Annotated in this window: 80 protein-coding genes and 2 pseudogenes; 48 read left to right on the top strand and 34 right to left on the bottom strand. The window is 67.6% G+C overall.

Going from position 1 to position 95,588, the window contains the following annotated elements:
• Nucleotides 1-198 (top strand): annotated as a pseudogene (locus EJK91_RS05230) (IS256 family transposase); the annotation flags it as partial.
• 41 nt (nucleotides 199-239) lie between these two features.
• On the opposite strand, the pseudogene EJK91_RS05225 reads toward EJK91_RS05230, so the two are convergent.
• Nucleotides 240-1,325: pseudogene (locus EJK91_RS05225) on the bottom strand (13E12 repeat family protein); the annotation flags it as partial.
• A gap of 60 nt (nucleotides 1,326-1,385) precedes the next feature.
• Nucleotides 1,386-2,129, bottom strand: a complete 744-nt coding sequence (locus tag EJK91_RS05220) for an SIMPL domain-containing protein (RefSeq protein ID WP_125078413.1) — start codon at nucleotides 2,127-2,129, stop codon at nucleotides 1,386-1,388.
• A gap of 65 nt (nucleotides 2,130-2,194) precedes the next feature.
• Between EJK91_RS05220 and EJK91_RS05215 the strand changes: the two genes are divergently transcribed.
• Nucleotides 2,195-3,046, top strand: coding sequence for an SCO6745 family protein (locus EJK91_RS05215; RefSeq protein WP_125078412.1), 852 nt, complete (start codon nucleotides 2,195-2,197; stop codon nucleotides 3,044-3,046).
• A 3-nt stretch (nucleotides 3,047-3,049) separates the two neighbouring features.
• Here the strand turns inward: EJK91_RS05215 and EJK91_RS05210 are convergent, their stop codons facing one another.
• The 3 genes from EJK91_RS05210 to EJK91_RS05200 are packed head-to-tail and all read right to left on the bottom strand — an operon-like array spanning nucleotide 3,050 to nucleotide 6,230.
• Nucleotides 3,050-4,066 (bottom strand): zinc-binding dehydrogenase, encoded by a 1,017-nt coding sequence (locus EJK91_RS05210; protein WP_125078411.1) that lies wholly within the window; start codon nucleotides 4,064-4,066, stop codon nucleotides 3,050-3,052.
• The gene (locus tag EJK91_RS05205) at nucleotides 4,066-5,271 is read right to left on the bottom strand and encodes an LLM class flavin-dependent oxidoreductase (protein ID WP_125078410.1); all 1,206 of its coding nucleotides are present in this window, start codon (nucleotides 5,269-5,271) and stop codon (nucleotides 4,066-4,068) included. The genes EJK91_RS05210 and EJK91_RS05205 overlap by 1 nt, the downstream gene beginning before the upstream one ends.
• Complete coding sequence (locus EJK91_RS05200) at nucleotides 5,268-6,230, bottom strand: alpha/beta fold hydrolase (protein WP_125078420.1); 963 nt, start codon at nucleotides 6,228-6,230, stop codon at nucleotides 5,268-5,270. The genes EJK91_RS05205 and EJK91_RS05200 overlap by 4 nt, the downstream gene beginning before the upstream one ends.
• A 151-nt stretch (nucleotides 6,231-6,381) precedes the next feature.
• On the opposite strand from EJK91_RS05200, the gene ftsH reads away from it, so the two are divergent.
• From ftsH to clpC1, 14 genes are all read left to right on the top strand, one after another.
• Nucleotides 6,382-8,766, top strand: a complete 2,385-nt coding sequence (ftsH, locus tag EJK91_RS05195) for an ATP-dependent zinc metalloprotease FtsH (RefSeq protein ID WP_024442354.1) — start codon at nucleotides 6,382-6,384, stop codon at nucleotides 8,764-8,766.
• Between the two features lie 16 nt (nucleotides 8,767-8,782).
• The gene (folE, locus tag EJK91_RS05190; protein ID WP_036457797.1) at nucleotides 8,783-9,361 is read left to right on the top strand and encodes a GTP cyclohydrolase I FolE; all 579 of its coding nucleotides are present in this window, start codon (nucleotides 8,783-8,785) and stop codon (nucleotides 9,359-9,361) included.
• Nucleotides 9,358-10,194: a dihydropteroate synthase gene (gene folP, locus EJK91_RS05185; RefSeq protein ID WP_024442356.1), complete on the top strand. Its 837-nt coding sequence runs from the start codon at nucleotides 9,358-9,360 to the stop codon at nucleotides 10,192-10,194. Before folE ends, folP begins: the two co-directional genes overlap by 4 nt.
• The gene (folB, locus tag EJK91_RS05180) at nucleotides 10,187-10,576 is read left to right on the top strand and encodes a dihydroneopterin aldolase (RefSeq protein ID WP_024442357.1); all 390 of its coding nucleotides are present in this window, start codon (nucleotides 10,187-10,189) and stop codon (nucleotides 10,574-10,576) included. Before folP ends, folB begins: the two co-directional genes overlap by 8 nt.
• Nucleotides 10,573-11,091, top strand: a complete 519-nt coding sequence (gene folK / locus EJK91_RS05175) for a 2-amino-4-hydroxy-6-hydroxymethyldihydropteridine diphosphokinase (protein WP_125078409.1) — start codon at nucleotides 10,573-10,575, stop codon at nucleotides 11,089-11,091. The genes folB and folK overlap by 4 nt, the downstream gene beginning before the upstream one ends.
• A complete protein-coding gene (locus tag EJK91_RS05170) occupies nucleotides 11,091-11,576 on the top strand; it encodes a DUF3180 domain-containing protein (RefSeq protein ID WP_024442359.1) in 486 nt (161 codons plus the stop codon). The genes folK and EJK91_RS05170 overlap by 1 nt, the downstream gene beginning before the upstream one ends.
• 129 nt (nucleotides 11,577-11,705) lie before the next feature.
• Nucleotides 11,706-13,067, top strand: a complete 1,362-nt coding sequence (locus tag EJK91_RS05165; protein WP_125078408.1) for a DUF6779 domain-containing protein — start codon at nucleotides 11,706-11,708, stop codon at nucleotides 13,065-13,067.
• A gap of 128 nt (nucleotides 13,068-13,195) precedes the next feature.
• Nucleotides 13,196-14,098, top strand: coding sequence for a Rossmann-like and DUF2520 domain-containing protein (locus tag EJK91_RS05160; RefSeq protein WP_125078407.1), 903 nt, complete (start codon nucleotides 13,196-13,198; stop codon nucleotides 14,096-14,098).
• Complete coding sequence (gene panC, locus EJK91_RS05155; RefSeq protein ID WP_024442362.1) at nucleotides 14,095-15,060, top strand: pantoate--beta-alanine ligase; 966 nt, start codon at nucleotides 14,095-14,097, stop codon at nucleotides 15,058-15,060. Before EJK91_RS05160 ends, panC begins: the two co-directional genes overlap by 4 nt.
• The gene (gene panD / locus EJK91_RS05150) at nucleotides 15,060-15,476 is read left to right on the top strand and encodes an aspartate 1-decarboxylase (protein ID WP_046301920.1); all 417 of its coding nucleotides are present in this window, start codon (nucleotides 15,060-15,062) and stop codon (nucleotides 15,474-15,476) included. The genes panC and panD overlap by 1 nt, the downstream gene beginning before the upstream one ends.
• Before the next feature lie 2 nt (nucleotides 15,477-15,478).
• The gene (locus tag EJK91_RS05145) at nucleotides 15,479-16,291 is read left to right on the top strand and encodes a type III pantothenate kinase (protein WP_024442364.1); all 813 of its coding nucleotides are present in this window, start codon (nucleotides 15,479-15,481) and stop codon (nucleotides 16,289-16,291) included.
• A 52-nt stretch (nucleotides 16,292-16,343) separates the two neighbouring features.
• A complete protein-coding gene (gene lysS / locus EJK91_RS05140) occupies nucleotides 16,344-17,867 on the top strand; it encodes a lysine--tRNA ligase (protein WP_046301919.1) in 1,524 nt (507 codons plus the stop codon).
• 115 nt (nucleotides 17,868-17,982) lie between these two features.
• Nucleotides 17,983-18,318, top strand: coding sequence for a histone-like nucleoid-structuring protein Lsr2 (lsr2, locus tag EJK91_RS05135; RefSeq protein WP_024442366.1), 336 nt, complete (start codon nucleotides 17,983-17,985; stop codon nucleotides 18,316-18,318).
• A 250-nt stretch (nucleotides 18,319-18,568) separates the two neighbouring features.
• Nucleotides 18,569-21,097, top strand: coding sequence for an ATP-dependent protease ATP-binding subunit ClpC (gene clpC1 / locus EJK91_RS05130; RefSeq protein WP_125078406.1), 2,529 nt, complete (start codon nucleotides 18,569-18,571; stop codon nucleotides 21,095-21,097).
• Between the two features lie 65 nt (nucleotides 21,098-21,162).
• Here clpC1 and EJK91_RS05125 read toward each other — a convergent pair whose 3' ends face one another.
• Nucleotides 21,163-22,545 (bottom strand): serine hydrolase, encoded by a 1,383-nt coding sequence (locus EJK91_RS05125; RefSeq protein WP_444850798.1) that lies wholly within the window; start codon nucleotides 22,543-22,545, stop codon nucleotides 21,163-21,165.
• Complete coding sequence (gene mhuD, locus EJK91_RS05120) at nucleotides 22,514-22,831, bottom strand: mycobilin-forming heme oxygenase MhuD (protein ID WP_024442369.1); 318 nt, start codon at nucleotides 22,829-22,831, stop codon at nucleotides 22,514-22,516. Before mhuD ends, EJK91_RS05125 begins: the two co-directional genes overlap by 32 nt.
• A gap of 23 nt (nucleotides 22,832-22,854) precedes the next feature.
• Here mhuD and EJK91_RS05115 point away from each other — a divergent pair, with 23 nt between their 5' ends.
• The gene (locus EJK91_RS05115) at nucleotides 22,855-23,616 is read left to right on the top strand and encodes an alpha/beta fold hydrolase (RefSeq protein ID WP_255341883.1); all 762 of its coding nucleotides are present in this window, start codon (nucleotides 22,855-22,857) and stop codon (nucleotides 23,614-23,616) included.
• Here EJK91_RS05115 and EJK91_RS05110 read toward each other — a convergent pair.
• Nucleotides 23,583-24,521, bottom strand: a complete 939-nt coding sequence (locus EJK91_RS05110) for an A/G-specific adenine glycosylase (protein WP_024442371.1) — start codon at nucleotides 24,519-24,521, stop codon at nucleotides 23,583-23,585. The two genes, EJK91_RS05115 and EJK91_RS05110, sit on opposite strands and share 34 nt — an antisense overlap.
• Between EJK91_RS05110 and EJK91_RS05105 the strand changes: the two genes are divergently transcribed.
• Nucleotides 24,520-25,149: a carbonic anhydrase gene (locus EJK91_RS05105; RefSeq protein ID WP_164517884.1), complete on the top strand. Its 630-nt coding sequence runs from the start codon at nucleotides 24,520-24,522 to the stop codon at nucleotides 25,147-25,149. The genes EJK91_RS05110 and EJK91_RS05105 overlap by 2 nt on opposite strands.
• 79 nt (nucleotides 25,150-25,228) lie before the next feature.
• Complete coding sequence (locus EJK91_RS05100) at nucleotides 25,229-25,993, top strand: hypothetical protein (protein ID WP_046302114.1); 765 nt, start codon at nucleotides 25,229-25,231, stop codon at nucleotides 25,991-25,993.
• A 7-nt stretch (nucleotides 25,994-26,000) separates the two neighbouring features.
• On the opposite strand, the gene radA is transcribed toward EJK91_RS05100, so the two are convergent.
• Nucleotides 26,001-27,407, bottom strand: coding sequence for a DNA repair protein RadA (gene radA / locus EJK91_RS05095; RefSeq protein WP_024442374.1), 1,407 nt, complete (start codon nucleotides 27,405-27,407; stop codon nucleotides 26,001-26,003).
• A 49-nt stretch (nucleotides 27,408-27,456) separates the two neighbouring features.
• Nucleotides 27,457-28,005, bottom strand: coding sequence for a hypothetical protein (locus tag EJK91_RS05090; protein WP_024442375.1), 549 nt, complete (start codon nucleotides 28,003-28,005; stop codon nucleotides 27,457-27,459).
• A 260-nt stretch (nucleotides 28,006-28,265) separates the two neighbouring features.
• Between EJK91_RS05090 and carD the strand changes: the two genes are divergently transcribed.
• Genes carD through ispF form a run of 3 tightly spaced genes read left to right on the top strand, consistent with a single transcriptional unit; the run spans nucleotide 28,266 to nucleotide 29,937 of the window.
• Nucleotides 28,266-28,754: an RNA polymerase-binding transcription factor CarD gene (gene carD / locus EJK91_RS05085; RefSeq protein ID WP_024442376.1), complete on the top strand. Its 489-nt coding sequence runs from the start codon at nucleotides 28,266-28,268 to the stop codon at nucleotides 28,752-28,754.
• A 44-nt stretch (nucleotides 28,755-28,798) separates the two neighbouring features.
• A complete protein-coding gene (gene ispD / locus EJK91_RS05080) occupies nucleotides 28,799-29,464 on the top strand; it encodes a 2-C-methyl-D-erythritol 4-phosphate cytidylyltransferase (protein WP_024442377.1) in 666 nt (221 codons plus the stop codon).
• A complete protein-coding gene (gene ispF / locus EJK91_RS05075; RefSeq protein ID WP_125078404.1) occupies nucleotides 29,461-29,937 on the top strand; it encodes a 2-C-methyl-D-erythritol 2,4-cyclodiphosphate synthase in 477 nt (158 codons plus the stop codon). Before ispD ends, ispF begins: the two co-directional genes overlap by 4 nt.
• Nucleotides 29,938-29,951: 14 nt before the next feature.
• Here the strand turns inward: ispF and EJK91_RS05070 are convergent, their stop codons facing one another.
• Nucleotides 29,952-30,794, bottom strand: coding sequence for a hypothetical protein (locus EJK91_RS05070; RefSeq protein ID WP_125078403.1), 843 nt, complete (start codon nucleotides 30,792-30,794; stop codon nucleotides 29,952-29,954).
• Between the two features lie 125 nt (nucleotides 30,795-30,919).
• Between EJK91_RS05070 and cysS the strand changes: the two genes are divergently transcribed.
• Genes cysS through EJK91_RS05055 form a run of 3 tightly spaced genes read left to right on the top strand, consistent with a single transcriptional unit; the run spans nucleotide 30,920 to nucleotide 34,158 of the window.
• Nucleotides 30,920-32,329 (top strand): cysteine--tRNA ligase, encoded by a 1,410-nt coding sequence (cysS, locus tag EJK91_RS05065; RefSeq protein ID WP_024442380.1) that lies wholly within the window; start codon nucleotides 30,920-30,922, stop codon nucleotides 32,327-32,329.
• On the top strand, nucleotides 32,330-33,271 hold the full coding sequence (gene rlmB / locus EJK91_RS05060) for a 23S rRNA (guanosine(2251)-2'-O)-methyltransferase RlmB (RefSeq protein WP_046283524.1): 942 nt from the start codon (nucleotides 32,330-32,332) through the stop codon (nucleotides 33,269-33,271).
• Between the two features lie 29 nt (nucleotides 33,272-33,300).
• The gene (locus EJK91_RS05055) at nucleotides 33,301-34,158 is read left to right on the top strand and encodes a glycerophosphodiester phosphodiesterase family protein (RefSeq protein WP_125078402.1); all 858 of its coding nucleotides are present in this window, start codon (nucleotides 33,301-33,303) and stop codon (nucleotides 34,156-34,158) included.
• 1 nt (nucleotide 34,159) lies between these two features.
• On the opposite strand, the gene EJK91_RS05050 is transcribed toward EJK91_RS05055, so the two are convergent.
• From EJK91_RS05050 to kstR, 3 genes are read right to left on the bottom strand one after another with little or no spacing between them, the layout of a single operon-like run.
• On the bottom strand, nucleotides 34,160-35,404 hold the full coding sequence (locus tag EJK91_RS05050; protein WP_125078416.1) for an SLC13 family permease: 1,245 nt from the start codon (nucleotides 35,402-35,404) through the stop codon (nucleotides 34,160-34,162).
• Nucleotides 35,401-36,321 (bottom strand): MBL fold metallo-hydrolase, encoded by a 921-nt coding sequence (locus EJK91_RS05045; protein ID WP_046301608.1) that lies wholly within the window; start codon nucleotides 36,319-36,321, stop codon nucleotides 35,401-35,403. The genes EJK91_RS05050 and EJK91_RS05045 overlap by 4 nt, the downstream gene beginning before the upstream one ends.
• A gap of 55 nt (nucleotides 36,322-36,376) precedes the next feature.
• The gene (kstR, locus tag EJK91_RS05040) at nucleotides 36,377-37,045 is read right to left on the bottom strand and encodes a cholesterol catabolism transcriptional regulator KstR (RefSeq protein WP_024442385.1); all 669 of its coding nucleotides are present in this window, start codon (nucleotides 37,043-37,045) and stop codon (nucleotides 36,377-36,379) included.
• Between the two features lie 218 nt (nucleotides 37,046-37,263).
• Between kstR and EJK91_RS05035 the strand changes: the two genes are divergently transcribed.
• The 3 genes from EJK91_RS05035 to glgB all read left to right on the top strand — a co-directional run bounded on the left by EJK91_RS05035 (nucleotide 37,264) and on the right by glgB (nucleotide 43,773).
• Entirely contained in the window at nucleotides 37,264-39,384 is a 2,121-nt protein-coding gene (locus EJK91_RS05035) for an acyl-CoA dehydrogenase (RefSeq protein WP_125078401.1), read from the top strand.
• A 92-nt stretch (nucleotides 39,385-39,476) separates the two neighbouring features.
• On the top strand, nucleotides 39,477-41,537 hold the full coding sequence (locus tag EJK91_RS05030; RefSeq protein ID WP_125078400.1) for an alpha-1,4-glucan--maltose-1-phosphate maltosyltransferase: 2,061 nt from the start codon (nucleotides 39,477-39,479) through the stop codon (nucleotides 41,535-41,537).
• A gap of 7 nt (nucleotides 41,538-41,544) precedes the next feature.
• On the top strand, nucleotides 41,545-43,773 hold the full coding sequence (gene glgB / locus EJK91_RS05025) for a 1,4-alpha-glucan branching protein GlgB (protein WP_125078399.1): 2,229 nt from the start codon (nucleotides 41,545-41,547) through the stop codon (nucleotides 43,771-43,773).
• On the opposite strand, the gene EJK91_RS05020 is transcribed toward glgB, so the two are convergent.
• From EJK91_RS05020 to malQ, 3 genes are read right to left on the bottom strand one after another with little or no spacing between them, the layout of a single operon-like run.
• Complete coding sequence (locus tag EJK91_RS05020; protein ID WP_125078398.1) at nucleotides 43,760-45,118, bottom strand: maltokinase N-terminal cap-like domain-containing protein; 1,359 nt, start codon at nucleotides 45,116-45,118, stop codon at nucleotides 43,760-43,762. The genes glgB and EJK91_RS05020 overlap by 14 nt on opposite strands.
• Nucleotides 45,115-46,914, bottom strand: coding sequence for a maltose alpha-D-glucosyltransferase (treS, locus tag EJK91_RS05015; protein ID WP_125078397.1), 1,800 nt, complete (start codon nucleotides 46,912-46,914; stop codon nucleotides 45,115-45,117). The genes EJK91_RS05020 and treS overlap by 4 nt, the downstream gene beginning before the upstream one ends.
• A 30-nt stretch (nucleotides 46,915-46,944) precedes the next feature.
• Nucleotides 46,945-48,942, bottom strand: a complete 1,998-nt coding sequence (malQ, locus tag EJK91_RS05010; protein ID WP_125078396.1) for a 4-alpha-glucanotransferase — start codon at nucleotides 48,940-48,942, stop codon at nucleotides 46,945-46,947.
• Nucleotides 48,943-49,102: 160 nt separating this feature from the next.
• Between malQ and glgX the strand changes: the two genes are divergently transcribed.
• From glgX to EJK91_RS23155, 4 genes are all read left to right on the top strand, one after another.
• Nucleotides 49,103-51,301, top strand: coding sequence for a glycogen debranching protein GlgX (glgX, locus tag EJK91_RS05005; RefSeq protein WP_125078395.1), 2,199 nt, complete (start codon nucleotides 49,103-49,105; stop codon nucleotides 51,299-51,301).
• Between the two features lie 3 nt (nucleotides 51,302-51,304).
• Complete coding sequence (gene treY / locus EJK91_RS05000) at nucleotides 51,305-53,602, top strand: malto-oligosyltrehalose synthase (RefSeq protein ID WP_046302269.1); 2,298 nt, start codon at nucleotides 51,305-51,307, stop codon at nucleotides 53,600-53,602.
• On the top strand, nucleotides 53,595-55,319 hold the full coding sequence (gene treZ / locus EJK91_RS04995; RefSeq protein ID WP_125078394.1) for a malto-oligosyltrehalose trehalohydrolase: 1,725 nt from the start codon (nucleotides 53,595-53,597) through the stop codon (nucleotides 55,317-55,319). Before treY ends, treZ begins: the two co-directional genes overlap by 8 nt.
• A gap of 216 nt (nucleotides 55,320-55,535) precedes the next feature.
• On the top strand, nucleotides 55,536-59,678 hold the full coding sequence (locus EJK91_RS23155) for a bifunctional nitrate reductase/sulfite reductase flavoprotein subunit alpha (RefSeq protein WP_125078393.1): 4,143 nt from the start codon (nucleotides 55,536-55,538) through the stop codon (nucleotides 59,676-59,678).
• Nucleotides 59,679-59,689: 11 nt separating this feature from the next.
• Here the strand turns inward: EJK91_RS23155 and EJK91_RS04985 are convergent, their stop codons facing one another.
• Complete coding sequence (locus EJK91_RS04985; RefSeq protein WP_024442396.1) at nucleotides 59,690-60,247, bottom strand: hypothetical protein; 558 nt, start codon at nucleotides 60,245-60,247, stop codon at nucleotides 59,690-59,692.
• A gap of 23 nt (nucleotides 60,248-60,270) precedes the next feature.
• Nucleotides 60,271-61,359, bottom strand: a complete 1,089-nt coding sequence (locus tag EJK91_RS04980) for a ferredoxin--NADP reductase (RefSeq protein WP_024442397.1) — start codon at nucleotides 61,357-61,359, stop codon at nucleotides 60,271-60,273.
• A 172-nt stretch (nucleotides 61,360-61,531) separates the two neighbouring features.
• Here EJK91_RS04980 and hsaA point away from each other — a divergent pair, with 172 nt between their 5' ends.
• The 4 genes from hsaA to EJK91_RS04960 all read left to right on the top strand — a co-directional run bounded on the left by hsaA (nucleotide 61,532) and on the right by EJK91_RS04960 (nucleotide 64,811).
• Nucleotides 61,532-62,722, top strand: a complete 1,191-nt coding sequence (gene hsaA, locus EJK91_RS04975) for a 3-hydroxy-9,10-secoandrosta-1,3,5(10)-triene-9,17-dione monooxygenase oxygenase subunit (protein ID WP_024442398.1) — start codon at nucleotides 61,532-61,534, stop codon at nucleotides 62,720-62,722.
• A 50-nt stretch (nucleotides 62,723-62,772) separates the two neighbouring features.
• Nucleotides 62,773-63,672 carry an iron-dependent extradiol dioxygenase HsaC gene (hsaC, locus tag EJK91_RS04970; protein WP_046300606.1) on the top strand — a complete coding sequence of 300 codons (900 nt, stop codon included), beginning with the start codon at nucleotides 62,773-62,775 and terminating at the stop codon, nucleotides 63,670-63,672.
• 20 nt (nucleotides 63,673-63,692) lie between these two features.
• Entirely contained in the window at nucleotides 63,693-64,244 is a 552-nt protein-coding gene (gene hsaB / locus EJK91_RS04965) for a 3-hydroxy-9,10-secoandrosta-1,3,5(10)-triene-9,17-dione monooxygenase reductase subunit (RefSeq protein ID WP_192830920.1), read from the top strand.
• A 96-nt stretch (nucleotides 64,245-64,340) separates the two neighbouring features.
• Nucleotides 64,341-64,811, top strand: coding sequence for a hypothetical protein (locus tag EJK91_RS04960; protein WP_125078392.1), 471 nt, complete (start codon nucleotides 64,341-64,343; stop codon nucleotides 64,809-64,811).
• Here EJK91_RS04960 and EJK91_RS04955 read toward each other — a convergent pair.
• From EJK91_RS04955 to fadD3, 9 genes are read right to left on the bottom strand one after another with little or no spacing between them, the layout of a single operon-like run.
• Nucleotides 64,806-66,080: a hypothetical protein gene (locus tag EJK91_RS04955; RefSeq protein ID WP_046300598.1), complete on the bottom strand. Its 1,275-nt coding sequence runs from the start codon at nucleotides 66,078-66,080 to the stop codon at nucleotides 64,806-64,808. The genes EJK91_RS04960 and EJK91_RS04955 overlap by 6 nt on opposite strands.
• A gap of 9 nt (nucleotides 66,081-66,089) precedes the next feature.
• The gene (locus EJK91_RS04950; protein WP_024442403.1) at nucleotides 66,090-66,488 is read right to left on the bottom strand and encodes a heme-binding protein; all 399 of its coding nucleotides are present in this window, start codon (nucleotides 66,486-66,488) and stop codon (nucleotides 66,090-66,092) included.
• A 45-nt stretch (nucleotides 66,489-66,533) separates the two neighbouring features.
• Nucleotides 66,534-67,700, bottom strand: coding sequence for a pyridoxal phosphate-dependent aminotransferase (locus EJK91_RS04945; RefSeq protein WP_024442404.1), 1,167 nt, complete (start codon nucleotides 67,698-67,700; stop codon nucleotides 66,534-66,536).
• Nucleotides 67,697-68,887: a lipase family protein gene (locus tag EJK91_RS04940; RefSeq protein ID WP_082105666.1), complete on the bottom strand. Its 1,191-nt coding sequence runs from the start codon at nucleotides 68,885-68,887 to the stop codon at nucleotides 67,697-67,699. Before EJK91_RS04940 ends, EJK91_RS04945 begins: the two co-directional genes overlap by 4 nt.
• Nucleotides 68,884-69,870: a linear amide C-N hydrolase gene (locus tag EJK91_RS04935; RefSeq protein ID WP_024442406.1), complete on the bottom strand. Its 987-nt coding sequence runs from the start codon at nucleotides 69,868-69,870 to the stop codon at nucleotides 68,884-68,886. Before EJK91_RS04935 ends, EJK91_RS04940 begins: the two co-directional genes overlap by 4 nt.
• Before the next feature lie 19 nt (nucleotides 69,871-69,889).
• Nucleotides 69,890-70,837, bottom strand: coding sequence for an acyl-CoA dehydrogenase IpdE2 (ipdE2, locus tag EJK91_RS04930; RefSeq protein ID WP_125078391.1), 948 nt, complete (start codon nucleotides 70,835-70,837; stop codon nucleotides 69,890-69,892).
• The gene (locus EJK91_RS04925; protein WP_046300596.1) at nucleotides 70,838-71,803 is read right to left on the bottom strand and encodes an acyl-CoA dehydrogenase; all 966 of its coding nucleotides are present in this window, start codon (nucleotides 71,801-71,803) and stop codon (nucleotides 70,838-70,840) included.
• Complete coding sequence (locus tag EJK91_RS04920; protein WP_024442409.1) at nucleotides 71,800-72,933, bottom strand: acyl-CoA dehydrogenase family protein; 1,134 nt, start codon at nucleotides 72,931-72,933, stop codon at nucleotides 71,800-71,802. Before EJK91_RS04920 ends, EJK91_RS04925 begins: the two co-directional genes overlap by 4 nt.
• On the bottom strand, nucleotides 72,933-74,477 hold the full coding sequence (gene fadD3 / locus EJK91_RS04915; protein ID WP_125078390.1) for a 3-((3aS,4S,7aS)-7a-methyl-1,5-dioxo-octahydro-1H-inden-4-yl)propanoate--CoA ligase FadD3: 1,545 nt from the start codon (nucleotides 74,475-74,477) through the stop codon (nucleotides 72,933-72,935). Before fadD3 ends, EJK91_RS04920 begins: the two co-directional genes overlap by 1 nt.
• Nucleotides 74,478-74,583: 106 nt before the next feature.
• On the opposite strand from fadD3, the gene ipdE1 reads away from it, so the two are divergent.
• Genes ipdE1 through EJK91_RS04890 form a run of 5 tightly spaced genes read left to right on the top strand, consistent with a single transcriptional unit; the run spans nucleotide 74,584 to nucleotide 78,984 of the window.
• The gene (gene ipdE1, locus EJK91_RS04910) at nucleotides 74,584-75,732 is read left to right on the top strand and encodes an acyl-CoA dehydrogenase IpdE1 (RefSeq protein WP_024442411.1); all 1,149 of its coding nucleotides are present in this window, start codon (nucleotides 74,584-74,586) and stop codon (nucleotides 75,730-75,732) included.
• Nucleotides 75,729-76,529: a (5R,7aS)-5-hydroxy-7a-methyl-1-oxo-2,3,5,6,7,7a-hexahydro-1H-indene-carboxyl-CoA reductase gene (ipdF, locus tag EJK91_RS04905; RefSeq protein WP_125078389.1), complete on the top strand. Its 801-nt coding sequence runs from the start codon at nucleotides 75,729-75,731 to the stop codon at nucleotides 76,527-76,529. The genes ipdE1 and ipdF overlap by 4 nt, the downstream gene beginning before the upstream one ends.
• Nucleotides 76,530-76,533: 4 nt before the next feature.
• Nucleotides 76,534-77,112 carry a TetR family transcriptional regulator KstR2 gene (gene kstR2 / locus EJK91_RS04900; RefSeq protein ID WP_024442413.1) on the top strand — a complete coding sequence of 193 codons (579 nt, stop codon included), beginning with the start codon at nucleotides 76,534-76,536 and terminating at the stop codon, nucleotides 77,110-77,112.
• A 1-nt stretch (nucleotide 77,113) separates the two neighbouring features.
• A complete protein-coding gene (fadA6, locus tag EJK91_RS04895) occupies nucleotides 77,114-78,298 on the top strand; it encodes a steroid 3-ketoacyl-CoA thiolase FadA6 (RefSeq protein ID WP_024442414.1) in 1,185 nt (394 codons plus the stop codon).
• 11 nt (nucleotides 78,299-78,309) lie between these two features.
• Nucleotides 78,310-78,984, top strand: coding sequence for a TetR/AcrR family transcriptional regulator (locus EJK91_RS04890; RefSeq protein WP_024442415.1), 675 nt, complete (start codon nucleotides 78,310-78,312; stop codon nucleotides 78,982-78,984).
• Between the two features lie 18 nt (nucleotides 78,985-79,002).
• Here EJK91_RS04890 and EJK91_RS04885 read toward each other — a convergent pair whose 3' ends face one another.
• Nucleotides 79,003-79,605 (bottom strand): TetR/AcrR family transcriptional regulator, encoded by a 603-nt coding sequence (locus tag EJK91_RS04885; RefSeq protein WP_125078388.1) that lies wholly within the window; start codon nucleotides 79,603-79,605, stop codon nucleotides 79,003-79,005.
• 85 nt (nucleotides 79,606-79,690) lie between these two features.
• On the opposite strand from EJK91_RS04885, the gene EJK91_RS04880 reads away from it, so the two are divergent.
• The 3 genes from EJK91_RS04880 (at nucleotide 79,691) to EJK91_RS04870 (ending at nucleotide 81,831) form a co-directional block, all read left to right on the top strand.
• Nucleotides 79,691-80,377, top strand: coding sequence for a DUF899 domain-containing protein (locus tag EJK91_RS04880; RefSeq protein ID WP_125078387.1), 687 nt, complete (start codon nucleotides 79,691-79,693; stop codon nucleotides 80,375-80,377).
• Nucleotides 80,378-80,401: 24 nt separating this feature from the next.
• The gene (locus tag EJK91_RS04875) at nucleotides 80,402-80,791 is read left to right on the top strand and encodes a VOC family protein (RefSeq protein WP_024442418.1); all 390 of its coding nucleotides are present in this window, start codon (nucleotides 80,402-80,404) and stop codon (nucleotides 80,789-80,791) included.
• Between the two features lie 122 nt (nucleotides 80,792-80,913).
• Complete coding sequence (locus tag EJK91_RS04870) at nucleotides 80,914-81,831, top strand: endonuclease domain-containing protein (protein WP_125078386.1); 918 nt, start codon at nucleotides 80,914-80,916, stop codon at nucleotides 81,829-81,831.
• A gap of 15 nt (nucleotides 81,832-81,846) precedes the next feature.
• On the opposite strand, the gene ipdC is transcribed toward EJK91_RS04870, so the two are convergent.
• The 4 genes from ipdC to echA20 are packed head-to-tail and all read right to left on the bottom strand — an operon-like array spanning nucleotide 81,847 to nucleotide 85,299.
• A complete protein-coding gene (gene ipdC / locus EJK91_RS04865; protein ID WP_024442420.1) occupies nucleotides 81,847-82,917 on the bottom strand; it encodes a (3aS,4S,5R,7aS)-5-hydroxy-7a-methyl-1-oxo-octahydro-1H-indene-4-carboxyl-CoA dehydrogenase in 1,071 nt (356 codons plus the stop codon).
• Complete coding sequence (gene ipdB / locus EJK91_RS04860; RefSeq protein ID WP_125078385.1) at nucleotides 82,914-83,666, bottom strand: cholesterol ring-cleaving hydrolase subunit IpdB; 753 nt, start codon at nucleotides 83,664-83,666, stop codon at nucleotides 82,914-82,916. The genes ipdC and ipdB overlap by 4 nt, the downstream gene beginning before the upstream one ends.
• The gene (ipdA, locus tag EJK91_RS04855; RefSeq protein WP_125078384.1) at nucleotides 83,663-84,544 is read right to left on the bottom strand and encodes a cholesterol ring-cleaving hydrolase subunit IpdA; all 882 of its coding nucleotides are present in this window, start codon (nucleotides 84,542-84,544) and stop codon (nucleotides 83,663-83,665) included. Before ipdA ends, ipdB begins: the two co-directional genes overlap by 4 nt.
• Complete coding sequence (echA20, locus tag EJK91_RS04850; RefSeq protein WP_024442423.1) at nucleotides 84,544-85,299, bottom strand: (7aS)-7a-methyl-1,5-dioxo-2,3,5,6,7,7a-hexahydro-1H-indene-carboxyl-CoA hydrolase; 756 nt, start codon at nucleotides 85,297-85,299, stop codon at nucleotides 84,544-84,546. The genes ipdA and echA20 overlap by 1 nt, the downstream gene beginning before the upstream one ends.
• Before the next feature lie 78 nt (nucleotides 85,300-85,377).
• Between echA20 and EJK91_RS04845 the strand changes: the two genes are divergently transcribed.
• From EJK91_RS04845 to EJK91_RS04835, 3 genes are all read left to right on the top strand, one after another.
• Nucleotides 85,378-86,142: an SDR family oxidoreductase gene (locus EJK91_RS04845; protein WP_024442424.1), complete on the top strand. Its 765-nt coding sequence runs from the start codon at nucleotides 85,378-85,380 to the stop codon at nucleotides 86,140-86,142.
• Nucleotides 86,143-86,170: 28 nt separating this feature from the next.
• Complete coding sequence (locus EJK91_RS04840) at nucleotides 86,171-87,076, top strand: SDR family oxidoreductase (RefSeq protein WP_125078383.1); 906 nt, start codon at nucleotides 86,171-86,173, stop codon at nucleotides 87,074-87,076.
• Between the two features lie 196 nt (nucleotides 87,077-87,272).
• The gene (locus EJK91_RS04835) at nucleotides 87,273-88,223 is read left to right on the top strand and encodes a fatty acid desaturase (RefSeq protein ID WP_164517881.1); all 951 of its coding nucleotides are present in this window, start codon (nucleotides 87,273-87,275) and stop codon (nucleotides 88,221-88,223) included.
• A gap of 22 nt (nucleotides 88,224-88,245) precedes the next feature.
• Here the strand turns inward: EJK91_RS04835 and EJK91_RS04830 are convergent, their stop codons facing one another.
• Nucleotides 88,246-91,395 (bottom strand): helix-turn-helix transcriptional regulator, encoded by a 3,150-nt coding sequence (locus EJK91_RS04830; RefSeq protein ID WP_164517880.1) that lies wholly within the window; start codon nucleotides 91,393-91,395, stop codon nucleotides 88,246-88,248.
• Nucleotides 91,396-92,291: 896 nt separating this feature from the next.
• Here EJK91_RS04830 and EJK91_RS22905 point away from each other — a divergent pair.
• The coding region (locus EJK91_RS22905) for a hypothetical protein (protein WP_164517879.1) at nucleotides 92,292-95,588 on the top strand (3,297 nt) is incomplete at its 3' end.

Below are 95,588 nucleotides of genomic sequence, written 5' to 3'. Positions count from 1 at the left end.
TCGCTGAACTACCAGCTGCGCAAAGTCACCAAAGCCCGCGGCTCGTTCCCCTCTGATACCGCCGCGATGAAACTGCTGTATCTGGCCATCCGCAACATCAACCAGAAACGAGGATCAACCACCGGAACCGCTACCTGGGGCTGGACCCACGCCCTCAACGCCTTTGCGATCCAATTTCCCGAACGACTCCCGCTCTAACTCAACCATCAATGGCCACAACCACTTACACAGTTATCTTGACAAGCCCGGGCCGGGCGGTCACAACCGGGCCAGCGGCACGTCAGGTCCCGGCACCGCACAAAATCAGCCAGCGCTTTCGAGGGCACATAGCCCGGCTCGGGCGGGGCATCGCCGGGATGCACCAACGACACCAACCGGGCCGAGCGGGCGAGCTCGGCGATCACCTCCGGCGGGATCAATCCGTCAGACCCGACCAACGAGCCCGGCGCATCACCAGTCCCGTCGACGGTGGCCTGCTCGGCGATCACATGAATCACCACCGGCGAGGCCCCGGGGCGGGAACCCGCCGCACAGTCCGGGCGCCCGCAGCGACAACTCAGCCGGTCCGCTCGCGCAGCCAACGCCCCCATCGCATCCGACCGGCGCTCACCACGACTGCGCGGGTCGTGCTCGCACACCGTGGCGGCCAACACATCCAACGCCTTGTCCAGAGCACGGGCATCGGTGGTCACCAGGCTGCCGTAGATCTCGGTGATCCCGCCCTCCTGATCGCTGAAGCCGACCTCGCGCTGGGCGGCCCGCTCTTTGCGGCGGCGCACCGCATCGGCGTCGGCCTTGGCCACGATCTTGTCGATCTTTCCCGCCAACCGACTCTTGGTCAGCGACGGCCACCGCGCCACCTGCGCCGCCAACTGCCCATCGACGACCGCCAGCACCTCCCGGTCAGTGATCAACCCGGTGCGATACACGATCGTCTGAAACAACCGCATATCGATATCGCCGGCCTTGAACACCTCGGCCACCTGCGGCAACTCCTCGCGCATGACCCGCGCGTAATGCAACCGACTAGCCGCCAGCCCCTGACTGATCCGCAACGCCGCCGCCACCTCGGCAGCCACCGCCGCCTCGGTATCGACCGCCCACTCCTGCGTCTCACCGCAGCGACTCAACCGCAGCACGAACAACTCCCCGATCGCCACCAACTGCGCCGCCGCCGCCCGATTCTCCGCCCGCGCCGACGCACAAACCCGCTCCACCAACGCCGCCGACTCCGGCGTACGCGAGGGGTACCGCCGCTCAAACTGCTCACTGAGGCGCGCGACCGACTCCGGAGAGGGAAGCTTCGATCGCGACTGCTCGAACATACGTTCGATTCTAGCAGGATCCACTGTCCCGCGCCGTAAAAATCGGGACGAAGTCGCCTCCTAGCCAAGCTCCCAGACCGCGGTGACGGTGAAGCTCACGGTCTGCTGGCCCGGCTCGACCGGGGGAGCGGCGGCCATCGCGCGGGGCATCGGCATCCCGACCGGCGTCGGCGGCGCCTCGCCGGCGATCTCGGAGATTGAGATCACCTGACCGAGCCGCAGGCCCGACAATTGGGCGTACTGCTCGGCGCGGTCCCTGGCGTCGTTGAAGGCCCGCTCCCGCGCGCCACGCACCAGCGCCGAATCGTCCTCGATGGAGTAGCTCACCCCGTTGATTCGGGTGGCGTCGCCGCCGGCTCGCACGATCACCGCCAGCACCTGGGAGGCCGAATCGCGCTCAACCTTGACCCGGATGGTGTTGGCGGCCCGGTAGCCGGTGATGTTGGCCGACCCGCTGGCGTCGGTATTGCTGTACTGCGGCTGCAGGCTCACCTGGGTGGTGCTGATGTCCTTGCGGTCCACGCCGGCATCCACCAGCGCGTCGATCACCGCCTGCTGACGCTCGCTGGTCTGGTTCATCGCGCTGGTGACATCTGCGGCGACGAACTCGATACCCGCCTCGGTGGTCAGCGTGTCGGGAACCCCCTGGACCTCGCCGGTGCCCACGACGGTCACCTGACGCGGTATGTCCGTCCCGCCACCGCCCGGCGCGGCATCGCAGCCGGCCATCGCGAGGGCGGCCACGCCGGCCAGCGCCGTCGTCATCGACCAGCGGAGAACCATCCGGGCACTGTGTGTCGGCATGCCTGGCACCCTATCGGAGTCGATGCAGACACCGGCGAAAAAGACTCATGCGGCACACTGAGGCGATGACCACCGCGCCGTCGCGAGTACTGTCCAACGCCATTGAGCCGTTCGCGGGCCAGGTGTACTTCTCCCCGGAGTGTCACCGCGGTTATGCGGCACTCGGTTTCGGCGCCAGCCCCGCAACAACCGGCGGGGTCGAAATGCCGGACGGGCCGGCCTACTTCTGTAGTCGCGGTTCCGCGCTGGGGCAGGCGCCCGGCGACGTGATCGCCGCGACATTCGGAGTGTTCAATCCGGCCGTGGTCGTTCCCGCAGTCGGCTACGGCTGGAAGCTGACCGACGCGCCGACCATTCGGGCGGCGCGCACCGAAGGGGCGGTGGCGCAGCTGCGCCGGGTCTTGGGGGCAGCCCCCGACGGCATCGAGCGCGCGGTGGAATTGCTGCGCGGCGCTACGGATGGCCTCTCGGTGGCGGGCAAGCCGCTGTTCGCCGGGCTGGTTGCCGGTGGGCTGGTTGGTGAGCCGTTGACCGATGCTTGGCTGCTGGCGGACCAGCTCCGCGAATTCCGCGGCGACGCACACATCAACGCCTGGGTCGCAGCGGGATTCGATGCGGTCGAGATCGGGCTGATCACCGAGCTCTATCGCGGATTCCCGCCGCGCACCTACGTCCGGTCCCGGGCCTGGAGTGATGAGCAGCTGACCGCCGGCGAGGAGCGCCTGGCCGCGCGTGGCCTGGCTCGTGACGGGGTGCTCAGCGATGCCGGGCGCACCGCCCGCGAGGCGGTAGAGACTGCAACGGATGCGGCTTGTGCCCCGCTCGTCGCCCGCCTCGGCGACGACTTGGGCGAACTGGTCGAGCTGGTCGGCGCGTGGTCGAAGCAACTGGTCGACGCCGGCGGCTTCCCGGCCTGAAGTCTAGGGCGTGACCAGGATCTTGCAGTGCCGGTCGGGATCGGCCAGGTCATCGAAAGCGGCACCCACGCCGTCGAGTCCGACCTCGCCGGTGATCAGCGGAGCTACGTCGATCCGGCCCTCGGCGATTTCCCGCAGTGATGCGGCGAACTCCTCCGGCTTATAGGCCAGGACGAACTGCACGCTGATCTCCTTGGCGATGCCGAAGAACGGGTGCACGGTGTCGGGTTCCATGCACACCCCGGCCACCACCAGCCGGCTGTGCACCGGCGCGCGCCGCAGCACGTCGTCGATGATCCCCGGCATGCCGACCGCCTCGAAGATCACGTTCGGAGTGACGGTGTCGAACGGCGACCCCTGCGCGGGGTCGAGAGTGCGATGCGCGCCCGTGGTCGTGGCAATGTCCCGCCGGACGGTCGAATAGTCAGCGGCCACAATGTCTTCCACGCCTGCGTTCTGCAAAGCTGCGACGATCGCCATCCCGATCGGTCCGCAGCCCAACACCAGCGCAGTCTCGCCGGCCACGATGCCGGATCTGTTGACCGCATGCAGGCCCACGGCCATCGGCTCGGTCAGTGCGGCATGGCGGGGATCCAGCCCGTTGGGGATCGGCACCAGCAGCGGAGCCGACAGCACCATCTTCTCGGCGTAGCCGCCCAATGTCGTGTTGGAGTAGACGATCGGTTCAATACCCTTGGCGGCCAACAAGGCCGGGATGGAGGTGACCGGCGTTCCGGCGGGAAAGGTCTCGGTTCCCGGGCCGGCCTGCAGCACGGTTGCGCTGAACTCGTGGCCCATGAAGATGTCGGCGTCCAGGTCGACCGATGCCCGCGAGGACGGGCTGCCGGACATGGCCTGCGTCGCGGCCAGTACTTGCTCGCCATGTGAGGCGAAGTGCAGGTCAGACCCGCAGATGCCGCATGCCGTCACTGCGACGAGCACCTGGCCCGGACCCGGGGTCGGCTCCGGCACGTCGTCGCGGTAGATCATCCGCCCGTTGCGCAGCACCGCCGCGCGCATCACTGTGCACTATTCGTGTCGGGGGGCGCGGACTCGGCCACATGCTCGACGACGGCGTTCGTGATCGCCTCGCCGACCCGGCCGAACAACGTGTCGCGCATGCCCCGGGCCCACTCGTGTGATGCCCTGGGTGCGGTCAGTTGGCCCCTGAAGTGCGGAATCACCTTGCGGGCCAACAGCTCGTAGCTGTGATAGGTGGCCTCGGGTGAGGCCCAGTCGTGCCCCAGGAACAGCAAGGTGCCGAAGCCGCCGGAGCGCTCCAGCAGGCCGGTGATGTGTTCGATCGCGTCATCGGGGGTGCCGATGCAGCTACTCCCGGCAGCGGCGTAGGCCTCGACGAACTCGGTCGGCGTCTGCGGTGAGCCTTCGACTTCGCTGGCCAGCGGTACGAACCCGGCCGCGCCGAAGTAGTTCGCGAAATCCTGCAGCCCGTAGGTGCAGTCGGCGATCGCCTGCTCCCGGGTGTCGGCGATGTGCATGATGCTCAGCACCCGCCAGTCGTTGCGGTCCGGTTCGTCGCGCCCGGCTTTCGCGGCTTGATCGCGCACCACTTCCCAGGTGTTCTCCAGAGCCGCAAACCCGCCCGGCACCGACATCGACAGCGACAGCAGTGAGGTGCCCAGCGCGCCGGCCAACCGCGGCCCGGACGGCGAAATCATGGCGGCCGCGGACACTTCTGGGTACGGCCAGGTGTAGGGGCGAATGTGCAGGGACGCGTCACGCAGGGTGAACCAGTCCGAATGCCGGGTGATCAGCTCACCCGGCTCGGCTCGGAACAGCGCCAGGATCGCCTCCAGGGACTCCTGCATCATCCGGCGCTGTTCTACGGGATCGATGCCCATCATGTGGGCGTCGGTGGGCAGCGCGCCCGGTCCGGCGCCGAACATCACCCGGCCGCGAGTCAGGTGATCCAGCAGAACCCAACGGTCGGCCACCATCAACGGGTGGTGATACGGCAGCGAAACCACGCCGGTGCCCAGCCGGATGTGCTTGGTGCGCTCCGCGGCCGCGGCGATGAAGACCTCGGGACAGGCGATCAGTTCGTAGCCGCCCGAATGATGCTCCCCGAACCAGGCTTCGTCGAAGCCTAGCCGGTCCAGCGCGACGACGCGCTCCAGGTCGTATTCCAATGCGACCGTGGGTGATTGACCCAACGCGTGAAACGGGGTGATGAAGACCCCGAAACGCAACGGCCGGGCGGTCACAGCTGCACCCCGCTCACGAATTCCAGCAGCTCCGCGTTGACCTCGTCGGGCCGCTCCTGCTGCAGCCAATGGCCGGCGCCGTCGATGATCACCTCGCGGTAGGGGCCGGTCACCAGCTCGGCGGCCCGATCGCGGCGGGTGAAGGCCAGCACCGGATCTGCCGACCCGGCGATGAACAGGGTGGGAATGTCGATGGTGGCGGCGGGTGGAGCGGTCATGATCTCCCAGTTGCGGTCGAGGTTGCGGTACCAGTTCAGTCCGCCGGTGAACCCGGTGCGGGTGAACTCGGCGACGTAGTGATCCAGTTCGTCGGCGCTGATCCAGTCCGGGCGCGCCGCCGGCTCGGCGAGTCGATCGATGAAGCCCATCGGCCCAGGCGCCGTCATCAGCAACGCCGATTCGCGATCGCCTGGACTGAGGCTGCCCATCATCCGGCGCATGGTGCGGGCCGGATCGGAATCCAATTCCGCGTCGGCCACACCCGGCTGCTGAAAATAGAGCATGTAGAAAAAATTCTCGCCGAAGATATTGCGAAACGCCTCCGTCGGCGGAACCTGTGGGCGGGGCACCGGCGGCACACTGAGCCCCACCACGCCGGCCACCCGGTCCGGGTGCAGCTGCGCGGCGCTCCACACCACCGGGCCGCCCCAGTCGTGGCCGATCCAGATCGCACTCTGGGCGCCGACGTCGTCCAACAGCCCGACCAGGTCACCGGTGAGCGAGGCGATGTCATAGGCCGCGATTTCGTCCGGCCGTGACGACCCGCCGTAGCCGCGCTGATCGGGGGCCAGAACGTGGAATCCCGCGTCGGCCAGCGCCGGAATCTGATGGCGCCACGAGAAGGCCAATTCGGGGAATCCGTGGGCCAGCAACACCACGGGGGCGCCACGCTCACCCGCCTCGGTGACCCGCAGGGTCACGCTATTGGTGTCGACAAAACGTTGAGTTGCTCGTTCGATTACGGGAGCCACCGTCACACCAAAGCACAACCGGGCCGCGATCGAACAGGGTTCCCGAGTCCGGCCAGGCAGGTTAACCGCAAGGGGCGGTAGCCTGAACATGCCCAGCTGCACGTATTGGAAGGATTTGGCCGCGTCCGGCCGATGTCTGATGAATCGCAAAAACGTGATCCGCACCGTAACCGCGATCGCAGTGGTGTTGCTGCTCGGTTGGTCGTTCTTCTATTTCAGCGATGACACCCGCGGATACAAGCCGGTCGACACCTCGGTGGCGGTGGCCCAGATCCACAGTGGCAACGTCAAAAGCGCGCAGCTCGACGACCGCGAGCAGCAGCTACGCCTGGTCCTGAAGACCCCGCTCACCAGCGTTGAGGCGACCGACAAAGCCGGCAAGGCGGGCAAGGCCGACAAGCCCGGCCGGTCCGAGAAGGTCGACAAGCTGATCACCAAGTACCCGACCGGGTACGCCGTTCCGCTCTATACCGCGCTGACGGCCAAGAAGGCCGAGATCAACACCGTGGTGAACCAGGGCAGCCTGCTCGGATCACTGCTGATCTACATGTTGCCGATGTTGCTGCTGATCGGCTTGTTCGTGATGTTCTCCCGGATGCAGGGCGGCGCGCGGATGGGCTTCGGTATGGGCAAATCCCGGGCCAAACAGCTGGGCAAGGACATGCCCAAGACCACCTTCGCCGACGTCGCCGGCGTGGACGAGGCGGTCGAGGAGCTCTACGAGATCAAGGACTTCCTGCAGAACCCGGGCCGCTACCAGGCACTGGGCGCCAAGATCCCCAAGGGCGTACTGCTCTACGGCCCGCCCGGTACCGGTAAGACGCTGCTGGCCCGTGCGGTTGCCGGTGAGGCGGGCGTGCCCTTCTTCACCATCTCCGGCTCGGACTTCGTGGAGATGTTCGTCGGTGTGGGCGCCTCCCGGGTGCGGGACCTGTTCGAGCAGGCCAAACAGAACAGCCCGTGCATCGTGTTCGTCGACGAGATCGACGCGGTCGGCCGCCAGCGCGGCGCCGGCATGGGCGGCGGGCACGACGAGCGTGAGCAGACCCTCAACCAGTTGCTGGTGGAGATGGACGGGTTCGGCGAGCGCGCCGGGGTCATCTTGATCGCGGCCACCAACCGGCCAGACATCCTCGACCCGGCGCTGCTGCGGCCCGGTCGGTTCGACCGTCAGATCCCGGTGACCAACCCCGACATCGCGGGGCGGCGGGCAGTGTTGCGGGTGCATTCGGCGGGCAAACCGATCGGCCCTGACGCTGATCTGGACGGGCTGGCCAAGCGCACCGTCGGCATGTCCGGCGCTGACCTGGCCAACGTGATCAACGAGGCGGCGCTGCTGACCGCTCGCGAGAACGGCACCGTGATCACCGGCGCGGCACTGGAAGAAGCGGTGGACCGGGTGATCGGCGGTCCGCGCCGTAAGAGCCGGATCATCAGCGAGCACGAGAAGAAGATCACCGCCTACCACGAGGGCGGACACACCTTGGCGGCCTGGGCGATGCCCGACATCGACCCGGTCTACAAGGTGACGATCCTGGCTCGCGGCCGCACCGGCGGGCACGCGGTGGCCGTGCCCGAGGAAGACAAGGGACTGCGCACTCGCTCGGAGATGATCGCCCAGCTGGTCTTCGCCATGGGCGGGCGCGCCGCCGAGGAACTGGTGTTCCGTGAGCCGACCACCGGTGCGGTCTCCGACATCGAGAAGGCCACCGCGGTGGCACGCGCCATGGTCACCGAGTACGGCATGAGTGCGAAGCTCGGTGCGGTTCGCTACGGCACCGACCACGGCGACCCCTTCGTCGGGCGTGCGATGGGCAGCCAGGCCGACTACTCCCACGAAGTGGCCCGCGACATCGACGACGAGGTCCGCAAACTGATCGAGGCCGCGCACACCGAGGCCTGGGAGATCCTGTCCGCATACCGTGACGTCCTCGACGTGCTCGCCGGCGAGCTGTTGGAGAAGGAGACGCTGCACCGCGCCGACCTGGAGAAGATCTTCGGCGACGTGACCAAGCGGCCCCGGCTGACGGCGTTCGACGACTTCGGTGGGCGAGTTCCATCCGACAAGCCGCCGATCAAGACCCCCGGTGAACTGGCCATCGAGCGGGGCGAGCCGTGGCCGCAGCCGAAGCCGGAGCCGGCGTTCAAGGCCGCCATCGCTCAGGCGTCGCGGGAGGCGGCGGCCCGGGCGGGTGAAAACGGCCCCAACGGCAGCAACGGTGTACCCGCCGGCGGTGAGGCGGGCACCCAGCCCGACTACGGCGCCCCGGCGGGCTGGCGCGCACCCGGTTGGCCGCCCTCGCAGCAGCAGGCGCAGCCCCCGCAACAGGGCGGCTACTGGTACCCGCCCCAGCACTGGCCGCAGGGTGGTTACCCGCCCGCCCAGCACTACCCGCCCTATCAGCACCAGCCTCAGCCGTACCCCGGCGCGGGCCAGCCGCCGGCACCGCCGGCACCGTCCGGTGAGGCAGACGGTGGTCACGGCACGGAGAACAACCGGTCCGAGCAGCCGTCGGGTGACTGAGAAAGCGGGGTCGACGATGACGTCGGCAATCTTCGATCAAGCGCGGGCCGAGGCCGCCGTGCGCGAGCTGCTGTTGGCCGTCGGCGAAGACCCCGACCGGGCGGGTCTACTCGACACCCCGGCGCGGGTCGCCCGGGCCTATCAGGAGATGTTCGCCGGGCTCTACACCGACCCGGACGCGGTGCTGGAGACCACCTTCGACGAGCAGCACGAAGAGCTGGTGATCGTCAAAGAGATCCCGCTCTACTCCACCTGCGAGCACCACCTGGTGGCCTTTCACGGTGTCGCGCACGTCGGCTACATCCCCGGCTACGACGGCCGGATCACCGGTCTGTCCAAGCTGGCGCGGGTGGTCGACCTCTATGCGAAGCGCCCGCAGGTGCAGGAGCGGTTGACCGCGCAGGTCGCCGACGCCCTGATGCGCAAACTCAATCCGCGCGGAGTCATCGTGGTGGTCGAGGCCGAGCATCTCTGCATGGCAATGCGCGGAGTGCGTAAGCCCGGCGCGATCACCACCACGTCGGCGGTGCGCGGGCAGTTCAAAACCGACAGCACGTCGCGCGCTGAGGCCCTGGAACTCATTCGGCGCAAGTGAGCCCGACACGCGTGCTGGTCGTCGGGGTGGTCAACGTCACCGCCGATTCGTTCTCCGACGGCGGGCGCTACCTCAACGTCGATCGCGCCGTTGAGCACGGTCGCGAGCTCGCGGGCCAGGGTGCGGCGATCATCGACGTGGGGGGCGAATCGACCCGGCCGGGCGCGGTGCGCAGCGACCCGCGGGCGGAAGCGCGGCGAGTCATTCCAGTGGTGAAAGAACTTGCCGACCAAGGTATTACGGTCAGCATTGACACGATGAACGCCGCCGTCGCTGAAGCCGCGCTGGACGCCGGTGCCACGATCGTCAACGATGTGTCCGGCGGAGCGGCGGACCCCGCCATGGCTCCGCTGCTGGCCTCTTCGGGTGCCCGATGGGTGCTGATGCACTGGCGGCCGGTCGATCCCGACAATCCGCATCGGGTGCCGTGCTACGGCGACATCGCCGCCGAGGTTCGCCGGGATCTGCTCACCGCCGTCGACGCGGCGGTAGCCGCCGGTGTGGACCCAGCGCGGTTGATCATCGATCCCGGTCTGGGCTTCGCCAAGACCGCGCAACACAATTGGGCCCTGCTGCATGCGTTGCCGCAATTGGTCGACCTCGGCATGCCGGTGCTGGTCGGCGCGTCACGCAAGCGGTTTCTCGGTACGCTGCTGGCGAGCGCGGACGGCATGCCGCGGTCGCCCGACGAGCGCGAAACGGCGACCGCGGTGATATCGGCGTTGTCCGCGCTGCACGGCGCCTGGGGCGTGCGGGTGCACGATGTGCGGGCCTCGGTCGACGCGCTACGAGTCCTGGAAGCCTGGAGTCAAGGAGGCGCAAGCGATGACTGATCGGATCGAGTTGCGCGGCTTGAAGGTTCGCGGCAACCATGGGGTTTTCGCGCACGAGCGTGCCGACGGCCAGGACTTCGTCGTCGACATCACGGTCTGGATGGACCTCGCCGCCGCGGCGGCCAGCGACGACTTGGCCGACACCTACGACTACGGACAGCTCGCACAGCGCGCCGCGGATATCGTCGCGGGCCCGGCTCGCGATCTCATCGAGACCGTCGCCGCCGAGATCGCTGAGGAGGTGATGGGCGACGCGCGAGTGCAGGCCGTGGAGGTGACGCTGCACAAGCCGCACGCCCCGATCCCGCTCACCTTCGCCGACGTCGCGGTGGTGGCGCGGCGTTCGCGCACCGACCGGCGCGGCAAGGTGGTGCCGGCATGAGTCGCGCGGTTCTGTCGGTGGGATCCAACCTGGGGGACCGGTTGGCCCTGCTGCAGTCGGCAGTCGATGGCCTGGGCCCCGGGGTGCGCGCGGTATCGGGGGTGTACGAGACCGAAGCGTGGGGCGGAGTCGAACAGGGCCCCTTCCTCAACGCCGTGCTGATCGTCGACGACCCCGCTGCCGACGGCGACGCCTGGCTGCGCCGAGCACATGAACTGGAGCAGGCCGCCGAACGCGTGCGCACTCAGCGCTGGGGGCCGCGGACCCTGGACGTCGACGTGATCAGCTGCCACGACCAGCAGGGGACGGAGGTGCTGTCCGACGACGACCGGCTGACCCTGCCCCATCCCCGAGCCCACCTGCGGGCGTTCGTACTGGTTCCCTGGCTATCGATCGAGCCGGAGGCGCGACTGACCGTAGCCGGCCGGCCGCGTGCGGTGACAGATCTGCTCGACGAGCTGGAGCCGGCGGAGCGTGCCGGAGTGGCGCTGACCGATTTGGTGCTGACGCTCTGATGGGCCCGACTCGAAAACGTGACGTGGCAGCCGCGGCGGCCGCGGTGGCCCTCATCAGCTATCTGGCGGTCCCATTGCTGTACCGATGGTTCCCGCCCATCACCGTGTGGACCGGGATATCGCTGCTGGCGGTCGCGATCGCCGAGGTGGCCTGGGGCCGCTACGTCGGGGCGAAGATCGACGACGGGCAGATCGGCGCCGGGGCCGGGCGGCTGCATCCGCTCGCGGTGGCGCGCACCGTGGTGGTTGCCAAGGCGTCGGCCTGGATGGGGGCGCTGGTGCTGGGCTTCTGGCTGGGTGTGCTCGGCTATCTGCTGCCGCGCCGGCCCACGCTGCAGGTCGCGGCCCAAGACACCGGCGGCGCAGTGGTCGCCGCGGCCAGTGCGCTGGCTCTGCTCATCGCCGCGCTGTGGCTGCAGAACCGCTGCAAGTCGCCGCACGATCCGGGCCAGCCCACCGAGCTGACCGGAAATCAACCCGGGTGAGAATCGCCGGAGCGGGGCGACACGCGGATTGACCTCGTACAGGTACAGTCGGGCAATGCGCGCCAGCAACGGTACGGGACATAGCGGCGAGGAGGGTGCGCCTCCCGCTTGCGGGGGAGAGCGGCGCAGATGAATTCGGTCCTGTCCCGCGCCCCGGGTCGGCGTGGAGTTCGCAGGCCGGGTTGGACATTGATGACGGCGCTGTTGATCCTCGCGATCGCCGCGAGTTCGGCGCTGGTGTTCACCAGTCGGGTGGAACTGCTCAAACTCGCCGTCATCATCGCGCTGTGGGCCGCGGTCGCGGCGGCGTTCGTCTCGGTGATCTACCGGCGGCAAAGCGATGTGGACCAGGCTCGGGCCCGAGACCTGAAGCTGGTCTACGACCTCCAACTGGATCGGGAGATTTCCGCACGGCGCGAATACGAGCTGACGGTGGAGTCCCAGCTGCGCCGCGAACTGGCCTCCGAACTGCGGGCACAGGCCGCCGACGAGGTCGCCGCATTGCGCGCCGAGTTGTCCGCCCTGCGCACCAACCTCGAGATCCTCTTCGACGCCGACCTGAACCATCGCCCGGCCCTCGAGCCCGAGCGCACCCCGGTCCGGGCTTACAGCGACTGGGCGCGCTCGGCTGAGCAACCCAACACCGGCGCCACCCGGGTCGCGTCGTCGACCGCCACGAGCTACCCGCCAGACTCGGTCACCCAGACCGCGGAGAACCCGATCATCGACGTTCCCGAAGTGCGGATTCCGCCCGCCGGGAGTCCCTCGCCCCAGGCGCCGCCGACACCGCAGGCGCCGCATGCCGAGCGCCGTCGCGGTTCGCATCGCCGCAGCGCCGAGCCGCCCCGGCGGGCCCCCGAGGAGAACCCGCAGCCGCAACCGGCGGCCGCTCGCTGGGCGCAGCCGCCGCAGCCCTTCAGCGCGCCCGAACCGCGCCGCGAGCCGGAGCCGCCGCAGCCACCACCGGCTTCGCCGCCTCCTCCCTGGGCCGCGGCGCCGAGCCCGTCTTGGAAACCCGTTGGCGCCGAGGGGGAATGGCTTCCGCCGGGCGCACCGGGCAGCCACTGGTCCGCGGATGTTCCGGCGGATGCCGGGCGGCACGGCGTGCCCGAGCTGGGCCCCGAAGCGCCGAGCCGCCACGGTCGCCACTCCGGACCGGCCGAATCAGCCGCAGGTCCGGTGAACGGATCCGAACAGGCACGCCCCGAGGGAGGGGGTCGCCGTCGGGCGCGTTCTCGGCACGCGGCGGAGCCGGCCGGTGACCAAGTCCAGTCGACGCCGATCAGCCCGGCGCCACCGGTAGTCACCGAACCGGCGGCGCAGGAGCCGGCCGCGCCGGCCCACGCCCGTTCGGACGCGGCCCGGCATTCCGCCGGCGCCGACGGGAGCGGCGACGGCCCCAGCACCGGCGGTCAGTCGGTGGCTGAATTGCTGGCCCGACTGCAGCCCGCCCCGACCGAAGGCCGTCGGCGCCGCCGCCGCGAGGACTGATCCGCGCTCAACTGCGACCAACGTCACTCGCAGCGCCGGGGCCGATCGGGATAGACTCACCGGCGACCGTCCGGTACCCGCAACGCGGGACTGGAACGAAAATCAAGAGAACCTGTGAGGTCGTCTGCATGGCGCAGTTCGACGGACTGCGGCCCGCCCGGCTCAAGGTCGGCGTCATCTCGGCCGGCCGCGTCGGCACCGCACTCGGTGTTGCGCTCGAGCGCGCCGAGCATGTCGTGGTGGCGTGCAGTGCGATCTCCGAGGAGTCGCGGCAGCGCGCCCAGCGCCGGCTGCCCGACAGCCTGATCCTGCCGGCACCCGATGTCGCCGCGGACGCGGAACTGCTGCTGCTCGCCGTCCCCGACACCGAACTGGCCGGCATCGTGGCCGGTCTGGCCGCCACGGGCGCGGTGCGCGCCGGCACCATCGTGGTGCACACCTCCGGGGCCACCGGGGTCAGCGTGCTTGCGCCGCTGAGCGGGCAGGGGTGCCTGCCGCTGGCCATCCATCCCGCGATGACCTTCACCGGTTCGGATGAGGACATCGACCGGCTGTCGGAGAGCTGTTTCGGTATCACCGCTGCCGACGAGATCGGCTTCGCCATCGCCGAGGCACTGACCCTTGAGATCGGCGCTGAGCCGTTCCGGGTCGAGGAATCCGCCCGCACCCTCTACCATGCCGCGCTCTGCCACGGCGGAAACCACGTGGTCACCGTGATCGACGATGCCCTGGCGGCGTTGCGCGCGGCATTGCCGAGACCGCTCGGCTCGACCGTGGCCGACGACCCCGACGGCATCGCCGAGCGGGTGCTCGGACCGCTGGTGCGCGCCGCGCTGGCCAACACCCTGCGGGACGGCCGGGCCGCGCTGACCGGGCCGGTGGCCCGCGGCGACTCGGCCACCCTGGCCCGGCACCTGCGGGCGCTGGCCGCCGTGAGCCCCGACCTGGCCGAGGCCTATCGCACCAACGCACTGCGCACCGCGCACCGCGCCGGTGCCGCCGACGATGTGCTGGAGGTGCTGGCCCGATGAACTCGAACACTGGCCGGGGCCCGCAGCCCACCTTCACCGCCGGCGGGTTCAACGTCTATGAGCGGCCTGACGATGTCGCCCGGGTCAGCCGCGCGCTGCGGTCGACCGGTCGTCGGGTGATGTTGGTGCCCACCATGGGCGCCCTGCACGAGGGTCACTTGTCGCTGGTTCGCGCGGCGCAGCGGGTGCCGGGTTCAGTGGTCGCGGTGTCGATCTTCGTCAATCCGCTGCAGTTCGGTGCCGGAGAAGACCTCGACGCCTACCCGCGCACCCTGGACAGCGACCTGGCCGCGCTGCGCGCCGCCGGGGTGGACCTGGTTTTCACGCCGGCTGCCGCGGCCATGTACCCGAACGGTCCGCGCACCGCCGTGCACCCGGGACCGCTGGGCACCGAACTCGAAGGGGCCGCGCGCCCGACTCACTTCGCCGGCATGCTCACCGTGGTCGCCAAATTGCTGTCGATCGTCAACCCTGACCGGGTGTTCTTGGGGGAGAAGGACTATCAACAGCTGGTTCTGGTGCGCCAGATGGTCACCGACCTCAACCTTGGCGTGACGGTGGTGGGCGTTCCCACCGTGCGCGAAGCCGACGGTCTGGCGATGTCGTCGCGCAACCGCTACCTCGATCCCGCGCAGCGCGAAGCCGCGACGGCCCTGTCGGCCGCCCTGGCTGCCGGTGAGCGCGCGGCTGCGGCCGGCGCCCAAGCCGCCCTGGACGCCGCCGCCGCGGTGTTGTCCGCGGTGGAGGACGTCGACGTCGACTATCTGGAGGTTCGCGGCGTCGACCTCGGCCCGGCGCCCGCCGATGGGTCCGGCCGGCTGTTGATCGCCGCCCGGGTGGGCACCACCCGACTGCTCGACAACGCGGCGATCACGCTGGGAGCTCCCGCCGACGCCGAGGTGGCTTTAGCCGGTTCGGAGGCCGGTTCAGATGGATATCACGTCTCAACCCGGAGGAATTGATGTTTCGGACGATGCTCAAGTCGAAGATTCACCGTGCCACGGTCACTCATGCTGACCTGCACTATGTCGGCTCGGTGACCATCGATGCGGATCTGATGGACGCCGCGGACCTGCTCGAGGGTGAGCAGGTCACAATCGTCGACATCGACAACGGTGCCCGACTGGTCACCTACGCCATCACCGGCGAGCGGGGCAGTGGTGTCATCGGGATCAACGGTGCGGCAGCGCATCTGGTGCACCCCGGGGACCTGGTCATCCTGATCGCCTACGGCACCATGGAGGATGCCGAGGCGCGCCGCTACCGGCCCCGGATCGTGTTCGTCGACGCCGACAACAAGCAGGTGGACCTCGGTGACGACCCGGCCTTCGTGCCCGATGACGTCTCGGATCTGCTCTCGCCCAGAAGCGTGCACTAACCGTGCTGCTGGCGATCGACGTCCGCAACACCCACACCGTCATCGGCCTGATCTCCGGTTCCGGTGACAATGCAAACGTTGTGCAGCAGTGGCGGATTCGGACCGAGGCGGAGATCACCGCCGACGAGCTGGCACTGACCCTGGATGGACTCATCGGCGACGACGGCGAACAACTCACCGGTGCCGCCGCGCTGTCCACCGTCCCGTCGGTACTACACGAAGTTCGGCTGATGCTCGACCAGTACTGGCCGTCGGTGCCAGCCGTGTTGATCGAGCCCGGCGTGCGCACCGGGATTCCGCTGCTGGTGGACAACCCCAAAGAAGTGGGGGCTGACCGGATCGTCAACGGGCTGGCCGCGTTTCACAAGTTCAAGACGGCGGCGATCGTCGTCGACTTCGGTTCGTCGATCTGCGTCGACGTGGTATCGGCCAAGGGGGAGTTCCTGGGCGGTGCCATCGCGCCCGGCGTCCAGATCTCATCGGACGCCGCCGCTGCCCGCTCCGCCGGCCTGCGCCGGGTCGAGCTCACCCGGCCCCGCTCGGTGATCGGCAAGAACACCGTCGAATGCATGCAGGCCGGCGCGGTCTACGGGTTCGCCGGGCTGGTCGACGGTCTGGTTCGCCGGGTTCGCGAGGAGGCGGCGGGCGCCGGCGATGACGTGACCGTGGTGGCCACCGGCCACTCCGCACCGCTGTTGCTGGCCGATCTGCAGACCGTCGACCATCACGACGCCAACCTCACCCTGGACGGGCTGCGGCTGGTGTTCGAGCGCAACCGGGACAGTCAGCGGGGCAGGCTCCGCCCGGCGCGCTGAGCGCCGCCCGGCTTTTCGTTCTGTAGCCCCTGTTCCTCTAAGCTGGCGGGTCGTGAGCTCCGCCGACGTTTCCCCCGCCACGCAGGACGAATCCGACCTCCCTGAGCAGTTCCGGATCCGCCGCGACAAGCGGGCTCGGTTGCTGGCCGAAGGCCGCGACCCCTACCCCGTGGCGGTGGACCGCACCCACTCGCTCGCCCAGATCCGGGCCGCTTACCCCGACCTGGTTGCCGACACCGCCACCGGTGACGTCGTCGGCGTCGCGGGGCGGGTGGTATTCGCCCGCAACTCGGGCAAATTGTGCTTCGCCACCCTGCAGGAGGGCGACGGCACCCAGCTTCAGGTGATGATCAGCCTCGCCAGTGTCGGGGAGCAGGAGCTTGAGGCGTGGAAGGCCGATGTCGACCTCGGTGACATCGTCTACGTGCGCGGCGAGGTGATCAGCTCCCGCCGCGGCGAGTTGTCGGTGTTGGCCGATTCCTGGCAGATGGCCTCCAAGTCATTGCGTCCGCTGCCGGTAGCCCACAAGGAGATGAGCGAGGAGTCGCGCGTTCGACAGCGCTACGTCGATCTGATCGTGCGGCCGGAGGCGCGTACGGTGGCCCGCCAGCGCATTGCGGTCATTCGCGCCGTGCGAAACGCGCTTGAGCGTCGCGGGTTTCTCGAGGTCGAAACGCCGATGCTGCAGACGTTGGCCGGTGGAGCGGCCGCCCGTCCTTTCGTAACCCATTCGAACGCCCTTGACGCGGACCTTTTCCTGAGAATCGCACCAGAACTGTTCCTGAAACGGTGCGTGGTCGGCGGGTTCGACCGGGTCTTCGAACTGAATCGGGTCTTCCGGAATGAAGGCGCCGATTCCACGCATTCGCCGGAGTTTTCGATGCTGGAGACCTACCAGGCCTACGGCACCTATGACGACTCGGCAGTGGCTACCCGCGAGATTATTCAAGAGGTCGCCGATGAGGTGATCGGAACCCGGCAACTGCCGCTGCCTGATGGCAGCATCTATGACATTGACGGCGAATGGGCGACGGTGGAAATGTATCCGTCGCTGTCGGCCGCGCTCGCCGAAGAGATCACCCCCGCGACCTCGGTGGCCGACCTGTGGGCTATCGCGGATCGACTCGGCGTGGAGATTCCCAAAGACCGCGGTTACGGTCACGGCAAACTCGTCGAAGAACTCTGGGAACATGCTGTCGGTCAGGATCTGAACGCCCCGACATTTGTTCGGGATTTCCCGGTCGAGACGACGCCGCTGACCCGCCAGCACCGCAGCATCGAAGGTGTCACCGAGAAGTGGGATCTCTATATGCGCGGCGTCGAACTTGCTACCGGATATTCCGAGCTCATCGACCCAGTGGTGCAGCGCGACCGCTTCGCCGAACAGGCCCGTGCGGCAGCTGCGGGTGATGACGAGGCGATGGCGCTCGACGAGGACTTCCTGGCGGCGATGGAACATGCGATGCCGCCCTGCACAGGTACCGGAATGGGTATCGACCGCCTGTTGATGGTTTTGACGGGTCTATCAATTAGAGACACCGTTTTGTTTCCGATTGTTCGCCGTCAAGGCAACTGAACTGCGCCGTAGCCTGTTGTGTTGAAGCAGGCGTATTTTTATGGCAGATTAGTCGGCGAGGTCGAATACGGCTGGCGCACCGATTGCGCGCACGAAAGCTAACCAAGGGGTACCAATGGCGAAAAAAGTGACCGTCACCTTGATCGATGATTTCGATGGTGAGGGTGCCGCCGACGAAACGGTCGAATTCGGCCTGGACGGGGTGACCTACGAGATCGACCTTTCGAGCAAGAATGCTACAAAACTTCGTGCCGAACTGAAGAAGTGGGCTGACGCGGGTCGTCGGGTCGGAGGGCGCCGGCGTGGCCGCTCCGGTGGCGGTCGCCGTGGAACCATTGACCGCGAACAGAGCGCCGCCATCCGCGAATGGGCCCGCCGTAACGGACACAATGTGTCGACCCGCGGGCGCATCCCGGCCGACATCATCGACGCGTTTCACGCCGCCACCTAGGCCTACTGGAACCAGCTAGGTTTCGCTACTGGCGAACCTAGCGCCCGCCGGAACACATTCGGTGGGTCCAGACGTTGGTCCCTTGCATCCGGTGCCAGGTCTTTCGGGACGGGCCATCGGATGGTCGATTCAGTACGCACTGCAAGGCAGGTCACAGCGCGCTGCGCCGCCCACTAGAGTGGACAGCAGGCACGCCGGCCGAGCCGAGGCCGATCAAGTGCCGATCGCGAGGGAGAGCAGGTAGCCACCGATGTTCGAGAGATTTACCGACCGCGCCCGCAGGGTCGTCGTCCTGGCTCAAGAAGAGGCCCGGATGCTCAACCACAACTACATCGGGACCGAGCACATCCTGCTGGGCCTGATCCACGAGGGTGAAGGTGTAGCCGCCAAGTCGCTGGAGTCCCTGGGCATCTCTTTGGAAGGGGTGCGCAGCCAGGTCGAGGAGATCATCGGCCAGGGCCAGCAGGCGCCGTCCGGGCACATCCCGTTCACCCCGCGCGCCAAGAAGGTGCTCGAGCTGAGCCTGCGTGAGGCGCTGCAGCTCGGCCACAACTACATCGGCACCGAGCACATTCTGCTCGGCCTGATCCGCGAGGGTGAGGGCGTCGCCGCCCAGGTTCTGGTGAAGCTGGGTGCTGACCTGACCCGGGTTCGCCAGCAGGTGATTCAGCTGCTGAGTGGCTACCAGGGCAAGGAGACCGCGGAGGCCGGTACCGGGGGACGGGGCGGCGAGTCCGGTTCCCCGTCCACCTCGCTGGTGCTCGACCAGTTCGGTCGCAACCTGACGGCGGCCGCCATGGAGGGCAAGCTCGACCCCGTCATCGGCCGCGAGAAGGAAATCGAGCGGGTCATGCAGGTGTTGAGCCGGCGCACCAAGAACAACCCGGTGCTGATCGGTGAGCCCGGTGTCGGCAAGACCGCTGTGGTCGAGGGTCTGGCGCAGGCCATCGTGGCCGGCGAGGTCCCCGAGACGCTGAAGGACAAGCAGCTCTACACCCTGGATCTGGGGTCGCTGGTGGCCGGCAGCCGTTACCGCGGTGACTTCGAGGAGCGCCTGAAGAAGGTGCTCAAAGAGATCAACACCCGCGGCGACATCATCCTGTTCATCGACGAGTTGCACACCCTGGTGGGTGCCGGAGCGGCCGAGGGCGCGATCGACGCGGCCTCGATCCTCAAGCCGAAGCTGGCTCGCGGTGAACTGCAGACCATCGGCGCCACGACTCTCGACGAGTACCGCAAGTACATCGAGAAGGACGCCGCCCTGGAGCGCCGGTTCCAGCCGGTGCAGGTCGGTGAACCCACCGTCGAGCACACCATAGAGATCCTCAAGGGTCTGCGGGACCGCTACGAGGCCCACCACCGGGTCTCGATCAGCGACTCGGCGATCGTGGCGGCGGCCACCCTGGCCGACCGCTACATCAACGACCGGTTCCTGCCGGACAAGGCGATCGACCTGATCGACGAGGCCGGCGCCCGGATGCGAATCCGCCGGATGACCGCGCCGCCGGACCTGCGTGAGTTCGACGAGAAGATCGCCGACGCACGCCGCGAGAAGGAGTCCGCGATCGACGCGCAGGACTTCGAGAAGGCGGCCAGCCTGCGCGACCGGGAGAAGCAGCTCGTCGCGCAGCGCGCCGAGCGGGAAAAGCAGTGGCGCTCCGGGGATCTGGACGTGGTGGCCGAGGTCGACGATGAGCAGATCGCCGAGGTGCTGGGCAACTGGACCGGTATCCCGGTGTTCAAGCTCACCGAGGCCGAGACCACTCGCCTGCTGCGCATGGAAGACGAGCTGCACAAGCGGATCATCGGCCAGGGGGACGCCGTCAAGGCGGTCTCGAGGGCGATCCGGCGTACTCGCGCCGGGTTGAAGGACCCCAAGCGGCCGTCGGGCTCGTTCATCTTCGCCGGCCCGTCCGGTGTCGGTAAGACCGAGCTGTCCAAGGCGCTGGCCGAGTTCCTGTTCGGCGACGACGACGCGCTCATCCAGATCGACATGGGCGAGTTCCACGACCGATTCACCGCCTCAAGGCTCTTCGGTGCCCCTCCGGGCTATGTCGGCTACGAAGAGGGCGGTCAGCTGACCGAGAAGGTGCGGCGCAAGCCGTTCTCGGTGGTGCTGTTCGACGAGATCGAGAAGGCCCACGCCGAGATCTACAACAGCCTGTTGCAGGTTCTCGAGGACGGCCGGCTCACCGATGGGCAGGGCCGCACGGTGGACTTCAAGAACTGCGTGTTGATCTTCACCTCCAACCTGGGCACCTCCGACATCTCCAAGGCGGTCGGACTGGGCTTCACCCAGGGCGGCGGGGAGAACAACTACGAGCGGATGAAGCTCAAGGTCAACGACGAGCTCAAGAAGCACTTCCGCCCGGAGTTCCTGAACCGCATCGATGACATCATCGTCTTCCACCAGCTCAGCAAGGAAGAGATCATCGAGATGGTCGATCTGATGATCGGCCGGGTGGCCAAGCAGCTCAAGGCCAAGGACATGGACATCGCGCTGACCGACAGGGCCAAGTCACTGCTGGCCAAGCGCGGCTTCGACCCGGTGCTGGGTGCGCGTCCACTGCGGCGCACCATCCAGCGCGAGATCGAAGACCAGCTCTCGGAGAAGATCCTGTTCGAAGAGTTGGGTCCTGGTCAGCTGGTCACCGTCGATGTCGAGAACTGGGACGGCGAGGGTGCCCACGAGAACGCGGTGTTCACCTTTGCCGGCAGCCCGAAGCCGACGGCGGAGTCCGCGGACCTGGCAAAGGCCGGCGCACCGACCGCGGAATAGTTGCCGAGTAGTCGCGAAAGCCCCCTTTTCCGTAAGGAATTGGGGGCTTTCGCGTCTGCTCGTCGCTAGTGCTGCGTTGGCAGCAGGCCGAACGCCTGCTTGGCGACCTGCAGCATCCAGCTGCCGACGCTCTTGCCGTGATCACGCGGCCAATTGAGCTGGAAGCTGACCACCCACGGCTGACCGCCTCGGTCGACGGCGTACCAGCTGAAGGTCAGATCGCCAGGAAGGCCGCCGGCTTTGGCGCCGATATAGGGCCAGTCGGCACGCGGCAGATCGATGCCACGTACCGCCGACAGGATCTCCCGGACCGGTGCTGCCTTGCCCACCGCAGCGCTCTGCAGGGCGACATGTACCCGGCAGATGTCCTCGGCGCTGCCGTACCACTCGGCGCCGTAGGCGGACGCCGGGATGTGCGCGCGAATCGGGTCCGGCTCATAGGGCCGGGAATCGGCCTGCTTCAGCAGCTTTGCCCGTTCCTGCGGTGAGCCGTGCTGCCACTGCTCGCGCAGATCGGGCTTGCCCCAGCCCACCGAGAACAGTTCGTACATGGTGGGAAACGGCGTCATGCTGGCCGGGTCGTGGTGACCGGCCGCGGCCAGGGCACGCTCGACCGCTCGGGTGCCCACCCGGCCGATGAGCAGATCGGTGGCCATGTTGTCGCTGGTGGCGATCATCTTCTCGGCCGCCCTGCGCACCGAGACATGGGCGCCGTCGGGCAGCTCCTCCAAGCCGGACGAGCCGACCGCCTTGGCCCGGGCGGTGATGGTCAGCGGGTCGTCCCACGACAACGTCCCGGCCGTCACCTCGTTGGCCACCGCCAACAGCACATACAACTTGAAGATCGATGCCAGCGGCAGGGATTGGGTGGTGTTGGCGCCGGCGATCGGCTTACAGAGGCCACCTTCGATCCGCGACGCCTGGTAGGAGTAGCGTGCGCCGGTCTTGTTCAGCACCGCATCGAGGTCATGCCAGGAGCCGATGGTCGGAGCCTCGGTGGTCGGTTTGAACAGGTCCACCATGCCGTTGTCGTCGGTGCGAAGCCTGATGTCTTGGCGGGCACCGTACGAGGTGGTCAGGTGCAGGGTCGCCGCGCCGGCTCGAATGTCGACGCTGTCGAGGTGAAACGGCCGGTCCCACCACAGCGATTCCATGGTCGCGACCACCTGCTCGACCTTGTCCGGTGCGGCCAGGGTCGCCACCCCGATCGGACCGATCGGCCAATCGGAGTTCAGCATGTCCATGGTCTGCTTAGCGCGCAGGCCCGGCGGAGTCTTGGTCGAAATCGTCCCGCCGCTGTCGGAACCGGCGCCGGCGGGAGATGCGGGTGAAGGAGCGCAGCCGGCGGCTGCACCGGCGGCAAGGGGAACCAGGGTCAGCGCGGTCGTCCATGCCGCCAGGTGGCGCCACACGGGGCTATGCCTGTGCGGCGGTTCCGGCGACGTCAAGCACGACCTCGAACTCCAGCAACGATGCTCCGGTCGCCACCGGCTTGGCCCGCTGCCCGGCGTGAGCCTCGACGGCCGGCCCCTGTGCCCAGGCCTGGAACGCTTCGTCGGACTCCCAGTGCGTCACGACGAAGTAGCGGTCGTCGCCCTTGACGGGGCGCAGCAGCTGGAAGCCAAGAAAACCGGGCTGGTTCTCCACCGCGTGCGCGCGATTTGCGAACCGTTTCTCCAGTTCGGGCCCGGCGTCGGCGGGCACCTCGATTGCATTGATCTTCACCACTGACATGGGCCTAGGCTACCGTGCCCCGGGTGGGGATCGCGTCGACGGAGCTGCTGACCTACCGCGGGGGACACGGGGCGCCGCTGGTGCTGGTCCACGGATTGATGGGCCGGGGCACCACCTGGCCGCGGCAACTGCCGTGGCTGACCAGGCTGGGTGCCGTCTACACCTACGACGCCCCCTGGCATCGCGGTCGTGAGGTCGCCGACCCACATCCGATCTCCACCGAACGCTTCGTCGCCGACCTGGCCGTCGCCGTCGAGCAGTTGCCCGGCCCGGTGCGGCTGATCGGTCATTCGATGGGCGGATTGCACTCGTGGTGCCTGGCCGCCCGGCATCCCGAGCTCATCTCCGCGCTGGTGGTCGAGGACATGGCGCCGGACTTCCGGGGCCGCACCACCGGTCCGTGGGAGCCGTGGGTGCATGCCCTGCCCATCGAGTTCCCCAGTGCCGAGCAGGTGGTCGCCGAATTCGGTGATATCGCCGGGCGGTACTTCCTGGAAGCCTTCGACCGCACCGAGACCGGGTGGCGGCTGCACGGCCGACCTGAGTGGTGGTTGCGGATCGCCGCAGAGTGGGGCACTCGCGACTACTGGGAGCAGTGGCTGAACGTGCGCTGCGAAACGTTGTTGATCGAGGCCGGCAACTCGGTGACCCCGCCGGGGCAGATGCGAGAAATGCACCGTCTCGGGGTGGACAGCACCTATCTGCACGTCCCCGATGCGGGCCACCTGGTGCACGACGAGGCGCCCCAGATCTACCGCGAAGCCGTCGAGTCGTTCCTGTCCTGACCGGGCAGCGCGAAGCGGCCGTCGGCGAGCTGCTCCACCAGGCCGTCGCCCAGCAGTGAGGTCAGGGCGCGTTCGCGTTGCACCGCGTCTACCGGCCAAGCCAGGTCAAGGTCGGCGCGTGTCACCGCAACGGCGTTGTCCCGCAAGACATCCAGTAGTCGCCCGCGGGCCTGACGGTCGGTGCCGGCATAGCGTTGAGCCGGCCTTTTGGGGCCGGTGCCTGGCGGCGAACCGGCAAGCCGCCAGCTGCAGCTGTGTTGCAGCGGGCAGCCGTCACAGCGTGGCGATCGCGCGGTGCACACGATGGCGCCCAACTCCATCAGCGCCGCGGAAAACCTGGCGGCCCGGTCGGGCTCGGGCAGCAGGGCGGCCACATCGGCGTTGTCGCGCTTGGTCGAGGGGGCTGCGGCGTCAGCCTGACCGTGTACGGCGCGCGCCACCACCCGGCGCACATTGGTGTCCACCACCGGAACGGGCTTTCGGTAGGCGAAGCAGGCGACGGCGCGTGCCGTGTAGTTGCCGATCCCGGGTAGCTGCTCCAGGGTGTCGACGTCGTCGGGGACCGTATCGGCGAAGTCGCGGGCGATCACGGTGGCGCATTCGTGGAGCCGTTTGGCGCGGCGGGGGTAACCGAGCTTGCCCCAGGCCCGCAGTACATCGGCCTGAGTCGCGGCAGCCGTGGTCGATGGCGTGGGCCAGCGTGCTACCCAGTCCGGCCAGATCGGCAGCACTCGCGAAACCGGGGTCTGTTGCAGCATGAACTCACTGACCAGGATCTGCCACGGCGTGACATCGCCTGCCCGCCAGGGCAGATCACGTTCAGCGGCCGCGAACCAGTTGAACAGCTGGTGAAATTCGATCCTGGGGGCGCTCTGCGAGCGATTCACAGGCAGAATGTCGGGCATGCCCAATTCAAACCCGATCTCAGCGTGGAAAGCACTCAAGGAGGGTAACGAGCGCTTCGTCGCGGGCGAGCCCAGCCATCCCAGCCAGGATGTCGCGCGGCGCGCTGCCCTGGCCGGCGGCCAGAAGCCCACTGCGGTGGTGTTCGGCTGCGGGGACAGCCGGGTGGCCGCCGAGATCATCTTCGACCAGGGGCTCGGCGACATGTTCGTGGTCCGCACCGCCGGCCACGTCATCGACTCGGCGGTGCTGGGCTCGATCGAGTTCGGTGTGGCGGTGCTCGACGTACCGCTGATCGTCGTCCTGGGCCACGACAGCTGCGGTGCGGTCAAGGCCACTTTGACCGCCCTCGACGAAGGCGTGGTGCCGGGCGGCTATCTGCGTGACATCGTCGAACGGGTGACGCCGTCGATCTTGGTGGGCCGCCGCGATGGCCTCACCAGTGTCGACGAGTTCGAGACCCGCCACGTCAACGAGACCGTGACGCAATTGGCTGCGCGCTCGACGGTCATCGCCGACCAGATCAAGGCAGGGACGTTGGCGATCGTCGGCGCCACCTACCACCTGGCCGACGGAAAGGTATCTGCGCGCAACCACCTGGGCGACATCGGCGATTACGGCGCCGAATAGTCCCCGAAGGTCACAACGCGGCTACGACACGCCGGGACGGGTCGAACAACTCGCGGTGAGGTCGTCCTACCGTGAGAACGTGCTCGATTTGGAACCGCAGGGTCCGCTGCCTTCGCAGATCTACTGGCGACGACGTGGCCTCGCGCTGGGCATTGCGCTCATCGTGATTGCAGTCGTGTCGGCCATCATTTTCGGCGTCGTTCACGGCAGCAACGCCGGTGCCGACAATGCCGACGGGAAGAAGTCCACCGCCGCGCAGCACGCCAAGCCACAGAACCCCTCGCCTGAAGAGGTCAAGACGCCTGTGGTGGCTCCTGCGGAGCAGGCGCCACCACAGGTGCCGACCCCGACCGCCGCGGTGACGCCACCGCCGGTGCTCAAGGAAGGCGACGACTGTCCCGACTCGACCCTGGCGGTCAAGGGTCTGACCGGCCCGCAGTACACGGTGGGTGAGCAGCCGCAGTTCACCATGGTGGTCACCAACATCGGCTTGGTGGCCTGCAAGCGGGACGTGGGTGCCGCGGTATTGGCTGCCTACGTCTACTCGCTGGACAACCAGCGGCTGTGGTCGAACCTGGACTGCGCGCCGTCCAACGAGACCCTGGTGAAGACCTTCGACCCCGGCGAGCAGGTCACCACCACGGTGACCTGGACCGGAATGGGCTCGGCACCGCAGTGCCCGTTGCCGCGGCAACCGATCGGACCGGGGACCTACAACCTCGTCGTCCAACTCGGCAACCTGAGATCCGCGACGGTTCCGTTCATGCTTATCGAGCCCTCGCAGGACGTCCCGCCGCCGGGGCAGGACATGCCCCCGCCGGACGCGCCGCCGCCGGGTAACTAGACCGCCGTCAGGCCCGGTCCAGTAGCTGCGGCGGTGCCACATGACCGCCGCGCCGGTCGGCGATCTGGACCAGGTGGTGCAGCGCGGCAACGATGTTGGCGGCCGGCACCGTACGCAGGCCACCCACGGTTGCCGGAGCACCCGGGGGAGTCAACGCGGTGGTGAATCCGAGCCGGGCCGCCTCGGCGAGCCGCCGGTCCATCCCGCTGACCGGGCGCAGGTCACCTGCGAGGCCTACTTCGCCCAGCACCACGGTGGTCGCCGGCAGCGGCAGGTCCGCATAGGCCGATGCCAGCGCGATGGCGACAGCCAGATCCGTAGACGGATCAGTCAAACGCATACCGCCCACCGTGGACAGGTAGATGTCGCCGGCCGCGATCGGAAGCTCGGCGTGTTTGTCCAGCACGGCGGTGATCATCGCGGCCCGGGCGTGGTCGATGCCGCTGACTGCCCGGCGCGGCGAGCCGCCCGCCGGTTTGGCCAGCAGCGCCTGCACTTCGCCGATCAGCGGGCGCTTGCCGTCCAGTGCGACGGTGATCGCGGTGCCGGGCACCGGCTCGCTGCGCTGCTCCAGGAACAGCCCGGACGGGTCGGCGATTCCCTCGATGCCGTCATCACGGAGCAGGAAACAGCCCACCTCGTCGGTAGCGCCGAAACGATTCTTGACCGCCCGCACCATCCGCAGCACCGAGTTGCGGTCACCCTCGAAGTGCAGCACCACGTCGACGAGGTGCTCCAGTGAACGTGGGCCCGCGATCGCGCCGTCCTTGGTCACGTGCCCGACCAGGACCAGCGCCACATCGGCGCTCTTGGCGGCTGCGGTCAGCGCGGCCGTCACGGCCCGCACCTGGGTGACCCCGCCCGCCACGCCGTCGGTGTCAGCGGCAGCCACAGTCTGCACCGAATCGACCACCACCAGGGTGGGCCGTACCGCCTCGATGTGGCCCAGCACCGTCTGCAGGTCAGATTCGGAGGCCAGGTAGATCTCGTCGTGGGTGCATCCGGTGCGCTCGGCGCGCAGCCGGATCTGCCCCGCGGACTCCTCCCCGGAGACGTACAGCGCCCGGCGCCCGGCCAGCGCCCAGCGGTGAACAACCTCAAGCAGCAGTGTCGATTTGCCGACACCGGGATCGCCGGCCAAGAGGGTGACCGAGCCGGGGACCACCCCGCCGCCCAACACCCGGTCGAGTTCGGTGACGCCGGTCGGCGCCGGTCGTGCGCGACCGGCCTCGATGGAGCTGATCGGCACCGCCGGCCGGGCCGGTGTCGCCGGCCGTAGCCCACCTGCCGGTGCTGCCGCTTCGCCTACCGGGTCGATGCCGCCCCAGCTGCCGCACTCCGGACAGCGGCCCAGCCACTTGGCGGTGGTGTTGCCGCATTCCGAACAGCGAAAGAGCGAACGTGCCTTGGCCACTCGGCGACCGTATCGCCTGGGTCCGACAGTGCCTGCCGCGACGGCTGCGTCAGTGGTGCGAAAGAGGTCCGGCCGAGATCGGCACGTCCACGCGCACCTCACCGGCCTTCTTGAAGTCGAAGGTGAAGTCGTAGGTGAGCCCGTTGCGGATCGCCTTGTCCAGGGTCACCGTCGCAGTGGCGGTGTTGGCGTTAGCCACCTCGGGCAGCGCCTTGGCGGCGGGTGCCGTCGGCAGGTCGGGGCCGGCCGGGGCGCTGACCACCAGGACGCCGCCGACGGGCACGGTCTTGCTGCCGGTCGGTGACACCTTGCCGATCGAGGTCCTGATGTCGCTCAGCTCGTCATTGGAGTCGGGTGACTGGTTGCTGACCACGAACACCAGGTCGACGGTCTGGCCAGGCTCCAACGCGTCGCCGGTCTGGGTCGCCTGGATGCGTACGTCGCGCAGAGCCAGATCGCCGACGTCGGCTGAGGCCCCATTGACCGCGGACGCCTGGTCAGCGGTCTGAGAGATCTGACCGGTACCGCAACCGGCCAGCGCCGCTGCCGCGATCAGCGCGATCGCAGCCTTGTTGAAGGCCCTGTTGAACGAGTTCACGTGTGGTCTCCTGCTCGGCTGTCGCGACTTGTGACTATGCACTGTAGTAGCAACCATCTGCCGGCGGTAGCGCAGGGTTACCGGTCGCCCACGACCCCCGTCGACCAGCCCTGATCAGGCTCCGATCAGGTTCGACCCAGCACGCTTCCGCCGTGATGTCAACCCCCCTCCCGGGGTCGCAGTGCCCCTGACCTGCACCGTTGGTGGTCGGGTGTTGGGGCGCCGTGTTAGTATGGGGTAGCGAAAGGGGCTCAAATCAGATGATCTTTAAGGTCGGAGACACCGTCGTATATCCACACCACGGTGCAGCGTTGATCGAGGCGATTGAAACCCGGGCCATCAAAGGCGAGCAAAAGGACTATCTGGTCCTCAAAGTGGCGCAGGGCGACCTCACTGTTCGAGTTCCCGCTGAAAATGCCGAATATGTCGGTGTGCGTGACGTTGTCGGCCAGGAAGGTCTGGACAAGGTCTTCCAGGTGTTGCGGGCCCCGCACACCGAAGAACCGACCAACTGGTCGCGGCGTTACAAGGCCAACCTGGAGAAGCTCGCCTCCGGCGATGTGCACAAGGTAGCCGAGGTTGTTCGTGACCTGTGGCGGCGTGACCAGGAGCGTGGCCTGTCCGCCGGTGAGAAGCGGATGCTGGCCAAGGCGCGCCAGATCCTGGTCGGTGAGCTGGCCCTGGCCGAGAACACCGATGACGCCAAGGCGGAGACCATCCTCGACGAGGTGCTGGCCGCAGCGTCCTGAACCGCAGTGTCCTTACCGCGTCGTTCTGAGCGACCGGGGGTCCGGTGCCAAGCACAGTAGCCGTGGTGCCGGCCGCCGGTTCGGGTCGGCGGCTGGGTGCGGGAATACCGAAGGCATTCTTCCTGCTGGGCGGCGTGACGCTGGTTGAGCGCGCCGTGGCAGGCCTGCGCGAGTCCGGGGTGATCGACCAGGTCGTGGTCGCCGTGCCGCCGGATCGCACTGACGAGGCCAAGCTGATCCTCGGTGGCACCGTGACCGTGGTCGCCGGCGGTGCAGACCGCGTCGATTCCGTTCGGCTGGCGCTGGCCGCCACCGGAGAGCCCGATTTCGTGCTGGTCCACGATGCCGCACGTCCGTTGACTCCGCCCGGACTGGTGGTCCGAGTGGTCGAGGCGCTGCATGCCGGGTACCGCGCTGTCGTTCCGGCATTGCCGGTCGCCGACACCATCAAGGCGGTCGACGCGAACGGAACGGTCCTGGGCACGCCCGAGCGGGCCGGCCTGCGGGCCGTGCAGACCCCACAGGGTTTCGCCGCCGACCTGCTTCTGCGGGCCTACCAGCAAGCCGGTGCGGGCACGCAGTTCACCGACGACGCCGCGATGGTCGAGAACGTCGGCGGCCAAGTGCAGACGGTCGAAGGCGATCCGTTGGCCTTCAAGATCACCACCGCGTTGGACGCGGTACTGGCCGAGGCGGTGGTCAATCGGTGAGTGCGCTGCCGCGGGTCGGCTTGGGCACTGACGTGCACCCGATCGAGCCGGGCCGGCCGTGCTGGCTGTTGGGGTTGCTGTTTCCCGGCGCGGACGGCTGCGCCGGGCACTCCGACGGCGATGTGGCCGCACACGCCTTGTGTGACGCGCTGCTGTCGGCGGCAGGGTTGGGGGACCTCGGTGCGGTGTTCGGCGTCGACGAGCCGCGCTGGGCCCGCGTAACCGGTGCTGTGATGCTCGGCCACGTGCGCGAGTTGCTCACCGAGAGCGGGTTCGTGATCGGGAACGCCGCGGTGCAGGTCATCGGCAACCGGCCGAAGGTGGGGCCGCGCCGTGCCGAAGCGCAGCAGCTGCTGTCGGAATTGCTGGGCGCACCGGTTTCGGTGTCGGCGACCACCACCGACGGCCTGGGGCTCACCGGTCGAGGTGAGGGACTGGCCGCGGTGGCTACCGCGTTGGTGGTGCCTAAGTAGTCAGCTCGGTGGCTTTAGCAGCCGAAGCCGAAGATCGCGCCGATGATGCCACACGGAACCTCGGTGGCCACCGCCGTACCAATCTGAACGCCGGCGTCCGCGCCGGCGTTGGCGGCTTCGGCGCCCATGTCGGCGCCAAGCTCAGGCAGGGTGTCGAGCAGCGCACCGGAAGTGGTGATCGCGGTGTCGCCAGCGGCCTCGGCTAGGGCGTTACCGAAGGCGTCCCCGGTCGGCCCCAGCACCAAGTCGGGATCCACGGTGGACAAGAAGTCGATGTTGCCCAGGTCAAAGGGCAGATCCGCGGCGGAGGGCGCGCTGAAGAGGTCGGTCGCCGCGGCTGAGCCGATTTCCGGGGCTCCCAAGTTCAAGGCGTCGGTCGCCGCGGCCGAACCGGCGTCGGCAAGCGCGTTCGCACCGTTGTTCGCGCCGGAGTTGGCGAGACCGGTCAGTCCGGTGGTCAGCAGGGGGGCGGCCAGCGAAGGCACCATCATGGCCACCATCGGCGCCATCATGGCCATGGACATACCGATCTGGGGACCCATCGCAGCCATGCTGGCGGTGCTGGCGCCGGCGGTGGTGGCGGACTGACCCATCTGGTCGGCCTGCTGCTCGGCCTGCTGGCGCTGCTGTTCGGCCTGGGCGTCCTGCAGCATCTCCTGCTGGCCCGGCGCAAGCTCTTCGGCGGCCGGCGCGATCTCCGGCTGGGCCGGCGCGGGCTGGACCGGCGCAGACACCAATTCGGCGGGCTGAGGCTGGGGCTGGTTGTTGTTCGGCTCATCGGCGTATGCCGTCGCGCTACCTGCAAATGCGACCGCAGCCAAGACCGCTCCAGAGACTGCCACCAGACGTTTACTCACTGCCGCAATATATGCCACGTCACACCACCTGTCCACCGATGCGGGCATCGGTACCCCAGCCTGGGAAGCCCCTGCTAGCGGCGCGTGGCCGATCGCGAACCCAGCGCCCGGTAAGCTGGCCCGTCGTGACCGATCGCCCCAGCCTGCGGCTGCACGACACGGCAACCGGCGCCGTGCGTGAATTTGCCCCGCTGCGGCCCGGTCATGTGTCCATCTATCTCTGCGGCGCCACCGTCCAGGCGGCACCGCATATCGGCCATGTCCGCAGCGGCGTGGCCTTCGATGTATTGCGCCGGTGGCTCACCGCCCGCGGCTACGACGTCGCGTTCGTGCGCAACGTGACCGACATCGACGACAAGATCCTCACCAAGGCCGCCGCAGCGGGCCGACCGTGGTGGGAGTGGGCCGCCACCCACGAGCGGGAGTTCACCGCCGCCTATGAGGCGCTGGGTGTGCTGCCGCCGTCGGCCGAACCGCGCGCCACCGGGCACATCACACAGATGGTCGAGCTGATCGAGCGGCTGATCGAGCGCGGCCACGCCTATGCCGGCGGCGGCGACGTCTACTTCGACGTACTCAGCTACCCCGACTACGGCCAGCTGTCCGGTCACCGCATCGACGACGTGCACCAGGGCGAGGGGGTCGCCACCGGTAAACGCGACCCGCGCGACTTCACGCTGTGGAAGGGCGCCAAGCCCGGTGAGCCCAGTTGGCCCACGCCATGGGGCCCGGGCCGTCCGGGCTGGCACCTGGAGTGTTCGGCGATGGCGCGTGCCTACCTCGGTGCCGAATTCGACATCCACTGCGGCGGGATGGATCTGGTCTTCCCGCACCATGAGAACGAGATCGCTCAGAGTCGCGCCGCCGGAGACGGATTCGCGAACTACTGGCTGCACAACGGCTGGGTCACCCTCGGTGGCGAGAAGATGAGCAAGTCACTGGGCAACGTGCTGTCGATGTCGGCGGTGCTGCAACGAGTCCGGCCGGCCGAGCTGCGCTACTACCTGGGCAGTGCGCACTACCGGTCGATGCTCGAGTTCTCCGAAACCGCGCTGCGCGACGCCGTCAACGCCTACGTCGGCATCGAGGACTTCCTGCACCGGGTGCGCAGCCGGGCGGGCGCGGTGGTTCCCACCACCTGGACGGACCGTTTCGCCGCAGCCCTCGACGACGACCTGTCGGTGCCGATCGCCCTGGCCGAGGTACACCGGACGCGCGCGGAGGGCAACCGGGCGCTGGACTCCGGCGACCACGAGGGCGCGCTGGCCGCAGCCGGTGCGATCCGGGCGATGATGGACGTGCTCGGCTGCGACCCGCTCAACGAGCGCTGGGAATCGCGCGATGAGACCTCGGCGGCGCTGGCTGCTGTCGACGTCTTGGTGCGCGCCGAGTTGGAACGCCGGGAAACCGCTCGCGCGGAACGGGATTGGCAATTGGCCGATGAGATCCGCTGCAGACTCAAGGATGCCGGTATCGACGTCACCGACACCGGGGATGGTCCGCAATGGTCACTGCTGGTGGAGGGGTCTGAGTAGATGGCCGGAAATTCCAAGCGCAAGGGTGCGGTGCGCAAGCCCGGCACCAAGAAGGGGCCGACGGTTGGCTCCGGTGGCCAGCGCCGCCGCGGGCTCGAAGGCCGTGGCGCCACCCCGCCGGCGCACCAGCGGGAATACCACCCGGCGGCCAAGGCAGCCAAGCGTGCGGCAAAACAGCGCGCGTACCGGACCGCCAAGCGCACCGACGAGAACGAGACCGTGCTGGGGCGCAACCCGGTTCTGGAGTGCCTGCGTGCCGGAATCCCGGCCACCGCGCTGTATGTGGCGCTGGGCGCCGAGGCCGATGAGCGGCTGACCGAATCAGTTACTCGGGCGGCCGATTCCGGCTTGCCCATCCTGGAGGTCCCGCGGTCCGATCTGGACAAGATGACCACCAACGGCCTGCATCAGGGCATCGCGCTTCAGGTTCCGCCCTACAGCTACGCGCATCCCGACGACCTGATCGCCGCCGCGCGCCGCGATGTCGCGCCGCCGCTGCTGGTCGCACTGGACAACATCTCTGATCCGCGCAATCTCGGCGCCATCGTGCGGTCCGTCGCGGCATTCGGCGGACACGGTGTGGTGATCCCGCAGCGTCGGTCGGCCTCGGTCACCGCGGTGGCCTGGCGTACCAGTGCCGGTGCGGCGGCGCGAGTTCCGATCGCGCGGGCGCCCAACCTGAACCAAACCTTGAAGGCATGGGCAGATCGCGGCCTGCAGATCGTCGGGTTGGACGCCGGCGGAGACACCGTGGTCGATGAGTTGGACGGCACCAGCCCGATGGTGTTGGTCGTCGGTTCCGAGGGCAAGGGATTGTCCCGCCTGGTCCGGCAGAACTGCGACGCCATCGTGTCGATTCCGATGTCCGGGCCCACCGAGTCGCTCAACGCATCGGTGGCCGCCGGGGTCGTGCTGGCCGAGATCGCCCGTCAGCGGCGGTGATTCGCCGTGCACTCATAGCGGCGGTGCTGATGGCCGCGGTGGTGAACCCTTCGGCAACGGCGGCCGCGCAGCGGTCGACGTTTGATCTGCAGGCGCATCGTGGCGGCCGGGGCGAGACCACCGAGGAATCGTTGCGTGCCTTCGCCAAGTCGCTCGAGTTGGGGGTCAGCACGCTGGAGTTGGACATCGTGCTCACGCGCGACGCACAACCGTTGGTGTGGCACGACCCGGTGATCGAGCCGGCGAAGTGCGCCGACACCGGACCGGTGTTCGCCGGCGACCCCGACTACCCGTATGTGGGCAAGCGGGTAGCCGATCTCACCCTCGCCCAGATCCGAACGCTGGACTGCGGTCACCTGCTGCCGGAATTCCCGGATGCGGAAGTGGTGCCGGGCAATGTGATCGCCACCTTGCCGGAAGTTTTCGCGCACACCGGTCACGCGGGCGTCCGCTACAACATCGAGACCAAGGTCGACGCGGACAACCAGCAGCAGCTCGTCGACGTGATCCTGGCGGCGGTGCGGGCCGCCGGCCAGCTCGACGCCGTCGAGATCCAGAGTTTCGACTGGCGCACCCTGCCGTTGGTGCGCGCCGCCGAACCGGGCATCCCGTTGGTCGCACTGGCCGAGCAGGGGCCGGATCCGATCTCCGGGGCGGTGGCGGTCGGCGCCGACATCGTGTCCCCGGACTACTTGGTGGTGGATCGCGCCTTCACCGAACGCGCACATTCGGCTGGGCTGCGGGTGATTCCGTGGACGGTCAATGATGCCGATGCCATGCGGCGACAGATTGCCGCCGGCGTCGACGGGCTCATCACCGACTATCCGAGCCGGCTGCGTGCCGTCATGGCCGAACTCGGCATGCCGCTGCCGCCCGCCTATCGCTGACCTAGACGCCCAGCAATCGAGCGCTGGCCCACAGCGCCAGCACGGCCACCAGCAGCGTGGCCGGCACCGTGCACAGTCCCAGGCGGGTGTATTCGCCGACTCCGGCCGCGACGTCGTAGCGGCGTAACACTCGGCGCCACAGCAGATTCGACAGCGAGCCGGTGTAGCTGAGGTTGGGGCCGATGTTGACCCCGATCAACACCGCCAGCACCGCGAGTGGGCCGCTCGATGCCACCAACGGCACCAGTACCAGCGTCGCCGGCAGGTTGTTGACCACGTTGGCCAGCACAGCGGCGACCGCCGCGATCCCCAGCAGTGCCGCCAGACTCGATCCCGCTGGCAGCACCGTAGACATCTGGGCACCCAGGCCGTTGTCGACGACGGCTCGCACCACCACGCCGAGGGCCAACACGAACACCAGGAAACCGGGATTGGCGGCCCGCAGAATTCCGGCCGGGGTGCTGCGCCGCTGCGCCAGACCACGGACGGCCAACACGGCCGCACCGGCGACGGCTGCCCATGCCGCCGGGACCCCGAACGTCTCGGCGACCACAAAGCCGGCCAGCGTCAGCCCCAGCACCACCAGCACGAACACCGGAACCGGGGGCGGTGGCCCGGCGTGCTGGTGCACCGGTGTAGCCCGCAGATCGGCGCGGAAAAACCAGCGGAAGATCAGGTAGACGACCGCGGTGGTGGCCAGCCACGGCGCCGCCATCAGCGCGGTGAACCTCACGAACGACAGGCCGGCCTGGTTGAACGCCAACAGATTGGTCAGGTTCGACACCGGCAGTAGCAGCGAGGCCGTGTTGGCCAGGTGCGCGGTCGCATATGCGTGTGGGCGTATCGGGGCGTGGCGGCGGCGGGCCATCATCAGCACCACCGGCGTCAGCAGCACCACCGTCGCGTCCAGGCTCAGCACCGCGGTCAGACCGGCGGCGATGACGAACACGCGGCGCAGCAGATGGTGCGGTGGACCGACGTCGGCCCGTGCCATCGCCGCACCGGCCGCCTCGAACAGGCCCTCGTCGTCACAGAGCTGCGCCAGGACCAGCACCGCGCCCAGGAACGCGACGACGTGCAGCAGAGTAGCGGCTTCGGTGACTGCGTCGTGCATCGAGATCGCGCCGGTGGCAACAAGAACGACGGCGGCCGGCACCGCAGCGAACATCTCCGGCCAGCCCCGCGGGCGGGCCACCGCGAACCCCAGCACCACGGCAAGCAGCAGCAGCGCCAGTGCCAGATTCAGGCCCACGGATCCTCACGACGCCACACCGTGGGCAGGTGAAGTCCGACCCCGTCGGACTCGGCCAACTCGGACAGAACCCGCATCGTGACGTTGAGGTCGTCGCCGGCGTAGGGCAAGGCGCGCAGCGGCTTTGACAAGGGCAGGAAGAAGTCGTCCCAGTGGGTCAACACCACCGTCGAAGCGCCGACGGTGCGCACCGTCTCATTCCAGTAGTCGACCAGGTATTGCCGGGGTTGAACGCCGAGCTGGCCGATGCCCAGGTAGACCACCTCGGCGTTGCGGCCGGCCAAGGCACCCGGGATGAAGCCTGCGCTGCCCAGGATCAGCAGATTGCGCCCCGAGGGGCGGTGGGCCACCAATGCCGACCAGGCCTCACCGCACTTGTAGGCAGATGCCCGCACCGGTGGAACCACCGCGGCGCTGATCACGCCGGGGAAGCGGTCCGGGGGGCAGTGCCGGGACTCGAGCAGGGTGACGTCGTAGGCGCCCAACGCAAGAGGAGTGCCGGGCGTCGCGACCTTCAGGCGATCGGCCGAGAGTCCCTGACCCCGGCCGACATTGGCCGTCGACTCGCCACCCACCAGCGTCGCACCGGTACGTTCGGCCACCACCGCGGAGTCCAGCGCGTGATCGATGTGTGAGTGCAGCGGGATCACCGCCGCCAGCTTCTGCACGCCGGCCCGGGCCAGGCAGGCGTCGATGCGAGCGGCCGACGGCGATACCTTGCCCAGCGCCACCCGAGCCAGACGGGGACGAGAGAAATAGCCGTCGGTCATCAGCGCCGAAGACCCGTCGTCGATCAGCATGCTGGTCACGCCGAGCCACGTCACCGACAGCGGTGCGCCCGGCGCCGCGGGTGTGACGTCGAACCGGTCGGCGTACCGGCCGATGTCGGGGCGGCCGAGCTTGAGGCGCATCCGCTCAGGCTAACGGGGGACGGCGGCGCCCACGCCGCAGGCCGCCGTGACGGTCCTAGACCTTGGGGCTGTCGTCGTCGCCGATCAGCAACCGGACCGCCAGGTCCAGTCGGGTGCTGAAATCGGTGGCCGACGCCCGGCGGGTCAGCCAGGCCAGCAGGTTGGACAGCCACACATCCGAGATCACCCGGGAGATGTGGTACTGCTCCTCGGTCGGCTCGCCGTCGCTCATGGCCCCGGCGAACATCGAGTCGATCAATTTCTGGACGTGGTCGACTTCGCCGGCCGCCGAGGCGTCGGCGAAGACATACGCCCGCGTCATCGCCTCGGTGAGCAGTGGGTTGCGCTGCATGGCGCGGTTGAGTTTGTTGACCACCAGGTTCAGTCGCTGGTGGCGGGTGGTTGCGGCGAACGTTGCCGGGTCCGTCTTGGTGTCTACCCGCGCGATCTCTCGGCCCATCGCCGAGACCAGCAGGTGAACCTTCGACGGGAAGTAGCGGTACAAGGTGCCGACAGCCACGTCCGCGCGGTCGGCGACGGCGCGCATCTGCACCGCGTCGTAGCCGCCCTTGGAGGCGATCGCCAGCGTCGCGTCCAGGATGCGCTTGCGGCGTTCGCGCTGCGCCTCGGAGCCCAGGTCGGATTCGGTCAGCACAGCGACGTTGACCACCTCGCGCGGTTGGCTGGCCGATCCGCGGCCTGCGGTGCCCTCAGCTGACGACATGTGCTGCGCGGCTCCCTCCGTCGGTCTCCTGGCCCATAACGATACGCATCGCGTAGTTGGGTTTTGTGCTTCCCGGCATCGGCCGGACCCAACGTGTCCAGCCATTACGGTTCGACTTGACGCTCGGACGCTGGCACTATTAGAACACGTTCTAGTGGTTGGTGGGGGTGTTCGTGACCCGCCTCTCTCAAGCCCGTCTCGACCCGGAGGAGCTCAGCGTGTCCGTGACCATCAACGACGAACAGCTCGCAGCCCGCGAGCTGGTCCGCGACTGGGCCGCCGCCGCGGGCACCGCCGAAGCGATTCGCGCGGCGGAATTGGGTGAAACCGATTCCTGGCGAGCTGTTTTCGCGCGGCTGGCCGACCTGGGCCTGTTCGGTGTGGCGGTGCCCGAGGAGTCCGGCGGGGCCGGTGGGCGCCTCGAAGACCTCTGCGCGATGGTCGATGAGGCCGCCAGGGCCCTGGTTCCCGGGCCGGTTGCGACCACCGCGCTGGCCACCCTGGTGGTCACCGATCCGGCTTCGGTTGAAGCCCTGGCAGCCGGCGAGCGGACTGCCGGCGTGGTCACCGACCCGTCCGCGGCGGCGGTGAGCTTCGACGCCGCAGCAGGGCAGGCCTCCGGCACCGCTGAGCGGGTGCTCGGCGCCACCGCCGACGGACTGCTGCTGTTGCCGGCCGGCCAGGACTGGATCCTGGTGGACGCCGGCGCGGACGGGGTGAATGTCGAGCCCCTGGCCGCCACCGACTTCTCCCGACCGCTGGCCAAGGTGACGTTGACGGCAGCGCCGGCAGTGGTCCTGGAGGCCGGTCACCGGGTGGAGAACCTGGTGGTCACGGTGCTGGCCGCCGAGGCCGCCGGGGTCGCCCGCTGGGCGCTGGACACCGCGGTCGAATACGCCAAGGTGCGTGAACAGTTCGGTAAGCCGATCGGCAGCTTCCAGGCCATCAAGCACCTGTGCGCGGAGATGCTGTGCCGGGCCGATCAGGCCGCGGTGGCGGCCAGCGACGTGGCCCGCGCCGCTGCCGATCCCGATGACCAGCAGTTCGCGATCGCGGCCGCAGTCGCCGCCGCGATCTGCATCGACGCCGCCAAGGCCAACGCCAAGGACTGCATCCAGGTACTCGGCGGAATCGGCATCACCTGGGAGCACGACGCACACCTGTACCTGCGCCGGGCCTACGGCATCGGGCAGGCGCTGGGCGGACCCCAGCGGTGGCTGCGCCGCACCGCCGCACTGACCCGCGACGGCCTGCGGCGCCGGTTGGAGGTCGACCTCGGTGAGGCCACCGACGTCCGGCCCGAGATCGCCGCGGAGGTGGCGCGCATCGCAGCGCTGCCCGCCGACCAGCACCAAGTGGCGCTGGCCGAATCCGGGCTGCTGGCGCCGCACTGGCCGGTTCCCTACGGACGCGCGGCCGGCCCCGCCGAGCAGCTGGTGATCGACCAGGAACTGGCCGCCGCCGGCGTCGGGCGTCCGGACCTGGTGGTCGGCTGGTGGGCAGCCCCGACCATTCTCGAGCACGGCACGCCCGAGCAGATCGAGCGCTTCATCCCGGCCACGCTGACCGGCGAGGTGTTCTGGTGTCAGCTGTTCTCCGAGCCCGGCGCCGGCTCGGACCTGGCGGCGCTACGCACCAAGGCGGTGAAGGTCGACGGCGGCTGGCGGCTGACCGGTCAGAAGGTGTGGACGTCGCGAGCCCACGACTCGCAGTGGGGCGTCTGCCTGGCCAGAACCGATGCCGAAGCTCCGAAACACAAGGGCATCACCTACTTCCTGGTCGACATGGCCGCTGAGGGCATCGACATCCGGCCGCTGCGGGAGATCACCGGTGAGGCCCTGTTCAACGAGGTCTTCCTCGATGACGTCTTCGTTCCCGACGAGCAGGTGGTCGGCGGCGTCAACGACGGCTGGCGCCTGGCCCGCACCACCTTGGCCAACGAGCGCGTCGCGATCGCCGGCGGCACCGCGCTGGGCAACCCGATGGAGGAGCTGCTGAAAACCCTGGCGGATTCCGAACCCGACACCGCCACCGCCGAGCGTCTGGCCCGGCTGATCATCGCCGCGCAGGCGGGTTCGCTGCTGGATCAACGCATCGCCCAGCTCGCGGTGGGCGGCCAAGACCCGGGCTCGGAGTCCTCGGTGCGCAAGCTCATCGGGGTGCGCTACCGCCAGGAGCTGGCCGAGTTCCGGATGGATGTGGCCGAGGGGGGCGGCGCGGTGGCCGGACGCGAAGTGCACGACTTCCTCAACACCCGGTGCCTGTCCATCGCCGGAGGCACCGAGCAGATCCTGTTGACACTGGCCGCTGAGCGGCTGCTGGGCCTGCCGCGCGGCTAGCTCGCCGCTGTCGCGCCGGTCGTCGCCGAGCGTAGCTTTCCGTCGCCGGGGGTACCCACTGTCGGAATCGCCGCCGACGAACGGAGTGCTGTGTGCCGGGCCGAATCGAAGTCGATGGCGTTACGCCGGTTGTGTCCTGCGGCCGGCAACCCGCCAAGGCAGTGGTCGGGGAGACCGTGCCGGTCCGCGCCGCGGTGTGGCGTGACGGACACGAAGTGGTCGCGGCGACCTTGGTCGTGCGCTACCTCGGCTGCGAGTCTCCACCGGCGTCGCAGACGCGTCTCGACGAGCAGGAAACGGCTGTTCCGGCACCTCGAGCAAAGCCGGCGCTGCTTCCAATGCGGGAGGGCGGCGAGCCGTACGTCTTCCATGGTGAATTCGTTCCGGACCAGACCGGGATGTGGGCTTTCCGGGTCGACGGGTGGACCGATTCGATCCGCACCTGGCGTGACGCGGTGGTCGCCAAGCTGGACGCCGGCCAGGACGAGGCCGAACTATCCAACGATCTGTTGATCGGTGCCGACCTGCTGGAGCGTGCCGCCGCGGCGATGCCCCGCAGTCGGCGCGAACCCGTCGTGGCAGCGGCTGCGGCGTTGCGCGATCCCGGCGACCCGATCGTTCGCTCGGCGCCGGCATTGTCCGACGAGATCTCCCAGCTGCTCACCTGCTACCCGCTGCGCGACCTGCTCACCCGCGGACAGCAGTATCGGGTCTGGGTGGATCGGCCACTGGCCCGCTTCAGCTCCTGGTACGAGATGTTTCCGCGCTCCACCGGCGGATGGGACTCAGCGGGCGCTCCGGTGCACGGCACGCTGGCCACCGCCGCGTCGGCGCTACCGCGGATCGCCGAGATGGGATTCGACGTGGTCTATCTCCCGCCGATCCACCCGATCGGAAAGGTGCACCGAAAGGGTCGCAACAACAGCGCGGTGGCCGAACCCGGCGATGTCGGGTCACCATGGGCGATCGGCAGCGACGAGGGCGGCCACGATGCGGTGCACCCCGACTTGGGAGCAGTCGATGATTTCGACCAATTCGTTGCCAGGGCACGCGAACTCGGTCTGGAGGTCGCCTTGGATCTGGCGTTGCAGTGCGCTCCTGATCACCCGTGGGTGCGCCAACACCGTCAGTGGTTCACCGAGTTACCGGACGGGACGATCGCCTACGCGGAGAATCCGCCGAAGAAATACCAGGATATCTACCCATTGAATTTCGACAATGATCCCGCCGGCCTGTATGCCGAGGTCCACCGCGTGGTGCAGTTCTGGATCTCACACGGGGTCAAAGTATTCCGGGTCGACAACCCGCATACCAAGCCACCCGGGTTCTGGGCATGGTTGATCACGAAAGTGAAGGCCGCCGAACCCGATGTGCTGTTCCTGTCGGAGGCGTTCACCCCGCCGGCACGACAGTACGGCCTGGCCAAGCTCGGTTTCACCCAGTCCTACACCTACTTCACCTGGCGAACTTCCAAGGCCGAACTCGTCGAATTCGGCAAAGAGATAGCCGAATTCGCGGATTTTCGCCGCCCCAATCTGTTCGTCAACACACCGGACATCCTGCACGCCAGTCTGCAACATCACGGCCCCGGTATGTTCGCCATCCGCGCGGTGCTGGCCGCGACGATGGGCCCCTCCTGGGGCGTGTATTCCGGCTATGAATTGTTCGAGCACGAGGCGCTGCACGAGGGAAGCGAAGAATACCTTCATTCGGAGAAGTACGAGCTGCGTCCCCGCGATTACGCCGCCGCGCGCCGCGAGGGCAGATCGCTGGAGCCGTTCATCGCTGCGCTCAACGCCATTCGCCGGCGGCACCCTGCCCTGCAGCAACTGCGCACCCTGCATTTCCATCACGTCGACAACGACGCGCTGCTGGCCTACAGCAAATTCGACCCGGCCAGCGGTGACACGGTGCTGGTGGTGGTGACCTTGAACGCATTCGGTGCCGAGGAAGCGACGTTGTCGCTCGACCTGACGACGCTGGGCATGGCGCCCTACGAGCGGTTCTGGGTGCGTGACGAAATCACCGGGGAGGAATACCAATGGGGGCAAGACAATTATGTGCGACTCGATCCGAGCCGAGCGGTCGCCCACATCATCAATATGCCGGTGATGAGTGCGCAGGCGCGAACCGACCTGCTGCATCGGAGGTGAAGACCCGATGACCCGAATCAAAAACCAGCCCAGCGGGCTCGAGGTGAACCGCGAGGATCTCGATCGGCTGATGTCCGGCGTGCACTACGACCCGCACTCGATCCTGGGCGCCCACGACAACGGCCAACACACCGTGATCCGGGCCTTGCGCCCGGGCGCGAGCGCGGTGGCGGTTGTGGTGGGCGGTGACCGGATCGCGATGCAAGACCTGGGCAACGGATTGTTCGCCGTGGTGCTGCCGTTCGCCGACCTGATCGACTATCGGCTGCAGATCGACTATCCCGGCGTCGCCGAACCGCAGATCGTGGCCGACGGGTATCGCTTCCTGCCGACGCTGGGCGAGGTCGACCTGCACCTGTTCGGTGAGGGCCGACACGAACAGCTTTGGGAGGTTCTGGGCGCTCATCCGCGCACGTTCACCACTGCGGACGGGCCGGTGACGGGCGTGTCGTTCGCGGTGTGGGCGCCCAACGCCAAGGGAATCGGGTTGATCAGTGACAGCACCGGCTGGGACGGCATCGGCGCACCCATGCGGGCACTGGGCTCGTCCGGTGTGTGGGAACTGTTCTGGCCGGGGTTTCCGCTCGACGGGCTGTACAAGTTTCGTGTGCACGGCGCAGACGATGTGGTCACCGAGCGGGCTGACCCAATGGCGTTCGCCGCCGAGACCCCGCCGCACACCGCGTCGCGTGTCGCCACCAATCGCTACACCTGGAGTGACGGCGACTGGATGGATCGGCGGGCCACCGCAAACCCGGCGTTCGAGGCCATGAGCGTCTACGAAGTGCACCTCGGATCGTGGCGGCCTGGGTTGAGCTACCGCCAGCTTGCCGCCGAGTTGACGGATTACGTTGTGGAGCAAGGGTTCACTCACGTCGAACTCCTGCCGGTCGCGGAGCATCCGTTCGGCGGATCGTGGGGATATCAGGTCACCTCGTACTACGCGCCGACTGCGCGTTTCGGCACGCCCGACGACTTCCGCTTCCTGGTGGACGCGCTGCATCGTGCCGGCATCGGAGTCATTGTGGACTGGGTGCCGGCGCACTTCCCGAAAGATGCCTGGGCGCTGGGCCGGTTCGACGGCACCCCGCTGTATGAGCACGCTGATCCGCGGCGCGGTGAGCAGCTCGACTGGGGAACCTATGTGTTCGATTTCGGTCGCCCTGAGGTGCGCAACTTTCTAGTGGCCAATGCGCTGTACTGGCTGTTGGAGTTTCACATCGACGGACTACGAGTGGACGCCGTGGCGTCGATGCTCTACCTGGACTACTCGCGACCTCAGGGCGGCTGGACGCCGAACGTCTACGGCGGCCGAGAGAACCTGGAGGCGGTGCAGTTCCTCCAGGAGATGAACGCCACGGCACACAAATCGGCGCCCGGGATCGTCACGATCGCCGAAGAATCGACCTCGTGGCCCGGAGTGTCGAGACCGACCAGCCTTGGTGGACTGGGCTTTTCGATGAAGTGGAACATGGGCTGGATGCACGACACCCTCTCCTATCTCGGTCACGACCCGGTGCACCGCTCCTACCATCACCACGAGATGACCTTCTCGATGCTCTATGCCTACAGCGAGAATTTCGTGCTGCCGATCAGCCATGACGAAGTGGTGCACGGCAAGGGCACGCTGTGGAGCCGGATGCCCGGTGACGACCACGCCAAGGCGGCCGGGGTGCGCAGTCTGCTGGCCTACCAGTGGGCGCATCCGGGAAAGCAACTGCTGTTCATGGGCCAGGAGTTCGGCCAGCGTGCCGAGTGGTCGGAGGAACGCGGGCTGGACTGGTTCCAGCTCGACTCACCCGGCGAGCAGGACGGGTTCTCTGCGGGAATCCAATGCTTGGCCCGCGATCTCAACTCCGTCTACCGCAGTCGCCCCGCGCTGTGGAGCGAGGACACCAACCCGGCCGGCTATTCCTGGATCGATGCCAACGACTCCGCCAACAATGTGCTGAGCTTCCTGCGTTATGCGACAGACGGATCGGTGCTTGCGGCGGTGTTCAACTTCTCCGGTGTGGCGCATACCGACTACCACCTGGGACTGCCGTTCGCGGGCCGGTGGCGCGAGATACTCAACACCGACGCCGTCGACTACAACGGCGGCGGTGCAGGAAATTTCGGTGGTGTGGATGCCGTCGACGAACCTCGGCACGGGCGTCCTGCTTCCGCGGTACTGGTGCTGCCCCCGCTGTCGGCGTTGTGGCTGGAACCCGCCGCGCAAGCGATCACCGCTCGCTGAGTCGACTCAGCGCTCGCAGCGGAATGGGTAGCCAGGCGGGCCGGTGCCGGGCCTCGTATCCGGCCTCATAGACCGCCTTGTCCAGTTCGTAGGCGGCCAATAGCGCTGCGCTATCCCGCGGGTCGGTGCCGGACTCCGCGCCATAGCCTTCGCAGAAGGCGCTGCGACAGCGGTCCAGCCACTCCCGGGCCCGGGTGGCCAGTTGCCGGGCCTGGCCGTCGCGCGACAGGTCGGCCAGTTTGCCGTACGCGGCGTACTCGTAGGACCGCAGTACGCCGGCGACATCGCGCAGCGGAGAGTCCGGCCTCCGACGTTCCGGCAGCGGTGCACCGGGCTCGCCTTCGAAGTCGATCAGCAGCCAGCCGTTCGGGGTGCGCAGCACCTGACCCAGATGTAGGTCGCCGTGGACTCGTTGCACCGTGATCGTCTCGCCGGCGAGTGCGGCGAAGCGCTCTTCGATAGCGGCCAGGTGGGGGCGTATTTCGGGCACGCCCTCCGCGGTCGCCGACAACCGCGACAGCAGCGCCTCGGCCGGGAAGAGCGACTGCGAAGTCCCCAGCGTGTCGGCCAGTGTCCGGTGCACCGATGCGACAGCCTCACCGAGGCGGTACGACTCACCGGCGAAGTCGCCGCCCACTTCGTAGGCGTACAGATCGGCTTCGGCGAACAGGTCGCGCACGCTCGCGGTCGCCATCGCCCAGCCTTCGGCCGAGTTCAACGCGTATTCGCTGACCATTCCCAGCGCATAGGGCAACACGCCAGAGTCGCCCGGCAACTCGATCTGGTAGGAGCCGAACAGTCGCGGCACGTGGGGATTGGCGGCTCGGCCCAGCGCTGCGTTGAGCTCGATATCCGGATTGACCCCATCTCTGATCCGCCGGAACACCTTGAGGACCACTTTTTCCTCGACGATGACGCTGGTGTTGCTCTGCTCGGCTTCCGATACGCGGGACTCGGCGCGAACCGGCAGCGTGACCCCCGGCTCCGGTGTGAACGTGACGTCGCCCCGCCGGGCTGCCGAATCGATCAGTGACAACAAGACTCGGGTTGCCGCGGCGTCGTAGAGAGCGTCGGAGGCGGTGTGCCCGCCATGGGTTCCGATCGTCGCGACCTGGGCGTACTCCGGCGCCAGGTCCACGTCCCAGCCGACTATCACCTGGTAGCGATCGGCGGTGCCGTCGGTGTAGCCGACGTCGATCAGCACCAGCTGCAGGCCGCCCCCCAACTCCACCACCAGGAAGGGATCTGCCTGGGCCAATTGCTTATTCCGCCCCGCGTACCAGCGTCGGGTTGGTAGCCATTCCGCCCACGGCAGGCCCGCTGGTTCGCCGGTGCCACCGGTCATGACATGTCCTCCTTCGACTCGCGTGGCTCGCACAGCTGAAACCAGTAGAAGCCGTGGCCGGGAAGTGTGAGCAGGTATGGCAGTTTTCCGATTCGGGGAAACTCCACCGAACCGGTGAGTTCCACCGGTATGTGGCCGTCCCAGTGCTGCAGGTTCAGTTCGATCGGCTGGGGAAACCGGGACAGGTTGTTGACGCACAAGACCGTGTTCCCGTCGTCACCCGAGATCTCCCGCACGAAGGCCAGCACCGACGGATTCGAGCCGCCCAGTTCGCGGAATTCGCCGAGGGCGAAGGCGTCATACCGGCGTCGAATGGCCAGCATGGTGCGCGTCCAGTTGAGCAACGACGTGGAGGTGTCGCGTTGCGATTCGACGTTGACGGACTGATGACCGTAGACCGCGTCCTGAATGGGCGGCAGGTACAGGCGGCCGGGGTTGGCGGTGGAGAAGCCCGCGTTGCGGTCGGGTGTCCACTGCATCGGGGTGCGCACCGCGTCGCGGTCGCCCAGCCAGATGATGTCGCCCATCCCGATCTCGTCACCGTAGTAGAGGATCGGGGAGCCGGGCAGCGACAGCAACAGGGCGGTGAACAGTTCGATCTGGTTGCGGTCCTTGTCCAGCAGCGGGGCAAGCCGGCGCCGGATCCCCACATTCGCCTTCATCCGCGGGTCTTTGGCGTATTCGGCGTACATGTAGTCGCGCTCGTCGTCGGTGACCATCTCCAAGGTCAACTCGTCATGGTTGCGCAAGAAGATTCCCCATTGCGCCAAATGGGGTATCGGTGGCGTCTGCGCCAGGATCTCCGAGATCGGGAAGCGTGACTCTCGGCGTACCGCCATGAAAATGCGTGGCATCAGCGGGAAGTGGAATGCCATGTGGCATTCATCACCGCCGGTGTCCGGGTTGCCGAAATACTCGACCACGTCCGTCGGCCACTGATTGGCCTCGGCCAGCAGAACCCTGCCGGGAAACTCGTCGTCGACCACCTTGCGGCAGCGCTTCAGGAAATCATGTGTCTCAGGCAGGTTTTCGCAGTTGGTCCCCTCCCTCTCGAACAGGTACGGCACCGCGTCCAACCGAAACCCGTCGATGCCGAGGTTGAGCCAGAACCGCAGCACATCGATCATGGCTTCCTGCACCGCCGGGTTGTCATAATTCAGATCCGGCTGGTGGGAGAAGAACCGGTGCCAATAGAACTGCTTGCGCACTGCGTCGAACGTCCAGTTGGACTCCTCGGTGTCGACGAAGATGATCCGGGCATCGGCGTACCGTTCGCTGGTGTCACTCCACACGTAGTAGTCGCCATGGGGGCCGTCCGGGTCTTGCCGCGACTGTTGAAACCACGGGTGACTGTCGGAGGTGTGGTTCATCACCAGATCGGTGATCACCCGAATACCGCGCCGATGGGCGGCGTCGAGCAATTCGACGAAATCGTCGACCGTGCCGAACTCCGGCAACACCTTGTAGAAATCCCGGATGTCATAGCCGCCGTCGCGCAACGGCGAGTCGTAGAACGGCGGCAACCACAGACAGTCGACGCCGAGCCACTGCAGGTAGTCCAGCTGCTCGGTCAGGCCCCGCAGGTCCCCGATCCCGTCCCCGTTGGAGTCGTAGAACGCCCGGACCAGTACCTCGTAGAACACCGCTCGCTTGAACCAGACCGGGTCCGCCGGCAGGGCCGCGGCGTCGCCGAAATCGTCCGCGCTCGGGTGCTCGACGATGCCGTCCTCGACATGGCTGCCCGCCCCGGGGTCTGCTACGTCCTGACCAAGTTCGTCGTCCGCGTCGAAGGCCATATCTCGACATGTACCCCATTCCGGTCGTGATTACCTGGCAGGCGATTGGTCATCGTGATCGTGCGAGAACAACGCGGCGGTGCGGGCGATCCGCGGATCGGCCTGCAACTGTTCGAGAGGCGCGGACAGCGGCAGACGCCAATTCGGATACTGATCCACGGTGCCGGGCAGGTTGGGCTGACAAGGCTCGGCCAGCACGTCGTAGGGGGAGACCAGTTTCAGCCGGCTCGGGGTGGCCGCCAGAAAGCGGTGCATGGCGTCGATGATCCGCGGCTCATCCGGAGCCATCTCGTCATGCTCAAGAAACCCTTCGGTACGCAGTAGCTCAAGCCATTCGGCTCGTTCCTGCTCGGCGGCGGACTGTGCGGCCGCCACGTCGTCGAGCAGACCCCGCTCGGCGCGTGCCCGCACATGCTCGGCGCGGAAGAATCCGGCGGCGGTGGGCAGGTCGTGGGTAGAGATGCTGGCAGCCACCCGCGACGGCCACTTCGCGGACGGAAGCAACGGCTGGCCGGGGGCCGATTCATCGCGAGTGAACCAGGAGACCGCGCACCCCAGCATTTCATTGCCGGCCAGCGCGCGGGTGACTTCCGGTTCGACGGTTCCCAGGTCCTCGCCGATGACGACAGCGTTGGCGCGATGCGCCTCCAGTGCCAGCACCGCGAGCATGACGTCGGCGTCGTAGTGGACATAGGTGCCGCGGTCGGGGCTTTCGCCAGGGGGGATCCACCACAGCCGCCACAATCCGGCGACGTGATCGATGCGTACGCCGTCCGCGTGGGCCAGGACGGCCCGCAGCATGTCGCGCACCGCGCGGTAGCCGGTGGCCGCCAAGCGGTCCGGTCGCCATGGCGGCAGACACCAGTCCTGCCCACGAGGGCTGAACGTATCCGGAGGCGCGCCGACGCTGGCATCAACGGCCAGCACGTCGGCCAGGGCCCACGCATCGGCGCCATCGCCGTCGACGCCGACTGCCAGGTCGTGCAGCACGCCCAGCGCCATGCCCGCGTTCTTGGCGGCACTCTGCACCGCCAGCAACTGCTCCGTGCAGCGCTGCTGCACCCAAGCATGAAACGCCACCCTCGGCGCGAGCTCCCGCCGTGCGGCGGCCACCGCGGCGCCGGTCGCGTCGTGTAGGGGCGCAGGCCAGCGGGACCACCGGCTGCCATGGCGTTCGGCCAGCGCGCAGTAGGTCGCCCAGTCACGCAACGCCCGAGTCCGCGACGACTCGTCGAGCGGGCAGGGGCGCCCTTCAGAACGCCAGAGCAACTCCAGGGCCGCGCGCTTGGCGGCCCAGACGAGGTCGTAGTCGATTCGTGCGGTGTCCGCAGCGACCCGCAGCGCGTCGACTTCTGCCCGGGTGTCCGAGTCGGCGCGCTGGTAGGCGGCGAGGTCAGCGATGCACAGGGCGAGCGGGTTGGCGAACTGCCGGCTCGAAGGCGTATACGGCGACGGCTGCACCGGATACGTCGGTCCCGGTGCGTGCAGCGGATTGAGCAGCACCGCCCCGGCGCCGTGCTCGGCGGCTGTCCACCTCACCCAGTCCCGCAGGTCCGCCAAGTCCCCGATGCCCCAGGAGCGCGCGGATCGCAACGCGTAGAGCTGCAGCATCCATCCCCAGGTGAGCGGTGCCCGCGGCACCCGGGCGGGAGCCGCCACCAGCGTGACTTCCTGGCCATCGCGCAGCTGAAGCTGATACCAGCCGGGCGACAGATCGGCGGGCAGTTCATCGCGCACTGCGGTGCGCTCGCCGCCCTCGCTCACCAGTGCGGCGGCTCCGGAAAACGGTAGGGGGCGTCCGGTCACCCGCACAGCGGCTGTCGGAGGCGAAACGCCCGCACGCTCGCGTTCATCCAGCCTGGCCAACTCATGGCGGCGGTCGGCCGCACTGCCCGCCTCGACCTCGAGCAGCCGAAGAACCCGGACCACCACGTCTTCGTCCACCTGCATCATCTCGCGCCGTTCGTTGCGGTAGGCGGTGGCTACGCCGTGCGCGGTCGCCAGCCGGCGTAGGTCATCGGGCGCCACACCACGCCTATACCCGCCTGAGGTGCATTTCAACAGCCAGCACCGAACCGGTCCGTAGGGTCGGAGACGGCGATAGTTTGACCGGCCGGCAGGCGGGTAGCCACAACCGGTCGGCGCCGCAGCATCGAAATATCGAAATTCCTGACGAAATTGGGTGAGCATGGGCAGTACCCGAAATCCGGCGACGGGGACCGCAGCGGTCAGTGATCCAGCCGAGAACCCGCCGGCCTCGCACACCGTCTGGCCGGGCGCCAGCGCGCCGCTCGGGGCCAGCTACGACGGCGGCGGAACCAACTTCGCCCTTTTCTCGGAGATCGCCGAGCGAGTCGATCTGTGCCTGATCGACGAAGACGGCGCGCAGACGTGCGTACCGCTCGAAGAGGTGGACGGCTACGTTTGGCACGCCTACCTGCCGACGGTGTCACCGGGACAGAACTACGGCTTTCGGGTACACGGGCCCTTCGACCCGCCGGCCGGACATCGCTGTGATCCCAGCAAACTGTTGCTGGACCCGTACGGCAGGGCGTTCACCGGCGACTTCGACTTCGAGCAGGCGCTTTTCTCCTACGACATGGCAGCCGGAGACGACCCGCCGCGGGCCGAGACGCTGCCCAGAGTCGACTCGCTCGGGCACACCATGACCAGCGTGGTGATCAACCCGTACTTCGACTGGGCAACCGATCGACCGCCGAAGACCCCGTACAACGAGACGATCATCTACGAGACCCACGTCAAGGGTATGACGCAGACCCATCCCGCTATCCCCGAGGAACTGCGCGGCACCTATGCCGGTCTGGCTCACCCGGTCGTCATCGACCACCTGCAGTCGCTCAATGTCACCGCTGTCGAGCTGATGCCGGTACACCAGTTCATGCACGACGACCGCTTGCTGCGGATGGGTCTGCGGAACTATTGGGGCTACAACACATTCGGGTTCTTCGCCCCGCACAGCCAATACGCGGCAAGTCGGCAGCCGGGGGCAGCGGTCGCGGAATTCAAGACCATGGTGCGCACCCTGCACGAAGCCGGCATCGAAGTGATCCTCGACGTGGTTTACAACCACACTGCCGAGGGCAACCACCTCGGGCCGACCATCAACTTCCGCGGAATCGACAATGCCGCCTACTACCGGCTTGTCGACGACGACCGAAGCATGTACATGGACTACACCGGCACCGGCAACAGCCTCAACGCGCGCCATCCGCACGCACTGCAGCTGATCATGGACTCACTGCGCTACTGGGTGACCGAGATGCACGTCGATGGGTTCCGCTTCGACCTGGCGTCGACCTTGGCCCGCGAATTCTATGATGTGGACCGCCTTTCGGCGTTCTTCGACCTGATTCAGCAGGACCCGGTGGTCAGCCAGGTCAAGTTGATCGCCGAGCCGTGGGACGTCGGCGAGGGCGGTTATCAGGTCGGCAATTTTCCCGGCCTGTGGACCGAGTGGAATGGAAAGTACCGCGACACCGTGCGCGACTATTGGCGTGGCGAACCGGAGACGTTGGGAGAGTTCGCCTCGCGGCTCACCGGCTCATCAGATCTCTACGAGGCCACCGGGCGCCGGCCGGGTGCCAGCATCAACTTCGTCGTCGCCCACGACGGATTCACCTTGCACGATCTGGTCTCCTACAACGAAAAACACAATGAGGCCAACGGCGACGACAACACCGATGGCGAGAGCCACAACCGGTCGTGGAACTGCGGTGTCGAAGGCCCCACCGATGATCCGGACGTCCAGGAACTACGGGCTCGCCAGATGCGCAACATCCTGGCCACCCTGCTGCTGTCCCAAGGCACACCGATGATCGCGCACGGCGATGAGCTGGGGCGCACTCAGCAGGGGAACAACAACACTTACTGTCAGGACTCCGAACTCTCCTGGATGGACTGGTCGCTGGCCGAGACCAATGCCGATCTGCTGGCCTTCACCCGCCGGGTGACGCAGCTTCGCAAAGAACATCCGGTGTTTCGCCGTCGCCGGTTCTTCGAGGGCCGCCCGGTACGCCACGACGGCGAGATCGGCGACATCGCCTGGTTCACCCCCGCCGGCCATGAGATGAGTCAAGACGACTGGGACAACGGCTTCGACAAGTGCATCATGGTCTTTCTCAACGGAGAGGCGATCCGCGAGCCTGACATGCGCGGGCAGCGAGTGGTGGATGACTCGTTCCTGCTGTGCTTCAATGCGCACGAGGAGACGGTCGAGTTCGTCGTTCCCGGAAAGGATTACGCCCAAGAATGGACCACCGAATTGGACACCGCGGAGCCGGCATCCCCGGCTGAGCAGGCCGTGCAGCCTGGGGGCGAGCTGCCCGTCCCGGGGCGTTCGCTGCTCGTCCTGCGGAAAGTGCGCTGACGCATGGCCAGCCCGGTGCTGTCCACCTACCGGTTGCAGCTGCGGGGCGCAGAAAGCGGGTTCACGTTCACCTTCGCGGACGCCGAGAATCTACTCGACTATTTCGATGCACTTGGCATTTCGCACCTTTACCTCTCGCCGATCATGACGGCGGTGCGCGGATCGACACACGGCTACGACGTCGTCGATCCGACCACCGTCTCTGCGGAACTGGGTGGCGCGCAGGGGCTGGCGCGGCTGTCAGCGGCCGCGCGTGCCCGCGGCATCGGCCTGATCGTCGATATCGTGCCCAATCACGTCGGGGTACAACGGCCGGAGCAGAACCCATGGTGGTGGGACGTGCTGAAGCACGGCCGATCCTCCCGGTACGCCGCGTTCTTCGACATCGATTGGAGCCTCGGTGACGGCCGAATCATTCTGCCGGTACTGGGCTCTGACGGCGATACTGCCGACCTGACCGTGGATGGCGAGTCCCTACGCCTGGGTGACCTGGTGTTTCCGATCGCACCCGGAACCGGCGCCGGCAGCGGCGCCGAAGTCCACGATCGCCAGCACTATCGACTGGTCGGCTGGCGCAGCGGTAGCTGTGGCTACCGCCGCTTCTTTTCGATCACGTCGTTGGCCGGCCTGCGTCAGGAGGATCGAGCGGTTTTCGACGCCTGGCACGCCGAGCCGGCGCGCTGGTTCGACGCTCGGCTCATCGATGGCGTGCGGGTCGATCACCCGGATGGCCTGTCGGATCCGCAGGGATATCTGCACCGGCTGCGCGCGCTGATCGGACCGGATGCCTGGATCGTCATCGAAAAGATTCTGGCCGTTGACGAGGCGCTCGATCCCAGCCTGCCGGTCGCCGGCTCCACCGGTTACGACGCACTACGGGAGATCGGTGGGTTGTTCATCGACCCCAACGGTGAGCCGGCGCTGACCGAGCTGTGTGAAACCGCCGGTGTCGACTACCGCGCGATGCCGAACCTGCTGGCCGAGCAGAAGGAGCTCGCGGCTGCCGAGACGCTGGGCAGCGAGCTGGCGCGGCTATGTCGTTGTGTGGTGAGCGCTACCGGCGCCGAGCATCCGCTGTTGTCCGATGCCATCGTGGCCTTGCTCGGTCACATCGGGGTGTATCGCAGCGACTATCCCGGGTTGGCGACGATAGTGCCGGTGGCGCTAGCACATACGCTGGCGCAGCAGCCAGAACTCGACGAGCCGCTTGCACTGCTCGCGGCTGCGCTGGCCGACGGTGGGGAAGCAGCGGTGCGGCTGCAACAGCTGTGCGGAGCGGTGACCGCCAAGGCGACCGAAGACTGCCTGTTCTACCGGGATGCCAGGCTGGTGTCGCTCAACGAAGTCGGCGGCAGCCCGCAGTATTTCGGTGTGGGCTCGGCCGAGTTTCATCATCGGGCCGCCACGCGGGCTCGGCACTGGCCGCACACGATGACCACGCTGTCCACCCACGACACCAAACGCGGCGAGGATGTCAGGGCACGCATCGGCGTGTTGTCGCAGGTGCCGTCGTTGTGGGCGGAGTTCGTCGCTCGTTGGGAATCGAGGGCTCCCTCACCCGATCTGGCCACCGGGCTCTTCCTGTGGCAGAACATCTTCGGGGTGTGGCCACTCGACGGTCGAGTGAGCACGGCAGTGCGCGAGCGACTGCATGCCTATGCCGAAAAGGCGGTTCGCGAGGCGGACCGGCGGACATCGTGGCACGATCCCGACGCAGCGTTCGAGGGCGCGCTGCACCAGTGGCTCGACGACATCCTCGATGGTCCTATCGCGCAGGAACTGACCGAGTTCGTCGCCGAACTCGCTCCGCACATCGACAGCGACATCCTGGGGCAGAAACTGCTGTCCTTGACCGTCCCCGGCGTCCCGGACGTCTATCAGGGCACCGAGCTCTGCGATGACAGCTTGGTCGACCCGGACAATCGGCGGCCGGTCGACTACGGCGCACGCCGCGCAGCGCTGGAGGCCTTGCATCACCCGAAAATGCGGGTGGTCGTTGCGGCACTGCGAATGCGGCGAGCCCGTCCCGACAGCTTCCTGCGCGGCGGCTACCACCCGGTGCAGGCGTCAGGACCGGCGTCAGAACATCTCGTGGCCTTTCGCCGGGGCGACGACGTGGTGGTGGCGGTCAGCCGTTGGACGGTGCGCCTGCAGGGCACCGGATGGGGCGATACGGCTCTCCCGCTGCCCCCCGGGACGTGGTCTGACGCGCTCTCCGGCGCCAGCCACAACGGAATGGTGCGAGCAGTCGAGCTGTGCGCCGAACTGCCGGTTGTGCTGCTGGAGCGTGTCGATGACTGAGTTCGCCGTCTGGGCACCAACCCCGGCAGTCGTGGGTCTCGATGTCGACGGGGTAGCGCATCCGATGGACCGTTCCGACGGTGGGTGGTGGCGGGCGAGGCTCGACGTGGCGCCCGATGCCCGCTACGGGTTTCTGCTCGATGACGACCCGCAGGTTCTCCCCGATCCGCGGTCGGCCCGCCAGCCCGACGGCGTGCACGCGCGCTCGGCGGTGTGGGACGAGGAGAGCCTGACCTGGACCGACCACGACTGGGCGGGACGGCCCGTCGAAGGTGCGGTGATCTATGAAATGCACGTCGGCACTTTCACGCCCGCCGGCACCTTCGATTCCGCCGTCGCCAAACTGGATCACCTGGTCGACCTGGGTGTCGACTTCGTCGAACTCATGCCGGTCAACGCCTTTTCCGGCACGCACGGCTGGGGCTATGACGGGGTGCTGTGGTACGCCGTGCATGAGCCCTACGGCGGCCCGAACGGCTTGGCGCGCTTTGTCGATGCCTGCCACGGCCGGGGCCTGGGGGTACTGATCGACGTCGTCTTCAACCACCTGGGTCCGTCCGGCAACTACCTTCCCCGCTTCGGGCCGTATCTGTCGGGGGCACATAACCCGTGGGGCAATGCCATCAACATCGATGGCCCAGATTCCGACGAAGTGCGCCGCTACATCATCGACTGTGCGCTGCGCTGGATGCGGGTGTTCCGCGTCGATGGCCTACGGCTGGATGCCGTACACGCGCTGGTGGACACCACAGCCATCAATATTCTCGAAGAGCTGGCGGCCGAAACCGATGCGCTTGCCGCGCGGTTGGGGCGTCCGTTGTCACTCATCGCGGAAAGTGACCGCAACGATCCGCGCACCGTCACCCGCCGCGAAGACGGTGGCTACGGGATCACCGCGCAATGGGATGACGACATCCACCACGCCATCCACACCGCGGTATCCGGTGAGCGGCAAGGCTATTACACCGATTTCGGCAGCATGGCCACTTTGGCGACCACCCTGCGTAACGGCTTTTTCCATGCGGCCACGTACTCCTCGTTTCGCCGCCGGCGGCACGGGCGTCCGCTGCCGATCTCGCAGATTCCGGCCACCCGCCTGTTGGCCTATACGTGCACCCACGATCAGGTCGGCAACCGAGCGCTCGGCGACCGTCCGTCGCAGAACCTGACGGCCGGGCAACTCGCGGTAAAGGCTGCACTGGTACTGCTGTCGCCCTACACCGCAATGCTTTTCATGGGAGAGGAGTGGGGCGCGCGTACCCCTTTTCAGTTCTTCACCGCACATGAGGACCCGCAGGTGGCACGCGCCACCGCCGAGGGCCGCAAAGCCGAATTCGCCGAGCACGGCTGGGATGCCGACGACATCCCCGACCCGCAGGATCCCGAAACCTACCAGCGGTCCAAGCTGGCCTGGCGCGAGCTCGAGGAGCAACACCACCTGCGGCTGTTGCGCCTCTACAGGTCGCTGATCGGACTTCGCGCTGAAGTCGGTCCGGCCGGACCTTGGTTGAGCCAGCTGGTGATCGACTACGACGAGGGCCGGCGATGGCTCGTCATGCACCGCGGTCCGCTCCTGGTGGCGTGCAATCTCAGCGAGGACACGGTGAGCGTGCCGGTCCACGGCGAGCTGGTACTGGCGTGGGGATCACCGGCGGTCGGGCCTGAGACCACCCGACTGCCCGGGCATTCGTTCGCGGTCCTGCGACCGGCTCCATGAGCTCCCTACCGACGCTGTAGGGCCCGCAACTCGTTCCTGCGCAGCATTGTGGCCGCTGTCACGTAGTGCTTCGCTCGGCGGATCGGACCTGGTCAGCGAAGGTGGCCGGCGATACTGCAGGAATATCGCAACGCGTGGTAATGGTGACGAAATGATCTTGAAACCTGCGGGCGGCAGGGTGACGACGAGGCTCGCAACCGCAGGAGGTGACCTTCCATGCCCGCGCAAAACGACTCCCAGCATGCAGAGGTCGTCTCCACGCTGTGTGCCTACTGCGGGGTCGGATGCGGCCTGGTGCTGCAGGTCGAGACCGACGCGGTCACCGGGCGCCGCCGAGTAGTCAAATCCAGCGGTGACCCATCCCACCCGGCCAACTCCGGCCGGCTGTGCACCAAGGGTGCCACCACCGCGGATCTGCTCGCCGCGCCCGGCCGACTGGCGTCCGCGTTCATGCGGCCCGGCCGCGACGAGCCCGTCGAACCGACTGACATCGATACCGCCATCACCCACTGCGCCGGCCGGTTGCGGGCGATCATCGACGAGCACGGACCCGACGCCGTAGCGCTCTACGTTTCCGGGCAGATGTCCACCGAGGCGCAGTACCTGGCGAACAAGCTCGCCAAGGGCTTTATCGGCACCAACCAGATCGAGTCCAACTCGCGACTGTGTATGGCCAGCGCCGGCAGCGGCTACAAGCAGTCACTCGGCGCCGACGGGCCGCCCGGCTCCTATCAGGACTTCGATCACGCCGACGTGTTCCTCGTGATCGGCGCGAATATGGCCGACTGCCACCCGATTCTGTTCCTGCGGATGATGGACCGCGTCAAAGCCGGCGCCAAGCTGATCGTCGTCGATCCACGTCGCAGTGCCACCGCGGAGAAGGCCGACCTGTACTTGCAGATCGCACCCGGAACCGATCTGGCGCTGCTCAATGGGCTGCTGCATCTGATCGTCGCGAATGGCCACACCGACGACGAGTTTATCGCCGAGCACACGCAGGGCTGGGAGGTCATGCCCAGCTTCCTTGAGCAGTTCACGCCGGAGGCGGTGGCTGAGCTCACCGGACTCTCCGAAGCTGACATTCGCACTGCCGCAGCATGGATCGGCGAGGCGGACAACTGGATGAGTTGCTGGACGATGGGACTCAACCAGAGCACCCATGGAACCTGGAACACCAACGCCATCTGCAATCTGCACCTGGCCACCGGGGCGATCTGCAAGACGGGCAGCGGACCGTTCTCCCTGACCGGTCAGCCCAACGCGATGGGTGGCCGAGAAATGGGCTACCTGGGCCCAGGACTGCCAGGCCAGCGCAGCGTCGTCTCGGCCGACGACCGAGAATTCGTCGAGGACATCTGGGATATCCCACGCGGCTCGCTGCGCGCCGAGCTGGGCACCGGCACCATCGACATGTTCTCGCGGATGGCCGACGGCCAGATCAAGGCGTGCTGGATCATCTGCACCAACCCGGTTGCGACGGTGGCGAATCGGAAGACCGTGCTGGAAGGGCTGGAACGGGCCGAGCTGGTGATCGCCCAGGATGCCTTCGCCGACAACGAGACTGCCGCCTACGCCGACGTGCTGTTGCCGGCTGCGCTGTGGAGTGAGTGTGACGGAGTGATGGTCAACTCCGAGCGCAATCTCACGCTCTTTCAAAAGGCGGTCGACCCGGTCGGCCAATCGCTGCCGGACTGGCAGATCATCGCCCGCATCGCGGCAGAGATGGGATACGCCAAGGCGTTCGACTACTCGAGCGCTGAGGAGGTGTTCGAAGAGATCAAACTATTCGCCAACCCCAAGACCGGCTACGACCTACGCGGCATCAGCTACGAGCGATTGCGCCGGACGCCGATTCAGTGGCCCTGCCCGCCGGAGAGTACGCGAGATCGCCACCCCATCCGCTATCTCAACGACGGGGCGAGTCAGACGCGGCTGGTCCGCGAAGACGGCAGCGTGCCGCGGTTGGCTTTCGCGACCGAGTCCGGCCGCGCGGTCTTCTGCGCCCGCCCGCATCTGCTGCCCGCCGAGATGCCCGATGACGACTATCCGTACCTGCTCAACACCGGACGGCTGCCGCATCAGTGGCACACCATGACCAAGACCGGAAAGGTCGCCAAGCTCAACAAGCTCAATCCGGGCCCGTTCGTGGAGATCCACCCCGACGACGCCGTCCGGCTGGGCATCGTCGACGACGACCCGGTGGAGATCGCCTCGCGCCGGGGCCGGGCCGTGCTGCCGGCGGTGGTCACCGACCGGGTGCGTCCGGGGAACTGCTTCGCGCCGTTTCACTGGAATGACGTCTTCGGTGAGTACCTGTCGATCAACGCCGTCACCAATGACGCCGTTGACCCGACATCGCAACAGCCTGAGTACAAGGCATGTGCGGTGACCTTGGCCAAGGTGGTGGTCGAATCGCCGCGCGAGCTGGAAGCACCCCCTACGTCGCAGGCCGGCCAGGTCAGCTTGGACCGGGTGGACACCCTCATCGAATTATTCGGGCTCAGTGGGGAATCGGTGACCACCGTGCCCTCATTCGCTCCCATGGAGCGCATCTATCTGAGTGGGTTGCTGACCGCGCTCCGGACCGAGGCGGGGCGCAGCGCAACCGGTGTGCCGACGGTGCCGGCCAATGCCCCGCTGGAGCCGGCCACCCGCATGTGGGTCGACGGCCTGCTGGCCGGGCTGTACTCCCGGCACCCAACGCCGGCGAGCCTGCCGGCCGAGGGGTTGCGCCCAGAGTCGATCGTGGTGCTGTGGGCCTCGCAGACCGGCAACGCCGAAGAGGTGGCCGCCCGCTGCGCGGCCCACCTCGGCGAGGCCGGACTGCCGGTCGCCTTGCACACGATGAACGACTTCCCGGTGACCGGCCTGTCGGCAACCCGACAGCTGATCGTGGTCTCCAGCACCACCGGTGACGGTGACCCGCCCGACAACGGCGCTGCCCTGTGGGAAGAGCTGTCCGGTGACGGGACACCACAACTCACCGACACGCGCTACGCCGTGTTGGCGCTGGGTGACTCCAACTACGACGACTTCTGTGGTTATGGACGCAAACTCGACACCCGGCTGGCCGAACTCGGCGCCACCCGAATCCTGGACCGTGTCGACTGCGAGCCGGATTACGACGACGCCGTGGACGAATGGTTCAGAACGCTGCGCGGGGCGCTGAGCGCCGCGCCGACTCCGGCTGTGACGCAGGGTGCGACGCCCGTGGCTGCCCGCTCGTTGAGGGCACCGGGCCGGTACAGCAGGAAGAACCCGCTGCTCACCAGGCTGATGCGCAACACCGTGCTCAGCGGCCCGGGTTCGACGAAGGAGGTGCGGCAGCTGGTGTTCGCACTCCCGGAAAAGACGCTGAGCTATCAGGCCGGTGATGCACTCGGGGTGTGGCCACGCAACAGCACCGCGCTGGTAGAAGAATGGCTGACGGTGACCGGCGTCGACGGCACGCACGTCGTCGAAGTCGCCGGCCACGGTTCGATGCCGTTGCGGCAGGCGCTGGTCGAACGATTCGAAATCGCCCGTATCACCGGTGATTTGCTGCGGTTCGTGGCGCAGCACAGCCAAGATCGCGAGCTCGCCGACCTGTTGCGGCCGGAGAACAAGGCTGCGCTGGCGGATTGGATGTGGGGTCGCCAGTCAGTGGATGTGCTGGCCGCAACTCCGATTCGGGCCGCCGTCGACGACTGGCTCGGCGTCCTCAAACCGCTGACACCGCGGATGTACTCGATTTCGTCGGCATGTGTCGACAACCCCGGCGAGGTGCACGTGACGGTAGGCGCGGTGCGCTATGAGTGCCGGGGCGTGCCGCGCGGCGGCGTGTGCTCCACATATCTGGCGGACCGAAGCGACGATGCCGAGATCGGCATATTCGTACAGCCCGCCAACCATTTCCGGCCGCCGGCGGACCCCGACGCCCCGATGATCATGATCGGGCCGGGCACCGGCGTCGCACCGTTCCGCGGCTTCCTGCAGCAGCGCCGCGCGCTCGGGCATCGCGGCCGGAACTGGTTGTTCTTCGGCGAACGCAATGCCGCCACCGATTTCTACTATCGCGATGAGCTCAGGGACATGCACGCCAGCGGTTTTCTCACCGAACTCGATCTGGCTTTCTCCCGCGATCAGCCCGAGAAGGTCTACGTACAAGACTTGCTCCGCGCTCGCGGCGCCGAAGTGTGGGAGTGGTTGCAGGACGGCGCACACCTCTACGTGTGTGGCGATGCCAGCCAGATGGCCAAGGAGGTCGACCGCGCGATCTGCGATATCGCCGCGCGACATGGGTTGCTCGCACGAGACGCCGCGAAAGCCCATGTGCGGGCGCTGTCATCCGCCGGTCGCTACCAGCGCGACGTGTACTGAGTGCCTGGGGGTCAGAACACGGTCTGGGCGCAGGTGGACGGCGTGGTCAGGTTCACTCCGGCGTAGACCACCTGCACGTGAGTGCAGACGATCACGTTGGCGTCGGTCTTGGGGCGCCCGGTGGAGTATTCCAGGACGTCGATGCTGCCGTTGGTCTGGTATTTCTCCGGCGGGCCCTCGCCGTAGTACATCGACTGGATCACCGCGCCGGTGCCGTCCTTGAACACCTTGGTGCCCGGGCCGCCACGGTCTTTGAACCAGCCCTCACCGCCGTCGGTGTGTACATCCAGATAGGCGGTGCGCTTCGACGAGCGGATCTCGGTGCTCTGGCGGGCCCACAGATCCGGCGGGAACCCGGTCATGCCCTCGGGCGTCTGCAGCTGCACCCCGACGGTGAACCGGCACAGCGGGGGAGCGCTGCAGTCGACCCAGCTGTGAGTCTGCAGTTGATCGGCGTCATTGACCGGGAACAACGTGGTCTTGGTGTCACTGGCCGCCGACGCAGTCGCGGCCGGGATCAGCGCCGCCAGCAACGTCAACGCGGCCGGGATCATCAGCAACCGCTTCATGTCGCACCAACCTAGACCGGACATCACTCGTCGTAGGTCACTTCCACCGAATCGGTCTCCGGGTGGGCTTGGCAGGCCAGGATCAGCCCTTCGGCGAGGTCCTGGGGTTCCAGTACGTCGTTGATCTCCATGGTGACCTTGCCCTTTTTGAGCTCGCAGGCGCAGGCCCCGCAGTGACCCTCCCGGCAGGAGAATGGGGCATCGAGTCCCTTGTCGAGCAGCAGGTCGAGCAGCTTGACGTGCCGCGGCCATTCCAGCTCGTGCTTCTCGCCGTCCAGCTCGACGACGACGCTGGCCGGCGCGGCAGCCTGCTCGCCTTCCGGGGCGTCGGCGATCTTGACCGCGGCGAAGGGGTCGCTGTCCAGCGACTTGAACACCTCGAGGTGGACCTGCTCGGCCGGCACCTTGCAGGCATCCAGGGCTTCGCGGGCGGCCTGCATGAACGGGCCGGGGCCGCAGATGAAGACCTGGCGGTCGGTGTAGGGGGCGGCCAGCTGCGCCAACGCGGCGCGGCTCGGCAGGCCCTGGACCGACTCCAGCCAGTGCACGACAGTCAGCCGGTCGGGGTACTTGTCGACCAGCTCGCGCAGTGCGGCGCCGAAGATCACCGAACGCTCATCGCGGTTGGCGTAGACCAGGACCACCTTGCCGCTGCCCTGTGACAGCGCCGACTTGCAGATCGCCATCATCGGGGTGATCCCGCTGCCGGCGGCCAGCAGAAGAAAGTCGCTGTCCAGGGATTTCGGCACGAAGGTGCCCGACGGTGCCAGCACGTGGATGCGCATGCCGGCGTGCGCGTTGTCGCACAGCCAGTTCGACGCGTAGCCGTCGGCGGTCCGCTTGACGGTGACCGCCAGAGAGTCATCGGTGAACGGCGAACTGCACAGCGAGTAGCAGCGGGCCACCGAGCCGGTCTGGTCGCTGGGGATCCGCAGCGTCAGGAACTGGCCCGGCGAGTACTTCAACCGCTGCTCAGGGATCTCCGGGTCGTCCGGCCCGTCGGGCACGCCGAACACCAGCGAGCGTGCGTCGTCGGTCTCGGTGACGACTTCGGTGATCTGCAGTTCCAGGACGTGAGCACCGAGTGGTTCGTCCGGAATGGTCTCCGTCACGGGCCGCCCTTCATCTTCGGTCATAACTAGAACAGGTTACAGAAAAGTGGTCCGGTATTGCTACCAGCTGCAGGAACACCCGCTCGACACAAATCGGAACGTGTTCTAATCTCACTCTAGGCTGGTTGGAAAACGGGCCGGAAGAACCTGTTCACTTCTGGGAGGCAATCTAGTGACGTCCATTCAACAGCGTGACGCGCAGTCGGTGTTGGCCGCCATCGACGACCTTCTGCCGCAGTTGCGTGAGCGTGCCCAGGAGACCGAAGACCTGCGCAAGCTGCCCGACGCCAACGTCGCGGCGCTTGAGGACGTCGGTTTCTTCCGGCTGCTGCAGCCCGAGCAGTGGGGCGGCCTGCAGTGCGACCCGACCCTCTTCTACGAGGCGGTGCGCCGGCTGGCCAGTGCGTGCGGCTCCACCGGCTGGGTCGCCGGAATCATCGGCGTGCACAACTGGCACCTGGCGCTGTTCGACCAGCAGGCCCAGGAAGACGTCTGGGGTGAGGACACAAACGTCCGGATCTCCTCGTCCTACGCCCCGATGGGCGCCGGGGTCGTCACCGAGACCGCCGACGGCTACATCGTCAACGGTTCGTGGAACTGGTCGTCGGGCTGCGACCATGCCACCTGGGCGTTCCTGGGCGGTCCGGTGATCAAGGACGGCAAGCCGGTCGACTTCGGCAGCTTCCTGATCCCGATCTCCGACTACCGCATCGACGACGTCTGGCACGTGGTGGGCCTGCGCGGCACCGGCAGCAACACCGTCGTGGTCAAGGACGCCTTCGTGCCGCGGCACCGTTTCTTGTCCTACCGGGCGATGAACGACGGCACCGCCGGCGGCTACCAGACCAACACCGCGCCGGTCTACAAGATGCCGTGGGGGACCATTCACCCGACCACCATCTCGACGCCGATCATGGGCATGGCCTACGGCGCCTACGAGGCGCACGTCGAGCACCAGGGCAAGCGGGTGCGCGCGGCGTTCGCCGGTGAGAAGGCCAAGGACGACCCGTTCGCCAAGGTCCGGATCGCCGAGGCCGCCAGTGACATCGACGCCGGCTGGCGTCAGCTGATCGGCAACGTCGGCGACGAGTACGCGCTGCTGGCCGCCGGTCAGGAGATCCCGTTCGAGCTGCGGGCCCGGGCGCGACGTGACCAGGTCCGGGCCACCGGCCGGGCCATCGCCTCCATCGACCGGCTCTTCGAGGCGGCCGGTGCCACCGCGCTGTCCAACGACGCACCGGTGCAGCGGTTCTGGCGTGACGCGCATGCAGGTCGGGTGCACGCCGCCAACGACCCGGAGCGCGCGTACATGATCTTCGGCAACCACGAGTTCGGGTTGCCGCCCGGCGACACCATGGTCTGATCGAACTGGACCTGGCTGGGACATAGACGAGCTTGCTGGAGGTATCACCGATGACTATCCGTTCGCTGGGCTACCTGCGAATCCAAGCCACCGACATGGCGGCCTGGCGGGACTTCGGGCTGAAAGTCCTCGGCATGGTCGAGGGATCCGGTGCCACCGAGGGTGCGCTGTACCTGCGGATGGACGAGTTCCCCGCCCGGCTGGTGGTCGTGCCCGGGGACTCCGACCGGTTGCTGGTATCCGGTTGGGAATGCGCCAACGCCGCAGGGCTGCAGGAGATTCGGCAGCGCCTGGACGCCGAGGGCACGCCCTACAAGGAAGCCACCGCCGCGGAGCTTGCCGAGCGCAGCGTCCAGGAGATGATCGCGTTCGACGACCCGTCGGGCAATCACCTGGAGGTCTTCCACGGGGTGGCGCTGCAGCACCGCCGCGTGGTCAGCCCCTACGGCCACCGGTTCGTCACCGAAGAGCAGGGCCTGGGCCACGTGGTGCTGTCGACCAAGGACGACGCCGAGGCGCTGCACTTCTACCGCGATGTGCTCGGCTTCCGGCTGCGGGACTCGATGCGGCTGCCGCCGCAGATGGTCGGCCGCCCCGCTGACGGCGACCCGGCCTGGCTGCGATTCTTCGGCTGCAACCCGCGCCACCACAGCCTGGCCTTCCTGCCCATGCCGACTCCGACCGGAATCGTGCACCTGATGGTCGAAGTGGAGAGCGCCGACGATGTCGGGCTCGCACTGGACCGCGCCTACCGTCGCAAGGTGCCGATGGCCGCCACCCTGGGACGGCACGTCAACGACAAGATGCTGTCGTTCTATATGAAGGCGCCCAGCGGTTTTCAGATCGAATTCGGCTGCGAGGGCCTGGAGGTCGACGACGACGACTGGGTGGCCCGGGAGAGCACCGCGGTCAGCCTGTGGGGACACGACTTCACTGTGGGTATGCAGTAGCAGTGACTGACGACCTCGCGATCGACCCGCGTGCGTTCCGCAACGTACTCGGCCAGTTCTGCACCGGCATCACGATCATCACCACCGTGGATGGCGACGCGCCGGTCGGCTTCGCCTGCCAGTCGTTCGCCGCGCTGTCGCTGGACCCGCCGCTGGTGCTGTTCTGCCCCACCAAGCAGTCGCGGTCCTGGCAGGCCATCGAATCCAGCGGAAAGTTCTGCGTCAACATTCTGGCCGAGGAGCAGAAGGACGTCTGCGCCCGCTTCGGCTCCCGTGAACCGGACAAGTTCGCCGGCGTGGACTGGAAGCCGTCCCCACTGGGGTCGCCGATCCTGGGCGGATCGCTGGCCCACATCGACTGCACGGTGGCCTCAGTGCACGACGGCGGCGACCACTTCGTGGTGTTCGGCGCGGTGCAGTCGCTGTCAGATGTCCCGGAGGTGAAGCCGCGGCCGCTGCTGTTCTATCGCGGCGACTACACCGGCATCGAGCCGGACAAGACCACTCCGGCGCACTGGCGCGACGACCTGGAGGCGTTCCTCACCGCCACCACCGACGACACCTGGCTGTAATTTCCGTCCTCGAGTGTGAATCCCGCGACGCCGACGCGGCGTGTCGCGCCCTGAGATTCGCCCGCGCGGGGCGGGCCGTTGCCTACCATGCACCGGGTGAAGCGACTTGGCTGGGCGGCGGTGGCGACTCTCGCCTATGCCGCGGTGATGTTGGTGCTGGAGCGCGGGATGCGAAAGACGGGCGGCCCCGGCATCATCGGCTTTGAGCTGGCCGGCAATGCCGAACGAGTCCAGGAGATCTTGGCCGTCTGGGGAGACGAGGGCGGTCGGTGGGCGCGCTGGTCTCTGTGGCTCGACTTCGGTTACATGCTGACCTACGGAACCTTGGGGCTGTTGCTCATCGAGCGTGCCCGAAGTCGCCACGGGCATCCGATCATGTTGCGGCTGTTGCCGATCGGTGCGGTGGCCGGCGACGCGATCGAGGGCGTGGCGCTGCTCAAGGTGCTCGACGGCGCCGACATCGACGTGAACGCCCGGCGTGCGCGTGGCGCGGCGCTTGCCAAGTTCGCCCTGTTAGCGGTGGGGCTGGTCTACACCGTCATCGGGGGAGTTCGCCGGCGGTCATAAGCCGTGCCAGCATCGCTGATGTTCGGCGTGGGTGCGTAGATACGCCCCGGGTGAGTACATCTCGTCGTAGAAATCGGTGTCCAGATGCTGGGCCTGCAGATACATCAGCACATGCACCGTCGGGACGGTGCCCGGCAGTTTCCCGAACGTGTCGTAGATGTAGGACGCCTCGCAGGTGACCAGTTCGGCGATGCGGTCCGGCGCCAGTGCCGATCCGCGCACGGCCCGGCTGTCTGACCACGGACCCGGGGTGTCGGGGTGCGACGGACCGCCGGGCCCGAATTTGCGGGCCACCAGCTTTTGCACACCCTGCGCGACCGAGGCGACATGCGGCGGGCTCAGCGTCTCGAAGTGACCGGGTAACCCGGTGACATTCGGGAACGGCCAGCGCGGATCGGTGTCGGCGACAAAACCCAGTCCGGGGGCACGCGGGTCACCGGAGCCGCCCAGCACCGACAACCGGTCCAGACCGTCGAAGATCCAGCCGCCCAAGCCCATTGCCTGCAAGCCCAGCGCTCCGTTATGGGCCGCGATGGACAACTCCGCACTGGCCTCGGTCAGGGTGTACTGCTCCACGAACGACAGCGGTATCGGGTCGTCGGCATGCGCCAAACCGGAAAACGACTGTATGCCGGGTATTTCGCGACCATGGACGTCGTCGCGGATCGGATAGCCGTTGGCCGCGAAGAACCACAGGTTCTCCAGCAGATGTTCGGCCAGGTCAGCCACATTGAAGGCCAACAGACTGCCCGGGTGGTTGCCGATCCAGGTGTTGTGGCCCTCCATGTAGGGCTCTTCACGGGGTAGTTCCAGCCGGGACTCCGAAATCCGGACATAGGAATCGGCGGTATGGCCGATCCACTCTTCGATGCTGTCGAACTCGCGTGGTTCTTGATCGCGGGTGGGCAGCAGATAGCAGCCGGTGTCGTCGGTGAAGAACAGCTGGCTGGTGTGAAAGCCGGCCGCCGACGGCATGGCGCGCCCGGTGGCGCTGCCGGGATAGTTCGGCAGCGCCGGGGCGTACCCGGGATGGTGCGCGATCCCGTCATGCCAGCCGGTGGTGCCGGCCATCAGCGACAACAGCAGGGCTCGCTCGACCTCGGACAGCGGCTGCACCGGACGGCGGCTGGTGTAGGCCAGCGCACCGGCTGGAATGGCGCCGCCCACGGGGAACCGTCGCGACCGGCGTCCGGTGATGGCGGCGAACAGCCCGAAACCGGCCGCCTGCGCCAGCGCGGCCCGTTCCTGTTCAGTGATCGCCAGGGCCATGGCCCAGGCCTACTTGCTGACGGTCTCCAGCAGCATGGCCAGCTGGGTCGGCGAGACCGCGATCCCGCACTGGTTCTTCAGGTCGGTGAGCGGCTGGGCGATGCCCTGCAGGGTCGACAGCTGGTCGAGGTGGCCGATGAAGTAGCCCTGAACCGAGGACTTGGCCTGGTCCGCGGGCATGGTGGCCGCGTTGGTCAGCACGTCATTGGCCTCCGGGTGGTCGTGGAGGAACACACCCGCCTGGCCCAGCACGCCGCTGGCGGTACTGGACAGCCCGGCCGCGGTGCAGGAGGCGGGCGCGGCGTCGGCGGCGGGCGTGCTGGTGGTCAGTGCCGATGCGGCCACCGCACCGAGGATGCCGGCGGCTGCGGCGCCGAGCGCCAGGCCAGAAGTCGTGGAGATGCGCATAGCAGTGGTCCCTTCGATCAGGTATTTCCAGCTTGGAAGGTAAACCTACCGGAGCGGCAGCCACCCGCGGAGTCGGCGCAGGGCTTCGTCGATGTCGGCGGTCGGGCCGGCGAACGACAGCCGGACGAAGGTGTTGCCGCGTTCGGTGTCGAAGTCGACGCCCGGCGTCAGCGCGAGACCGGTGTCGGCCAGCAGGCGCGCGCAGAACGCCAGTGAGTCGTCGGTGTGCTCTGCGAGGTCCGCATAGACGTAGAACGCGCCGTCGGTGGGGGCCAACCGGTCGATGCCCATGCTCCGCAGTCCGCCGAGCAGCAGTTCCCGGTTGGCGGCGTAGTGCCGCAGGTGGCCGTTGGATTCTGCGATCGCCTCCGGCGTGAACGCCGCGACCGCCGCGTATTGGGCCAGCACCGGCGGGCAGATGGTGAAGTTGCCGGTCAGGCAGTCCACCGCACGGCGCAGTGCCGGCGGCACCAGCAGCCAGCCCAGCCGCCAGCCGGTCATCGCAAAGTACTTCGAGAAGCTGTTGGCCACCACCGCGTTCCGCGAAGTCTCCCAAGCACAGCTGGTCTGCGGTGCACCCTGGTAGACCAGGCCGTGGTAGACCTCGTCGCTGATCAGTCGCACACCGGCGGTGTCGCACCAGGCGGCGATCGCGGCCAGCTCCGCCGGTTCCAGCACAGTCCCGGTCGGGTTGGCGGGGCTGGCCACGATGACCCCTGCCAACGGTCCGGGAATCTCGGCGAGCATGGCGGCGGTGGGCTGGAAGCGGGTCTCGGGCCCGCACGGGATCTCGACCACCTCACAGCCCAGCGCGGTCAGGATGTTGCGATAGCAGGGATAGCCCGGGCTGGCGATCGCCACCCGATCGCCGGCGTCGAAACAGGCCAGAAATGCGAGCAGGAAGCCCCCGGACGAACCCGTGGTCACGACCACGTCGTCGGGGTCGACGCTCAGCCCGTAGCGGTCGGCATACGAGCCGGCGATGGCCGAGCGCAGCTCCGGGATGCCCAGTGCGACGGTGTAGCCCAGCGCATTGGCGTTCAGCGCCGCGGCGGCGGCGGCGCGCACCGGTTCGGGGGCGCCCACACTGGGCTGGCCGGCCGACAGATTCACCAGATCGCCATGGGTGCGTTGGCGTTCGGCCGCGGCCAGCCACACGTCCATCACATGGAACGGCGGAATGCCCGCGCGCAGCGCAACCCGGTCGGTCATGAGTCATCCTCCGTCATGATGCGGTGCAGGAAGCGGGTGGCGTCGGGCATAGCGGCGAGCACCGTGCCGGAATGGTCGTGGTCGGGGTAGATGTGCAGCTCGACATTCTGGCCGTTGTCGATCAGCTGCTGATACAGCGTTTGACTGGACCGGGGTGGCACGTCGGTGTCGAGCAGGCCGTGCCCCAAAAAGATCGGCCGATCGTATCCGCCGGTGGGGGTGCCCATGAAGCCGTCGAGCGCCGCGCCGATCCCGTCCAGCGACGCCACCGGCGCGCTGAACAGCTCATCGATCCGGGTTCCGGCCGCCTGTCGGTCCAGGTCGGTCTTGCAGACGGTTTCGGCCCGATCTGCCAGCTCGCGCCCGCGAGGAGTCAGCACACTGTCGACGGGAATCTCAGGAAGCGCTTCGCGCAGCGCGGCCACGATGTACGAGGCGTAACTGATCGCGGCGGGAGGCACCGACCGCGGCGGCAGATCGGGTCCGGCCTCCATGACCAGCCGTTCGATGTTGGCCGGTGTGCCGGTGGCCACCACGCCTCGATAGTCCAGGCCGCTGCCGGCGGTGAGGCGGCTGGCCCACCACGCGCTGTTGATCGCCGCGCCGCCGCCCTGGGACTGACCCACGATCGCCCACTTGGGCGACAGCGGCAGGTCCATCTGGTGCACGGCTCGCACGGAGTCGATCACCGAGTGCGCTTCGGCGGCGCTGTTGAGATAGCTCATCAGCCCTGGCGTGCCGAGCCCGGCGTAATCGGTGCCGACCACCACGTAGCCCTGGTCGAGCCAGTGCGACAGGTATTCGTTGTCGCGGGCGCTACGTGGCCGCGCCGACGGCGTGCAGTCGTCGCCGAGCCCGACGGTGCCGTGCGCCCATGCGATCAGCGGCCATCCGCCCGCCGGGGGCGCCCCGTGCGGAACGAAGACCGCCGCCGTGCTCACTGCGGGCCGGTCGTGTTGATCTGTCGTGGCGTACAGGATCCGGAATGCCTTGGCGGCGCCGGTCACCGACAGGGCCGGGTCCAGTGGCACCGTGGTGATCAGACCCCCTTCGGGGGGAATGGGGCCGGCATAGCTGCGCGCGTCAAGGCCCGACCACTGCGGCGCCGGCTCAGCGGCCGCGGGTGCGGCCAACACCAGGGCGGCCAGTCCGGCGGCCAACAGCGCATTGCGGCGCGGCGACCTCACTTGTTCAATCCGAGAAAGGTGAACGCCTCGGCCGCTTCGAAACTCGCCGATGTCTCGCCGGCGAAGACATTGCTGTCGTCGGAGCCGAGGGCGAGCTTGCGTACTGGGGCGCCTTCGTCGAAGTCCAGTTTGTTCAGGTCCACCCAGAACACGTTGGGGGTCAGCGCTGATTCGAAGCAATACAGCTTGCGGGTGTGGTGTGCGACGGTGCGCCACCGGGTGGAGGAGATGTTGGGCTCGTTCGGCGTGGAGATGCCGAACGGCACCGAAACATTGCGCACAACACTGAGTACCGACGCGAGCGCGATCTTGAGGTCCTCGGATTTCGGTATCGCGTTGACGTAGAACGAAGCCCGCGCGAAGCGATCCGCGGCCCGGTTGGTGCCCGGCAACATGACCGTGCCGCCCAGCTGCTCCCAGTAGGAGTTCACCGCAAGTTGTTGTTCGAAGATCGGCGAGTTCGTCATCACCTGATACTGGCGCCCGTGGTGGATGACCTGCTTGCCGTCAACGTATTCCACGATCGCACTGTCGCCTGTCGCGTCGGACAGGGACAGGTGCAGCGTGGCCAGGCGGTCCTCACCGGGCACGCCGTCGGTCACCACCTGGAACGCTTCGGCCTTCAGCGCGGCGACGGCTTCGGCCACGGTGGCGAAGTTGTCCAGGACATACTGGGCCCAGATGGAGATGCACAACCCGGGGCGGCTGCCGTCGTATTGCGGGTACACCGATTCGGCCAGCCAGAGCAGGTTCGCCGACAGACCGGCTTCGTTCAGTCCGTCGGTGGTGCAGATGTTGTAGCCGGTAGCCACCACGCTGCCGTACTTTGCGGTCCATTCGATGGAATTGGCCCCGGCCCGGCCGTCGCGCTTCACACCACGCGGCATCGACCACAGATCGGTCGCCAAATCCAGCTTCCAGTCCATCGATCGACCGGTGATGATGTTGCCGTTCGGGCCGAGGTAAACCAGGCGAGTACACATGCCGCTACCGTACGGGCCTTCAGACCACCTCGGCCTGCAACCGGCGAAGATGGTGTGCCGGCTGGCCAAAGAGTTGCGAACTTCCGTGTGCGCGTTTGAAGTACAGCTGGATGTTGCTTTCCCAGGTGATTGCGATACCGCCGTGCAGCTGCACCGCTTCGCCGGCCACCTTGGTGAATGCCTCGCTGGCGACCACCCGTGCCAGCGCCGCAGAGGTCGCCGACGGCTCGGCGATCGCGTCGTCGACAACGGCGCGCGCGGCCGACACGGCCACGTACAGGTCGGCCATCCGGTGTTTGAGCGCCTGGAAACTGCCGATCGGCCGGCCGAACTGTACCCGGCTCTTGGTGTACTCCACGGTCAGGTCCAGGCAGCGAGCCGCCGCGCCGATCTGCTCGGCCGCCAGCAGGATCGCCGCATAGTCCGCGATGCCGGGGTCCTCCCCGATCGGCGCGGTGGCGGTGGGGACGATGCGGCCAAGACGCCGAGTGGGGTCCATGGTGGCAACCGGCTCGGTGCTGAATTCCGTCCAGCGGGTGAGCTGGCTGCCGTCGGTGCCGACAACGACGTCGGCGATATCACCGTTGGCGGCGTAGCCGTCGCCGAAGACGACCGCTCCGATCGCGCCGCCTGCTGCCAACTGTTCCAACGCCTCGGCGTCGGGCTCGGGCGAGGCCAGCAGCGCCAGCTCGGCCAAGATGGTGCCCAGCAGCGGGGTGGGCACGAGTGCCTTGCCCAGCTCCTCGAGAACCACTGCGGCGTCGCCCAGTTCGCCCCCGGCACCGCCGAGCTCCTCGGGCACCACCAGGGCAGCGGCGCCGACCTGCTCGCACAACAGTTGCCACAGGGTCTGGTCGTAGCCGCGGTCGGATTCCATCGCCACCCGTACTGCTTCTCCGGTGGCGTGCTTGTCGACCAATGCGGCCACGGTCTGGCGCAGCAGGTCGCGTTCGTCGTTACGGGTCACTTAAATCGCCTCCAACACTCGCCGACGGTGGGCGGTCGGGTCACCCCACGCGGGACGCAGCGCCTGCACCCGCAGCAACCACAGTGACAGGTCGCACTCGCTGGTGAAGCCGATCGCGCCGTGGGTCTGCAGCGCCGAATGCGCAGCCAGCAGGGCGGCGTCGGACGCGGCCACCTTCGCGGCGCTGACGTCGCGGGCGGTGTCGGGGGAGTCCTGCGACACCGAGATCGCCGCCCCGTACACCAACGGGCGGGCCAGCTCGAGCGCGATGTGCACGTCGGCCAGCTTGTGCTTGATGGCCTGGTAGCCGCCGATCACCCGCCCGAACTGGGTGCGCTGTTTGGCGTAGTCGACGGCGATGTTCAGCATCGCCTGCCCGGCCCCGACCAGCTGCGCGGCAGTGGCCAGGGCGCCCATCTCGTAGGCGCGGGCGGTGTCGGTGTTCCAGGAGTCGCCGGTCGCGTTCACGTCGAACACGCCGCGGCTGGAGTCCACCGAGGCGTGACGGGTGCCGACCTGTGCGATCGATGCTGTCCCGTTCTGGGCCAGCAGGACCAGATCGGCGCGGTCGGCGTCGACTGCGCGTGGGGTGTGCGGCGGCAGTGCCACGGTGGCGATCAGCTCCCCGGCAGCCAGTCCGGCCAGCTGCGCACCGGCATCGGGTGAACCGGCCAGCAGGATCGGCGCGACCGCAATGGATTCCACCACCGGTCCGGGGACGCACCAGCGGCCCAGCGCCTCGATGGCCAGCACCGTATCGACGGGGTCGGCGCCGATACCGTCGAACTCTTCGGGCACCGCCAGCGCGGTCACGCCGAGCTCGGTCAGTTGGTTCCACACCCGACGGCCGGGCTCGGCCTCACCTTGCGACCAGGCCCGCACCGCACCGGGCACGTCGGCGGCGCCCAGCGCGGCGTCGATGCTGGCCGCGAAGTCGCGCTGATCTTGGTCTAGATCGAATTTCATTTCTTCTCCCGGGGCAGGCCCAGCAGCCGCTCGGCGATGATGTTGCGCTGAATCTCGTTGGTGCCGGCGTAGATCGGTCCGCCGAGCGAGAACAGGTAACCGTGGGTCCAGGCGTCGGCGAGTTCGCCGTCGGCGCCCCGGATGTCCAGGCCGGTCTGGTGCAGGGCAACGTCCAGGTCGGACCAGAACACCTTCGTCACCGAGGACTCCGCGCCCAGCTCACCGCCGGCGGCCAGCCGGGTCACGGTGCCGAACGTCTGTAACCGGTAGGCCTGCGCCTTGATCCAGGCGTCGGCGACGCGGTCGGTGAACACCGGATCGCTGCCGTGCTGGCGCCACATGGCCGCCAACCTCTCGGCGCCCACCACGAACCGGGCCGGGCTGCGCAGGCTCATGCCGCGCTCGTTGCTCGACGTGCTCATCGCGGCCCGCCAGCCTTCGTTCGGCACACCGATGACGTCGTTGTCCGGCACGAAGACGTCGTCGAGAAAGATCTCGCCGAAGCCGGTCTCGCCGCCGAGCTGTTCGATGGCACGAACGGTGATCCCGTCGGCCTTCAGGTCGAACATGAAGTAGGTCAGGCCGTGGTGGCGCTGGGCCTCCGGGTCGGAGCGGAACAGTCCGAAGCCGCGCTCGCCGAACGGGGCCCGCGAGCTCCAGATCTTCTGCCCGTTGAGCTTCCAGCCGCCGTCGACCTTGGTCGCTGTCGAGCGCAACGACGCCAGGTCACTGCCGGACTCCGGCTCCGACCATGCCTGCGCCCAGATCTCTTCGCCGGAGGCCATCTTCGGGAGGACGCGGTCCAGCTGTTCTTGCGTGCCGTGCGCGAACAGCGTCGGCGCCAGCATCGAGGTGCCGTTGGCGCTGGCGCGGCCGGGCGCACCGGCGCGGAAGTACTCCTCTTCGTACACCACCCACTGCAGCATGGTGGCGTCGCGCCCGCCGTACTTCTTCGGCCAGGCGATCACCGACAGGCCGGCGTCGAAAAGCACCTTGTCCCAGCGGCGGTGCTGTTCGAAACCCTCGGCGGTGTCGTAGGACAGGCGCGGGAACTTGTCGGTGTTCGCGGCCAGGAAGTCGCGGACCTCGGCGCGGAAGGCCTCGGTCTCGTCATCGAAATTCAGGTCCATCAGGCCCACTCTCTCAATTCATGCTTGACCACCTTGCCGCCGGGATTGCGCGGTAGGGAGTCGGTGAAGGTCACCGATCGCGGTGCCTTGAAATTCGCCAAATGCTCGCGGGCATAAGCGATCACCGCTGCCTCGTCGAGCGTTGATCCGGGCCGGCGCACGATGAAGGCGCGGCCCACTTCGCCCATCCGCTCATCGGGAACACCGATCACCGCCACGTCGGCCACGCCGTCGAGGCGGGCCAGGGCCTGCTCGATCTCGGCCGGATAGACGTTGAAGCCGCCGCAGATGTACATGTCCTTGAGCCGGTCGGTGATCCGCAGGTTCCCGGCGGCGTCCACGGTTCCGATGTCGCCGGTGTGCAGCCAGCCCTCCGCGTCGATCGCTGCGGCGGTGGCCTCCGGGTCATCGAGGTAGCCGAGCATGATGTTGGCGCTGCGAAGGAGCACCTCGCCGGAATCCGAATCTCCGCCAGTGCTTTCCAGCCGCAGCTCGAAATCGCCGATCGGACGCCCGCACGTGGTGGCGACGGTGACGGCGTCGTCATCGGCGCGGCACATGGTGCCGAACCCGCCGGACTCGGTCAGTCCGTAAGCGGTGAGCACGATGTCGATGTCCAGTTCGGTCTGCATCCGTTCGATCAGCACCACCGGGACGGTGGCGGCGCCGGTGACCGCGAACCGCAGCGAGCTCAGGTCGTGTTGGTCACGCTCGGGGTGATCCAGCAGGGTCTGGTAGATGGTGGGCGGCCCGGGCAGCACGGTGATCCGGTGGGATTCGATGGCTCGCAGCGCGCCTGCCGGGTCGAAGGTGAGCTGCGGGATCAGGGTGGCCCCGGTCTGCAGGCAGGCCAGGATGCCGGCCTTGTAGCCGAAGTTGTGAAAGAACGGATTGATGCACAGGTAGCGGTCCTGCGCGGTCATCTGACCGCACTCCGCCCAGGCCGCCGGGCCGGCCAGCGACTGCCGGTGCGCGCAGAGCACGCCCTTGCTGCGGCCGGTGGTCCCGGAGGTGAACAGGATGTCGGACAGATCATCGGGGCCAACGGCGGCGGCGCGCGCATCGACCTCGGCGGCCGGCACCGCGGTGCCGGCGGCGATGAACTCGTCCCAGGTTCCGTCCGTGGCCTCTATCGGCACCCGGACGACATGCTGCAGGTCGGGCAGCTGGTCGCGGTCCAGTTCGGTGAGCCGGTCGGTCTTGAGGAATCGGCCCATGCCCACCAGCACCTTGGCCTTGCTGCGGGCCAGGATGTCGGTGGCCTCCGCGGCGGTGTAGCGCGTGTTCAGTGGCACCAGCACGCCGCCGGCGTAGTGGGTTCCCAAGCAGGTGATCACCCAGTGCCAGGTGTTCGGCGACCACAGCGCAACCCGGTCGCCGGGCTGCACGCCGAGGGCGATCAGAGCCGCGGCGGCTCGCCGCACCTCCTCGCGCAGGGTGGCGTAGGTGAAGCACTTGTCCTCGGTGACCAGCGCGTCATGGTCGGGCAGCGTATGCGCGATGTGGTCCAGGGCCGCAGGTGTGGTCTGCGGTTGGCTACTCATAGGCGCTGCTCCTCCCCGTCGCTGAACTCTGCATCGCCGTCAGCGCGGGCTCCCTGGGCTCGACGGCTCGTAGCCGAGCAAGTGCTTGGTAGGTTAGCCTACAAGGGTGCAAGCAGTCGAGGAGTTCCGGGCTGAGGTCCGTGCATGGCTGGCCGACAACCTGGTCGGGGAGTTCGCCGAGCTCAAGGGCCTCGGCGGCCCCGGGCGCGAACATGAGGCGTTCGAGGAGCGGATGGCGTGGAACCGCCATCTGGCCGACGCCGGACTGACCTGCCTGGGCTGGCCGACCGAACACGGCGGGCGCGGCCTGTCGGTGGCTCACCGGGTGGCGTTCTACGAGGAGTACGCCCGCGCTGACGCGCCCGACAAGGTCAACCACCTGGGCGAAGAGCTGCTGGGGCCCACCCTGATCGCCTTCGGCACACCCGAGCAGCAGCAGCGCTTCCTGCCCGGAATCCGCAACGTCACCGAGCTGTGGTGCCAGGGCTACTCCGAGCCGGGAGCCGGCAGCGACCTGGCCAACGTGGCCACCACCGCGGTACTGGACGGCGACGCGTGGGTCATCAACGGCCAAAAGGTCTGGACGTCACTGGCGCACCTGTCGCAGTGGTGCTTCGTGGTGGCCCGCACCGAGAAGGGCTCCAAGCGGCACAACGGACTGTCCTACCTGCTGGTGCCGCTGGACCAGCCCGGCGTCGAGATCCGGCCGATCGTGCAGCTGACCGGCACCTCGGAGTTCAACGAGGTGTTCTTCGACGACGCGCGCACCGACGCCGATCTGGTGGTCGGGGAGCCCGGCGACGGCTGGAAGGTCGCGATGGGCACGCTCACCTTTGAGCGTGGCGTGTCGACACTGGGGCAGCAGATCCGTTACGCCCGGGAACTGTCCGCGCTCGCCGAACTCGCACAGCGCAACGGTGCCGCCGAAGACCCGCTGATCCGCGAGCGGTTGACCCGGTCCTGGGTCGGCCTGCGGTCGATGCGGTCCTACGCGATGGCCACCATGGACGTGGAGCAGCCGGGCCAAGACAACGTCTCGAAGTTGTTGTGGGCCAACTGGCACCGCGATCTCGGCGAGCTCGCCATGGATGTGATCGGTCGCGACTCGATGGTGCTGCGCGACGGCGAGTTCGACGAATGGCAGCGGCTCTACCTGTTCACCCGCAGCGACACCATCTACGGCGGTTCGAACGAGATTCAGCGCAACATCATCGCCGAGCGGGTTCTCGGCCTACCCCGAGAGGCAAAGGGATGAGCTCGATTTCGGATCTGTCCAAGGCGCCGGAAGAGATCGCCGGACACGGCCTGTTGGCGGGCAAGACGGTGCTGGTGACCGCGGCCGCCGGCACCGGGATCGGTTCCACCACCGCGCGACGAGCACTGCTCGAAGGCGCTGACGTGGTGGTCTCCGACTACCACGAGCGCCGGCTCGGCGAGACCCGCGACGAACTGGCCGGCCTCGGGCTGGGCCGGGTGGAGGCGGTGGTCTGTGACGTCACGTCCACCGCTGCGGTGGACGCGCTGTTCGACGAGGCCGTGGCGAAGATGGGCCGACTCGACGTGCTGGTCAACAATGCCGGACTCGGCGGGCAGACCCCGGTGATCGACATGACCGACGACGAGTGGGACCGCGTGCTCAACGTGACACTCACCTCGGTGATGCGAGCGACCCGGGCGGCGCTGCGCTACTTCCGCGGCGTCGAGCACGGCGGGGTGATCGTCAACAATGCCAGCGTGTTGGGTTGGCGCGCACAGCATTCGCAGTCGCACTACGCCGCGGCTAAGGCCGGCGTGATGGCGCTGACCCGGTGCAGCGCGATCGAGGCCGTCGAATACGGGGTCCGGATCAACGCCGTCTCGCCGTCCATCGCGCGGCACAAGTTCCTGGAGAAGACCAGCTCGGCGGAGTTGCTGGACCGCCTCGCCGACGGCGAGGCCTTCGGCCGGGCCGCTGAGCCGTGGGAGATCGCCACCACCATCGCGTTCCTGGCCAGTGACTATTCCAGTTACCTGACCGGCGAGATCATCTCGGTTTCCAGCCAGCGCGCCTGATGCCATGACGCGCCGTGACGAACTCCTGAACCTGGCGGCGGCGATGATCGCCGAGCGTGGCCTGCGTGCCACGACCGTGCGCGACATCGCCGACGCCGCCGGGATCTTGTCCGGCAGTCTGTATCACCACTTCTCCTCCAAGGAGGAGATGGTCGACGAGGTGCTGCGCGACTTTCTGGACTGGCTGTTCGATCGTTACCAGCAGATCGTCGATCACGAAACCGATCCGCTGGAGCGCCTCAAGGGACTGTTCCTGGCCTCGTTCGACGCGATCGAGCATCGGCACGCCCAAGTCGTCATCTACCAGGACGAGGCCAAGCGGCTGTCGGCTCACGAGCGGTTCTCCTACGTCGACGAACGCAACCGGCAGCAACGCAAGATGTGGCTTGACGTGCTGGCGCAGGGCATCGAAGCGGGATGTTTCCGGCCCGACCTCGACGTTGACCTGGTGTACCGCTTCATCCGCGACACCACTTGGGTATCGGTGCGCTGGTACCAACCGGGTGGTCCTTTAACGGCCGAACAAGTCGGCAGGCAATACCTCGCCATCGTGCTGGGTGGAATCACCAAAGAAGGAAGTTGATATGTCACAAGTCGCGCACGTTTCCCAGGCGTATGTCATCGACGCCGTTCGCACCGCCGTCGGCAAGCGCAACGGCTCGCTGGCCGGCATTCACCCGATCGACTTGGGCGCGTTGGCTTTCAGTGGTCTGCTGGACCGTGTCGGCGTCGACCCGGCCGCCGTCGACGATGTGGTCGTCGGCTGCGTGGACGCCGTCGGCGGCCAGGCCGGCAACATCGGCAGGCTCGCGTGGCTGGCGGCCGGCTTCCCCGAAGCGGTACCCGGGGTGACCGTCGACCGGCAGTGCGGTTCGTCCCAGCAGGCCATCTCCTTCGGCGCGCAGGCGATCATGTCGCGCACCGCGGACCTGATCGTGGCCGGCGGCGTGCAGAACATGAGCTGGATCCCGATCTCGTCGGCAATGGTCGTCGGCGAGCAATTCGGCTTCACCTCCCCGACCAACGAGTCGAAGAAGTGGCTGGAGCGCTACGGGGACGAAGAGGTCTCGCAGTTCCGCGGTGCGGAGATGATCGCCGAGCGCTGGGACATCTCCCGCGAGGACATGGAGCGCTTCGCGCTGCAGAGCCACCAGCGGGCATTCACCGCGATCGCCGAGGGCCGGTTCGACAACGAGATCATCCCGGTCGAGGTGGACGGCCGCTCGTTCCACATCGACGAGTGCCCGCGCGAGTCCACGCTGGAGAAGATGGCGGGTCTCAAGACGTTGGTCGAGGGCGGCCGGCTGACCGCCGCGCTCTCCAGCCAGATCTGCGACGGGTCGGCTGCGGTGCTGCTCGCCTCAGAGCAGGCGGTCAAGGACCACAACCTGAACCCCCGCGCCCGTATCCACCACATCAGCGCCCGTGGTGACGACCCGGTGATCATGCTGACCGGCCCGATTCCGGCGACGCGCTACGCGCTGGAAAAGACCGGCCTGAGCATCGACGACATCGACGTCGTTGAGATCAACGAGGCGTTTGCGCCGGTGGTGCAGGCCTGGATGAAGGAGTTCCCGATCGACCCGGCCAAGGTCAACCCCAACGGCGGGGCGATCGCGCTGGGTCACCCGCTGGGGGCGACCGGGGCCAAATTGTTCACCACAATGCTCAACGAACTGGAGCGCACCGGCGGCCGGTACGGTTTGCAGACGATGTGCGAAGGCGGGGGCACCGCTAACGTCACGATCATCGAGCGTCTGGGCGGCTAAAATCTTCAATTATGGAAACACCGCCTCCGACGGCACCAGGAGGACGCCGGATTCGCGGGCTCGACGCTGATCAGCGCCGAGCCCAGCGCCGTGAGCAACTTTTGACCGCAGCATTCGAATTGTTTGCCCGAGACGGTTACGCCAACACCTCGATCGAGCAGATCTGCCAAACGGCCTACGTCGGCAACAAGGCGTTCTACGAACTGTTCGACAGCAAGGAAGACTGTTACCTGGCGCTGATGAACGAGATCGGCGAGCGCATCGAGGCAAAAGTCGAGGAGGAGTTGCTTCACGGCGCCCCCGACGACATTGAAGAGACCGAAGAGGCGACGGTGCGTCGCGTGCTGACGGTGTTCGCCCATGAGCTGGTCGTCGATCCTCGGGTGGCTGTCGTCGCGTTCCGGGAAAGCACCGGAATCTCGCCACGGGTCGAGGCGCAACGGCGGGCCAACCGTCGGTGGGCCGCGAACTTCATCGAGTCGTTCTGGCGCAGCAAGGCCCAGGACGGTGAGGCCCCCGACTATCGGGCGATGGCGGTGGCCACCGTCGGGGGTCTTTTCGAGATCATCGCCGATTTTCTGCACCAGACCGACCCGCCGCGATCGATCGACGATCTCACACGTGACCTCACCACGTTCCTGATCACCGTCAGCAACGGGATCCATCTGCCGGCCCAGGCCAGCTGAAGTCACGCGGTCGCCGATTCACCCCGTCAGACCGGCGATGATGTCGTCGACCGTTCGCCCTGCCAGCGCATCCAGATCGGGGCGGGGCGCGCCGCGCAGCGGCCCGCGCAGGGCCAGCTCGGCGAATCCGTGCACGGCCGACCAGCACGGCCACTCCGCTCCGGCACGCCGGTTCGCGTGCAGCACACCGGCATCGGCCATCGCATCGAGTGCGTCGACCAGCGCGCGAAAAGGTGGCGGGGCCCCGTCGTCGACTGACGTGAGCCCTGATCCGAAGAAGGTCACGGTGAACCACCCGGGCTCGTCCAGCGCGAAACCGATGTAGCCCAGTCCGACCGCACGGAGCTGATCGCGCGCCCGGTTCGCTGCGGTGCCGCGCCGGGTCACCGGTACCAACATGCGAGCGGCCATCCGCTCGCCGATGGCGATTGCGACGGCCTTCAACAGTGCCTCGCGGTCGGCGAAGTGGCGGTAGGCGGCGTTCGGGGAGACCCCGACGCGCCGGGTCGCCTCCCGGACCGTGAGAGCCTCTGGACCGCCGAGCCGGGTCAGCTGTAGACCGGCGTCTATCAGGGCCGCGCCCAGGTCGCCATGGTGATAGCCGGTCTTTGTCGCAGTCACCTCTTGACAGCCCCCTCGGGAAAAAGTGTACGGTGTGAACATAGTCAATGTGGACGTTGTACACATAGCAATGGGAGTTCTCGTGATGGCAGGTGTCGGGGTGCCGCCGGTGGTGGACCATCAGACGTGGCAGCGCGAACTGGATGCCTTGCGTGTCCGCGAGAAAGCGGCGACCCGGGAGCTGGACGCGATCGCCGCGCAGCGCCGCCGTCTGCCGATGGTCGCCATGGACGACTATGTGCTCGAGGGCGAACGCGGGCCCGCCTGCCTGGCCGAGGTGTTCGAAGGCAACAGTCAGCTGATCGTCTATCACCACATGTGGTCCCCGGGCCAGCAGTGGCAGTGCGCGGGATGTACCGGTTTCGTCTCGCAGTTCACCCGCCTCGAATTTCTGGCCGCCTACGATGCGCGGTTCGTGATTGTCACGCAGGGGCCCATCGACGAGGCGATCGCCTACAAGCGGCGCGTCGGCAATCAGATGGCCTGGTACAGCACCGCCAACAGTTCGTTCGGGGCTGACGTCGGGGCACCGCCGGGTGGGCAGTTCGCGGTGAATGTGTTTCTGCGGCAAGGTAATGCGGTGTATCGCACCTGGCATACCAACCGGCGCGGAACAGAACAGATCGGCCACGTGTTCTCGTTGCTCGATGTGCTGCCCTACGGGCGCCAGGAAGAGTGGCAGGACTCACCCGACGGCTGGCCGCAGAGCCCCACCTACAGCCGCTGGGCCAGCTCGCCGGAACTCGCGCAGCTCTATGGCGCCAGTTCGTAGTGTTCCGAACCGAGAAGGAGCAAGATGAGTACCGCCAAGGTCGGCTTGAAGTCGATCAACCTCGTTTGTGTGCCCACCGTCGACCAGGACAAGGCCATCGCGTTCTACGAGTCGTTGGGCTTCGAGAAACGCACCGACATCCACATGGGCGACGGCTACCGGTGGGTCGAGGTCTACCCGCCGCAGGGCCTGGCGGGCATTGCGCTGGCGCCGCCGTCGCCGGAGAGCGGTCCGGTTGAGCCGGCCGTCACCGGCATCACGCTGACCACCGACGACATCGACGCCACGCTGGCCGCGATGCGGGAACTCGGAGTCGATGTCGACGCAGAGATCATGCGTCAGGGAGACCCCGTTCCGCCGCTGTTCTGGTTCCGCGACCCGACCGGCCACACCCTGATGGTGGCCGAGGTCTAACCACCGCGCCGAGCGCCAATCTCACGGCGCAGCACCAGCGTGTCGCGTCGTAAGATTGGCGCTCGGCGGGCTTGTGGATGGGTGTCGGCGCGGATCGGCACCAGCGGGCAGGCTTTCAGGCTGTGGACGAATTGGCCTGGCCATTCCTGGGGCAGGAGGCGCTGGTTGCCAAGGCCATCCCCGAGCGGGCGATGCGGGCACTTTACCAACCGGTCTACCCCGGGGTTTACGCGCCGTGGGGTATTGAGCTGACCGCCCGGCAGCGGGCTGAGGCGGCGTGGCTGTGGTCACGCCGCCGCGGCGTGGTCGCGGGTGCCTCGGCTGCGGCGCTGCTGGGCGCGAAGTGGGTGAGTGGCGCGCTGGACGCCGAGCTGGTGTACGGCAGCCGTCAGCCACCGCCGAGGCTCGTCGTGCACCGTGACACCCTGAAGCCCGGCGAGGTGACGACCGTCGACGGGATTGCGGTCACTGTCCCGGCACGCACCGCTTTCGACATCGGGCGGCGAACCCGGTCGCGGCTGGTCAGCCTGCAGCGACTCGACTCGTTGGCGAACGCGACCGGCGTCGGGATCGCCGATGTCGAGACCATCATCGCTGCCCATCCCGGGGCACGAGATCTGACCCGGCTGCGGGGTGTGCTGCCACTGGTCGACGGTGGTGCGGAATCTCCGCAGGAGTCCGGGACTCGCCTAGCCTTGATCGACGCCGGGTTGCCACGCCCGGAGACCCAGATCGTGGTGCGCGACGAGTACGGCGGATTCGTGGCGCGGCTGGACATGGGATACCCGCAGTTCAAGGTCGGTATCGAATATGACGGCCAACAGCACTGGACGGACCCCAGGCAGCGACAGCGCGATATCGACCGGCAGGTAGCGCTCGCCGACCAAGGCTGGGTGATCAGCCGGGTCAGCGCGGAGCTGCTGCGTTACCGTCGCGGGACGTTGATTGCCCGGGTGAAGGAGGCGATGTATTCCGCCGGATGGCCCGGCCAGGTCGCGGGTGCCAATCTGGCGACGCCGCCACGGCATGTCGCGTCGTGAGATTGGCGCTCGCGATCAGGCGATGAAGGAGTTGGCCGCCCGCAGCTGCTCGACCGCCTCGTCGACGATCGAGGTGATCAGCTCCGCGCAGGACGGCAGGCTGTCCAGGATGCCCGCCACCTGACCCGAGGCCAGCACACCGGCTTCGGTGTTGCCTTCCACGAGCCCGGCTTTGAGCAGCATCGGAGTGTTGGCGGCCATCAGCACCTGCGACCAGGTGAGCTCCTTGCCATGCCGCATGGCCAGTCCGTCGCGCACCATGGTCGGCCAGCTCATCTGCGACATCTTCTTGAACTTCGCCGCGTTGCGGATAGCGGCGCTGAAACCGCGTGCCCGCGAACCGCTTTCGAGCTTCTCCACCAGTTCGGTGCGCAGCACCCGGTGTGGCATACCGTCGACCCTGGTGGAGACCACGGTGCCGCTCAGGTCAGCGGCCAAGTAGCGCTGCTTGACCGCGTCCGGAACAGTGGAGTCGCTGGTCAGCAGGAATCGGGTGCCCATCGCGACACCGGTGGCGCCGTAGGACAGCGCGGCGGCCAGGCCGCGGCCGTCGAAGAACCCGCCGGCGGCGATCACCTGAACCCCGGTACCGGCGACGGCGTCAAGCACCGACGGCAACAACAGGGTGGTGGCGACCGGGCCGGTGTGCCCGCCACCCTCGCCGCCCTGCACGATCACCGCATCGGCACCCCAGGACGCGACCTTCTTGGCGTGCTTGGCCGCACCGACCGACGGGATCACCACCGAGCCCGCCTCTTTAAGCTTGGCGATCAGCTCGGCCTTGGGGGCCAGCGCGAACGACGCCACCTTCACGCCCTCGCGGATCATCAGATCCACCCGGTCACCGGCGTCGGATGCGTCGGCGCGAATGTTGACCCCGAACGGCTTGTCGGTGGCCGACTTCACCTTGGAGATCGCGGCGGCCAACTCGTCGATCGTCATGGTCGCCGAGGCCAGGATGCCCAGGCCGCCGGCGTTGGCGGTGGCCGAGACCAGGCGGGCGCCGGCCACCCAGCCCATCCCGGTCTGCACCACCGGGTGTTCGATGCCGACCAGTTCGGTCAGCGGGGTCTTCAACCGGCTCATGCCCGCACTTCTTTGTCTCGCAGCGATTTCGGGTCGATGACCTCGCGGATCAATTGAAGCTCCTCGACCTCGGGCAACCGAGTCGTCGCCGCGTCGGCCAGGCCGTGCACCTCGAACGAGGTGTTCTCGGCGACCTCGTCGGCGGTGACGCCGGGGTGCAGCGAGACCGCGCGCATCTGGTGGTCGGGGCCATTGAAGTCGAACACTCCGAGGTTGGTCACCACGCCGCCCAGGTTGAAGAAGCGGAACGCCGGGTTGGCCGGATCCACCTTGTCGTAGCCGATGCCCGAGACGATGTCGACGGCGTCGCAGAACACCCGCGACGAGTGAGCGCCCACCCAGTAGCTGGTGGTGTGGTTGATGGTGTTTCCGGGCGCACCGCGGACCCCGAACATCTGCCGGGTGGGCTGCTGCAGCGGACCGAATGCCGAGAGGTTCTGGTTGCCGTAGCGGTCGATCTGGTTGGCGCCCATGATCACATGGCGCCGGCCCCACGACAGGGTTTCGAAGACCCGGTTGAACGGCATCCAGCCTTCCAGCGGCCCGACCTTGCCGATCGCCGGGGTGTCGGCCAGAATGCGGGCCTCCCCGTCGGTGAGCACCAGGTCGGGGGAGAAGGTGAGGCGGGCCAGCCGGGCGCCGACCGAGGGCACCGTGGCCATCGGTGAGGCCATGATCTCGCCGGCGTCGCGGAACAGCTCGGCGCAGGCGACCGCACAGATCTCGGCGCGAGTGGGTGAGTCGCTCATGCTTGTGCCTCCGCTCCGAATGCCTTAACCGCCGCCTGGTAGTCGTCTTCACTACCGGACAGGTAGGTGGCCTTGAACTCCGCCCAGGTCTCGTCGGACTTGGCGGCTTCGGCGTAGTGTCGCTGGAACTTCTCGTCGCGGCCGTAATCGGCTGCGCCAATGGTGAAGTGGGCGCCACCGGGGGCTTCGACCACCTTGTCCACCATCATCCGGTTGATCACCTGGGTCTGCGGCGACGTGCTGGAGATCAACTCTTCGGTGGGCACGATCTTCTCCACCGACAGGAAGCGGCGCTGTGCCGACATCAGGAACAGGTCGTCGAAGTACGGGTCGATCCCGGTGTAGGCGGCGTTGCCGCGCTCATCGCCGATGTTCATGTGCACGAACGCGGCGTCCAGGTTCAGCGCCGGCATCGCGACCAGAGTCTCGTGACCGCCCTCAACCGGATACGGGGAGGTGACGGTCTTGAGCTCGCCCTCCCAGAAGTCGATCACCGAGCTGCCCAGCCCGGCGCGGATCGGCAGGAACGGCAGCCGCTGGGCGGCGGCCTGCAGTCCGCAGCGCAGCATGCCCTCGTCCATCTCGCGGGCCTCGATGGCCCCGGTGGTGCGGGCCTTGGAGAACCACGGGTCGTAGAACGGCGGCGAGTCCAGGGAGACGAACCCGTAGTAGGCCCGGCGCACTTTGCCCGCCGAACACAGCAGACCCAGGTCCGGTCCGCCGTAGGTCACTACGGTGAGGTCCTTGACGTCGGTGCGCAGGATGGCGCGCACGAACGCCATCGGCTTACGCCGCGAGCCCCAGCCGCCGATACCGACGGTCATGCCGTCGCGCAGCTCGGAGACGGCGTCGTCGAGAGTGGTGATCTTCGAAGCCATTACTTCTTGCCCTTCTCGGTACCGGCGAACTCGTCGCGGTGTTCGTCGGCGACACCGGAGAGGTTGAGCTCAAAGGTGAAGCCCTGCTCCATGCGGTAGCTGGAGTTGACCTTCTGCACGTCGATGAGGTTCAGCGCTTCCTTGGCCGCCCGGATCACCCGAGTGTCCTTGGCGGCGATATCGCGGGCCACCCGCAGCGCGGCCTCGTCGAGCTCGTCGCGCGGCACCACCTCGTGCACCGATCCGTACTGGTGCAGGGTGGCGGCGTTGACGGTGGCCGCGGTGTAGAACAACCGGCGCATCATGTGCTGCGGCACCAGCCGGGACAGGTGGGTGGCCGCACCGAGGGCGCCGCGCTCCACCTCGGGCAGACCGAACTTGGCGTCGTCAGAGGCCACGATCACGTCGGCGTTGCCGACCAGGCCGATCCCGCCGCCCACGCAGAAGCCGTTGACCGCGGCGACCACCGGCACCGCGCACTCATAGACGGCCTTGAATGCCGCGAAGCAACCACGGTTGGCGTCGATCAGGGCGGTGAAGCCCTCGGTGTTCTGCATTTCCTTGATGTCCACCCCGGCGTTGAATCCGCGGCCCTCCGCGCGAAGGATCACCACGTGGGTGGACATGTCCTTGCCGGCGGCCGTGATGACCTCGCCGAGCTCGAACCAGGCCCGCGACGGCAGCGCGTTGACCGGTGGGTAGTCGACGGTGACCGCGACGATCCCCGGTTCGACGGTTGTGGATGTGATCGGCATGGGCGGACTTCCCTGTCGTATTGGGGCCTTGGAGTACCTAAGCTACCTAAGCAAGCACTTGCTTGGTACGCTAGCACAGTGGGTGATGCGATCAACCTCGGATTGACCGGCAAGGTGGTCCTGGTGACCGGCGGGGTGCGCGGCGTCGGCGCGGGCATCAGTGCCGTCTTCGCCGATCAGGGTGCGACGGTGGTGACCTGCGCCCGGCGTCCGGTGGAGGGCCTGCCGTATGAATTCCATTCCTGCGACGTTCGCGACGACGACGCGGTCAAGGGCCTGATCGAAGCGATCGTGGCCGCTCACGGCCGGATCGACATCGTGGTCAACAATGCCGGCGGGTCTCCGTTCGCGCTGGCCGCCGATGCGTCAGCCAACTTCAGTCGCAAGATCATCGAGCTGAACCTGATCAGCGCCCTGCTCGTGTCCACGCACGCCAACGCCGTCATGCAGACCCAGGACGGCGGGGGCTCGATCGTCAACATCACCAGTGTCAGCGGCTGCCGGCCGTCACCGGGAACCGCGGCCTACGGCGCGGCCAAGGCCGGGGTGGACAGCCTGACCACCTCGTTGGCCGTCGAGTGGGCGCCGAAGGTGCGGATCAACTCGATCGTGGTCGGCATGGTCGAGACCGAGCAGTCCGAGCTGTTCTACGGCGACGCCGAATCGGTGGCCGCCGTCGGTGCCACCGTGCCGTTGGGCCGGCTGGCCAAGCCATCCGAAATCGGTTGGACAGCCGCATTTTTGAGTTCCGATCTGGCGTCCTATGTCACTGGTGCCAGCCTGACCGTGCACGGTGGCGGAGAGAACCCCGCCTACCTCGACGCATCTAGCGCCAATAAATAGGTCGACCCCGAAAAAGGAGACAGCACTGATGGGACTTCTCGACGGCCGCGTGGTCATCGTCACCGGAGCGGGCGGCGGAATCGGGCGGGCGCACGCGCTGGCCTTTGCCGCCGAGGGCGCCCGGGTCGTGGTCAACGACATCGGTGTCGGGCTGGACGGCTCGCCGGCCGGCGGCGGCAGTGCTGCCCAGAGCGTGGTCGACGAGATCGTCGCAGCCGGCGGCGAAGCCGTGGCCAACGGCTCGAACGTCGCCGACTGGGGTCAGGCCGAGGCTCTGATCAAGCAGGCAGTCGACACCTACGGCACGCTCGACGTGCTGGTGAACAACGCCGGCATCGTCCGCGACCGGATGTTCGCCAACGCCACCGAAGAGGAGTTCGACGCCGTCACCGCGGTGCACCTCAAGGGTCACTTCGCCACCATGAAGCACGCTGCCGCGTATTGGCGGGCCAAGTCCAAGGCCGGCGAGACTGTCGACGCCCGGATCATCAACACCAGCTCCGGCGCCGGCCTGCAGGGCAGCGTCGGTCAGGCCACCTACAGCGCGTCCAAGGCAGGCATCGCCGCGCTGACCCTGGTAGCCGCCGCTGAGATGGGCCGCTACGGAGTCACCGCCAACGCCATCGCGCCGTCGGCCCGTACCCGCATGACCGAGACCGTCTTCGCCGACATGATGGCCACCCAGGACGCGGCGTTCGACACCATGGCCCCGGAGAATGTCAGCCCGCTGGTGGTCTGGCTGGGCAGCGTCGAGTCGCGCGACGTGACCGGCAAGGTCTTCGAGGTCGAAGGTGGCAAGATCCGCGTCGCCGAGGGCTGGGCGCACGGGCCGGAACTCGACAAGGGCGCCAAATGGGATCCCGCCGAGCTGGGGCCGGTCGTCACCGACCTGCTGGCCAAGGCGCGGACACCCGTGCCGGTCTACGGGGCCTAGACCGCAACGGATGAAAGTCCCGATGCGCGGACCAGCAGCGTTATACGCGAGCGTCAATATTGTGATACTTACTTAGCCGGACAAGTACGCGTTGCGGCCCTTCCCTCATCGGGCAGCGACGTAATCTTTCACCTGCTCTTAGGTGACGCGCTCGTGTTCATGTCCAGCTGCTGGAGGTCTTGTGTCGGTGCTCGAGGTGGACGACCAACCACCCACAGCAGTCCGGCGTCGACGGCATCCGCACCCCGGTGAAGGCGTACCGAGCTTCTCGTGGCCCACCTTCGTACTCGGGGTGGTCGGCATCACCGTATTCGTATTGGTAGCCATCGGCGCCGCCCGCGGATTGCTTTCGGCTTGGGTCGTCATACCGGTGAGCACCTTGGTCACGTATGTGTTGTTCTCGGTGGCGCACGAAGCCCTGCACCGCTCCTTCTGCTCGGTGCGCTGGGTGAACGCGGTGGTCGGCCGGGTGGCTTGGCTATTTGTGGTGCTGCCGTTCTCGTTGCCGGCGTTCGGCTATGTCCACGGTGAGCACCACCGTCACACCAATGATCCCGAGCGCGATCCCGATATGTTCGCCACCCATGCGCCCACCTGGCAGCTGCCGTTCCGCTGGGCGCTGATGGACCTGTTCAATGCGACCTGGTACGTCCGCAAGCTGTGGCCGCGGGTCCGGCATTCGTGGCGGCGTCCGATTGCCGAGCTCGCCGAAACGTCGGTGCTGTTCTCGTTGACCATCGCCATGACCGTCGCGGCGATCCTCACCGACCACTTCTGGCTGCTTGCCGAGGTCGTGTTGATCCCGCAGCGCCTCGGTCTTTTCATCATCGGATGGGCCTTCGACTGGTTGCCGCACCACGGGATCGACATCACGCAGCGTGAGGATCGTTATCGCGCCAGTCGTCTTCGGGTCGGGATGGAATGGCTGCTCGCGCCGTTGATGCTGTCTCAGAATTACCACCTGATCCACCATCTCCATCCCTGGCTGCCGTTCTACCGCTACCTGCCGGCGTGGCGACGCAACGAGGACCTCTACCTGGAGCACCACGCTGCCGTCACCACCGTGTTCGGCCGGGAACTCAGCCCCGAGGAACACCGGCATTTCAAGCGCTGGGCGCAGGTCGAGCTCGAGTCCCGCATCGCCTGACGCCGGCACGGCTACGCCGCTGTCAGGTGTTTTGCGCCGCTTCGTGAGCGAGTTGCAAGCGGGACGAGATATCGAGCTTGGTGTAGATCCGGTTCAGGTGCGAGTGCACCGTACGGGGCGAGACGCTCAGTTCTGCGGCGATCTCCTTGTCACGAAGGCCGGCACTGATGAGCCGGACAATATTGCGCTCGGCCGGCGTCAGCGAACCCCAACCGCTGGACGGGCGTTTGGAGGCGCTTCTGCCCTTTGCGTCGCCGCGGCATGCGTAAGCGATGGCATCAGCCGTCGACAGTGCATTACCCTGATCCCAACGGCGCTCAAAATCGTTCTGCGGCAAGGCCTCTCGTAGCGAGTTGACGGTGGCCCGATAGTCGGCGTCGTAGACTTTGGCGCGGACCGCGCCGGTGCGCTCGCGGACGCCCGCAGCTGAGCCGATCAGCCGTGCTGCATCGTGGAGTCGGCCTGCGGCCGTGGCCACCGCTGCCAGCAGTTCGATCAGATCGGGGGTGCCCAGGAGCGCCTCAGTGTCCGCCGCGATGGCCAGCGCGTCCCGCGCGTCTCGTTCGGCCTGTTCGAACTCGCCCTCGGCCATGGCCACCCGGCCACGTATCTCCAGCAGCAATATCCGGTGGATGCCCGAGCCCACCGACAGCGCCTCGTCAGCCCAACGGCGCGCGGCGGCCAGGTCACCGGATGCCAGCGCTGCGCGAGCGAGCGGATTGCCGTTGATCGCCAATAGTTGGGGCAGCGCACATGCTTCGCAAGCCGCCTCAGCTGCGCTGACAGCCCCAGGCACGTCGCCGGCGGCCAACCGGGTGTCTGTCACCGCGCCGAACCCGAACGCGCGGTGGAAGTCGATGAGTTCGGCGGCGGCCTCCACGCATGCATCGGCCGCCGCACGCGCCCCTCGGCTATCGCCCTGGCACGCAAGGGCTTCGGCTAGAAGCGTCAGGCTCTGGGCGCCGAACAGTGGGTCGTGTGCGGCCTCGGCCTCCGTCGCCACCTGCCGGGCCTGCTCGACTGCCATCGTGAGCTCCGCGCGGTGCAGGTGGGCCAGTCCTAGGCAAAGGCGGCACAGTCGTGCCACCGACCAGTCACCGACCGCGTCACCGAGTGCTGCGCCGTTCTCCGCGGCACGCCGCATCGTCTCGAGGTCGCCGGCCACGAACGCCGAATACGCCTGCACGCCGTAGATCTGGCTCAACCGCCAGTCGTCGTTCATGTCAGGAGACAGCGCAATGGCCTGCTCGAAGTAAGGCAGGGCGAGTTCGGGGCTGTAGCTACAGGTGAAGCCGCAGGCGGCCAGCGCCCAGGCGAGCAGTCCCGGCTCGTCGAGATCCCGGGCGATGGAGACCGCTTCCTCTGCTTGCTGAGCCTGCCCGTAGTTTCCGATCAATGCGTCGAAGATCGCTTTGTCGGCGAGTGTCCGGGCACGCGCGCCAGGCGACATGGTGGCCCCGACGGCGAGCATCGCGTTGAACCATGCCAGGCCTTCCAAGGTCCGACTATGGATCCACAGCGGGAGCAGCGATGACGCGAGACGCGCGGCAAGCTCCAGGTCGCCGTGGTCGCGGCTCCAGGTGAAGGCGGCCCGGAGGTTGTCGATCTCGAGTTCCGCCTGAGCGATGTGCCAGCCATATCCGGCGGTCACCTCGGAGCCGAACAGGGTGGTGTAGTGATCACGGTGGCGCGCCCGGATAGCTTCGGATTCGCCGGCCTTCTCGAGCTTCTCCAGGGCGTACTGCTGCACGGTCTGCAACATCCGGAAGCGCGTCGAATCGCCGGTACTGTCAGCTATCACCAGCGATTTGTCGACCAGCTGGGTGAGTTTGTCGATGATCAGCCCGCGCGGCAGGTCCGTGCCGCCGGCGACGGCGTGGGCGGCGTCGAGGTCGAAACCGCCCCTAAATGGCGCCAAACGGCGAAACACCACGCGCTCGGGCTCGCTCAACAAGTCATGCGACCAGTCTTCTGAAGCTCGCAGGGTCTGCTGGCGCGGAACCACCGTGCGCGCACCACCGGTCAACAGATGGAAGCGCTCGTCGAGCCCGTCGGCGATCTCGGCCAGTGACAACGCCCGAACCCGTGTTGCGGCGAGCTCGATGGCCAACGGAACCCCGTCCAGGCGACGACAGATTTCGGTCACCAAAGCGGTGTCGCCATCGGTGCCGGTGAAACTCGGCCGGACCAGCCGAGCGCGCTGCCGGAACAACTCGACAGCCTCGTCGACGAGCGAGAGCGACGGGGTTTTCCAGGTCACTTCGCCGGCTACCCCGATGGGTGCGCGACTCGTCGCCACGATGGTCAGCTCTGTGCCGGCGGCCAACAGCGTGGCGGTCAGTTGCGCGCAGGCGGCCAGCAGATGCTCACAATTGTCGAGCACCAACAGCAATTGCCGGTCTGCGAGGTAGCGCACCAGGGTGTCGACCGGCGAGTGGTCCGGTCGATCAGGCAGGCCCAACCTGTGGGTCACGCGTTCCGGCAGCAGATCCGGATCGGTGATCGGCGCCAGGTCCACGCACCATGCCCCATCGCGGAACCGGTCGACAAACTCCTCGGCCAGTTGCAGCGCGAGCCGTGTCTTGCCGACTCCGCCGGAGCCGGTCAGCGTCACAAGACGGTTGCTATCAACCAGCCTACGAAGCTCGAGCATCTCCGCATCGCGTCCGACGAAACTCGTCAGCGGCGTCGGAAAGTAGTTCTCGTGTAACGCACTTCCGGTGCGAAGCGGCGGAAACTCGGTAGCAAGCCCGCGGTGGCAGAGCTGGGCTACTCGCTCCGGATACGGTATGCCCCGCAGCCGAAATGCGCCCAGATCGACCAGCCAAGCCTCTGGTGGGAGTCGGTCAGCCAGCAACGGCTCGGCGGTCTCCGACAGCAACATCTGACCGCTATGGGCCAGATCGCACAGTCGTGCGGCGCGATTCACCAGCGAATGCGGGTGCGTCCAGGGCTCGGCCGCCGAGATCTTGTCGGCGTGCACGGCGATCCGCGGACGGATCGGTGCCGAGGGGGCGTGCTGCAAGGCGATGGCACAAGCCGCCGCATCAGTGGCGTCGGCGAACCCGACGGCGAACTTGTCGTTGTGGTCCCGTTCCAGCAGGCGTTCACCACGGTGGGCGGCAACGATGTCGGAGAGCGTGGCTTCGAGCCAGGAGAGACCGGTGGTCAACGACTCCGTGGGGGGTTGCCATTGCGGTCGGGCGTCTCCCGGACTGACCACGAGTACCGTCCGCGCGGGGGAAGGCGACGAAACCGCCGCGTTCGGGTTCGACATCATCTACCGTTTCTCAGCGGCAAGGCTGCTCACCCAGGTGGGCAGGCGTCCATTCCCCCGGATGGACCCGCCTCGCAGCCTTGTCGTCGTAGCTTTGTTTCCACCTCTACGCACTTTTACCGTTATCTCGGCGACACGATACCAGCGCTGTTTCGGCAATTCTGCTGATGTGCGGCGGCTGTGCGCTGTCGCACAGTGAAGGTGGCAGAGCTGCGCTTGCCCAGTCCGCCGCCTCGTGGCGGGCTTGTATCGCCGATCTTCCCCTGATCGCGATCTCCCGATCCAGGGCAGTGCCAGCCAGGGACGACCAGGTTGCGGTTCCCAACGGTCACGGTCGTGACGGTTGGACGAGTCGTTGCCGTATGCGGCATTTCCCATACTGTCTAATTTGCCGTGCCAGCAAACTGCAATTAAAAAGTTCGCGCGTTGCATTCGTGGGATCCTTGCGGCCATTCTGAGGACCCCGTGTGAGACGTGTCTTTTGCTGTGCTCATTCCTGAAGTTAAGCATTGATTTTGACCGAGTGTTTGTAACTTAGGACACGTGACGAAGGTCACACCCAACGCGGCCGATGTCGTCAAAGACGCGCTGAACAGGCGTTTAATCGGATTGACTCGGGTCACAGTGACCCCACCGCTGTGCTTTCAGCCACACAATTGCGGGCCGAGTTGGCGATAATTGAATAAGAGGACATAATTCGACACTGCGTTAATGCTTAGCAAAATCTATGAAAAGGATGCTCCATGAGCCGGCGGATGCCTAGCAAAGTTGTTGGTTCGTCCGATGGGCGCATGGTGCGGCGGCGTGTGGTGGGTGCGTCGAGTGCGGTGGCGGCGTTTTTGGCGTTTGGGGTTGGTCCGGCGCCGTCGGCGTCTGCGGATTTTGAGGATTTGTTCGATCCGGTGTTCTGGTCGGGACTGTCGGATTCGGGTGCGGCTGCGGGGGTGTGGTCGGGCTGGTTGGCCGATCCGGGTGCCGCCGATGCGGGGTTCATCTATGACGTGTTTGAGCAGTTCGATCTGGCGGTGGCGACCTTCTACCACGAGCAGCTCTACCTGCCGCTGTACAACCTGACGCAGGACTTCATTGCTGGTAATGAGCAGTTTTTGGATCTGATCAACCAGCCGTGGGTGGACTTGTTCGGGCGGGAGTTGATCGGCAACGGGGTCGATGGGTTCACCGGGTCCAACGAGAGCGTGTTCGGTTCGCTGGGGTGGTTCGGCAATCTCGGTGATGGCGGGTTTTTGTTCGGTGATGGTGGTGCCGGGGCTGAAGGGGTGGCCGGTATTGCTGGTGGTGCTGGTGGTGTGGGTGGCGCTGCGGGCATGTTCGGCAATGGTGGTGTCGGCGGTAGCGGTGTTGAGGGTGGCGATGGTGGCGCCGGTGGTGTGGGCGGCTGGCTGTTCGGTGACGGTGGTGCCGGCGGCGCGGGTGGCGCCTCGATCGATGCGCTGGTGGCCGGTGGTAACGGCGGTGCCGGCGGTGATGTGATGAGCCTGCTCGGTTTCGGTGGCGCTGGTGGTGCCGGGGGCGCGGGTGCGGTCGGTGCGGCCGGTGCGGCTGGTCTTGACGGGGTGCTGGGGGCGCTCAACGGCACGGCCGGCGCCGACGGGCTCRTCGGTGGCTTGGGTGGCAATGGTGGCGCTGGTGGTGCGGCCGGATTCGTGCTCGGCCTCGGTGGTTTGGGTGGCGCCGGTGGCGTCGGCGGCACCGGCGGTGTCGGCGGTGCTGGTGGCGCAGGCGCGGTGAGCCTGGATGACCTGGGCGGCAATGGTGGCGCCGGGGGTCTCGGTGGCGATGGCGGCGGCGGCGGTCGTGGTGGCGTCGGTGGTGTGGGTGGACACTTCGGTGCAGCCGGTGACGGCGGTGTTGGGGGCAATGCCGGTCTGGCCGGTGATGGTGGCGCCGGTGGTCTCGGTGGTGATGGCGCCCTCGGTGGCGGTGATGGTGGCGATGGTGGCGCCGGCGGCCAGATCGGCACGCTCGTCGGTGCTGGCGGGGCTGCGGGTGAGAAGTTCATGTCTTGGATGTGGGGCAACGCCGGGCGCCCCGGTGCCGACGGTCAGTTGCCGGTCGGGATCAGCGGAAATGGTGGTGTCGGCGGTGGCGGCGGCAACGGCACCGGCCTGTTGGCCACTGGCGASGGTGCCTCCGGCGGCAATGGTGGCCTCGGCGGCGATGGTGGCGCGCACGGCAACGGCGCCTCCGGTGGTGTCGGCGGCAACGGTAGTGCGGGTGCGGTCGGTGCCGATGCCACCCTGGCTGGTGGTGCCGGGGTCTCCGGCGGCAATGGTGGCCATGGTGGTGCCGGTGGTGCCGGTGGCTCGGGCGGTTCGGTTATCGGCAACGCCGGCAGTGGTGGCGCAGGTGGTAAGGGCGCAGCCGGGGGTACTGGTGGTTCCGGTGCCGACGGTGCCGCGGGGACGTTCGCTGATGGTGGCGACGGCAACGGTGGGGCCGGCGGTAACGCCGGCTCTGGTGGTGCGGGCGGCAATGGGGGCGCCGGCGGTGTGGCAGGCAGTGCCACCAACGGTGCTGCCGGCATCACCGGTTCCGGTGGTGCCGCCGGGGAGGGCGGCAATGCCGGAATCGCAGGCGCTGGTGGTGCGGGCGCGGCTGGTACCGCGGAGCGCCCCGACGCCGGCAATGGTGGTGCCGGTGGTGCCGGGGGCGACTTCGGTGCCGGCGGGACCGGTGGCAGCGACGGCGATGGCACCGGTCAGGGCGCGGACGGGTTGGATGGGGCGGCCACCGTCGGGGGCAACGGGGGTCTCGGCGGTGATGGCTTCTTGGGCACCAATGGTGTCGCGGGCAGCATTGATGGCACCGGCGGTGGCCACGGCGGCAACGGTGGYGAYGGTGGTGCCGGCGGGTTGGCTGCKGACGGTTCCCACGCGGCGCAGGGTGTCGGTGGCGCYGGTGGCGATGGTGGTGCCGGCGGCAACGGCTTCAACGGCTTCCACGGTGACGAGCCGGGCGCKSATGGCACYCATGCCGGTGATGGSGGCGCMGGTGGCAACGGCGGCCAGGGCGGCCAGGGCTCCACSGTCGGTGCCCACGGYRTSGGTGGGCTCGGCGGTAACGGCGGCAACGGKGGCAATGGTGCCGACGGGGCGAACGGTGCCGGCGGGGACAGYGAGCAGGCAGCCGGCTATGCCGGCCAGGACGGCGGCAACGGCGGCAACGCCGGTAAGGGYGGCGCCGGCGGGGCCAGCGGTGGCGGCAYCTCCKCGGCCAGCGGTAGCGATGGKGTCGCCGGTATCGGTGGCAACGGTGGTGYCGGTGGCACCGGCCTCGACGGAGTCAACGGCACCGCGGAAAACCCTGATGGCACGGCCGGTGCTGCGGGTGGCGCGGGCGGTAACGGCGGCCAGGGCGGTCTCGAAGCTGACGGCACCACGCAGGCGACCACCGGCAATGGTGGTGCCGGCGGTCTGGGTGGTCGTGGCGGCAACGGTTTCAACGGCGCCAACGGTGATGCGCCCGGTGCCGATGGCACCCGTGGCGGCAACGGTGGCGCCGGCGGCGCCGGCGGTGTCGGTGGTACCGGCACCGTTGAGGGCGCTCACGGTGTCGGTGGTGTCGGCGGTAACGCCGGCAACGGCGGCAACGGGGCGCACGGTGGCAACGGCCTCAACGGCGACATCAACAACCCCAACGGCACCGCCGGCCAAGACGGTGGCGCCGGCGGCAACGCCGGCAAGGGCGGTCTCGGTGGCGACAGCGGTAACGGCACCACCGCCGCCAACGGCAGCGACGGTGTCGCCGGGCAAGGCGGTAATGGTGGTGCCGGCGGCACCGGCCTCGATGGTGTCAACGGCACCGACGCAAACCCCGACGGCACCGCGGGTGGCAATGGTGGTGCCGGCGGCAACGGCGGCGCGGGTGGCCTGACCGCGGACGGGGTGACCCGGGCTGCGGACGGTGATGGCGGCAATGGTGGTGTCGGTGGGGCCGGTGGTCACGGCGCTCAGGGTGTCCACGGCACTAGTGGTGGTGCTGGTTCCCGTGGTGGTGACGGGTCTGCGGGTGCGGTTGATGGTGGTGCCGGTGAGCGTGGTGGGGACGGCACTGCGGGCAGTCGTGGT

This window comes from Mycobacterium sp. P7213, from assembly GCF_900604305.1.
In the GTDB taxonomy this organism is placed as follows: Bacteria; Actinomycetota; Actinomycetes; order Mycobacteriales; family Mycobacteriaceae; genus Mycobacterium.
The sequence above is the reverse complement of the archived record's forward strand: the minus strand, read 5'-3'. Positions and strand labels throughout refer to the sequence as shown.

Coding starts and splice junctions, on each gene's coding strand:
- treZ (WP_125078394.1), top strand. CDS start 53,595: ATGACTGAGTTCGCCGTCTGGGCACCAACCCCGGCAGTCGTGGGTCTC.
- echA20 (WP_024442423.1), bottom strand. CDS start 85,299: ATGCCGATCACATCCACAACCGTCGAACCGGGGATCGTCGCGGTCACC.
- clpC1 (WP_125078406.1), top strand. CDS start 18,569: ATGTTCGAGAGATTTACCGACCGCGCCCGCAGGGTCGTCGTCCTGGCT.
- EJK91_RS04880 (WP_125078387.1), top strand. CDS start 79,691: ATGGCAGGTGTCGGGGTGCCGCCGGTGGTGGACCATCAGACGTGGCAG.
- glgB (WP_125078399.1), top strand. CDS start 41,545: ATGACCCGAATCAAAAACCAGCCCAGCGGGCTCGAGGTGAACCGCGAG.
- EJK91_RS04945 (WP_024442404.1), bottom strand. CDS start 67,700: ATGACCGACCGGGTTGCGCTGCGCGCGGGCATTCCGCCGTTCCATGTG.
- EJK91_RS04920 (WP_024442409.1), bottom strand. CDS start 72,933: ATGGACCTGAATTTCGATGACGAGACCGAGGCCTTCCGCGCCGAGGTC.
- rlmB (WP_046283524.1), top strand. CDS start 32,330: ATGGCCGGAAATTCCAAGCGCAAGGGTGCGGTGCGCAAGCCCGGCACC.
- fadA6 (WP_024442414.1), top strand. CDS start 77,114: ATGTCACAAGTCGCGCACGTTTCCCAGGCGTATGTCATCGACGCCGTT.
- EJK91_RS04890 (WP_024442415.1), top strand. CDS start 78,310: ATGGAAACACCGCCTCCGACGGCACCAGGAGGACGCCGGATTCGCGGG.
- ipdA (WP_125078384.1), bottom strand. CDS start 84,544: ATGGCTTCGAAGATCACCACTCTCGACGACGCCGTCTCCGAGCTGCGC.
- carD (WP_024442376.1), top strand. CDS start 28,266: ATGATCTTTAAGGTCGGAGACACCGTCGTATATCCACACCACGGTGCA.
- EJK91_RS04875 (WP_024442418.1), top strand. CDS start 80,402: ATGAGTACCGCCAAGGTCGGCTTGAAGTCGATCAACCTCGTTTGTGTG.
- EJK91_RS04935 (WP_024442406.1), bottom strand. CDS start 69,870: ATGTGTACTCGCCTGGTTTACCTCGGCCCGAACGGCAACATCATCACC.
- EJK91_RS05045 (WP_046301608.1), bottom strand. CDS start 36,321: ATGCGCCTCAAGCTCGGCCGCCCCGACATCGGCCGGTACGCCGACCGG.
- EJK91_RS23155 (WP_125078393.1), top strand. CDS start 55,536: ATGCCCGCGCAAAACGACTCCCAGCATGCAGAGGTCGTCTCCACGCTG.
- EJK91_RS05170 (WP_024442359.1), top strand. CDS start 11,091: ATGGGCCCGACTCGAAAACGTGACGTGGCAGCCGCGGCGGCCGCGGTG.
- folE (WP_036457797.1), top strand. CDS start 8,783: ATGACGTCGGCAATCTTCGATCAAGCGCGGGCCGAGGCCGCCGTGCGC.
- ftsH (WP_024442354.1), top strand. CDS start 6,382: ATGAATCGCAAAAACGTGATCCGCACCGTAACCGCGATCGCAGTGGTG.
- EJK91_RS05055 (WP_125078402.1), top strand. CDS start 33,301: ATGGCCGCGGTGGTGAACCCTTCGGCAACGGCGGCCGCGCAGCGGTCG.
- hsaC (WP_046300606.1), top strand. CDS start 62,773: ATGACTATCCGTTCGCTGGGCTACCTGCGAATCCAAGCCACCGACATG.
- lsr2 (WP_024442366.1), top strand. CDS start 17,983: ATGGCGAAAAAAGTGACCGTCACCTTGATCGATGATTTCGATGGTGAG.
- EJK91_RS04985 (WP_024442396.1), bottom strand. CDS start 60,247: ATGAAGCGGTTGCTGATGATCCCGGCCGCGTTGACGTTGCTGGCGGCG.
- kstR (WP_024442385.1), bottom strand. CDS start 37,045: ATGTCGTCAGCTGAGGGCACCGCAGGCCGCGGATCGGCCAGCCAACCG.
- fadD3 (WP_125078390.1), bottom strand. CDS start 74,477: ATGAGTAGCCAACCGCAGACCACACCTGCGGCCCTGGACCACATCGCG.
- ipdC (WP_024442420.1), bottom strand. CDS start 82,917: ATGAGCCGGTTGAAGACCCCGCTGACCGAACTGGTCGGCATCGAACAC.
- EJK91_RS05020 (WP_125078398.1), bottom strand. CDS start 45,118: ATGACCGGTGGCACCGGCGAACCAGCGGGCCTGCCGTGGGCGGAATGG.
- EJK91_RS04840 (WP_125078383.1), top strand. CDS start 86,171: ATGGGACTTCTCGACGGCCGCGTGGTCATCGTCACCGGAGCGGGCGGC.
- panC (WP_024442362.1), top strand. CDS start 14,095: ATGAACTCGAACACTGGCCGGGGCCCGCAGCCCACCTTCACCGCCGGC.
- treY (WP_046302269.1), top strand. CDS start 51,305: ATGGCCAGCCCGGTGCTGTCCACCTACCGGTTGCAGCTGCGGGGCGCA.
- EJK91_RS05220 (WP_125078413.1), bottom strand. CDS start 2,129: ATGCCGACACACAGTGCCCGGATGGTTCTCCGCTGGTCGATGACGACG.
- ipdF (WP_125078389.1), top strand. CDS start 75,729: ATGAGCTCGATTTCGGATCTGTCCAAGGCGCCGGAAGAGATCGCCGGA.
- EJK91_RS05215 (WP_125078412.1), top strand. CDS start 2,195: ATGACCACCGCGCCGTCGCGAGTACTGTCCAACGCCATTGAGCCGTTC.
- EJK91_RS04925 (WP_046300596.1), bottom strand. CDS start 71,803: ATGAAATTCGATCTAGACCAAGATCAGCGCGACTTCGCGGCCAGCATC.
- treS (WP_125078397.1), bottom strand. CDS start 46,914: ATGGCCTTCGACGCGGACGACGAACTTGGTCAGGACGTAGCAGACCCC.
- EJK91_RS04950 (WP_024442403.1), bottom strand. CDS start 66,488: ATGCGCATCTCCACGACTTCTGGCCTGGCGCTCGGCGCCGCAGCCGCC.
- EJK91_RS05110 (WP_024442371.1), bottom strand. CDS start 24,521: ATGCCCGACATTCTGCCTGTGAATCGCTCGCAGAGCGCCCCCAGGATC.
- folB (WP_024442357.1), top strand. CDS start 10,187: ATGACTGATCGGATCGAGTTGCGCGGCTTGAAGGTTCGCGGCAACCAT.
- glgX (WP_125078395.1), top strand. CDS start 49,103: ATGGGCAGTACCCGAAATCCGGCGACGGGGACCGCAGCGGTCAGTGAT.
- folK (WP_125078409.1), top strand. CDS start 10,573: ATGAGTCGCGCGGTTCTGTCGGTGGGATCCAACCTGGGGGACCGGTTG.
- EJK91_RS05210 (WP_125078411.1), bottom strand. CDS start 4,066: ATGCGCGCGGCGGTGCTGCGCAACGGGCGGATGATCTACCGCGACGAC.
- EJK91_RS04955 (WP_046300598.1), bottom strand. CDS start 66,080: ATGGCCCTGGCGATCACTGAACAGGAACGGGCCGCGCTGGCGCAGGCG.
- ipdB (WP_125078385.1), bottom strand. CDS start 83,666: ATGAGCGACTCACCCACTCGCGCCGAGATCTGTGCGGTCGCCTGCGCC.
- EJK91_RS05105 (WP_164517884.1), top strand. CDS start 24,520: ATGCCCAATTCAAACCCGATCTCAGCGTGGAAAGCACTCAAGGAGGGT.
- kstR2 (WP_024442413.1), top strand. CDS start 76,534: ATGACGCGCCGTGACGAACTCCTGAACCTGGCGGCGGCGATGATCGCC.
- EJK91_RS05165 (WP_125078408.1), top strand. CDS start 11,706: ATGAATTCGGTCCTGTCCCGCGCCCCGGGTCGGCGTGGAGTTCGCAGG.
- mhuD (WP_024442369.1), bottom strand. CDS start 22,831: ATGTCAGTGGTGAAGATCAATGCAATCGAGGTGCCCGCCGACGCCGGG.
- panD (WP_046301920.1), top strand. CDS start 15,060: ATGTTTCGGACGATGCTCAAGTCGAAGATTCACCGTGCCACGGTCACT.
- EJK91_RS05160 (WP_125078407.1), top strand. CDS start 13,196: ATGGCGCAGTTCGACGGACTGCGGCCCGCCCGGCTCAAGGTCGGCGTC.